This window comes from Streptomyces sp. NPDC048185 (genome assembly GCF_043202495.1).
Taxonomy (GTDB): Bacteria; Actinomycetota; Actinomycetes; order Streptomycetales; family Streptomycetaceae; genus Streptomyces.
The window spans coordinates 898,201-1,011,228 of record NZ_JBIDAN010000002.1; the positions used below are offsets into that span (position 1 = coordinate 898,201).

The following is a 113,028-nucleotide window of genomic DNA, read 5'->3' on the forward strand; positions in this document are numbered from 1 at the left end:
GTGCCGCCTCGATGACACCGAGGTGGATGCCGTTGGAGAAGAAGTCCCGGGCGCCGCCCAGCACCAGCACGCCGGTCGGCCGGTCGCACGCCGCCCGGTACGCCTCCAGCAGCCGTCGGCAGTGGTCCGCGGACATCGCGCCGCCGGGGAAGGAGAACGAGAGCACACCCACCTCCCCGCTCTCCCGGTAGCGGATGTCCGACCAGGCGTCGTCGTCCGCGGAGGGCAGGACGGGCGCCGGGACCTCCGGCAGCCCGGGGAGCAGTCCGGCCAGGGCGAGGGTGGCGGGCAGCTTGCAGGCGCGCGGCACGCCGGGCCCGGTCCGGGCCCGCAGTTCGGGCAGCCACACGGCGCCGTCCGTCGTGGCCCGGCAGACCGCGCCCGCCCGGGTCGCCAGCAGCTCGCCGGGGCGTCCGCGCAGGTGGGGCTCGGCGTGGCCGCCGTGCAGGAACCACTCCCGGCCGAGCAGCTCGTCGAGGACGCCGGGTTGGGAGTCGGCGGAGCGCAGCTTGCGCAGGACCTCCGCGGTCGGGTCGCCGGCCCAGGCGATGCGCCGTGCCTCCTGGCGCATCGGGGGCCGGCTGCGGGCGCCCGGCACCGCCGGCGCGGTGCTCTGCTCCAGGGGGGTGTGGCCTCCCGACGCGAACCGGTCGACGGCCGTCAGCACCGCTTCCAGGGCCGCGTCGGACAGCTCGTTGCGGTAGAGGTCGCTCTTGCCGACCCGCGGAACGGGGAAGTTCCGGGTCGCCCACACCGGCCCGGCGTCCATCTCCTCCTCGGCCTGGAGGACCGTCACCCCCCACTCGGCGGCTCCCTCGCGCACGGCCCAGTCCAGGGAGGACGGTCCGCGGTCACCGACCGGTCCCGGGTGCACGATCAGGCAGGTCCGGGTCGTCCAGACGTCACGCGGGACGACGGTCTTCAGCATGGGCGCCACGACGAGGTCGGGCTCATGCCGGTCGACGGCGGCGCGCACGTCGTGGCCGCGGGGCGTCACCTCCACGGCCACGGCGTGCCCGCGGTCCCGCAGCTCGGCGTGCACGCGCTGCGTGAGGCTGTTGTAGGCGCTGGCGATCAGCAGGATGCGCATGGCGACCCTTCGTCGGGTGGCTGCGGGCGTCGCCGTCGAGGTGACCGGCTGCCTGCGATGGTCGGGCATCCCGCTCCGGGAGCGTCGACACGAATCCCGCACATCACCCGCAAGGGTGACGTCCGTCGCCACATGGCCGCCGCGGCGGAACGGCCGTAGCCCCCGCCCCGCATCCCTGAGCATGCACACGTCCACAATGTCGCGAATGCGGGCAAGTGGGACACTTGAGGTGTCCTGGGCACGGGAAAGGTGCCTCCCCACGAGAACGGACAGGCAGGTCGGCACATGCCGCAGGAGCGCAAGTCACCACCATCGCCGGACGACCGCGGAGCCGGGCGGCGCCAGGGATCCGGCCATCACGGCTGGGCCCCGGACGTCGACGAGACGCGGCAGCAGGACAACCCGAGCGCCCGCCGGTCCTTCCACGCCGAGGAGCACGCCCCCGCGCGGGGGCCGGGCCGGAAGCGCACCGCGCAGGAGCACACCCCGACCCCCGGCGACATCGCGAAGGGCGGGCGACGGGGCGAGGAGCACGGAGCGAAGCCGGAGGAGGGCATGCGGGACACCGGCGAGCGGGGCCGGTCCGGGCGGCCCAGCGGCACGAAGGACGAATCCGCCTTCACCGGCGTCGACCCCGACGGCGGCGAGAGCGGACGCCGGCCCGGCTGACCGGAGACCCGCACCACCGACGGACCCCCGACCCGACGGCCGTCCCGCACGCGCGGGGCGGCCGAAATCGTTGGACTCCCCCACGGTTTCGCCTTACCGTTGGGAGCACCAACGACCCGGAGGTCCGTCCCATGCGCCGCGTCCGTTACACGTCCCCCGCCGGCCACCTGTTCCTGGAGCAGGTTCCCGTGCCCGAGCCGGGTCCTGGTGAGCTGCTGGTTCGCTGCGAGGCGGTCGGCGTCACCCTGCCGGTGGTGCGCAAGGTCACCGAGGCCGCCGAGCCGATTCCCCTCGGCGGCGAGGTCGCCGGGGAGGTGGTGGCCGCCGGTGACGGCGTGACCGGCTTCCGGGCAGGCGACCGGGTCACGGGGCTCTGCTTCGGGCACGGCTACGCCGACTTCGCCGTCCTGCGCCAGGAGATGGCCACGCCGGTCCCCGACGGCGCCGGTGCGGTCGACGCCGTCGCGCTGGTCCGCAGCGGTCTGGTGGCGCTCGGCGCCCTGTCGGCCGCACGACCCCGGCCGGGAGAGTCGGCCCTCGTGACGGCCGCGGCCGGCGGTGTCGGCCACCTGGCCGTGCAGCTCGCCCGCACGCGCGGTGCGGCCCGCGTCGTGGGCGCCGTCTCCGACCCGGCCAAGGCGGACTTCGTGCGCTCCCTTGGCGCCGACGACGTCGTGGTCTACGGCGACGACTGGGGCGAGCCCGTCGACCACGTCCTCGACGGGGTGGGCGGCGACCTGCTCACCCCGGCCGTCGCCGCCCTCGCCCCGGGCGGCCGGCTGGTGGCGTACAGCTCGGGCGGCGGCACCGTCCGCGCGTACGACCTGCTCGTGGGCGCCAGGACGGTGACGGGGTTCCAGATCGCCCGGATCGCCCGCGAGGAGCCGGAGCTGTACGCACAGTGGCGCCGGGAGCTGTGGGGGCTGTTCGCGGACGGGGAACTCCGGCCCGCCGTGCACGGCAGGTTCTCGCTGGAGGACGCGGCGAAGGCGCACGAGGCCGTCGAGTCGCGCGGCAACCTCGGCAAGGTCGTCCTCGTGCCCTGAGACGCCCCCTGGAACGCCTCGCTGACGGGGCTCAGCGGGAGCGGGCCGCCCCCGCGCCCACGGCCGTGCGCGACTCCGCGGCCGGCTCGTCCGCGGCGGCCTCGGGGTCACGGGCCCGGCGCTTGGCGATGACCGCGCACACCATCAGCTGCATCTGGTGGAAGAGCATCAGCGGCAGCACGGCCAGCGAGGCGTGCGCGCCGAACAGGACGCTCGCCATGGGCAGCCCGGAGGCGAGCGACTTCTTGGAGCCGGCGAACTGGATCGCGATCCGGTCGGCCCGGCCGAACCCCAGAGCCCTGGCCCCGTACCAGGTCAGCGCGAGCATCACGGCGAGGAGCACCGCCTCCACGGCCAGCAGGCCGGCCAGCCGGACCGGGCTCACCTGGTGCCAGATGCCCTGCACCATGCCCTCGCTGAACGCGGTGTAGACGACGAGCAGGATCGAGCCGCGGTCGACGAGCCCGAGCACCTTCTTGTGGCGGGCGACGAACCCCCCGATCCAGCGGCGCAGCACCTGCCCGGCGGCGAACGGCACCAGCAGTTGCAGCACGATCTCGACCAGCGAGTCCGCGGAGAACCCGCCCCCGCCGCTGCCGAGCAGGGCCGCGGCCAGCAGCGGCGTGACGACGATGCCCGCCAGCGACGAGAAGGAGCCCGCGCAGATCGCGGCGGGCACGTTGCCGCGGGCGATGGAGGTGAAGGCGATCGACGACTGGATGGTGGAGGGGACCAGGGTGAGGAAGAGCAGCCCCTGGTAGAGGGGATCGGTCAGGAAGACGGGGACGAGTCCGCGGGCCGCCAGGCCCAGCAGCGGGAAGACGACGAAGGTGCAGGCCAGCACGGTGACGTGGAGCCGCCAGTGACGCAGCCCGTCCATCGCCTCACGGGTGGAGAGCCGGGCGCCGTACAGGAAGAAGAGGAACGCGATGGCCACCGTGGAGGCCCCGGAGGCGACGTCGGCGCCCGCCCCGCGGGCCGGCAGCAGGGCCGCGAGGCCCACCGTGCCGAGCAGCAGCAGGATGTAGGGGTCGATCGGCATCCAGCGCGGCCATCGCAGGCGTTTCACGGTGCTCCACTTGCTCGTTCTGTTCTTGCTCCGACGGGGTCACGAGTCCCCGCTCCATCCTGCTCTCCCACCCGGCGATCGGGAATCCGGTACACCGCTCTCACTGTCATCACGTATCGCGATGGCCGGGTACGGTGGGGCGCGTGTACGACCCCTCCCAGCTGCGGACCTTCCTGACCGTGGCCCAGACACTGAGCTTCACGCAGGCCGCGCGGCGGCTCGGACTGCGCCAGTCGACGGTGAGCCAGCACGTGCGGCGACTGGAGGACGCCGCCGGGCGCCAGCTGTTCACGCGGGACACGCACTCGGTGGAGCTGACCGAGGACGGCGAGGCGATGCTGGGCTTCGCGCGCCGCATCCTGGAGGTGCACGATCAGGCGGCGGCCTTCTTCGCCGGCACCCGGCTGCGCGGCAGGCTGCGCTTCGGGGCGTCCGAGGACTTCGTGCTGACCCGGCTGCCGGAGATCCTCGAGGGCTTCCGGCAGGAGCACCCGGAGGTCGACCTGGAGCTGACCGTGGAACTGTCGGGCACGCTGCACGAACAGCTGGCCGCCGGGAAACTCGACCTGGTGCTGGCCAAGCGGCGCCCCGAGGACCGGCGCGGTAAGCCGGTCTGGCAGGACCGGCTGGTGTGGATCGGCGCGGAACGGCTGCGCCTGGACCCGGACCGCCCGGTGCCGCTCATCGTCTATCCGCCGCCGGGCATCACCCGGGCGCTCGCGCTGGACGCGCTGCAGCGGCAGGGCCGCGACTGGCGCGTCGCCTGCACGAGCGGCAGCCTCAACGGGCTGATCGCGGCGGCCCGCGCGGGCCTCGGCGTGATGGCGCACTCGCAGGGGCTGGTCCCGCCCGGCCTGATGCGCGTGCCCGACCGGGCCGGGCTGCCGGAGCTGGGCCGCGTCGACTTCGTGCTGGTGCACGGGCGCCGCCACCCCTCGGCGCAGGGCGCCGCGGACGCCCTGGCGGCGGCGATCCTGGCGGGCGGCGACCGGCTGCACCGTTCCCGGCGTGCGGGCCTGGCGGGGGTGTGACGGATTCCGGGGCGCCTGCGCTGAAGCAGGAGACGGCGGCTTCGCCGCCCTCCCACCGGCGGCAAGCGGGTCGTACAGATTCGGTGGAGATTACGGCACCGAAACTTACTCAACCGTCAGGAAAGTGTCCGACCCTTCCCCATGTGAGTGCATTTCCCGCCACTGACCAGCGCGGACATGAGCGCTGCTCGACTTCGCCGACCCTCCCGCCCGCGCGCCGCGTGGGGTAGCTTTCACCGCGCTGTGCGGGGCGTCACCAGGAGCGGGGAGCGGGGTTTGCGCGAGTTCACCAACCCTCCGACGGCGTCGGCGCCACCGGTGGGCGGTCTGGCCGACGTGGTCTTCCAACATGCCCGGGAGGACCCGCAGCACATCGCCCTGGGCCGCAAGGACGAGGACGGGCGGTGGCGGGACGTCACCGCCGGCGCGTTCCGCGACGAGGTGCTGGCCCTGGCCAAGGGCCTGCTCGCCCAGGGCATCCGCTTCGGCGACCGGGTCGCCATCATGTCCCGCACCCGCTACGAGTGGACGCTCTTCGACTTCGCCCTGTGGACGATCGGTGCCCAGGTGGTGCCGGTCTACCCGACGTCCTCGGCCGAGCAGTGCCTGTGGATGCTGTACGACGCCGAGGTGACGGCGGCGGTCGTGGAGCACGAGGACCACGCGATGACGATCGCCACCGTCATCGACCGGCTGCCGCACCTGCGCGGCCTGTGGCAGCTCGACTCCGGCGCCGTCCAGGAGCTGTACGACGCGGGCGCGCATCTCGACGACGACGTGGTGCACCGGCACCGGCAGGCGGTCACGCCCGACTCGGTCGCCACCGTCATCTACACCTCGGGCACCACGGGCCGCCCCAAGGGCTGCGTCATCTCGCACGGCAACCTCATGTACGAGGCGGACACCGTCATCGAGCGCTGGGAGCCGGTGTTCCACTCGAAGAAGGGCGACGAGGCGTCGACCCTGCTGTTCCTGCCGCTCGCGCACGTCTTCGGACGGATGGTGGAGGTCGCGGCGATCCGGGGCCGGGTCCGCTTCGGCCACCAGCCGCAGCTGAACGCCGCCGCGCTGCTGCCGGACCTGGCCGCCTTCCGGCCGACGTTCATCCTGGCCGTGCCGTACATCTTCGAGAAGGTGTTCCACGCGGCCCGGCGCAAGGCCGACAAGGAGGGGAGGTCCGGGCCCTTCGAGAAGGCCGTCGACGTGGCGGTGAGATACGCGGAGGCGGTGGAGGCCAAGGCCTGGGGCACCGGCCCGGGCCCCTCGGCGGGCCTGCGCATGCAGCACCAGCTGTTCGACAAGCTCGTCTACGCCAAGGTGCGGGCCGCGATGGGCGGACGCATCCGCAACGCCATGTCGGGCGGCTCGGCGATGGACCGGCGGCTCGGGCTGTTCTTCGCGGGCGCGGGCGTGCAGATCTACGAGGGATACGGCCTGACCGAGTCCACCGCGGCGGCCACCGCCAACCCGCCCGAGCGCACCCGCTACGGCACGGTCGGCCGCCCCATCCCGGGCGTCACCGTGCACATCGCGGACGACGGCGAGATCTGGCTGAACGGCGGCAACGTCTTCCAGGGCTACCTCAACAACCCGAAGGCCACCGACGAGACCCTGCACGACGGCTGGCTGGCCACCGGCGACCTGGGCTCGCTGGACGAGGACGGCTACCTCACCATCACCGGCCGCAAGAAGGAGATCCTGGTGACCTCCGGCGGCAAGAGCGTCTCGCCGGGTCTGCTGGAGGAGCGCGTCCGGGACCACCCGCTGGTCAACCAGTGCATCGTCGTCGGCAACGACCGGCCCTACGTCGCCGCCCTCATCACCCTTGACCAGGAGGCGGTCGACCACTGGCTGACGATGCGCAACAAGCCTCGGATGTCCCCGGCCGAACTGGTGCACGACGCCGACCTGGAGACAGAGGTCCGGCGCGCGGTCGTCGCGGCCAACACGCTCGTCTCCCAGGCCGAGTCGATCCGCACCTTCCGCATCCTGGCGCAGCCGTTCACCGAGGAGCACGGGCTGCTGACCCCGTCGCTGAAGCTCAAGCGCAAGGCCATCGAGAACGCGTACGCCACCGAGGTGGAAGCCCTGTACCGGGCCTGAATCCGGCGGTCAGGAATGCACGGCGCCTCGTGATCGTTGACGATGTGCGTACCACCTGACCACAACCGAAGGATCAAGAGCTCGTGAGCAGCAAGGTCCCCCCGATCACCCTGAACAACGGCGTCGAGATGCCCCAGCTGGGTTTCGGCGTCTGGCAGGTGCCGGACGCCGAGGCCGAGACGGCCGTCGCCACGGCCCTGGAGGCCGGGTACCGCAGCATCGACACAGCCGCGGTCTACGGCAATGAAGAGGGCACCGGCAAGGCCATCGCCGCCTCCGGCGTCGCCCGCGAGGACCTCTTCGTCACCACCAAGCTCTGGAACAGCGACCAGGGGTACGACTCCACCCTGCGCGCCTTCGACACGTCGCTGGCCAAGCTCGGCCTGGAGTACGTGGACCTGTACCTGATCCACTGGCCGCTGCCGGCGAAGGACCGCTACGTCGACACGTACAAGGCGTTCGAGAAGCTGCACGCCGACGGCCGGGTCCGGGCCATCGGCGTCTCCAACTTCCTGCCGGAGCACCTGGAGCGGCTGATCGGCGAGACGTCGGTCGTGCCGGCCGTCAACCAGATCGAGCTGCACCCGCACCTCCAGCAGCACGCCGCCCGCGAGATCCACGCGAAGCAGGGCATCGCCACCGAGGCCTGGTCGCCGCTCGGGTCGGGCAAGGGCATCCTCGAGATCCCGGCGATCGTGGCGATCGCCCAGAAGCACAACCGCACCCCGGCCCAGGTCGTGCTGCGCTGGCACCTCCAGCTCGGCAACGTCGTGATCCCGAAGTCCGTGACGCCGTCGCGGATCAAGGAGAACATCGACGTGTTCGACTTCTCCCTGGACACGGAGGACCTCGCGGCGATCAGCGCGCTGAACGAGGACCGGCGCCTGGGCCCGGACCCGGCGGAGTTCGACGTCGCCTGATCCGTACGCCCGCGGAGGGGCCCGGTCCGTGCGGACCGGGCCCCTTTGCGCGCTGTCCGGCGTCCTCGCCGTCAGTCCGCGGGCCGCACCGCCGTGTAGACCGTGTGCGCCAGCAGGACGAACACGTCGGGCCGCCGGTGCACGCTCGCCGCGTCCTCGGGGTCGAGCAGCCGGTCGAGGGTGGCCCGGTCCTCGGCGTCGAGACCGTCGCCGAAGCGCTCCCGCACCCGGGACAGGGACGCCGTGGCGTACGCGCGGGCCTCTTCGGGGACGGGCGCGGGCAGGTCGAGCAGGAAGCTGCGGGTCCCGGTGTGCTTCAGGCCCGCCGCGGTCAGCAGCGCCGGCCAGTCCTCGGCCTCGGCCACGGAGCCCGGAAGGCTCGCGCGCATCTCGGCGAACGCGTCCTCCTCGGCGGCGTGCAGCCGGGCCTGCAGTCCCGGGCGCCCGATGCCGATGTCGCGGGGCAGGAAGCGGGCCGGCAGCCCGCCCTCCAGGAGGGCCAGCGTGCCGCCGGGGGCGAGATGCCCGGCCAGTGCGGTGAGGGCGGCGCGCTGGTCGCCCAGGTGGTGCAGGCTCTGGCTGGCCCACAGCAGGCCGGCGGGGTGGCCCAGCTCGCCCAGTACGCCCGGCAGTTCCCCGGTGAGGGTGCCGAAGCGGTCGGCGACGCCGAGCCGGGCGGCCCGGTCGCGGGCCCGCTCCAGGAGAGCGCCGGCCCCGTCGACGGCGACGACCCGGGCGCCCGGGAAGGCGTCGGCGAGCAGACAGGAGACGACGCCGGGGCCGCTGCCCACGTCGGCGATCAGTCCCGGCGCGGTCACCTCCCCGGCCAGCCAGGCCATGGCCCGCCGGTACAGGGGGGTGAACAGCTCCGCCTGCGCCTCCAGCAGCGGGGCCATCGCGGCCCAGTCGAGGTCGTGGTCGTGGTCGTGGTGACGACCGGGCTCGTGACGGTCGCTCCTGCCCTGGTGGTCGTGCTGGTGGTGGTGGTCGTGCGCCATGCCGGACAGCCTTCCGTTCGCGGGGCCGTCAGGGTGCGACGACCGGCCACGCCGGGGCAAGTCCTGTTGCCGCAATCGCAAAACGACCGTACGGGGTCCGGCCGCGTGAGGCCGGACCCCGACGGTGTCTGCCTACGTCGGAGCCGCTCCCTACAGGGCCGGGTAGGCGTTCTTCATCAGCTCCTGGAACTGCGCGGAGAACCACTGCCCGGAGAGCGGGGCGTTCGGGAGGGCACCGGACATGCTGTTGCCGTTGCGGGCGTTACCGGTGTACGTCGGGTCGCACATCCGGTCGAAGCCCTTGCCCTCGTCGTTCGGGATCTCCTTGCTCGCGCCGTCCGACTCGCCCGGCGGCTTCATCCACACGTAGGCGTCGATGCCCGGCTCGGGGTTGGCCTTCGGCCGTTCGCCGAGGCCCGCCCCGGACTGGTTGCACCAGTTGCCGAGGTGGATGCGGCGGTCGTACTTGCCGCCGTTGACGTAGGTGTCGACGTTCGTCGTGGCGCCGGGGCCGGTGGGCCGCTGGGTGCCGCCCCAGCCGTTGCGGGAGGTGTCGATGAGCATGCCGATCTTCGAGTCGAAGCCGATCGACACCAGCTTGTCGCGCATGGCCTGGGCGTAGGAGAGCTCGTCGGTGTAGCGGTTCCAGTCGACCCACTTGGACTGGCGCACGGACGTGCCGTTCACGCTGTCCGTGATCTTGAAGTTGTCCTCCTTCAGCGCGCTGTAGTTGGCGGTGTTGACGATGAAGCCGTGGACGTCCTTCACGGTCGCGCCCTCGGAGGTGGCGGCCGTCTTGAACATGTCGGCCGAGGCGCCGAAGTTGTCGTCCCAGCCGAGCCAGCCGTGGTGGCCGGCGTCGATGTAGTTGTAGACGTTGCCGATGTCACCGAGCTTGTTCAGGGCGTAGCCGACGCCCTTCTGGTAGTTGCCGTTGGCCTTCATCACGTCGCAGTTGGGCGTGGCGGTCGGCCGGCCCGAGACGTTGGTGACGAGGTTGGGCAGCGAGTCGATCTCGACCGTGGTGACGATCCTCAGCGAGGCGTACTTCGGGTCGGCGAGGATCGCGGCGATCGGGTCGATGTACTGCGTCTTGTACTTGTCGATCTCCGTCGGGCCCAGCTCGCCGTTGGAGGCCAGGGCCGCGCAGTCACGTCCGGGCAGGTTGTAGATGACGAGCTGGATGTACAGCTCGCCGGAGCCCTTCTGCTTCAGCGCCTCGTCGAGGTGGTCGCGCAGGCCCATGCCGCCGTTGACACCTTCGATGGCCGAGATCCGGTCCAGCCACACACCGGTGGGCTGGTTGGCGACCCGGCTGCCGCCGGGCTCGGCCGCCGCCTTCGCGGACCACTCCGGGTTCACGTACCCCTTGGCGCCGGCGTAGGGGTTGTCCACCCGGTCGGACGGACCGGTGGGGTCGGTCGGGTCCGTGGGGTCGGTCGGGTCGGTCGGGTCGGTCGGTCCGCCGTCGACGTTGCAGGTCACGCCGTTGAGGGTGAAGGCGGCCGGGATCGCGTTGCTGCCGCTGTAGGTGCCCTGGAATCCGAAGCTCGCCGAACCGCCCGTGGGCAGCGCGCCGTTGTAGGACTCGTTGGCCGCCGTGACGGCGGCGCCGCTCTGACTGACCTTCGCGTTCCAGCTGTTGGTCACCTTCTGGCTGCCGGCGTACGTCCACCCCAGCTTCCAGCTGGAGGTGGCGGCACCGTTGTTGGTGACGGTCACGGCGGCGGTGAAGCCACTGCCCCAGTCGTTCTGCACCTTGTAGTCGACGGTACAGGCGGCGGCCGCCGCGCCGGCGCTCGCGGAGTGGGCGGCGAGGGCCGTGCCGGAGGCGCCTGCCACCAGTGTCAGGGCGGCGAGCATCGCGGTTCTGGTCCGGGTCATGAGTGCGGGTTCCTTCTTTCGTGGGGGTGCTGCTGTCGTCCGGGGCCGCGCGTCCGTCGGCGCGGCCCGCTGCCGATCGGCATGGGGGTGCCGTCGTGTCTGGGGGGTCAGGAACGGCCCGCGGGCACGGTGGGTCCGCCCGGGGGGTGTGCAGGCCGGCGAGCCGGCCGACGACGCGTCGGACGGGCCGTGGCGGTGGCTGCGGTGACGCCTGCCGCAACGGCTAAAAGTCCTGAACGCGGAGGGTGGAGCGGGGGGTGGCGCATGAGCGACTCCTTGCAGTTCGGGCGCGCCGTGACGGACGCGTCGACTGGTGGAACCGCTCCCACTGGTGCAGCGAAGGTAGCGCCAAGTGACGGCAAAGAACAGAGGAGTTACCGACTTTCTGCCGGCCGGATCCGTCGAATCTTTTCGACTGTTCACACATCTTGACCGCACCAGGCGGCCTCCTCACTATGGGAGCGCTCCCACTGGTTCAAGGCTTGTTGCTCCTCCCCCACCCCTCTCCGAGCCGCAAGGAGGAACCAGCACCATGCACTCCGGACACAGACCCAGACGCCGCACCGCGCGGCGATGGTGGACCGCCACGGTGGCGGCACTGGCACTTCCCCTCACGATGCTGGGCACGGGTTCGACTCCCGCCCAGGCGGCCGCGCTCCAGTGCAGCGTGGACTACAGGACCAACGACTGGGGCTCCGGCTTCACCGCCGAACTGACGCTGACCAACCGGGGCTCCGACGCCATCGACGGCTGGTCGCTGACGTACTCGTACGCGGGCAACCAGAAGCTGTCCAACGGCTGGAACGGCACCTGGTCCCAGTCGGGCCGGAACGTCACCGTGAAGAACGCCCCGTACAACGCACGGATCGCCGCCGGGGCCGCCGTCTCCACCGGCGGCCAGTTCACGTACAGCGGCAGCAACGCGGCGCCGACGAACTTCGCGGTCAACGGCACCGCGTGCGCGGGCGCGCACCAGCCGCCGATCGCGGTGCTGACCAGCCCGGCGGCCGGTGCCGTGTACTCACAGGGCGAGGCGGTGCCACTGGCGGCCACGGCGGCCGCGGCCGACGGGGCCACGATCAGCAAGGTGGAGTTCTACGACGACACCACCCTGCTGGGTACCGACACCAGCTCCCCGTACGCGTACTCCGCCTCTGGCTTGACCGTGGGCAGTCATTCCTTGGTGGCGAAGGCCTACGACAGCACGGGCGCCTCCGCGGACTCCACTCCGGTCGGCATCACGGTCGCCTCGGGACCGACCGTGGTCGCCTCACCCGGGCAACTGGGTGTCCAGCAGGGCGAGTCGGGTACGTACGAGGTCAAGCTGTCGAAGCAGCCGGCCGCGAACGTGACCGTGACGACCGCGCGGGCGAGCGGCAACACCGGCCTGTCCGTCACCGGCGGGGCGAGCCTCACCTTCACCCCCTCGAACTGGCAGACCGCGCAGAAGGTGACCGTGGCCGCCGACGCCTCCGGTACCGGCTCCGCGGTCTTCGAGTCGACGGCCCCCGGACACGGCAAGGCCACGGTGACGGTGACCCAGCTGGCGGCGGCGAAGGACTACGACGCCCGCTTCCTGGAGCTCTACGGAAAGATCACCGACCCGGCGAACGGCTACTTCTCCCCGGAGGGCATTCCGTACCACTCGGTGGAGACGCTGATCGTCGAGGCACCGGACCACGGCCACGAGACCACGTCCGAGGCGTACAGCTATCTGCTGTGGCTCCAGGCGATGTACGGCAAGGTGACCGGCGACTGGTCCAAGTTCAACAACGCCTGGGGAATCATGGAGAAGTACATGATCCCCACGCACGCCGACCAGCCGACCAACGCCTCCTACAACGCTTCCAAGCCGGCCACGTACGCCCCCGAGCTGGACACGCCGGAGGAGTACCCGGCGAAGCTGGACGGCACGGTACCGGCCGGTGCGGACCCGATCGCCGGTGAGCTGAAGTCGGCGTACGGCACGGACGACGTGTACGGTATGCACTGGCTCCAGGACGTCGACAACGTCTACGGCTACGGCAACTCGCCCGGCAAGTGCGAGGCGGGCCCCTCCGACACCGGACCGTCGTACATCAACACCTTCCAGCGCGGCGTGCAGGAGTCGGTGTGGGAGACGGTGCCCCAGCCCACCTGCGACGCCTTCAAGTACGGCGGCAGGAACGGCTACCTGGACCTGTTCACGGGCGACTCGTCCTACGCCAGGCAGTGGAAGTTCACCAACGCGCCGGACGCCGACGCGCGGGCCGTGCAGGCCGCGTACTGGGCGGACGTGTGGGCGAAGGAGCAGGGCAAGGGTCCGCAGGTCTCGGGGACCGTCGCCAAGGCCGCCAAGATGGGCGACTACCTGCGCTACGCGATGTACGACAAGTACTTCAAGAAGGTCGGCAACTGCGTGGGTCCGGCGAGCTGCCCGGCCGGCACCGGCAAGGACTCCTCGCACTACCTGCTGTCCTGGTACTACGCCTGGGGCGGGGCCACGGACACCTCGGCGGGCTGGGCCTGGCGCATCGGCTCCAGCCACGCCCACGGCGGCTACCAGAACCCGCTGGCCGCCTACGCCCTGAGCAGCTACGCCGACCTGAAGCCCAAGTCGGCGACGGGCGCGGCGGACTGGGCCAAGTCCCTGGACCGGCAACTGGAGTTCTACCGCTGGCTGCAGTCCGACGAGGGCGCCATCGCCGGCGGCGCGACCAACAGCTGGGCGGGCCGCTACGCGACTCCGCCGGCCGGTACGCCGACCTTCTACGGCATGTACTACGACGAGAAGCCGGTGTACCACGACCCGCCGTCCAACCAGTGGTTCGGTTTCCAGGCCTGGTCCATGGAACGGGTCGCCGAGTACTACCAGCAGAGCGGTGACGCGGACGCCAAGGCGGTCCTCGACAAGTGGGTCGACTGGGCGCTGTCGGAGACGACGGTCAACCCCGACGGCACCTTCCGGATCCCGTCGACGCTCCAGTGGTCGGGCAAGCCCGACACCTGGAACGCCGCGTCCCCGGGTGACAACGGCGACCTGCACGTCACGGTCGCGGACTACACCGACGACGTCGGTGTCGCGGCCGCGTACGCCAAGACCCTGACGTACTACGCCGACCGCTCCGGCGACACGGAGGCGGCCTCGACCGCCAAGGCGCTGCTCGACGGCATGTGGGAGAACGACCAGGACGCGCTCGGCATCGCCGTCCCGGAGACCCGCGCCGACTACAACCGCTTCGACGACGGCCTCTACGTCCCGAGCGGCTGGAGCGGCACCATGCCCAACGGCGACAAGATCGACTCGTCGTCGACCTTCGCCTCGATCCGCTCCTTCTACCAGGACGACCCGGCGTGGTCGAAGATCGAGAGCTACCTCCAGGGCGGTGCCGCGCCCACGTTCACGTACCACCGGTTCTGGGCGCAGGCGGACATCGCCCTCGCCATGGGTTCGTACGCGGAGCTGCTCGAATAGTCCCCGCGAGGCGCTCGGCGGGTCGGACGGTTCTTCGACCGCGGGCCGTGTGTGGCCGGCCGCGCGGTCCCCCGCGCCCCTTCCCGGGGCGCGGGGGGCACCGTTTCCTTCCCGGCGGCGCTCGACGGCTCCGCGTGCCCGGTCCCGTCACCGGACGACGGGACCACCGACCGGGCTGCCCCCGCCCACGCCTGGGGCCGCCCGGTCCTCGCATGTCTCCCTCCTGACGGAAGGACGGTTCCCCACCGTGCGAAGAAGCCGGATCCTCACCGCTCTGCTGGCCCTGACGGCCGGACTCCTGACCGGCGGCCCGCCTGCCGCCCTGGCCGCCGGGTCACCGGCGGCGACGGCCGTCGCCGCCGACACCTACACCTGGAAGAACGCCCGGATCGACGGCGGCGGATTCGTCCCGGGCATCGTCTTCAACCGCACCGAGAAGGACCTGGCCTACGCCCGCACCGACATCGGCGGGGCCTACCGCTGGCAGGAGCGGACGCGGTCCTGGACGCCCCTGCTGGACTCGGTCGGCTGGGCCGACTGGGGCCACACGGGTGTCGTCAGCCTCGCCTCCGACTCCGTCGACCCCGACCGCGTCTACGCGGCGGTCGGCACGTACACCAACGGCTGGGACCCGACGAACGGAGCGGTGCTGCGCTCCGCCGACCGGGGCGCCAGCTGGGAGAAGGCCGACCTGCCGTTCAAACTGGGCGGCAACATGCCCGGCCGCGGGATGGGCGAGCGCCTGGCCGTCGACCCGCACGACAACGACGTGCTCTACCTGGGCGCGCCCAGCGGCAGGGGCCTGTGGCGGTCGACCGACGCGGGCGTCACCTGGTCGCAGGTGAGCGCCTTCCCCAATCCCGGTGACTACGCGCAGGATCCGACCGACACGAGCGGCTACGCCTCCGACAACCAGGGCATCGTCTGGGTCACGTTCGACGAGTCGACGGGTGGTGCGGGCACGGCCACGAAGACGATCTACGTCGGGGTCGCCGACAAGGAGAACGCGGTGTACCGCTCCACGGACGCGGGCGCGACCTGGCAGCGGATCGCCGGCCAGCCGACGGGGTACCTGGCCCACAAGGGCGTGCTCGACGCGGAGAACGGTTTCCTCTACCTGGCGTACAGCGACACGGGCGGCCCGTACGACGGTGCCGCCGGCCGGCTGTACCGGTACGCGACGGCGACCGGCACCTGGACCGACATCAGCCCGGTCGGCGAGGCCGACACGTACTACGGATTCAGCGGCCTGACCGTGGACCGGCAGCATCCCGGGACGGTCATGGCGACGGCGTACAGCTCCTGGTGGCCGGACACACAGATCTTCCGCTCCACGGACAGCGGCGGCTCCTGGACGCAGGCGTGGAGCTACACGTCGTACCCGGACAGGCAGAACCGCTACACGATGGACGTCTCGTCCGCACCGTGGCTGACCTGGGACGCGCATCCGTCCCCGCCCGAACAGACGCCGAAGCTCGGCTGGATGACGGAGTCCCTGGAGATCGACCCGTTCGACTCGGACCGGATGATGTACGGGACGGGTGCGACGGTCTACGGCACGGAGAACCTCACGAACTGGGACTCCGGCGGGAAGTTCGCCGTGGAACCCATGGTGCGGGGTCTGGAGGAGACGGCCGTCAACGACCTCGCCTCTCCGCCGGCGGGCGCCCCTCTGCTCAGCGCGCTCGGCGACATCGGCGGATTCCGCCACACGGACCTGACCGAGGTGCCGCCGATGATGTACACCTCGCCGAACTTCACCTCGACGACGAGTCTGGACTTCGCCGAGAAGAACCCGGACACGGTCGTACGGGCCGGCAACCTGGACGCCGGCCCGCACATCGCGTTCTCGACGGACAACGGCGCCAACTGGTTCGGCGGCACGGACCCGTCGGGAGTGAGCGGCGGCGGTACGGTCGCGGCCGGGGCGGACGGCAGCCGCTTCGTGTGGAGCCCGCAGGGCACCGGCGTCCACTGGACGAGCGGCTTCGGCACGTCGTGGCAGGCCTCCAGCGGTGTCCCGGCGGGCGCGATCGTCGAGTCCGACCGCGTCGACCCCACCACCTTCTACGCCTTCAAGTCCGGGAAGTTCTACGTCAGCACCGACGGCGGCGCCACCTTCGCCGCGTCCGCCGCCACCGGCCTGCCCGCCGGTGACAGTGTCCGCTTCAAGGCGCTCCCGGGGACGAAGGGCGACGTCTGGCTGGCCGGCGGCGCCACCGACGGCGCGTACGGCCTGTGGCACTCCACGGACGGCGGCGCGTCCTTCACCGCACTGGCGAACGTCGAGCAGGCCGACACGATCGGCTTCGGCAAGGCCGCGCCGGACGCCGCGTACCAGACGCTCTACACCAGCGCGAAGATCGGCGGTGTGCGCGGCGTCTTCCGCTCGACCGACAAGGGGGCGAGCTGGACCCGCATCAACGACGACGCCCACCAGTGGGGCTGGACGGGGGCCGCGATCACGGGCGACCCGCGGGTGTTCGGACGCGTCTACGTCGCCACCAACGGCCGGGGCGTCGTCTACGGCGACCCGTCCGGCACCGGCGGCGGGGACGGCGGCGGCACCGAGCCCACTCCGCCGCCGACGGGTGCCTGCGCGGTGACCTACACGGTCACGAACCAGTGGGCGGGCGGTTTCCAGGCGGACGTGCGGCTCACCAACACCGGTTCGGCTCCGTGGAACGGCTGGTCCCTCGGCTGGTCGTTCGCGGACGGCCAGCGGGTGACGCAGATGTGGAACGCGGAGCACTCCGGGTCGGGCGGCGCGGTCACGGCGAAGAACGTGGGCTGGAACGCCGGTGTCGCGGCCGGTTCCTCGGTGGACTTCGGCTTCACGGCCTCGTGGTCGGGGACGAACACGGCACCGGCGTCCTTCGGCCTCGCCGGCCGGAGCTGCTCGGTCGTCAGCCGACCGATCCGGTGAAGATGGCCGTGTCCGACTCGTAGTCCGGAACGACCTCGATCTGGACGAGCTTCTCGCCCTTCGGGAGTTCGCAGCCCCAGGGCACGCTGATCGACCGTCCGGCGAGAAGCTGGGTCTCGGGGCCGCCGTTCAGTCCCGTGGCACTGTCGAAGACGGCCTCGCTGCTGTGTCCGTCCTTGCCGTAGGCGCAGTTGACGGTGAGCGCGGTGGCGTCGAGCGTCTCGGTGCCGCCGTTGTCGACCTTGACGGTGAACCGGACGTACGGCGTGCTCTCGGGCATGGCGGTGTCGGTGGACACGGCCCGCTTGAAGCCGGAGAGACCGACCCGGACGTCGTTGCCGTAGGTGACGGTGTCGCCGAGGGCGTGCACCCCGTCGTCGGACGCGTCGGGGGCGGGCTCGGTCTCCTCGTCGGCGGCGGTGGCGCCCTCGGCGTCCACGGTCTCGGTCACGGTGACCGTGGGCGCCGGCGCGGCCTCGTCGTCGCCGGAGACGCCGAGGGTGACCGCGACCGCGACCGCCGCGGCCACGACGGCCGCGGCGACCGCGATGAGCGCCGTCCGATCGCGCTTCGGGGGCTGCGGGGGCACGGGCGGCCAGTAGGGCGGCGCGGGCGGCGGCGTGGTGTGGTTGCTCAAGGTTCTTCCCCCGGGGGCGAGACAGTTGCGTGGTACATCATCCCCCGGAATCGGCGCCCGTGAAGATCCCGTGACGAAATCGTGTCGGTGGCACGCTCCGCGTCAGGGAGTGAACACCGCCGGCCGCGGTGGTGTCGCCATCCCGGCGCCGAGGAAGAAGCTCGGGTGCGGCGGTTGATTGTAGGCGGTGTTCTGCCAGGCCAGGGCCGTGCGGTACTGGGTGTCGTGCAGCAGGGTCGTGATGCGGGTGTCCGTGTCGTACGGCGTGGAGTAGATGCGCAGGGCCTTGTTGTCGGCGGTCCGCCAGACGACCTCCTCGCGCCAGTCGCCGAGGATGTCGCCGGACAGGACCGGTGTCGCCTTGGTGCCGTTGTCCGACGCCACGCCGGACCCGGTGAGCAGGCGGGTGTCGCCGGAGGTGCCGTACTTGTCGATGCGGGTGCCGTCGAGGAGTTCGCGGACGGGGTCGCCGTCCCACCAGGACAGGAAGTTGGTGCTGGAGGGTTTGCGGCTGTTCACCACGGTGCCCTTCGGGTTGCGGATGCCGCTCTCGGCGGACGACCAGGACTCGGCGCCCGCGCTGCCGGACCAGATGTCGGCCGAGACGCCCCGGCCGTTGTCGCCGCTCGCGGGAGTGGACCAGATGACCTGGCCCGTGCGGGCGTCCGCCATCCAGGACGAGGGCTTCGAGCCGTCCTCGTCCACCTTGAACTCCTCCAGACCCGCCCGGGACGGGTCCAGGTCGCCGACGTGCATGGCGTCGCCGTGGCCGTTGCGCGTGGTCCACAGGGCGTTGCCGTTGTCGTCGACGGCCATGGCGCCGTAGACGATCTCGTCCCTGCCGTCGCCGTCGACGTCCGCGACGGACAGCTGGTGGTTGCCCTGACCGTCGTAGCCCCTGCCGCTGTTGGTCGAGGAGTTGGTGTCGAAGGTCCAGCGGCGGGTGAAGGAGCCGCCGCGCCAGTCCCAGGCGGCGATGACCGTGCGCGTGTAGTAGCCGCGGGCCATGACCAGGGAGGGGCGGGAGCCGTCCAGGTACGCCGTGCCGGCCAGGAAGCGGTCGACCCGGTTGCCGTAGGAGTCGCCCCAGGAGGAGACGGTGCCCCGGGCCGGGACGTAGTCGACGGTGCCCATGGCCTTGCCGGTCCGGCCGTCGAACATCGTCAGGTACTCGGGCCCGGACAGGACGTAGCCGGAGGAGTTGCGGTGGTCCGCCGAGGAGCTGCCGATGACCGCGCCGGTGCCGTCCTTCGTGCCGTCGGCGGTCTTCATGGCGACCTCGGCCCGGCCGTCGCCGTCGTAGTCGTACACCTGGAACTGGGTGTAGTGGGCGCCGGAGCGGATGTTGCGGCCCAGGTCGACGCGCCACAGGCGGGTGCCGTCGAGCCTGATGCCGTCGACGACCGTGTTGCCGGTGTAGCCGGACTGGGAGTTGTCCTTGGCGTTGGTGGGCTGCCACTTGAGGACGAGGTCGAGCGCCCCGTCGCCGTCGAGGTCGCCGACGGAGGCGTCGTTGGCCTCGTAGGTGTACGCGACGCCGTCGGGGGTGGTGCCGCCGGCGGGCGGGCTGACGGGGACGTCCTTGTAGCCGGCCCGGAACTGGATCGCGTGGACCGAGTCGCCCTGCTCGGTGCCGCCCACGACCGCGCGGACCGTGTAGTCGGCCTGGGCGGGGGCGCCGGCGTGGAAGTAGGTGGTGGAGCCGGTGATCGGGCTCGGGTTGACCTTCGTGCCGGCCCGGTAGACGTTGAAGGCGACACCGTCCGGGTCGGTGCCCAGCCAGCGCCAGCCGACCAGATTGCCATCGCCGGTGTGGACGCTGACCACGCCCCGGTCGAGGGCCTCGACCTGGCGTGCGGTGGCGGCCTCGGCGATGTCCGGGGCCAGAGTCGTCAGACCCGCGCCGACGAGGCCGGCGGCGGCCAGCGCCGCGGCCATGACGAGCGGGCGTCTGCGGTGCGTGCGGGGGTGCCTCACGGGACGAACCTCCTGGAGGACGAATGGATTCCGCCTCTCGGTCGCCACCGGGGACGCCGGGGTTGCCGCCCGGCGGCTACGGCTTCGCGAACGCCCTCACGGTGAACACCGGGTCGGGACGGGGCCGTTCCTGGTCGGGCAGGGCCTCGAGCCGGGCGGCGAAGCGCTCGGCGAGCTCCCCGCCCGGCGGCAGCGTGACGAACCAGCCGCGCCGCAGGTCGGCCACCGTGCTGCGGGGGCTGCGGCCCTGGCCGTGACCGGTGAAGCGGGCCCGGCCGGCCGGCGTCAGGCCGTGGGCGCGGGCGTACTCCTCGACCCGCTCGGCGGCGTCCCGTGCCGTGCTGGGCGGGCGGGCGGCGAGCACGGCGTCGATGTCGCTGCCCACGTTGTGCGCGGCGCCCTTGTCGACCGTCGTCACCCACACCCCGCCGGGCCGCAGGACGCGGGCGCACTCGCCGACGACCGTGCGCACGGCCTCGTCACCGGGGACCAGGTGCAGCAGCCACACGCTGCTCACGGCGTCGAACGCGCCGTCGCGGAAGGGCAGTCGGCGGCTGTCGGCCAGCACCACGGCGCCGGGCAGCCGGGCGGCGGCCCGGCGCACCATCGCGGGGGCGAGATCGGCGCCGGTCACGCGCAGGCCGGACCGTCCGGCCGCGAGCCGCCCGGTGACGATGCCGGTGCCGCAGGCGACGTCGAGCAGGCCGCGGACGTGCGGGGGGACGAGGCTCAGGACGGCCCGGGCGGCGGCTTCGGCGCGGGGCTCGCCGCCGCGCAGGGCGTCGTAGTGTTCCGCTTCTTCGTCGTAGTCGAGCACACCGTCAGTGTGCCCCGTGCCCCCCTGCCAGGTCCTCCACCCTGCGGGCGAGCTCGACGTCCTTCTCGGTCACGGCGCCGCCCGCGCTGTGGGTGCTGACCGCCAGGCTCACCGTGTTGTAGCCGAGGGTCAGGTCGGAGTGGTGGTCGAGCTCCTCCTGCACCTGAGCGATGTGCACGACCATGGCGGTCGCCGCGAAGTGCGAGCCGAGCCGGTAGGCGCGGGTGAGGCGGTCCCCGTCGAGGGACCAGCCCGGCAGCTCGGCCAGCCGCTCCTCGATCTCCTTGTGCGACAGCGGTTCCACGGGCATGGGCTGCGCTCCTCGTCTGCTGGGTACGGGCACGGCGCCGTACGGCTCGGGTTCCCTCTCCAGCCTGCCACAGCGGGGCCGCCGCGGCCCCGGCCGGCAGCGCCGGACGGGCCGGGCCGGCGGTCGGCTACCGTTCCGCGTATGACCGCACTCATGTCCGGTACCACCCCCACCGTCCAGGGCGTGGGCCCGCTGCTGCGGGCCTGGCGGGAACGGCGGCGGATCAGCCAGCTGGAACTGTCGCTGCGCGCCGACTCCTCCGCGCGGCACATCAGCTTCATCGAGACGGGGCGTTCCCGACCGAGCGAGGAGATGGTGCTGCGCCTCGCCGACCGGCTCGACGTCCCCATGCGCGAGCGCAACGCACTGCTCCTGGCCGCCGGCTACGCCCCGCACTACCCGGAGACCCCACTGGACGATCCTGCGCTGGACGCGCTGCGCGCGGGCATGGAGCGCCTGATCGGGGGATACGAGCCCTATCCGGCACTGGTGGTCGACGCGCGGTACGAGGTGCTGGCCGCCAACCGGGGCATCGCGATGCTGATGGACGGCCTTCCCGAGCACCTGCTCGTGCCCCGCCCGAACGCGATGCGGCTGGCCCTGCACCCCGAGGGCCTGGCGCCGCGCATCCGCAACCTGCGCGAGTGGCGCGGACACCTGCTGGAGCAGATGCAGCGGCAGATCGCCCTGGACCGCTCACCGACCCTGCGGGCGCTGTACGAGGAGGTGGCGGCCTACCCGGTGCTGGACGGCGCCCGCGGTGAGGAACCGGACGAGCCGGTGCCGTACTTCGCGCTGCCGTTGCGGATCGAGCACGAGGGCCGGACGCTGTCGTTCATCTCGTCCATCTCCACCTTCAACACGCCGATGGACGTGACGGTCGCCGAGCTGGCCATCGAGACGCTGCTCCCGGCCGACCCGGCGACGGTCAAGTACCTTCAGGCGCTCGTTCCCTGACGTCCTTTCAGTGCCGCGTACTGCAGCAGTGCGAACGCCGTGACGACGAGTGCCTGGAGCACCGTCCACACCGCGCCGGCCGTGGTGGGCGAGAGCCAGAGGGCCAGGGCGGCGACGCTCAGCGCCGACCAGGCCAGGTTGGCCTCCACGACGGCCCGCACCGCGAGGGCCGGCGGGCGCCGGCGTGCGGCCAGCAGGCCCACGGCCGCCGCGTACCCGGCGAGGAACGCGCCGAGCCCGAGCAGCAGCCCGGAGCCGGCGCCGAGCAGGCGGCCCAGCGGCCCGGACAGAGCGAGGTAGGCGAGCGCGTTGGCGCCGGTCACGGCCGCGTCCAGGGCCAGGAAGCGGCGGAGCGTCAGCCGCGGTTCGAGGGTGCGGGCGAGTGCGACGAGCTGGTTCGTGGACATGGCGAGTCACCCTCCGTCGGGTCGGGCAAGGCTGCGGGGAACCGGGGGCCGGGCCGGAGTGCGCCGGTCCGGCCCCCGGTGTGTCTCCACGATCCCGTCCGGGCGGGAAACGGTCGATTACCCGAGGGGTAATGCGGCCACCGCCCCTCCGCCCTTGTGGGGCAGGCGGGGGAACATGGCAGACTGCGGGGGGACTTGGGCGCGTTGGGGAGGCGTGGCGTGAGTGAGCGGCGGGTGGCACCCACCGTGGGCCAGGTGGTGCTGGGCAAGCGGCTCCAGGAACTGCGGGAGCGGGCGGGCCTGAAGCGCGAGGAGGCCGCCAAGGTGCTCCGGGTGGCCCCGGCGACCGTGCGACGCATGGAAACGGCCGAGGTCGCGCTGAAAATACCGTACGTCCAGATCCTGTTGACGGCGTTCGGTGTGCCCGAGGACGAGGTCACGGCGTTCGTCACGCTGGCCGAGGAGGCCAACCGGCCGGGCTGGTGGCAGCGCTACACCGACGTCCTGCCGGACTGGTTCAGCCTGTACGTGAGCCTGGAGGGCGCCGCACGGATCGTCCGCTCCTACGAACCGCACTTCGTCCCGGGCCTGCTGCAGACCGAGGACTACGCGCGCGCGGTCCTGGACGCGGGGACGATAGGGACCGCGGGGCAGGAAGCCGTCGAGCGGCACGTGTCCCTGCGCATGGAGCGGCAGCGGCTGCTGGACCGGCCGGACCCGCCGCACCTGTGGGTGATCATGGACGAGACGGTGCTGCGGCGCCCGGTGAGCATGCAGGGCCGGGTGATGCGCGAACAGCTCGACCGGCTGCTGGAGTTCGCCGTCCGGGACCGGGTGACCCTCCAGGTCGCCGAGTTCGCGGACGGTCCGCACCCGGGGACGTACGCCCCGTTCACCCTGTTCCGCTTCGCCGAGCCGGAGCTGCCCGACATGGTCTTCACCGAGTACCTGACCGGCGCGCTGTACCTCGACTCCCGCGTGGAGGTCTCCACCCACCTGGAGGTCCTCGACCACATGACGGCACGCGCCGCCTCCACCCAGCGCACCGAGAAGATCCTGCGGGAGTACCGCGAGAACTACTGACCCGGCCGCCCGTCGCCACCATCCCTGAGGGAGAAGTCACCGCATGACCGGACCCGACGCCGCTTCCACCACCGTCGACACCAGCCGGCCGCACCCGGCCCGCGTCTACGACTGGTGGCTGGGCGGCAAGGACAACTACCCCGTGGACGAGGAGCTGGCCCGGAAGATCCTGGCCGTGGACGACACGGCGGTGCGCGGGGCGCGTGCCAACCGCCGGTTCATGCAGCGGGCGGTCCGTACCGTCGCCGAGGCCGGGATCCGCCAGTTCCTGGACATCGGCACGGGCATCCCCACCGAGCCGAACCTGCACCAGGTGGCGCAGGGCGTGGCGCCCGAGGCGCGGGTAGTGTATGCGGACAACGACCCGATCGTGCTCCGGCACGCCGAGGCGCTGCTGCACGGCTCGGCGGAGGGCAGCACCGAGTACGTCCACGCGGACGTCCGGGACCCGGACACCATCCTGCGGCTGGCCGGCGAGTGCCTGGACCTCGAGCGGCCCGTCGCCCTGTCGCTGGTGGCGCTGACGCACTACCTCGGGGACGCGGTGGACGGTGACGACGCGCACGGCCTGCTCAAGCGGTACGTCGACGCCCTGGCGCCGGGCAGCTTCCTGATCCTCTCCCAGGTCACGCCCGACCTGAACCCGGAGGCGGTCGGCCGGGCCGCCGCTCTGTTCGCCCGCAGCGGCACGCCGTTCCACCCGCGCCCGCTCGCCGAGTTCGCCCGGTTCTTCGACGGCCTGGAGCTGCTGGGCCCCGGCGTCATCCCCGTGACCGGATGGCGGCCCGACCCCGAGGACGTGGCGGCCCAGACGGAGGGCATCGTCCCGGTGTACGCGGGGGTGGCGCGAAAGCCCTGAGCCGTCCCGTCGCCGCGCGCCCTGACACGTACGGGCCCCGCGGACAGGTGGGCGTTCCCCGCGGCCCCTAGGTTCGGAGCCAGGCGAGCCAAGGGAGCGCACGTGACCGACACGCGGACACCGCCCACCGAGCCGGGCGCGGCGCTGCTGCGCGCGGGCCGGTTCTTCCGGCCCGGCACCGCCGCCCCCGACCTGCACAGCATCGGGCTGGTCGGCGGGCGGGAGTCGGACGCCTTCTACCGGGACCGCTGGAGCCACGACAAGGTCGTGACCTCCACGCACGGCGTGAACTGCACCGGCTCCTGCCGGTGGAACGTGTTCGTCAAGGACGGCATCATCACCTGGGAGACCCAGGCGACGGACTATCCGTCGGTCGGCCCGGACCGCCCCGAGTACGAGCCGCGCGGCTGCCCCCGGGGCGCCGCGTTCTCCTGGTACACGTACTCGCCGACGCGCGTGCGCTACCCGTACGTGCGCGGGGTGCTGCTGGAGATGTACCGCGAGGCCCGGGCCCGGCTCGGGGACCCGGTGCTCGCGTGGGCCGACATCCAGGGCGACCCGGAGCGCCGGCGGCGCTACCAGCGGGCGCGCGGCAAGGGCGGGCTGGTCCGGGCGAGCTGGGACGACGCGGTGGAGATGGTCGCGGCGGCCCACGTCCACACCATCGGGCACCAGGGGCCGGACCGGATCGCCGGGTTCTCCCCCATCCCGGCGATGTCGATGGTGTCGCACGCGGCCGGGGCCCGCTTCCACTCCCTCATCGGCGCCCCGATGCTGTCGTTCTACGACTGGTACGCCGACCTGCCGGTGGCCTCCCCGCAGGTCTTCGGCGACCAGACGGACGTGCCGGAGTCGGGCGACTGGTGGGACGCCGCGTATCTGATCATGTGGGGCACCAACGTCCCGGTGACCCGCACGCCCGACGCGCACTGGATGGCGGAGGCCCGCTACCGGGGCCAGAAGGTGGTCGTCGTCGCACCCGACTACGCCGACAACGCCAAGTTCGCCGACCAGTGGCTGCACCCGCACCCGGGCACCGACGCGGCGTTGGCGATGGCGATGGGGCACGTGATCCTCAAGGAGTTCTTCGTCGACCGGGTCACGCCCTTCTTCGACGACTACGTGCGGCGCTTCACCGACCTGCCGTTCCTGGTGACGCTGACCGAGCGGGACGGGGCGTACGTGCCGGCGAAGTTCCTGCGCGCCTCCGACCTCGGGCAGGAGGGTGAGGACGCGGAGTGGAAGACGGTCGTGCTGGACGAGGTCACGGGCCGCGCGGTGGTGCCGCCAGGCTCGCTGGGCTTCCGCTGGAACGAGGGCGGCCGGGGCAGGTGGAACCTGGACCTCGGTGACGTGCGCCCCCGGCTCGGTCTGCACGGCCACGAGGCGGCGGCGGAGGTCGAGGTGCTGCTCCCCCGCTTCGACACCGAGGGAGGCGCACACGGGCAGGGCCGCGGCGACGTGGTCCGGCGGGGCGTGCCCGCCACCCGGCTGGGCGGGGCGGGCGGGCCGCTGGTGACGACCGTGTTCGACCTGCTGCTGGCGCAGTACGGCGTGGCCCGCCCGGGGCTGCCGGGCGACTGGCCGGCGTCGTACGAGGACGCGGACGCGCCCGGCACGCCCGCCTGGCAGCAGACCCACACGTCGGTCCCGGCGGCGGCGTGCGTGCGGATCGCCCGCGAGTTCGCGCGGACCGCCGAGCGGTCCGAGGGCCGCTGCATGATCCTGATGGGGGCGGGCACCAACCACTGGTTCCACTCGGAGACGATCTACCGGGCCTTCCTCGCGCTGCTCCAGCTCACCGGCTGCCAGGGCCGCAACGGGGGCGGCTGGGCGCACTACGTGGGCCAGGAGAAGTGCCGCCCGGTGACCGGCTGGGCGTCGCTGGCCGCCGCGTCGGACTGGTGCCGGCCACCGCGTCAGATGATCGGCACGGCGTACTGGTACCTGAACACCGACCAGTTCCGCTACGACCGGTTCGGCGCGGACGTCCTGGCCTCGCCGCTCGGTGAGGGGCGGCTCGCGGGGATGACGGCCGCGGACTGCCTGGCGCTGTCGGCGCGCGCGGGGTGGATGCCGTCGTACCCGACGTTCGACCGCAACCCGCTGGAGCTGGGCGAGACCCCCGGCGACCCGGTGGCGAACGCCGTGGCCGAGCTGCGCGCCGGAACGCTGAGGTTCGCGTGCGAGGACCCGGACGCCCCGGAGAACTGGCCGCGGATCGTGACGCTGTGGCGGGCCAACCTGCTGGGATCGTCGGCGAAGGGCGCCGAGTACTTCACCAAGCACCTGCTGGGCACCCACTCCTCGCTGCGTGCCGAGGAGGCGGCGCCGGACGAGCGGCCCCGGGACGTGGTGTGGCACGAGGAGGCGCCCGAGGGGAAGGTCGACCTGCTGCTGTCGCTGGACTTCCGGCACACCTCCTCCACGCTGCTGTCCGACGTGGTGCTGCCCGCGGCGACCTGGTACGAGAAGCACGACCTGTCCAGCACCGACATGCACCCCTACGTGCACGCCTTCTCGCCGGCCGTGGACCCGCCGTGGCAGGCGCGCACCGACTTCGACACGTTCAAGGCGCTCGCCGAGAAGCTGAGCGAGCTGGCCGCCGGACACCTCGGCGTCCGCAGGGACCTGGTGGCCGCGCCGCTCCAGCACGACACCCCGGGCGAGATCGCCCAGCCCGGCGGGGTCGTACGGGACTGGAAGCGCGGGGAGTGCGAGCCGGTGCCGGGCAGCACGCTGCCGAACCTGACCGTCGTGGAGCGGGACTACACGGCGATCGGCGCCAAGTTCGCGGCGCTGGGGCCGCTGGTGGAGACCAAGGGGCTGCCCGCCAAGGGCATCACCCTGAAGCCGGACGAGGAGGTCGAGCTGCTGCGGCGGACGAACGGCGCGGTGCGCGGCGGCCCGGCCGACGGGCGTCCCGCGCTGGACACCGCGGTGAAGGCCGCCAACACCATTCTCGCCCTGTCCGGCACCACCAACGGCCGCCTCGCCACGCAGGGTTTCCGCACCCTGGAGGCGAAGACCGGGCAGGAGATGGCCCACCTGGCCGCCGAGCACGAGGGCAAGCGGATCACCTACGCGGACACCCAGGCGGCGCCCGTGCCGGTGATCACCTCGCCGGAGTGGTCGGGCAGCGAGGCCGGCGGGCGGCGGTACACCGCGTTCACCCTGAACACCGAGCACCTCAAGCCCTGGCACACCCTCACCGGCCGGCAGCACTTCTTCCTCGACCACGACTGGATGCACGAGCTGGGCGAGGCCCTGCCGGTGTACCGGCCGCCGCTGGACATGAACAGGCTGTTCGGTGAGCCGCGGCTCGGCCCGGACGGGCACCGCGAGGTGACGGTCCGCTACCTCACGCCGCACAACAAGTGGTCCATCCACTCCGAGTACCAGGACAACCTGTTCATGCTGGCGCTGTCCCGGGGCGGGCAGACCATCTGGATGGCGCCCGAGGACGCGGACGCGATCGGCGTGTCCGACGACGACTGGATCGAGGCGGTCAACCGCAACGGCGTGGTCGTGGCCCGCGCGATCGTCTCGCACCGCATGCCGCCCGGCACGGTCTACATGCACCACGCGCAGGAACGCACGGTCAACGTGCCGCTCACCGAGACGACCGGGAAGCGCGGCGGCATCCACAACTCGCTCACCCGCCTGCTGCTCAAGCCGACCCATCTCGTCGGCGGCTACGCCCAGTTGTCGTGGGCGTTCAACTACCTGGGGCCGACGGGCAACCAGCGCGACGAGGTGACGGTGATCCGCCGCCGCACCCAGGAGGTCGAGTACTGATGCGCCCGATGGCCCAGATCGCGATGGTCATGAACCTCGACAAGTGCATCGGCTGCCACACCTGCTCGGTCACCTGCAAACAGGCGTGGACCAACCGGCGGGGCATGGAGTACGTCTGGTTCAACAACGTCGAGACCCGCCCGGGGCAGGGCTACCCCCGTCGCTACGAGGACCAGGAGAAGTGGCGGGGCGGCTGGGAGCTGAACCGGCGGGGCGCGCTGCGGCTGAAGGCGGGCGGGCGGCTGAAGAAGCTCGCCGGCATCTTCTCCAACCCCCGGCTGCCCGAGATCAAGGACTACTACGAGCCCTGGACGTACGACTACAAGAACCTCACCGACGCCCCGCTCGGCGACGACTACCCGGTGGCGCGGCCCGTCTCGCAGCTCGACGGCAAGCCGATGAAGATCGGCTGGTCGTCCAACTGGGACGACAACCTGGGCGGCGCCCCCGCCTGGGGCGACCTGGACCCGATGGTGGAGCGCACCCGCCGGGAGGCCTCGGACAAGGTGCGCTTCGCCTACGAGCAGACCTTCATGTTCTACCTGCCGCGGATCTGCGAGCACTGCCTCAACCCGTCCTGCGTGGCGTCCTGCCCGTCCGGGGCGATGTACAAGCGTTCGGAGGACGGTGTCGTCCTGGTCGACCAGGACCGCTGCCGGGGCTGGCGGATGTGCGTGACGGGGTGCCCGTACAAGAAGGTGTACTTCAACCACCGCACCGGCAAGGCGGAGAAGTGCACGCTGTGCTACCCGCGCATCGAGGTGGGCCTGCCGACGGTCTGCTCGGAGACCTGCGTGGGACGCCTGCGGTACCTCGGGGTCGTGCTGTACGACGCCGACAAGGTGACCGAGGCGGCGTCCACACCGAACGAACGCGACCTGTACGAGGCCCAGTTGGGGGTCTTCCTCGATCCCGGGGACCCCGCGGTGCGGCGGGCGGCGGAGGCCGCGGGGATCCCGCACGACTGGCTGGAGGCGGCCCGGCGCTCCCCCGTGCACGCGCTGGTCAGCAGGTACCGGGTGGCGCTCCCGCTGCATCCCGAGTTCCGCACCCTGCCGATGGTCTGGTACATCCCGCCGCTGTCACCTGTGGTGGACGCGCTGACGGAGACCGGGCACGACGGCGAGGACGCGGACAACCTGTTCGGCGCGATCGACACGCTGCGCATCCCGCTGGAGTACCTGGCGGAGCTGTTCACCGCGGGCGACGTCGCCCCGGTGCGGGCCAGTCTGGAGAAGCTGGCCGCGATGCGCTCCCACATGCGGGCGGTCAACCTCGGCGAGGACACCGACCCGTCGGTCGCGGCCGCCGCCGGCATGACGCCGGCCGACATCGAGGACATGTACCGGCTGCTGGCGATCGCCAAGTACGAGGAGCGGTACGTCATCCCCACGGCCGCCGTCGGGGACGCCCGGCGGCTGGAGGAGTCCGCGCTGCCGGACACCTGCAGCCTGGACGTCGACGGCGGCCCCGGCATGGGCGGCGACGGCCCCTTCGGCCAGGACTCGGGACGCAGGCGGCTGCCGTTGGTGCCGGTGGAGAACTTCCACGTCCTGCGCCGGCGGCAGACCGCGGACGACGAGAGGGAGGTGTGATGCCCGGCTTCGAGGTCCTGTACCAGGCGGCGGCGCTCTGCCTGACCTACCCCGACGACGACTTCCGCGCCCGGCTGCCCCTGCTGCGCGAGGCCGCGCCGCAGCTGCGGGAGTTCACCGACCACGCGGCGGTGACACCGCAGGGCGCACTCCAGGCGCACTACGTGGAGGTCTTCGACTTCAAGAACCGGCACAGCCTGTACCTGAGCTGGTGGAGCGACGGCGACACCCGGCGGCGCGGCATGTCGCTGGTCCGCTTCAAGGAGCTGTACCGCGCCCACGGCCTGGAGTTCACCGGCGAGGAGCTGCCCGACTTCCTGCCGGCCGTCCTGGAGTTCACGTCGCGCACCGGCGACATGGGCCTGCTGGTCGAGCACCGCGACGCCCTCGCCGAGCTCCGCTCCCGGCTCACCGCCGCCGGCACGCCGTACGCGTGTGTCCTGGACGCCGTGTGCGCCACCCTGCCGCCCGCACCGACCGGAGCACGCCGATGACCGTCTTCCTCTGGGGTGTCCTGCCCTACGCCGCGTTCGTCCTGCTCGTCGCCGGCCTGGTGTGGCGGCACCGCTACGACCGCTTCGGCTGGACCACCCGCTCCTCCCAGGTCTACGAGTCGAAGCTGCTGAACATCGCCTCACCCGTGTTCCACTACGGCATCCTCTTCGTGCTCGTCGGCCACCTGATCGGTCTGTTCGTCCCGGCGTCGTGGACCGCGGCGGTCGGCGTCGACGAGCACGCGTACCACCTGTTCTCGCTGTACGGCGGCACCCTCGCCGGGGTCCTGACGGTCGCCGGGATCGCCCTGCTGGTCTACCGCCGCCGCACCAACGCACCGGTCTTCCGCGCCACCACGGCCAACGACAAGGTGATGTACGTCTTCCTGCTCGGCGCCATCGTGCTCGGCATGGTCGCCAAGCTCTCCGACACCTCCGGCAACGGCTACGACTACCGCGCCACGATCGCCCCCTGGGCGCGCAGCCTGTTCACGCTGCACCCGAAGACGGGGCTGATGGAGGGGGTGCCGGTGCTCTACCACGTGCACGCGGTGATCGGGATGGTGCTGATCGCGCTGGTGCCCTACACCCGCCTGGTGCACATGTTCAGCGCCCCGCTGCAGTACCTGTTCCGGCCGTACGTGGTGTACCGGTCGCGCGACCCCGGACAACTGGGGCCGCGCCCGGACCGACGGGGCTGGGAGCGCGCGGGCGGCTGAGCGGCCGGAGCGGCAGGCCCGGCCCGGCCGCTCCGTCGACCGCTTCGCTCCGACCGCCCGCCTCGAATGCCACCGGCTACTCCGGCCTGCGGAAGGCGTCCACCGCCTTCTCCAGCCGGCGCCGCAGCGGTGTGCCGCGCCACACCCGCGACCACTGGTGCAGACGTCCCAGCGCGTATCCGACGGCGACGGGCGCCGCCGCTTCCAGGTACTCCCAGTGCCGCATGAGCTCCTCCGATGTCCCGCTCGATCCCCGGGACGGTGCCTCGTGCACCTCCCTGGCGACAACACTGCGGCTGTGCCGACCGGTTGACCGGAGACCAGGCGGAAGAATTCTGGAACCCCCGCCCACCTGCGACAACGGGACTCGTGCGGCCGGACCGGAAGCGGGCCGGCAGGAGGTTGGCGGCACTTCACCGCATAAGCGGTGCTGCGTCCCACCGACTGCGCTAACCTCCCGGCAGGTCCGGGCACGGCGAACGGGGGGGACCTTGTCGTCCATCGACCACGGTTCGGAACATCTGGAAGAACTGACGCGTCTGGCCGACGAGCGGGCGACGAGACCCATCATCGAGTGCTGCCCGCACCTGCTCACGCTGCTGCCCCCGGCCCTCGTGCCGGCGGCGGACACGCCCCTGAACCGTGCCCGCGCCTTCTACAGCCTTCTGAAGGACGTCGTCCGGGAGGCGCAGAGCGCCTATGACGACCTGCGGCGCAGCGAAGAGGTCTGCAACACCTTGGCCGTGGGCGCCCTGTTCGGCCTGGTCACGTGGAGACCCGACCAGCCGCCGGGGCAGCGGATTTCCGGCTCCAGCGGCAACCGGGACGTACGACAGGGCATCGCCGGCGAGTGGCTGGACCCGGACCCGGGGACGAAGCTGACGCAGCGTACCGTCAGGGAACGCAAGACGAGCCTGCTGAAGCTGTTCCAGCACACGTTGTACGACCACGTGGAGCGGATCGACGCCGAGGCCGGAGTTCGTCTTCCGGCCGCGGAAGCCACGGCTCACGACGGCCCGGGGCCACGGCCGGAGCCGGTTCGGGAACCGCAGCCGGGGCCGGTCCGGACACCGCAGCCCGCCGCGTCGTCAGCCGGTGCCGCGCCGGAAGAGGCCGAGGGTGTTGCTCCACGGCGGCACGGCTCACCGCGTCCCTGGCCGGTCTCCCGCAGGGCCACGGTCGCCGCCGTCTCGGTGCTGCTTCTGGGGGCGGCCGGGCTGGTGACCTGGTGGGCGCTGTCCTCCGACGAGCCGGCGGGCGACCCGGTCTCCGTCGACGACGTCGTCACCTCCGGCCAGGCCGCGAGCTTCGTCCTGCCGCTCCCTCTCGACCTGACGCCGGCCCAGCTCGACCAGATCAATCACGACCAGTTCTGGCGCGGGGGCGGCGACGCGGAGGCCAAGACCTTCTCGTCCTGGCTCGACCGGAACCGGGGAGCCCAGGCAGAGGACGCCCGCGTCAACGTCACCCTCAGCGGTACGGCGGCCGAAGCCGTACGGATCACGCGCATCGACGTCGAGAAGCGCGACTGCCGGGACCCGGCGGGCGGCGGAACCCTCTTCTACGCCCCGGTGGGCGGCTCGGGTGAGGACAAGAACATCAGTCTGTCCTTCGACCTGGACGCGCAGGCCCCCTTCGCCGCGGACGCCGAGGGACAGGACTACTTCGCCGGGAAGTCCGTCGTTCTGGCCCCCGGGGAGACGGAGACGCTCAGCCTGTACGTCAGGACACGCCGCCAGGACTGCCGGTACTCGTTCCTTCTGCGTGTCGTGGTGCCGGGTGCGAAGGAGCCGGTCGTCCAGCGCGTTCCGCAGCAGGGCGCTCCCTTCCGGCTCACCGCACTGGCCGAGGGCGCCGACCCGTCCCACCCCTACTCCCCTTACCGGGCGCTGTATGTGGGCGGTGCCGCCTCCCCGGCCGCCGGCGCCTTCGTCCGGGCCGACCCTCTGGCCTACACCGGTGATCCGGCGACACTCGCCGGCACCGACTCGCCGTGACCCGCAGTCTCGGCGGTCACCCGCACCACGAAACGCCAAGCCGTTCGAGGAGAGGCGCATGAGGAACCGATCCGCGCGAGGAGGACTCCTCACGGTGCTGACGGCCGTGATCGCCCTCCTGCTGGCGGGTGGCGCCTGGTGGCTGTACGGCACCGATGGGCCGTTGTCGTCCGGTGAGGGGAACGGCAGGGGGAAGGGGCGCCCTCTTGATCTGTCGGGATACGACTGGGCCGACGCGACCGTCCCCGGCGGCCTGTGCGGGCATCGCGGCGGCATCAGGCTCCGCGACGGGGCGGCGACCGGAGTGTCCTCGACCTTCGACGGACCCGAGCCGGACATGCCCCAGGACGTAGGGGCCTATACCGACGAGGTGGTGTACGGAGATCTCACCGGGGACGGCGCCTGGGAGGCGGCCCTGCCCGTGCTCTGTGCCAATCACGACTCGACCGCGGCGGGGCAACGGGCCATGGGAGTCATGGTGTTCGACGGTGCCGCCGGACGGCTCGACCTGATCGGCACCCTCGTCGGCCAGCAGCCCCGGGTCGGTGAACCGCCCAACTTCCTCCGGGTCGAGCAGATCACCCGTGGCGGGATCACGGTCACCGAAAAGTTCTACGGCGCGGCCGACGCCAACTGCTGCCCGACCGGGGTGGCCCGCAGCACCTGGACGTACGGAGGGGGCAAGCTCGTCCCCTCCGGGAGCACGGTGCGTACGTCACCGTCGCCCCAGCCCCCGCTCGACTGAGGCACTCGTCTCTCGTCACCCCCCGCCAGGCTGCTCACGGGGACCGGCGTCCGACTCGGTTCCGGGCGCCGACGCCAGGGGCGCGCGAGAGCACTGGCAGGGGGCCACCCGGCCGGGGTCAGGCGAGCTTCGCCGACAGGGTGATGGTCGTGCCGGTGAGGGCCTGGCTGACCGGGCAGTTCTTCTTGGCGTCCTCGGCGGCGGCGACGAACGCGTCGTTGTCGATGCCCGGGACGGTGCCCTCCACGGTGAGGTGGATGCCCTTGATGCCCTCACCCGGCTGGAAGGTGACGTCGGCGGAGGTGGTGAGCTTGGTGGGCGGGGTGCCGGCGCCGGCCAGGCCGTGCGACAGCGCCATGGAGAAGCAGCTGGAGTGGGCGGCGGCGATCAGCTCTTCGGGGCTGGTCTTGCCGTTGGCCTGCTCGGCGCGCGACGGCCACGACACCGGCTGCTCGCCGATGCCGGACGAGTCGAAGGTGACGACGCCGCTGCCCTCGAGCAGGTTGCCTTCCCAGACGGTGTGTGCGGAGCGCGTGGTTGCCACGACGAGTCCTTTCCGGATTCCCTTGCGGTACTGGGGCGGTGGGAGCCCGTGCCCGGGTTCCCACCCCCATCCGATCACACTCCGGCTCAGCTCACCCGGAAGACCGGTCCCCGCGCGGGGAGCGCTGCCGCCGGGCCGCCATCACCGCGTGGACCAGCACGCCCGCGAAGAGGAAGAGCACGCCCTGGTAGACGGCCGCGTAGCCGGCGCCCGCGACCAGCCACAGGGAGAACGCGGCCGCCACGGACGCGATCACGGCGTCGCGGACCAGCCGGGCGCGGTTCACGCGCTCGCGCTGTCCGGAGACCAGGTGGAAGAGCTGCGCGGCGGTGGCCAGCAGGTAGGGGACGGTCGCGGTGAAGGTGGTGACGAGGACGAGGACCTCGAAGACCTTCGCCGAGCCGGACGTGTAGTTGTAGACGGTGAGGAGCGACGCCAGGACGACGGTGACGCCGACGCCGACCGTGGGGACACCGCGCCGCTTGCGGGCGAAGGCGGCGGGGAAGAGGCCGTCCCTGGCCGCGGCGTACGGGGTCTGGGCGCTGAGCAGGGTCCAGCCGTTCAGGCAGCCGGTCATCGACACCAGCGCGGCGAGCGCGACGGCCCAGCCGCCCCAGGCGCCGCCGAACATGGCGTTCACGGCGTCGGAGAAGGGCGCGGCGGAGTCGACGAGGCGGTCGTGGGCGACGGTGCCGAAGACGGAGAGGGTGCCGAGCAGGTAGACGAGCGCGGCGCCGGCGGTGCCGATGACGGTGGCCCGGCCGACCGTGCGGCGCGGGTTCTTGACCTCGCCCGCGCTGACCGCGGCGGACTCCACTCCCAGGTAGGAGAAGAGCAGGATCGCGGCGGCGGCGGAGACCGCGCCGATGCCGCTGCCGCCGCTCGCGTTGAAGGGGCCGAGGTTGCCGGGGTCGAAGAAGAACAGTCCGCCGACCGCGACGAGCAGCAGCGGCACGAACTTCAGCACCGTGGAGACCACCTGGACGGCGCCCACCCAGCGGGTGCCGGCGAAGTTGGCGAGCGCCGGCAGCCACTGGATGACGAGCGCGGCCAGGCACGCGGTCCAGCGGTGGTCGTTCACCGGGATCAGGACGTCGAGGTAGCCGACGGCGGCGACGGCGAGCGCGGCGTTGGACACCCAGGTGGTGATCCAGTACGCCCAGGCGGCGAGGAATCCGGCGAAGTCGCCGAAGGCCTCGCGGGCGTAGACGTAGGGGCCGCCGGTGCGCGGGTCGCGGGCGGCGAGCCGGCCGAAGACCAGGGCGAGGGCGACGGCGCCGACGGTCAGGACGCCGAAGGCGAGCAGGCTGATGGTGCCGAACGGGGCGACGGAGGCGGGGAGCAGGAAGATGCCGCCGCCGATGATGTTGCCCATGACCAGGGCGGTGGCGACGGGCAGCCCGAAGCGGCGGGCGTGGCGGTCGCCGCCGGGGGCCGCGGGGGTCTCCCGCTGGTCCGGAGCCGGTGGGGGGACGGTCCCGGTGACGTGCATGGGGGTGGTGCGCCTTCCTTGGAACTGGTGCCCGGGATCGCCGGGACGGTCCATGGTCCGGCACGGCCGCCCACGGCTCCAAATCAGGCGGTTTTGTCCTGCGGACGCCGGTCCGGGACCGCAAAAGGTGCACTGTCGCGGCCCTCGGGCCGGGAATCGTCCAGGGGCACCTGCGGTCCGTTGGACTCGCGCAGCCAGCGCCGCAGGATCCGGTGGACGTGCTCGGCGCCGACGATGTCCTCGCCCTCGCCGTCCGGCGTCGACAGGACGACGGGCGACAGCAGGAAGGCCCGCGACTGGGCCCCGCCGAGGCCGCCGTGGGAGCCGATCTGCTCCTCGAAGGCGAGGACCTCGCCGTCGGCCGGGTCGTGGAAGGAGTTGACCATGATGTCGGCGGTGTGCGGGAAGGAGTGCGTGCGGCGCACGGCGTCCGCGGCGCCGGGGCCGAACGGCGCGAGCGGGCCGGGTTCCTCGTCGAGCCGGTCCAGCGGGAGCTCCGCGCCGCGCGCGCCGAGGACCACACCGCCGTGCTCCTCGCTGCGCACGAGCAGGAACCCGACGCCGGGGTGGTTGGCGAGGGTGGGCAGCAGCGCGGGGTGGCGCGCGTCGATCTCCTCGCGGCTCATGCGGTGCGGCACGTCCGGGAAGGAGACGAGCCCGAGGTTGCCGGAGGCCAGCACGACCGGCTCCGAGTGGCGGTCGGCGGGCCGCCGCTGTTCGTCGCCCTCCTCCACGGGCCGGTGCAGGGCGGCCCGTACGGCGGTGCGCGCCTCGGCGCCGCTGCGGGTGCGCCGCGCCCGGCGCGGCACGGGCAGTCCGCAGCCGGCCCGCACCAGGTCGGCGAGGGTCAGGCCGTAGCGGGAACGGAAGGTCTCGCCGGGACTCTGGCCGTGGTCGGACAGCACGACGGTCCGGTACCGGCGGGGGGCGTGCTCGGCGACCTTCTCGATCAGCGCGAGGGACCGGTCGAGCCGCTGGAGGACCTTCGCGGCGTCCCGGCTGCGCGGCCCGGAGTGGTGCGCGACCTCGTCGTAGGCGACCAGGTCGGCGTAGACGGCGGTGCGTCCGGCGAGCATGTCGCCCATCACGGCGGCGACGACGACGTCCCGCTCGACGACGGTCGCGAAGGCGCGGACGAAGGGGTAGAGGCCGCCGCGGGAGACGCGGGGGCGGACCTTGCGGGCGCGGGCGCGGGTGGACTGCCCGATCTCGCGGCCCACCTCCGCCACGAAGGACATGGCGGTGCGGACCGCGTTGGCCGGGTCGGAGAAGTAGGCGAAGTACCCGGACCGGGAGCGGTTCTCCCGGCTGCGACGGCGGGTGGCTATGGACAGCACGAGGGCCTGTTCGTCGGCGCCGCCGCTGAACAGGTTGCCGCGGCTGGCGCCGTCGAAGGTCAGCAGTCCGCCGTCGCCGGTGTGCTCGATGGCCCGTCGCTGGAGGTCGGCGGCGCTGGTGGGGCGGTTGCACACGACCACCTCGCCGCTGTCCTTCTCGTACCAGCGGAACGCGGGAACGTCGTGGTTGCTGCCGTGCAGGATGCCGAGCTGGCTGGCACCGGTCTGGCTGGACCAGTCGGTGCGCCACGGGGCGAGCCGGTGGGTCGCGGAGGAGCCGTCGCGGCCGAGCCAGCGGGCGACGGTGGGCATCAGGCCCTCGTCGACCGCGTCCAGCAGGACGTCGTGGCCGACGCCGTCCAGTTGCAGGAAGACGGTGCCGGGGCCGGTCGGGCAGGGCGGGCCCGATCTGCGGCGGCGGTCGGCGAGCCGGTAGAGCCGGCGCCTGTAGGCGTCGTCGTCGCGGACGGCCAGGGCACCGCCGGTGGCGGAGGCCACGGCGGACATCACGGCGGCCACCACCACGGCGGTCTCGGGGGCGACGCCGCCGCGCGCGGTCGGGTTCACGTCCAGTGCGAGCAGCAGCAGCCCGCCGTTCAGGAAGAAGACCAGCAGCCCGAGGACCAGCGCCGGCACGAGCAGCAGCAATCGCACCAGCAGCGGCCACACCAGCGCCGACAGCAGGCCGAACGCACCCGCGCCGACCGCGGCGGTGACGGCGATGTCGGTCGCGCTGTCACCGTCCGGGGACTGGAGCCGGAAGTCCGGGAGGATCCCGGCGAGCACCAGCATGGTCACCGTGGAGACGGCCCACACCGCGACGCTCCGCCCGATCTGACTGGCGCCCCGCCGCCAACGCCCTCCACCCACGCTTCGCACACCTCACGTCCCGGCCCGGCGTCCGCGCGAGCCGCCCCCACCCTGCCACAACGCTCCGGGACGCCTGTTTGTCCCCCCTGGTCCGGTTCACCCGGGGCCGCGCCCGGCGTCCGGCGGCCCGGCGGTGATCAGCGGCCGTCGTATCCCGCCGTCGGCATGGACAGTCTGCGGTGCACGCACGCCTTCATCCGGGCGTCGTACGACGGTTCCTCGTGGCCGACCGTCTCCACCCGCACCCCCCGCCGCGCGCACTCCGCGGTGAACTCCTCCACCGACGACAGCGCGCTCCGCAGCACCCGGTGACTGGGCGCCACGAACAGGTCCTGTCCCGGGCGCACGCCGTCCCACAGGGCGTCGTGGTCGGGGCGCAGCCCGCGGACCAGCAGTTCCCGCGTGACGACGTAACCCTGCTCGGCGGCCCAGCGCGCGCACATGGCGTGCTGGCTGCGGGAGTCGACGAGGAAAGGATCGTCGTCCAGCTGCTCCAGCGGCGTCAGACTCGCGATCGCCGTCACCCTCAACGCCCTCATGGTGTCCCCCCTCACCTCCCGTTTTCGCCGCCGACCCTACTCCTGGACGTAGGCTTCGGGGAGTCGCGCGAAGGAGGCAAAGAGGTGCCGGTGGAGCTCACGTGGTGGGGTCACGCCACCTGCACGGTCGAGGACTCGGACATACGTGTGCTCACCGACCCGCTGTTCGTCCGCAGATTCGCGCATCTGCGCCGCAGGCGGGGCCCGGTGCCGCCGTCGGACGCCTGGCACGCGGACGTGACGCTGGTGTCCCACCTGCACGCCGACCATCTGCACGTGCCGTCGCTCGCGCGGCTCACGCCGGGTACGCGCCTGCTCGTGCCCCGGGGCGCACGACGGGCGGTGCCGGGGCTGCGCCGGCTCGGGCACCTGAAGCTGACCGAGGTGGCGCCGGGCGACGAGACGGTGGTCGGTGACCTGCGGATCCGGGCGGTGCCCGCGCGGCACGACGGGCGGCGGCTGCCGTTCGGCCCGCACCGCTCCCCCGCGCTCGGCTACGTCGTGGAGGGCGAGGGCCGTACGTACTTCGCCGGGGACACCGGCCTGTTCGACGGGATGGAGAAGGAGATCGGGCCGGTCGACGCGGCGCTGCTGCCGGTCGGCGGCTGGGGGCCGTACCTGGGGCCCGACCACCTGGACGCGGGACGGGCGGCCGAGGCACTGGCCCGGCTGGCGCCGTCCACTGCGGTGCCGGTGCACTACGGCACGTACTGGCCGATCGGGATGGACGCCGTGCGCCCCCACGAGTTCCACACGCCGGGCGACGAGTTCGTGCGCCTGTCGGCGCTGCACGCGCCGGACGTCGCGGTGCACCGGCTGGGGCACGGCGGGAGTGTGCGGGTGGAGGTCGCGAGGTGACCTTGCTGGGCACCGCCGTGACGAGCATCCCGACCGAGCCGACGCAGCAGGCGCTGGGCTATCCGTCGCTGTTCCTGCTGATTCTGATCGGGGCGCTGGTACCGGTCGTGCCGACGGGCGTCCTGGTGAGTTCGGCGGCGGTGGTGGCGATGCACCAGACGCTGCCGTTCTCGCTGCTGATGGTGTTCGTGACGGCGTCGCTGGCCGCGTTCTGCGGTGACATGGCGCTGTACTGGCTGGGGCGGCGCGGGGTCGGCTCGAAGAACGGCTCGCGCTGGCTTGAGGCGATCCGGTCCCGGGCGCCCGAGGACCGGCTCGAGCAGGCGCAGGAGAAGCTCGCCGAGCACGACGTCGCGGTGCTGGTGCTGTCCCGGCTGGTGCCGGCCGGCCGGATACCCGTGATGCTGGCCTGTCTGCTGGCCGAGTGGCCCACGCGCCGCTTCGCCCGGGGCAACCTCCCGGCCTGCGTGGCCTGGGCGGTGACGTACCAGCTGATCGGCGTCCTCGGCGGCTCGCTGTTCAGCGAGCCGTGGGAGGGCGTGGCGGCGGCGATCGCGCTCACGGTACTGGTGAGCGTGGCGCCGAGCGCCTGGCGCCGGCTGCGGGGGCCGGCGAAGGCGTAGGGGCGAAGGCGCGGGGGCGGTGGGGAGAGGCGCGGGGCGCGGCTCGGGAGGGCCGTTCAGTCGTCGTCCAGCACGCGGGAGCCGCCGACGGGCAGGTCCCACAGGTCGTCCCGGGGCAGGCCGGCCTCCTGCCAGGCGGCGCGTACGCGGGTGAGCGGTTCCATGACCGGTTCCGCCGACAGCACGAAGGTGCCCCAGTGCATCGGTGCCATCCGACGGGCCCCCAGGTCCTGGGCGGCTCGCACCGCCTCCTCCGGGTCGCAGTGCACGTCGCTGAGCCACCAGCGCGGGTCGTAGGCGCCGATGGGGAGCAGCGCGAGGTCGATGCCCGGGTGGCGACGGCCGATGCGGGAGAACCAGTGGCCGTAGCCGGTGTCGCCGGCGAAGTACACGCGCCGGCCGTCCGCGTCGGTGAGGACCCAGCCGCCCCACAGCGTGCGGCAGGTGTCGGTGAGGGTGCGCTTGGACCAGTGGTGGGCCGGTACGAAGTCGAAGCGGACTCCGCCCAGCCGGGCGCCCTCCCACCAGTCCAGCTCGGTGACCCGGGTGAAGCGGCGCCGGTGGAACCAGCGGCCGAGTCCGGCCGGGACGAACACGGGGGTGTCACGGGGGAGCCTGCGCAGCGTGGGGGCGTCCAGGTGGTCGTAGTGGTTGTGGCTGATGACGACCGCGTCGACCCGCGGCAGGTCGCTCCAGGCGACGCCGACGGGGGTGACGCGGGCCGGGGTGCCGAGGATGCGGCGGGACCAGACCGGGTCGGTGAGCACGGTGAGCCCGCCGATGCGCACCACCCAGCTGGCGTGTCCCGCCCAGGCGACGGCGACGGTGCGGGCGTCGACGCGGGGCAGCGGTGCGGGGGCGTACGGCAGTCTGGGGACGTCGGCGAGGCCTTCGGCGCTCGGTCTCACCGCGCCCTCGCGGGCGAATCTGGCGAAGGCCTTCAGGCCGGGCAGCGGTGCGGTCAGCCGGTCGTGGAAGGTCCGCGGCCACACCCGGCGTTCGGCGAGCGGCCGGGGCTCGGCGAGCGGCGGGACGGGGGAGGCCGCGGCCGGTGAGGTGTCCTGGTCCTGGGCGGGCGTGGTGGGCCTGGTGGTCGACCGGGGCTGCTGCGTCATCGAGGAGGCTCCCATCGCTGAGCGTCGCGGAGATCGCCGAAGACCGACTTCAGGGCGGTCAGCGCGGCGTGCACGTGCGGCAGTTCCAACGGGTCGGTGGAGGTGAGGCTCTCCGCGCGCCGTTCGTCGGTGTCTCCCAGCAACGGGCCGGTGGACAGCCGGACGCGCAGGGCGAGGAGGTCGTCGCCGAAGCGGTGGCCGCCGGGGGCGGGCATGCCGAGCCGGGCGGTGAGGAAGTCCTCCAGTTCCTGGGCGTCGCCGACGCCGTGGGCGCCGAGCGCGTCGCGGAGCGGGCCGAGGTCGGCGTACAGGTGACGCCCGGCCTGCGGGGGCCGGGCGGTGGCGCCCGCGGCGACGACGGCGGCGTGCACGGCGGCGGCCACGCGCGCGTGCAGGCGTACGGCGGCCGACCGGCGGGCGGTGACCGGCTCCGGTTCGGCGAGCGCGTACCCGGCCGCGGCGGTGAGGGGCGCGGCGACGCGGGCGCCGAGCGCGGTCAGCACGTCGAGGACGCGCGCGTGCAGGCCGTTCCCGGCGGCGGAGGCGGGGAAGCGGGCGACGGCGGCCGGCCAGCCCGCCGGCAGCGCCGCGCCGGCCAGGTCGGTCACGACGGTGACCCGCTCGGGCAGCATCTCGGCGGGGCTGAGCAGCACGGTGGCGTGCGGGTCGTGCAGGGTGTCGCGCCAGGTCTCGTCGCTGACCAGGTGCAGTCCCTCGCCGGCGGCGGCCTCGACGGTCTCGTGCAGCAGCTCGGGCGGCGCGACGGTGCCGGTGGGGTCGTCGGCGACGGACAGCACGAGCAGGCGCGGGTCGCCGCCCTCGGCCCGGATGCGGCGCACGGTCTCCAGGAGCGCGTACGGATCGGGGACGCCGCCGGACTCGGCGGGGGTGGGGACGTGGAAGACCGGTCTGCCCAGCAGCCGCGCGTACGGCGCCCACCAGGCGGCGCAGGGGCGCGGCACCAGGACGTCGCCGCCGAGCGCGGCGGTCAGCGCGAGCAGCAGGGCGTTGGCGCCGGGGGCGGCGGCCACGTGGTCCGGGTCGGTGGGCAGTCCGCGCCGGTTCCAGTAGCCGCAGGCGGCGTCCAGCAGCGCCGGGGCGCCGCCGGCGGGTTCCTCGTGGGCACGGCCCGCGGAGGCGGCGAGGACGGCGGACAGCTCGGGCAGCACGGGCAGTCCGTCGCCGGGGAGATGCGGGCCCCGGCGGACCGCGCCGTGCCCTTCGGGACCGTCGCCCGCGGGCGCGCGGCCGGCAGGGCTCCCGCTCCCGGGCGCCGTGTGGCGTTCGGAAGCGTCGTTCCCGGGGTCCGTCCGCCGCATGGGTGCCTCCGTCGTGCCGAGTCCTGTCGCCGCCGGTCCCCGACCGCTTCCTTCCTCGTGCTCCGGTCGTGCACCAAGTACCCACCGGGCCGCCCGGCCATGGCTCCGGCCCGCGTTGCGTCGATCACCCCCGGCCGGGGCGGGTCAGTGGTCCCGGCTCTCCCCGCGCAGCCGCAGCCGCAGCCGGTACGCGGCGCCGCCGAACGCGCCGGCGATCAGGACGCCGCCGGCGGCCAGGGCGGGCACGGAGTCGGTGAAGGATCCGCCCGTGCCGGCCTGCACCCCGTGCTCCGCCTCGCCGCCGCCGCAGGACGCGTCCCACGCCGTGGGTCCGGGGCACGGTGGCTCGGTCGCGCACGGCGCCCCGTGCGTGGCGGAGTGGCCGGCGGGAGCGGCCGGGCCGGAGAGCGCGGCCTCGTCGTGGGGGACGGCCTCGTCGTACGGGACGGGCGCCTCGTCGGACGTGGCCTCGTCGGAAGCGGGTTCGTCGGGAGCGGGCTCGTCGGGAAGGTCGCCCGGGACCGCTTCGTCCGGTGCCGGCTCGTCGCCCGGGAGGGCGGGATCGGCGTACGGCACGGTCTCGTCGCGTGCCGTCGGCTCGCCGCCGGGGACGACAGGCTCCTCCTTCGGGACGGCGGGTTCGTCCTTCGGGACGCCGGGTTCGTCGCGAGGCGCGGCGGTCGGGCGGCACGAGGGCTCGGGGGCGGTGCTCCCCCAGGACCGCTCGGGTTCGGCGGAGCCGCTGCGTCGGGACACCGTCATCGCCGCGCTCCACGGCCTGCCCTCGCCGCCGGATGCCGCCGGGCACGTGCCGTCGACGGTCCACGGCGAGGCGGGGCCGGCCGCGTCCGGGTCGCCCTCGAGGTCCGCGGCGGGGGCTATGCGGGCGGTACCGCGGTAGGCCGGGGTCCTGTCGTCGGCGCCGGCCACCTTCAGGAGCGCGACGGTGCCCCCCTCGAAGGCCGGGGAGACCGCGTCGAGGGCCTCGGGCGCCGCCCCGCCGGCCGGGTCGCAGGTGACCGAGACGGTGACGGTGCCGCCCGGGCCGACGTCCGCCGGGCTGACCTCGGCGGCGGGTTCTCCGGCGCCGGCCGGCCCTGGGGTGCCGCCCGGGTCCGCCGAGCCGGACCCGGCGAAGACGCCGAGGGCGGCACTGGCCAGTACGGCGACGGACAGGACACGGGAGGTGCGGCGCATGGGTTCGGGCTCCTTCGAGCGACGGCTGCGGGGGCGCGGGACTCGCGCCCTCGGCCATCACAGCCCGCCCGGCCCGGTGGCGCGCGCCGCCGTGCGCCGTTCGCGGGACCGGGGCCCCCGTGCGGGTGAGGACCAGGTTTCGGGCCGCCCGCCGGGCCGCCGGGCCGTCCGCCGGGCCGCGGGGTCAGGCCGCCGGATCCCGCAGCACCTGTTTCCGCACCCGGTCGCAGCTGCGGCTGATCAGCCGGGAGACGTGCATCTGGGAGATGCCGAGCTGCTCGGCGATGCGGCTCTGGGTCATGTCGTCGAAGAACCGCATGTAGAGGATGGCGCGCTCCCGTTCCGGCAGGGCGGCCAGCCGCCCCTTGACGGCCTCGCGGTCGACGACGGTGTCGAGGGCCGGGTCGGGGGCGCCGAGGCCGTCGACGAGCGAGTAGCCGTCGTCGCTGTCGGGGGCCTCGGCGTCGAGGGACAGGGCCGTGAAGCTCCCCAGCGCCTCCATGCCCTCCCGGACGTCCTCCTCGCTCAGCCCGGCGCGCTCGGCGATCTCGGCGACGGTGGGCCGGTGGCCGGGGGCGGCCTGGGCCAGGTCCTGACCGGCCGAGCGGACGCTGTTGCGGAGTTCCTGCACCCGGCGCGGCACGTGCAGGGTCCACATGTGGTCACGGAAGTGGCGCTTGATCTCGCCGGTGACCGTGGGCACGGCGTAGCTCTCGAACGCGCTGCCGCGGGTGGGGTCGTACCGGTCGACGGCTTTGACGAGGCCGAGGGCGGCGACCTGCCGCAGATCCTCGTAGCTCTCGCCGCGGCTGCGGAAGCGCCCGGCGAGCCGTTCGGCCATGGGCAGCCAGGCCTCGACCACGCGGTCACGGACCGCGTCGCGCTCCGGTCCTTCGGGAAGGGTGGCGAGGCGGCGGAAGGCGTCCGCGGTGTCGGGGGCGTCGTCGTGCGGGTGCTTGGCTCCGGCTCGGATCGGCATGGTGCGTCGCAGCTCCCTCGGAGTGCGGGGTCCTGTCGTGGCGGCGGGCGGGTGCCCGGCCGGTGCGGGCCGGGCACCGGGGCTCCGAGAGCTTTCCGGGGCTCGGGACGGGCGCCGGGGCTGCGACGACACGGCCCTGGTTGCGGGCGGTCACCGTGGGAGGGGTGTCCGGCAGCCGGACCGACGCATCCGTGGCGGCGTCGCGCCGCTCCCACGGACGTGCCTCCTGTCCGAAGCACTGGAACTGCGCCTGCCCCCGCGCGTCCCCGTCAAACACCCCGATGTGCGCTTCCCGAGGCGGGAACGGGTCTGCCCCGGACCGACGGACTCCATCGCCGCGGACGGACCCGGCGGAGTCACCCGCGAGGCGTGGGCCGTGGGGTGCGCCCTGGCGTTGCCGGCCCAGGCCCGGCACGCGGGGCGCGACTCCGCCGGCAGCGTGTTCTCCGCGGCCGACCGGATCCGCGGCGTCCGTTTCCCGGCCGGCTCGCCCGCCGGGACCTGGCCCCGCCGGGACCGTCCGGGTCGTCGACTTCGCGGAGACCTTCCTCGGCGGCGTACCGGCTGCCGGACGCCGCTGACGGCAGTGCCCGAGCTGCTGGAGGAGGGGTTCGACGACACCGCTGGCGCGCGCGGCGACATCGTGCTGATCACCGACGACGGCTGCCGCGACACCGAGGAGCGGTTGCGCGGCTGGGACGCCGCGAAGCACCGGCTGGGCTTCCGGGTGTTCGAGCGCCCGCCGGGCCTGTTACGGTCGCACCGGCGCGGATCAAGCGCGAACACGGCTCCGGCGCGGGGAGGTTGATGAATATGGCCGTCAGCGGCCCTCCTCAGCATGCCCTTTTCCGGTCCGCGCGCTGAACCGACGCGACGCGGCCCGGGTCGTTGCAACGACCAGGAGTCACCCATGTGTTCCTCACCCTCCGAGGCCCTTGCCGAGCTGACCACCGAGCGGCTCGTCCTCCGTACCTGGACCGCGGCCGAAGCCGCCGCCGTCCTCGGCCGTGAGGGGGCCGCCCCGCCCGCCGACTGGGCCGGGGACTTCCCCGCCGAGGGCGACCGTGTCATCGCGGGCCTCCTCGGCGACCGTCCCGCCTGGCTCGGCCGTTACGGCCACCGCCTGATCATCGAGCGGGACGGCGGTCTCGTCGTCGGGTCGATCGGCCTCTTCTGGCCCCCCGCCGAGGGGGCCGTCGAGCTCGGGTACGGCGTCGTCGCCTCCCGGCGAGGACGGGGCTACGCCACCGAGGCCACCCGGGCGCTGGCCGCCCTGGCCCTCACCGCACCCGGTGTCCACACCGTCACCGCCTGCGTGGAGCTGTCGAACCCGGCCTCCGTCCGCGTCCTGGAGAAGGCCGGCTTCGAGCGGGTCGACTCCACCGGGGCCGAGCGGGCAGACGGTACGGCCCGGTTCCGGGCCACCCGGCACACCCACGGCGAGTAGGAGCGCGGTGGACCGGCGGCACCGCCGTCGGCCCACCGGTTCGACCGTCGCACGCCTCCGGGAACCGTCTACGCTGTAAGGACACGTGCCGCCCGCTGAGATCCGGGAGGTGTGCCGTGCCTCGGACCCACCACTTCCACCTCGACGTGGACAGCCACTCCGTCACGGTGCAGACCCGCCGCTCCGCATCGGAGGCCGAGCTGCTGGTGGACGGCAAGGTGGTCGGCTACCGGCGCACACGACACCGCACCGACGCGCTCGCGCTCACGGCCGAGCTGCCCGGCGACCCGCCGCGCCCGTTCGAAGTCACCTTCCGCCCCGGCGGGAACGCGGCGGGTTCCGCCACCTGTGTGCTGCAGATCGCCGGACGCAGCAGCTCCATGGCCGAAGTGCCGCCGGGCCGGTCCGGCACCACGCCGCACCCGGTGACCCGGCTCTCGCGTCGCTCCGCGCACAGACTCCTGCGCAGCCTCGTGCGCCGTACCCGCCGCCACTAGCCGCCGGGCGGCAGAAGTCCCCGTGCCCGCACGCCGGTCTCCGCCGGATGCATGCTGGAAGCAGGCGTCGGCCGCGCGAGCCGGGCACACCGGATGTGCCCACCGTTGTCGACGCTCCGAGGGGAGCCGTTCATGACCACGGCGAAAGACCTGTTCATCATCGCCATGGCCCCGGAGCACGCCGTGGGGCAGGGCGACCTGTCCCTCGCGCTCGCGGGAGCCGAGCTGATCGATCTCGTGGGCGCGGGGGCGGTCGCCGTGGACGGCGACCGCATCGTGCCGGGTGGGCCGCCGCCGGACGATCCCTTCCTGGGCGCGGCCGCGGCGGGCCTCTCCCGGCAGCCGCCCCACGAGCGGATCGAGGACTGGCTGTGGCGCCGGGGCCGGGACCTGTCGGCCGCGTACCAGGCCGCCCTGGAGGAGAGCGGTGAGCTGACGCCGCGGCGAAGGAGCCGGCTGTCCTTCGGCTCGGAAGGCCTGGAACCGGTCGACACGCCCGCGCGCCGCCGTGCGGCCGACCGCTGGAACGAGAAGGAACCCGTCCTGGCCGCCCTCGCCGCGGCCGTGGGCATCGACGGCGGACGTCCCGACGACGGGACCGGCCTCGGCGACGAGGCGGTCACGAGTGTGGTGGCCGCCGTCCACGACGCGGTCATGGAGCTGGAGGCGGTGCGCCAGCGGCGGACGATCGAGAACGCGGCCTTCGCCAACGTCTGGCGCGGGCCGTGAGCCGGGCCCGCCGCCGGGAGGGTGACCGCGTCCGGCGGTGAGCGCTCGCACGGCCGCCGGGCGCGGCCGCGCACACGTCCTGGACCCGGCGGGCCGGCCGTGCGTACCGCGTCCGCGCGAATCGGGCCGGACCCGTCCGGGTGAATCCGTGTCGGGCGTCGGTGGCCGGGTACGCGGTCCGCACCCCAGGAGGATGTGGAGGGAGACATGCAGCGAGGCAGTGACCGGATGAGCGTCCACCGCGACGACGAGATGAAGCACGAACTGCAGGGTCTGCTCAGGTCCGGGCACCCCACCCGCAGCGAGGAGTGGAACGACCCGGAACCGACCGCCGAGGACGATCCGGACGTCATGCACGGACCGGTGACCCCGGGACGCGGGCCGACGTACCTGGAGGCGCTCCGGCTGGAGCTGGCCCGGAACCTGACGCGGGGCACCTTCCCCGCGGGTCCCCGGGAGCTGGGCCGCGCCCTGCGCCGCGGCAACGCGCCCGACGCCCTCGTCGAGGGGCTGGAACGGCTGCCCGACAGGGCGCGCTACGACAACGTCCAGGAACTGGCCGTCGCCCTGACCGAGAGCGGCGGGGCACAGGGCGCGTAGGCGCCGGAAGGGCGGGCCGTGATGGCCGAGTACGTCAGGGACGTCATGACTCCGGGTGTGGTCGCCGTCCGCCCGGACTCCTCCCTCGTCGAGGCGGCGCAGCTCATGCGCACGCAGAACATCGGTGATGTGGTGGTCGCGGACGGCCAGGACGTCGTGGGCGTGCTGACCGACCGGGACATCACGGTGCGGGCGGTGGCGGACGGCACCGACCCCATGGCGGTGAGCGTCCGCACGGTCTGCACCGCCGATCCGCTGACCGTCTCCCCCGGTGACCCGGTGGCGGACGCGGTCACGCTGATGCGTGAGCACGCCGTGCGCCGGCTGCCGGTCGTGGAGGACGGGCTGCCGGTGGGGATGGTGAGCCTCGGTGACCTGGCCGAGGCCAGGGACCCCGCCTCGGCGCTCGCCGACATCAGCCGCGCGGAACCGGATGCCGTCGACGGCACCTGACCGCGCTCCGCGGGGCCGGCGGGGCCGCCGCGGCCTCGTGGCCGAACGAGACGCGCGCGCCGGGCGGCGACGCCCGCCGGCGCGCCGGAAAGGAAACCGAACCACATGCGCATCGCATTTCTGACCGCACCCGAGGGCGTGGAGCAGGTCGAGCTGACCGAGCCGTGGCAGGCGGCGAAGGACGCGGGCCACGAGCCCGTGCTCGTCTCCACGCAGTCCGGTGAGATCCAGGCCTTCAACCACCTCGACAAGGCGGACACCTTCCCCGTGGACGAGGTGGTGGGCGAGACGTCCGCCGACTCGTTCGGGGGGCTGGTGCTGCCGGGCGGCGTGGCCAACCCGGACTTTCTGCGGATGGACGACAAGGCCGTGGCGTTCGTGAAGGACTTCTTCGAGCAGGGCCGGCCGGTTGCCGCGATCTGCCACGCCCCGTGGACGCTCGCCGAGGCGGACGTCGTACGCGGCCGTGTCGTGACGTCGTGGCCGAGCCTGCAGACCGATCTCCGCAACGCGGGCGCCACCTGGGTGGACGAACAGGTGAAGGTCTGCGACCACGGCAACAACATCCTGGTGACCAGCCGGAAGCCGGACGATCTCAAGGCGTTCTGCGAGACCTTCCTCGCGGAGTTCGCCAAGGCCGGCTGAGCCGTCGGGGCCCGCAGGGCCGCAGGCGTCACCTGCCCGGTCGGCCACGCGTACCGGACGCGTCGGCCGGCCGGGCCCGCGTGCGGGCGGCACGCAGAGGCACACCCGGGCGGGCCCGGCGTTCAGACGCCGGGGGCGGCGTTCTCCCCGGAACCCCGTTCCCGGGCGCCCTCGCGCGTGCGGCCGGCGGCGACCGGGCGGCGGGGGTTGCGCCGCAGCCATTCGCCCTCGAGCTGGGCCATGCGCCCGTTGTGGGCCCGCAGCGCGTCGTTCGAGCCGTACAGCAGGGTGTCGTGGCGCGTGCGGTGGATGGTCTCCAGCTCCTTCATGAGCTGCTGGTCGTCCAGGCGGCCCGGGTCCACCCCGGCCGCGGTGTCGTCCCGCGTGTCGTGTTCGTTCATGCGGTCCGGGTACCCGCCTCGGAAGCACTACCACCCCCGAGCGGCACCCGGGAGGGAGCCATGGAACTCGCCTTTCTGCACCCACTCTACGAACAGCAGGGGCCCTGGGCCTCCGTGTACGTCGATCTCTCCCAGCACACGGAGGACACCCCCCACGAACGTGAGCTGACGGCCGCCGCGGTGGCCCGGGAGCTGGCTGCGCAGGGGGCGGACGACGCGACCTGCCGGGCCGTGCGGGGGGCCGTGGACGGGCTGCGCCACTCCTCGGACCCGCACGGGCGGGCGCTGTTCGCCAGGGCCGGGGAAGTGGTCCTCGACCAGCCGCTGGCCCGCCCCCCGCAGGGCGGTACCGAGGCCCACTGGGCGCCGCTGCCGCGCGTGACGCCGCTGCTGGAGCTGGCGGGCGAGGACCCCGTGTGCGTCGTGGCGTACATCGACCGCAAGGGCGCCGACTTCGAGCTGCGCAGCGCGCTGGGCAGCCGGGACGCGGGCTCGGTGACCGGCCGGCAGTGGCCCGTGCACCGCACGAGCAGCATCGACTGGTCGGAGCGCCACTTCCAGCTGCGGGTGGAGAACACCTGGGAGCACAACGCGGCGGAGATCGCGGACGCGCTCGCGGTGTGCCAGGAGGAGACGGGTGCCGACCTGCTGATCCTGGTGGGTGACGACCGCGAGCGGCGGGCGGTGCACGACCGGCTGCCCAAGCGGCTGCAGGGCCGGATCGTGGAGTCCGCGCACGGTGCCGGCAGCCGGCTGCTGGACGGTGACGTCGAGCGGCTGCGCGACGATCACGTCCGCTCGCGGGCGCGGGACGACCTGGACAGGTTCCTGGCCGCCCGCGCACCCGACGGCGAGGGCCGGGCCGCCGCGGTGGAGGGCGTGCCGGCGCTGATCGAGGCCGCCAGGGAGCACCGCATCGACGAGCTGCTGATCATTCCGGACGGGCCCGACACCCGCCTGGAGGTGTGGATCGGCGAGGACGCCGACCAGCTCGCGATGCGCCGCACGGAGCTGAAGACGCTCGGCGAGCAGAACTCCTGGTCGGCCCGCGCGGACGACGCGCTGCTGCGCTCGGCGGTGATGACCGGTGCCCCGGCGATCTCGGTGACGCCGGCCCTGCCGCAGGAGGAGGCGACGGACGCGCCGGTGGGCGGCCTCGGCGCCCTGCTGCGCTGGCGCTGAGCGCCCCGGCGGCCGGTTACCGGGCCCGCTCCACCCGCCGCTCGTCCCAGACCGGCTCCGGCGTCTCGCGGACGCGGCCGTCGCTGCCGAAGACGAGGTAGCGGTCGAAGGAGCGGGCGAACCAGCGGTCGTGGGTGACCGCGAGGACCGTGCCCTCGAAGCCCTCCAGTCCTTCCTGGAGGGCTTCGGCCGATTCCAGGTCGAGGTTGTCGGTCGGCTCGTCGAGCAGCAGGGCCGTGACGCCCTCCAGCTCCAGCAGGAGGATCTGGAAGCGGGCCTGCTGGCCGCCGGAGAGCCGCTCGAAGGTCTGCTCGGCCTGCTGGGTCAGTTCGTAGCGGCGCAGCCGGGACATGGCGGCGCCCCGGTCCTGGGAGTGTTCGCTCCACAGGATGTCCAGGAGTGTGCGTCCCATCAGCTCGGGGTGGGCGTGGGTCTGCGCGAAGTGCCCCGGCACCACGCGCGCGCCGAGCTTCCACTTCCCGGTGTGCGCCACCTCCTCGCCCGCGAGGAGCCGCAGGAAGTGCGACTTGCCGGAGCCGTTGGAGCCGAGGACGGCGACCCGTTCGCCGTAGAAGACCTCCAGGTCGAAGGGCTTCATCAGGCCGGTGAGTTCGAGGCCCTCGCAGGTGACGGCGCGGACGCCGGTCCGGCCGCCCTTCAGGCGCATCCTGATGTCCTGCTCGCGGGGCGGCTCGGGCGGCGGGCCGGCCTCCTCGAACTTGCGCAGCCGGGTCTGGGCCGCGGCGTAGCGCGAGGCCATCTCGTGGCTGACCGCAGCGGCCTGACGCAGCGTCAGTACGAGTTTCTTGAGCTGGGCGTGCTTCTCGTCCCAGCGGCGGCGCAGTTCCTCGAAGCGGGCGAAGCGCTCGCGGCGGGCCTCGTGGAAGGTGGCGAAGCCGCCGCCGTGCACCCAGGCGTCGGCGCCGGCCGGTCCGGGTTCGAGGGAGACGATCTTCTGGGCGGCGCGGGCGAGGAGTTCGCGGTCGTGGGAGACGAAGAGGACGGTCTTGCGGGTCTCCTCCAGCCGCTCCTCCAGCCAGCGCTTGCCGGGCACGTCGAGGTAGTTGTCCGGCTCGTCGAGCAGCAGCACCTCGTCGGTGCCGCGCAGCAGCGCCTCCAGGACGAGGCGTTTCTGCTCGCCGCCGGAGAGCGTGCGCACCTGCCGCCACTGGGCCTTGTCGTAGGGGACGCCGAGCGCGGCCGTGGTGCAGATGTCCCACAGCGTCTCGGCCTCGTAGCCCTGGACCTCGGCCCAGTCGGCGAGGGCCTGCGCGTAGCGCATCTGGGCGGCCTCGTCGTCGACCGTCATGATCGCGTGCTCGGCGGCGTCGACGGCGCGCGCGGCCTCGCGGATGCGGGGCGGCGCGACGGACACCAGCAGGTCCCGCACGGTCGTCCCGTCGCGCACGGAGCCCACGAACTGGCGCATCACTCCGAGGCCGCCGCCGACGGTGACGGTCCCGCCGTGCGGCTTGAGCTCCCCGGACAACAGGCGCAGCAGGGTGGTCTTGCCGGCCCCGTTGGGTCCGACGAGGGCCACGACGGCGCCCTCCCCCACCCGGAAGGAGGCATCGCCGAGCAGCGCCCTCCCGTCGGGGAGGTAGTACTCCAGGTGCGCGGCTTCGAGATGACCCATGGGCCGGATTCTGCGGCCGCGGACGCCGTCCGGGCAAATGCTTTCCCCGAGTACGGGCCGGAAGGCACGTGCGGCACGCCACCCGCAGGAATCGCCGTCCGCCGGGTAGGCGGGAGGAATGAGCCCCGACGTAGACCTCACCGCCCCGACGCCCGGCCCGCATCCGGTGCGCAACGGCCTGCTGCGGCTGGACCAACGCGTGTTCGAGGCGGTCGCCGCCCGGCACTGGCCCGGCGCCGACCACCTGCTGCCCCGGCTCAGCCGCAGCGCCAACCACGGCGTGCTGTGGTTCGGGGCGGCCGCCGCGCTGGCCGCGGCCCGCACCCCGCGGTCCCGGCGCGCCGCCGTCCGGGGCCTCGCCTCGCTGAGCCTGGCCTCGCTGACGATCAACACGCTCGGCAAGCGCTCGGTCCGCCGCCCCCGGCCCGTGCTGGACCCGGTGCCGGTGGTCCGGCAGCTGAAGCGGCAGCCGATCACCACGTCCTTCCCGTCCGGCCACGCGGCATCGGCCGCCGCGTTCGCCACCGGCGTCGCGCTGGAGTCACCCGCGTGGGGCGCCGCGGTGGCGCCGGTGGCCGCCGCGGTGGCGCTCTCGCGGGTCTACACGGGTGTGCACTTCCCGAGCGACGTGCTCGCCGGGGCGGCGCTCGGGGCGGGCGCCGCGTTCGCCGTGCGGGGCATGGTGCCCACGCGGGCCCAGCTCATCCCGCCGGCCAGGCCGCGCGCGGACGTCCCGGCACTGCCGCGGGGCGAGGGTCTGGTGATGGTGGCCAACACCGCCTCGGGCACCGCGGACCGGGTGCGCGCCCTGTGCGACGCGCTGCCGGAGGCCGAGGTCGTCGAGTGCGAGCCGGGTGACGTCGGCGCCGAGCTGGAGAAGGCGGCGGACCGCGCCCGGGTGCTCGGCGTCTGCGGCGGCGACGGCACCGTGAACGCCGCCGCGGAGATCGCGATGCGCCACGGCCTGCCGCTGGCGGTGCTGCCGGGCGGCACGCTCAACCACTTCGCCTACGACCTGGGGGTGGAGGACGTCAAGGATCTGTGCCGGGCGCTGGAGGGCGGGGAGGGCGTGCGGGTGGACGTCGGCCGGTTCACCTCCGGTGAGCAGCGCGGCATCTTCCTGAACACCTTCAGCCTCGGCGTGTACCCGGAGCTGGTGCGCGAGCGGGAGCGCTGGTCGCCCCGGATCGGCGGCTGGCCGGCCGGGTTGCTGGCCGCGGTACGGGTGCTGCGCGCCGACCGGCATCCGCTGGAGGCCGAGGTGCAGGGGCGCAGGCGCCCGCTGTGGATGCTGTTCGCGGGCAACGGCACGTACCACCGGATGGGCCTGGCCCCCGGCCGCCGGCTGGACCTGGCGGACGGCCAGCTGGACATCCGGGTGGTGCACGGCGGCCGCCGGCCGGCCCTGCGTCTGCTCTCGGCGGCGTTCGCCGGTCCGCTGACCCGCTCCCCCGCCCACGCGGCGGTGCAGGTGGGGCGGCTCCGGCTGACCGGTGTCGCGCCGGGCACCCTGCTGGCGTACGACGGCGAGATCACCGAGACACAGGGCGACCTGACGCTGGAGAAGCTGCCCGAGGCGCTCACCGCCTACCGCCCGCTGTCCGGCAACCGTCTCGCCGAGCACTCTTCCTGACGCGGCACCGGGACCGTGTCCTGACCCTCCGTCAGTCCATATATCAATACGCCGGTCTCATCATGTGGTGCGCGGGCGTACGGTGATCCTGCTGCCGGGCGGGGTCGCCGTACCCCGCGCACCGGTGCGTCGCGCAGTCGCAAAGAGGGGATCCGCCATGTCCGGACAGCAGGAGACCGCCGTGTACACGCACGGACACCACGAGTCCGTGCTGCGCTCGCACACCTGGCGCACCGCCGCCAACTCGGCCGCGTACCTGCTCGGCTCGCTGAAGCCGCACATGAAGATCCTCGACATCGGCTGCGGCCCCGGCACCATCACCGCGGACCTGGCGGAGCTGGTGCCCGACGGGCACGTGACCGGCGTGGACCGGGCCCCGGAGATCGTGGAGCGGGCCCGCGCCACCGCCGCCGGGCGCGGCCTGTCCAACACCGACTTCGCGGTCGCAGACGTCCACGGCCTGGACTACCCGGACGACACGTTCTGCGTGGTCCACGCCCACCAGGTGCTCCAGCACGTGGGCGACCCGGTGCAGGCGCTGCGCGAGATGAGGCGGGTGGCGAAGCCGAACGGATTCGTCGCCGTCCGCGACTCGGACTACGGCGCCATGACCTGGTACCCCGCCTCCGCGGGCATGGACGGCTGGCTGGACCTGTACCGCCGGGTGGCCCGCGCCAACGGGGGCGAGCCGGACGCCGGACGCCGGCTGAAGGCCTGGGCGCTGGAGGCCGGGTTCACGGACATCACGGCGACCTCGGCCACCTGGACCTTCTCCGCACCGGACGAGCGGGAATGGTGGAGCGGCCTGTGGGCGGACCGCACCCTCGCCTCGGCCTACGCCGACCGGGCCACGGAGGGCGGCCACGCCACGACGGAGGACCTGCGGGCCGTGTCGGCGGCCTGGCGGGAGTGGGGCCGGCGGCCCGAGGGCTGGTTCAGCGTCCTGCACGGGGAGATCCTGTGCCGGAAGGAAGCCTGACGGACGCCTGACCGGCGCATGGTCCTTGGGACGACCACAGGCGGCGGCCAAGGCCGCCGCCACGGGTGGTGACCGACAGACGGTGAGGCGGCTGCCCCGGGGACTCACTCCCGGGGCAGCAGCGGTCCCAGCGGTCCGAGGTCCAGGTTCAGGTCCTCGGGCCGCAGGCCGTAGCGGTCGCGCAGTTCGGTCATGCGGTCGTCGAGCAGCATCAGGGTGAGCCCGATCCGCTCCTCCTGCTCCTCGCTCAGGTCGCCCTCGTCGACCCGGCGCAGCGCCTGCCGCTCCATGAGCTGGCGCAGCAGCTCCACGACGGTCAGCACCAGTTTGACCAGATCGCGCTCGACCGTGTCGGGGTCCAGGTCGAGCCGTTTGCGGCGTTCGGGGTTCTCGGTCACGTCAGTCCCCGAACGGTGACGGCACATTGCGGTTGACCGAGCTGATCAACGCGTTGAGGTCGATGCGGACCAGGTCGACGTCCGCGATGCGCAGCGTGATGTCACCGGTGATGACCACTCCGCCGGCCAGCAGCCGGTCGAGCAGGTCCACGAGGGCGATCTCGCGCCGTTCGACGACGGTCATGACTCCTCCCCCGCCGTCTCCGCACCCGCCGCCTCCGCACCCGCCGCGTCCTCGCCGGAGGTCTCCCCCGCGAAGGAGTAGGCGGCCCACGGGCCGGTGAGTTCCACGCGCAGCCCGGGAGTGTCGTCCTTCGTACGGTCCACGATCTCCACGAACTCCTCGGAGACGTCCCGCGACACCAGATAGGCGGCGTTGAGGACGTTCCGTCCGGCGGCGCCGGAGAGCGTGGGGTTCTGCGGTGCGTGCAGCCGCGCGTCGTCGGCCCGGGAGGACAGGTTCGCGTGCAGTCGCGTCGCGAACTCCTCCGCCCGGGACCACAGGTCCTCGTGCGCCCGCGCCCGCATGCGCCGCTGCCGCAGGTAGTCACGGCCCGTGGCGGGCTTCGGTTCGGGCTCCGCCGGGCGGTCGGACTGCGCGGGATCCGCCTCGACGTACACCTTCACCCCCCATTCCACCCGGCCCGCCAGCCGGTCGAGGGTGCGCAGGAAGTCGTCCTCGCGCTCCTCCATCATCACGCGGACGCCGCTGTCGTCCCGGAAGACCGTGGCCAGCCGGAGCGGCAGCGGCGTGGTGACGACGGTGAGCGCGTCGACGACCTGCTGGTGGGCGCGGGCGGTCCCGGCGAGCCAGTCCAGGTCCTCCAGGTGGGCCCGCAGCGACTCCTCCGAGAAGTCGCGCTCGGGCACGTGGCTGACCACGGCGACCAGACCGCGGTGGGGCAGCAGCCGGGGCGGGGAGCCCGCCACCCCGGCCAGCTGGGACTGGAGGGGGACGTCGAAGGGCCGGCAGACGGCGTAGACGTATCGCAGTGCCGTCATCGTTCCTCCCTCGGTACGCGGCCCGATTCCAGCTCCCGCAGGCGCTCACGCAGCTCCGCGTTCTCCCGGGTCAGTTCGTCGCGCCGTGCGCGCGAGGAGAGCGCCGGGTCGCTCTCCCACCAGTCGATGCCCATTTCCTTGGCCTTGTCGACGGAGGCGACGATGAGCCGCAGCTTGATCGTCAGCAGCTCGATGTCGAGCAGGTTGATCCGGATGTCGCCCGCGATGACGACACCCTTGTCGAGCACCCGCTCCAGGATGTCAGCGAGATTGGCGCTCTGTCCCTGGCCGTAGGGATCGGGCAGCCGGCTGGGAGTGGTCATCGACGACTCCCGCGGCCGGCGTACTCGTCGTCGTCCGCGTACTCACCGCGGGACGCGTACTCGTCCTCGGCGTCGGCGTCGGCGCCGTCTTCTTCCTCCTCCTCGTACTCCGCGTCGGGCTCCTCCTCGTAGGCGTCCTCGTCCTCGGGCTCGTCGGACTCCTCCTCCGTCTCGCCGTCGTCCTCGTCCTCGTCCTCGGCGTACGGAGCGTCCTCGTCGTCCTCCTCGTCGTAGGCGTCTTCCGCCTCGTCGGACTCGCCGTCCTCGTCGCTCTCCCGGTCCTCCGGCTCCTCGCCCTCCTGCTCCTCGCCTTCCTGGTCCTCGCCCTCCTGCTCCTCCTCCGCGACCGCGTCCTCGTGGCTGCGGACGACCTCGCCGTCGCGGATCTCGCCGCGCCAGCCGTCCTCCGCCTCGCCCTTGAGGGTGATGTGGCGGACGAAGTTCTTCAGGTCGAGCCGGGCCCGGCGGCCCTGGGCGCGCCAGATGTTGCCGGTCTTCTCGAACAGACCGCTGGGGTAGTACTCGATGACCAGGATGACGCGGGTCAGGTTGTCCGCGAGCTTGTGGAAGCTGACGACGCCCTTGGTGGTGCCCTTGGCGCCCTCGGACGTCCAGGAGATCCGGTCGTCGGGCACCTGCTCGGTGGTCTTCGCCTTCCAGCTCCGGTTGGACCAGAAGACCTTCAGCTGCCAGTCGGAGGAGGTGTCGTCGGCGCGGTTCGCGCTCTTGACGCCCTTGGCGAAGGTGCTGAAGTCCTGGTACTGCGTCCACTGGTCGTAGGCGGTGCGCAGCGGCACGCCGACGTCGACGTACTCGATGATGACGGTCGGCTTCTGACCGCCGCCGCCCTTCTTCCTGCCCTTGCCGCCGCCGAGGTTCTTGAAGGCGCCGACCACGTTGTCCTTCACCTTGCCGGCGCCGACCTCGAGCGCGGCCCGCACCGGGCTCTTGCCCTCGGCGAGCTTGCGTCCGCCGTCGAGGGCGAGCTTGGCGAAGCCGGGGCTGTTGCCCTCGGCTATGTCGTTCAGCTTGCCCGTGGTCTCGCCGAGCTTGCGGCCGACGCCGGTCAGCAGCCGCGTGGCCTGGGCGGCGAGGTAGTCCTGCACCTCCGCCTTCAGGCGGTCGGCCGCCTCGCTCTGCGCCACGTCGGCGAGCGGATTCTTCTTCGCGGCCTTGCCTGCCGTGGAGGCCGCGGAACCGAGGGTGTCGGTCATCGCTCACCACCGCCCTTCGACTGCCGGGAACCGGCGCCGCGGGCGGACGCCGTCTTCTTGCCGGCCGCCTTCTTGGCGGGCTGCGCCCGCTTGGCGGCCGTCTTGCGCGCGGGCGCCTTCGCGGCGGCCTTCTTCGCCGGCCGCTTCGCGGGGGCCTTCTTCGCCGCCCCGCGCGCCGCCTCGGACGCCTTCTTCGCGGGCCGCTCGCGGCGGCGCTCGGGCTCCTGGGCCTCGTCCGCCCCCTCCGCCGGCTCCTCGTCCCGCTGCTCCTCGTCCCGCGACTCGTCGTCGTACTCCGAGTCGTCCGAGTCCTCGGCCGAGGGCGCGCCGGAGAGCTGGTCGCGCACCTGCGCGGTGCGCCCGTGCAGGCGGTCGGCGAGCGCGTCGATCTGCCGCTCGACCATGGCCCCCGACGCGGCCTTGCCCACGCCCCGCAGGTCCGTGCGCAGCTGGTCCCCGATCTCCTTGAACTGCGGATTGTTCTGCAACTGCGTGGAGAGCAGTTCCGCGATGCCCTTCGGGGTCAGGTTCAGCTTCTTGCCGGCCACCATGGTGCCCACGGCGATCGCCATTTTCAGCTTCTTCGTGCGTCCCAGCAGATAGCCGGCCCCTACGGCGAGGCCCAGTCCCGTTCGATTCATGGTGCCGTCCCGTTGCCCAATCCCGCGCTGTGGCGCGTAGCGATCTCCAGCCGGTCCAGGAGGACGTCCTCCTCCTGGTCGAACTCCTCCTCGGTGATCTCTCCGGCCTCCAACCGCTCTTCCAGCCGGGCGAGTTCGGCCCGGATCGTGGAGGGGTCGTAGTAGATGCGCTCGGCCTCGGCCAGCACCTGTTTGACCGCCCAGCCGGCTCCGCGCGCAGGGGCGAGCGGCAGCATGAGGATCTCCGAGAAAAGTCCCACGGTCGTCACCCCGCTCCGGCGTCCACACCACCGGCCGCGGTGCCCGCGGGCTCGGCCGGGCCGGGCTCCACGAAGCTGTACGGCGGCAGCGGTCCGTTCACGCGCACCTCGAGGTGCGGCATCTCCCTGCGGACCCGCTCCACGGCGGCCAGGAACTCCTCGGCCGTCTCCCGCTTCACCAGGAACGACACGTTGGCGAGCCAGCCGGTGGACTCGGGGCCGACGCTGACGGCGTCGGCGGCCGGCTCCAGGGCGCGCTCCACCGCGGCGCCGTCCACCGACTCCTTGTCCTTCACGGCGGCGGCGACCATCTCGCCGAGCCGGATCTTGTCCTCGTAACTGCCGCCGCTGGACTGCCGGTTGGCCTCCGCGAGCGCGCGGATCTCCGGGTTGTCGGCCATCACGTGATGCAGTACGGCTTCCTCGACGTGATTGGCCTTGATGTTGTACTCGACCCGGTCGTCCAGGGCCCGCAGACGCTCCTGGTAGTGCTCGGCACGCTCGGCGAGCACCGCGGTGACCGCGCTGTCGTCCGGGGCGACGCTGCCGAAGCGCATGGGCAGGACGCACCCCTCCGCCCCCGCCTCGCTGAGCACGTTCTGATGGGCGAGCAGCTCCCTGCGCTTGGGGCGCAGGTCCTCGGGGGCGTCGCTGACGACCGCCGCCAGTTCGCCCTCCTTGAGGATCCGCACCTCGCGCGGCGGCTCGCCGACGCCCGTCAGCCCGTCCGGGAGGGAGGGGTGGGACCCGGCGGTGATGCCGTAGACGTACGTGCTCACTCCTGCTCCTCCTTACGACGCGACGCGGTCTTGCGGGCACGCGGACGCGAGGCCGTCTCCCGCTCGGAGCCGCTCTCGTCGCGGCCCTGCTTGAACGCGTCCGAAATGGTTTCGGCGGCGCCGGACAGCGCCCCCTTGGACTTGCCGCGGGCGCCGGACTCCGTCATTTCTCCGACCAGGTCGGGCAGACCCGGGTCCTTGCGCGGCCCGGCCTCGAGGTCGAGGCGGTTGCACGCCTCGGCGAAGCGCAGATAGGTGTCGACACTGGCGACGACGACGCGGACGTCGATCTTGAGGATCTCGATACCGACCAGGGAGACGCGCACGAATGCGTCGATGACGAGCCCCCTGTCCAGTACGAGCTCGAGAACGTCGTAGAGGCCGCTGCTGCCGCCTCCGCCGCCGGACTGCTGTGCCGGTACGACTGTCATGCCGGCTGTCCCTCCATCCATTCCGTGGGTGTGTGTCCGTGTGTCCGTGTGCCGGTGCGTCCGTGTGCCCGCCGGGTGGTCAGCGACCGCCGCGGGCGTCGGCCCGACCACGTTCGTAGCGCCTGACGCGCCGGTAGCCGGTCAGCTGCCCGTCGGGGTCGAGTTCCACCACGTAGCTGCCCATCAGGCTCATCGTGTCCGGCACCCGCTCGAGTTCGAGAACCTCGACCTCCAGCGACCAGCCGTCCTCCGTCTGCTCGAAGGACGACACGGACTCCGCGGTCATTCCGGTGAGCTCCGCGAGCTGAGCACGCGCCTCCCGGAGGATCTCCATCGGCCGCGGCCTGCGCGCTTTCGGTTCTTGTTGTGTTTCCTGCGAGTCCTGCGACTCGTGAGAAGACTGTGATTTACGTGAATTCTGTCGCGATGTCTGTGATGCGGACGTGTTGTTCGTGTTCGACATGGCCACCTCTCCTCCCCGTGTGGCCGCAAGTGTGTTCGCCAAACCTCCATCGGCCCATGCATGTGCCGCGGGTCCGCGCAACCGGAGCGGCCGGCGGTCCGACCCGGGCGGAGGTCAGCCGCGCAGGGCGGTCAGCCGTCGCCGGGCGGGTCCCAGCGCCCGCGCGCGGCTCATGACCCCGTCCCAGGGCCGGGTGCGGGCCTGCTCGACGGCGTCCGCGACGGTCCAGCGCCGGGCGTGCAGGCCGGGGTCGTCCAGTTGGTCCCAGGACAGCGGGGTCGCCACCGGCGCGCCGGGCAGGGCGCGGACGGAGAAGGGCGCCACCGCGGTCTGCGCGTAGGCGTTGCGCTGGATGTCGAGGTAGAGCCGGTCGCCGCGGTCCTTCTTGCGGGCGGCGGTCGTGAGCCGGTCCGGGTGTGCCGCGGCCAGGGTGTCGGCGACGTCCCGCGCGAACTCCCGCACCTCGTCGAAGTCCTGGTCGCCCTTCAACGGCACGGTCACGTGCAGGCCGCGCGAGCCGGTGGTCATGAGCGCCGAGGGAAGGCCGAGCTCGTCGAGCAGTTCGCCCAGGAGCACGGCCGCCTCACGGACCCGGGGGAAGTCGTCACCGGACGGATCGAGGTCGAAGACCAGCCGGTCCGGCCGGTCGGCCCGCCCCGCCCGCGACAGCCACCGGTGCAGGGTGACGGCGGCCTGGTCGGCGAGGTACAGGAGGGTGGCGGTGTCGTCACAGACGGTGTGGCAGACCGTCCCGCCCTCCTTGGTCACCTCGACGCGGGAGATCCAGTCCGGGTAGTGCTCCGGGGTGTTCTTCTGCATGAACCGGGGGCCGTCCACGCCGTCCGGGTGCCGCTCCAGCATGAGCGGGCGGCCCCGCAGGTGCGGCAGCATGAACGGCGCGACGGCCCGGTAGTAGTCGACGAGGTCGCCCTTGGTGTACTCCCCGGCGCCGCCGGTGCCGTCCCGGCCGCTCCCGGCGGGGAACAGCACCTTGCCGGGCCGGTGGACCTCCACGGTGTGCCGGCCGGCCCGGACGGTCCGTGCGGCGTCCTGGCTCACGCGACGACCGCCTCCCCCACCAGCAGCCGGCCCGCCGCCGCGATGGAGTCGGCGTCGATGCCCGCCGCGCGCAACTGCTCGTCGGGCGACGCCGAGCCGGGCATCGTCCGTACGGCGAGCCGGACCATGCGTGGCACCGGCCGCCCGTCGGTGAAGGCGTCGAGGATCGCGTCGCCGATGCCGCCCTCCTCCCGGTGGTCCTCCACGGACAGCAGGCAGCCGGTCTCCTCGGCGGCCCGGCGCAGGGTCTCCCGGTCCACCGGCTTGACCGAGTACAGGTCGATCACCCGGATCGCGATGTCCTCCGCGGCGAGCGCGTCGGCCGCGGCCAGCGCCTCGTGCACGGTGTCGCCCGCCGCGACGACGGTCAGCCGGTCCCGGTCCGACGAACGCAGCACCTTGCTGCCGCCGATGGGGAACTCCTCGTCGGGCCCGTAGATCACCTTGCTCTCGCCGCGGGAGGTGCGCAGATAGCGGATGCCCTCCAGCCCGGCCATCCCGGCGACGAGGCGGGCGGTCTGGTTGGCGTCGCACGGGCAGAGCACGGTGGAGCCGTGGACGGCCCGCATCATGGCCAGGTCCTCCAGACCCATCTGGCTGGGCCCGTCCTGGCCGATGGCCACGCCCGAGTGGGAGCCGACGAGGTTGAGGCCGGAGCCGCTGATCGAGGCCATGCGGACGAAGTCGTAGGCGCGGGTCAGGAAGGCCGCGAAGGTCGTGGCGTACGGCACCCAGCCGCGCGCCGCCATGCCGACGGCGGCGGCGACCATCTGCTGCTCGGCGATGTAGCACTCGAAGTACCGCTCGGGGTGCTTCTTGGCGAAGAACTCGGCGCGGGTGGAGTCGCCGACCTCGCCGTCGAGGGCGACGACGTCGCCGCGGGCGGTGCCGAGCGCGGCCAGCGCCTCGCCGAAGGCGTTGCGGGTGGCCAGTTCGTCGCCGACCTCGTACCGGGGCAGTTCGAGCTGCCCGGAGCCGGCCGAGTGCAGGGCCCGCGTGGACGGCGGCTCGTGCACCCGGAGGGTGAGGTCGCGCGGGCCGCCGAGTTCGGCGATCGCCTCGTCGGCGTCCGGCACCGGCTTGCCGTGCTGGCCCTCACGGTCCTCCACGGCCCGGACGCCCTTGCCCTTGAGGGTGCGGGCGATGATCGCGGTGGGCTGGCCGCTGGTCGACAGGGCCTCGCCGTAGGCGCGGTCGACGGCGTCGACGTCGTGGCCGTCGATCTCGATCGTGTGCCAGTCGAAGGCCCTGAAGCGGCGGGCGTAGGCGTCGAGGTCGTGGCCGTGCCGGGTGGGGCCACGCTGGCCGAGGCGGTTGACGTCCACGATCACGGTGAGGTTGTCGAGGCGTTCGTGCCCGGCGTGCTCGGCGGCCTCCCACACCGATCCCTCGGCCATCTCGCTGTCGCCGCACAGCACCCACACCCGGTAGTCGGCGTGGTCCAGCCGCTTGCCGGACAGGGCGATGCCGACGCCGACGGGCAGGCCCTGGCCGAGCGAGCCGGTCGCCGTCTCGACCCACGGCAGCCGCTGCGGCGTGGGGTGGCCCTCCAGACGGCTGCCCAGCTTGCGGAAGGTGAGCAGCTCCTCGTCGTCGATGGCGCCGGCCGCCTTGAAGGCGGAGTACAGCAGGGGCGAGGCGTGTCCCTTGGACAGGACGAAGCGGTCATTGCCGGGGTTGGCGGGGCGCTGGAAGTCGTAGCGGAAGTGGTTGGCGAACAGCACCGCCACCAGGTCGGCGGCGGACATCGAGGACGTCGGGTGCCCGGAGCCGGCCGCGGCGGAGGCGCGCACGCTGTCGACGCGCAGCTGCTGTCCGAGTTCGGTGAGTTCACCGGTGTTCATGAGTCTCCTTCGTAGGGTCCGTCGGTACGCCTGACGGGACCGGGGGCGATGCCGGGGCCGGGCGGCGGCTGGTCGGCCGGCGGTTCGGGTCCGGGGTCGGCGGGACCGCCGGCGGAACGGGTCGGGGCGGACGGCGGCTTGGCGCGGGCCGGGGCGGCGGGCCGGGCCTTGCCCCGGGTACCGGCCGGCCCGGGCTTGGCCCGCATGCCCGACGGCCCCGGCTTGGCCCGGACGCCCGACGGCCCAGGCTTGGCCTGACCCCCGCCCGCACCGGCCCTGCCACGGCCACCCGCCGGCCCGGGCTTGGGCGGACCGGGCTTGGGCGGACCGGGCTTGGGCGGCGCATCCGCACTACGGCTCTTCGCGGGCTCACCACCCGGCTGCTGCTTCGCGGGCTCGCCGCCGGGCTGCTGCTTCGCCGGCTCACCACCCGGCTGGCCCTTCGCGGGCTCGCCAACGGGCCGGCCCCTCAGCGGCTCGTCACCAGGCTGCTGCTTCGCCGGTTCACCACCGGGCGAGGTCACCGCCGGCCCACCACCGGCCGGGCCCTTCGCCGGCTCACCGCCGGGCTGCCGCTTCGCCGGTTCACCACCGGGCGGCCTGCCCGTCGAGCTACCGCCGGGCTGGTGCTTCGCCGCTGCGCCACCGGGCGAGGTCACCGCCGGCCCACCACCGGCCGAGCCTCTCGCCGGCTCGCCGCCAGGCCGGTCCTTCGCCGCTGCGCCACCGGGTCGGCTGCCCGTCGAGCTACCGCCGGGCTGGCCCTTCGCCGCTGCGCCACCGGGCGAGGTCACCGCCCGCCCGCCACCGGCCGAGCCTCTCGCCCGCTCGCCGCCAGGCTGTCGCTTCGCCGGTTCACCGCCGGGCGGGGTCGTCGCCCGCTCGCCACCGGGCCGGCGCTCGTCGTCGGTGCCGGTGTCCGTCGGGCGGCTCGCCGTGGGAGCCGGCGTCTCCCGGGGGCCGGAGCCGGCCGAGTCGTTCTGCGTACGCCCGGCCACGGCCCCCGCCGGGACCCGCGCCAGCTCGGGGGACGCCGATTCCAGCGGCACCGACCACGACCGTACGAGGCCTAGCTGCACGGCCTGTCGGGGCAGCACCGCGTCCAGCAGCCAGTCGGCGGCGACCCGGACACGGTTGCCCGGCATGGCCGCGAGGTGGTAGCCGCGGGTGACCGCGCCGGCCACCGGGCCGGACAGGGGGACACCGAGCGGATCGGCCGCGGCCTTGGTCCCGCCCAGGTCCACGACGAAGCCCAGGTCCCGGTGCCGGTAGGGCCGCCGCTCGCCGCCGAGGCCGAGGGACGCGGCGACGTTGTGCGCGCAGACCTTGCCGTGCCGCCAGGCGTGCTGCGCGGTCATCGGCGTGTACGCGCCGGGGTCGTTCAGATCGGGCACCGCCGCCACGTCGCCGCAGGCGAACAGCTCGGGACGCCCCGGCACCTGGAGGTGGGGGTCGACGAGCAGCCGGCCGCGTTCCAGGGGCAGCCCGAGGGACTCCACCAGCGGGTCGGGCCGTACGCCCACGCACCACACCAGCGTGCGCGTGTCGACGGTCGTGCCGTCGGTCAGCACCACCCCGTCGTGCGTGGCCTCCTTCACCGACGTACCCATCCGCACGTCGACGCCCCGCTGCCGCAGCACCCGTTCGGCGGTGCGGGAGAGCCGTTCGTCCATCTCGGGCAGGACGCGCGGCGCCACGTCCAGCAGCATCCAGCGGGGCCGCATGCCCGTGCGCATCGGGTGCTTGCGGACCTGCGCGTCGGTGTACATCTGGCCGTGCGCGGCGACCTCCGTGCCGGTGTATCCGGCGCCGACCACGACGAAGGTGCACCGGGCGGCACACTCCGCGCGGTCCCGGGCCGCGGCGGCCAGCTCCACCTGCCGCGTGACGTGGTCGCGCAGGTACAGCGCCTCCGGCAGCCCGCGGAAACCGTGGGCGTGCTCGGCCACGCCGGGGATCGGCAGCAGCTTGTTGACGCTGCCCGCGGCGAGCACCAGCCGGTCGAAGGGCAGGACGCCCTCGCCGCCCTCCGGGTCGGTGTAGTGCACGGTGTGCCCGTCGAGGTCGATGCCGTCGGCCTCGCCGAGCACCAGCCGGACGCGGGGCAGGGTCCCGGACAGGGACACGCTGACCCGGCGCGGTTCGAGAACGCCGGCGGCGACCTGGGGCAGCAGGGGCAGGTAGAGGAGGTAGTCGGTCGGGTTGAGCAGGGTGATGTCGGCCTGGTGCCGGGTGAGCCGGGACAGGGTGCGGGCCGTCCGGTACCCGGCGAAGCCGGCGCCGACGATCACGATGCGGGGTCGGCTCACGGTTCGCCTCCGGGCTGTCGCGTACCTCGTGAGCTTTCCGCGTCCCCTCGCCCCGGGCCCCCAAACGTCTCCCACCGGCCCACCGGGGCCCGTACCGCCGGTTTCCGGACCGGCGCCCGGGTACCCGGGCCGGGACCCACCCGCCCCATGTCCCGGAGGCAGCCCATGCCCGAGTACGGCTATTTCCTCTCGTGCGAGCAGTACGGTCCCGCGGAGCTGATCGAGCAGGCACGGATGGCCGAGCAGGCCGGATTCCAGTCGCTGTGGATCTCCGACCACTACCACCCGTGGAACGACGAGCAGGGCCAGAGCCCGTTCGTGTGGTCGGTGATCGGCGCGCTGTCCGAGGCCGTGTCCCTGCCGGTGGAGACGGCGGTGACCTGCCCGACCGTGCGCATCCACCCGGCGGTGGTGGCACAGGCGGCGGCGACCAGCGCGGTGATGACCGAGGGGCGCTTCCGGCTCGGCGTCGGCACCGGCGAGGCACTCAACGAGCACATCCTCGGCGACGCGTGGCCGGCCGCGCACGTGCGTCTGGAGATGCTGGAGGAGGCCATCCTGATCATGCGCCGGCTGTTCACCGGCGAGGAGGTCAACCACCACGGCACGCACTACACGGTGGAGAACGCCCGTCTGTACACGGTGCCCGACGAGCCCGTGCCCATCGACATCTCCGGCTTCGGCCCGGCGGCGACCAAGCTGGCGTCCCGGGTGGGCGACGGCTACATCACGATGATGCCGGACGCCTCGATGGTGGAGCAGTACCGCAAGGGCGGGGGCGGCGGCAAGCTGGTCAGCGGCGGTACGAAGGTCTGCTACGACACCGACCGGGACGCGGCGGTGCGGACCGTGCACCGGCTGTGGGCCAACGAGCAGCTGCCGGGCGAGCTGGGCCAGGTGCTGCCCTCACCGAAGCACTTCGAGCAGGCGCAGACGCTGGTCACCGAGGACATGGTGCGCGAGAACCGGGTGTGCGGCGAGGACGTGGACGAACACGTCGCGGAGCTGAGGAAGTTCGCCGACGCCGGCTTCGACCGCGTCTACGTCAACCAGATCGGTCCCGACCTGCGTGGCTTCTTCGACTTCTACCGCACGAAGGTGCTGCCGCAGCTCCAGCAGAACACCTGACCCGCGGCTCCCCGCCCGCGTACGGCCGCGGGCCCCGCCCCCCCCCCCGGGGGGGGGGGCGGGGCCCCGGGGGGGGGGCGGGGCGGGGCCCCCGGCCCGCCGGGGGGGGGGGGGCGGGGGGGGGGGCCGGGGGGGGGGGGGCCCCCCCCCCCCCCCCCCCCCGCCCCCGGCCCCCCCCCCCCCGGCGCGCCCCCCCCCCCGCCCCCGGGGGCGGGGGCCGCGGCCGTTCCCATGGGTTCCGTCAGGCGCGGCGCCGCGTTCCCTCGGGGCCGGCGTCGTCGCGGGGCGGCGCCGGGGTGCCGGTGCCGCCCGCTGCGGGGGCGGTGGGCGGCATGGGCGGGTACGGCACGCCGAGTCCGTTCGGCGGCGCGGCGGGGGCGTGGCCGCCGGCGGTGTGCTCGTGGCCGGGTGCGTGCCCGGAGCCCGGCGCGGCCCCCGGCCCCGACGCGTGCGGCCGTGCGGCGCCGCGCAGCAGATAGGCCGCGACGCCCAGGAGGGCGGCCGTGATCAGCGCGGCGGCCCAGTCGGGCAGGCCGATGGCGAGGGCCAGGCCCACGGCGAGTGCGAGGGCCGCGCCGGCGTACAGCGCGGCGGCACCGGAGGCGGCGTAGAGCGTGGCCTTGCGGCGCTGCTTCCGCGTCTGCTCGCGCAGCTCGTCGCGCACGGTCTCGCGTGCCACCTGCGCCAGTTCGTCGACCAGTTGCTTGTCCAGGTGTTCCAAGTGATCCATGCGGTCCATGCCTTGCGGGTACCCGCGAGCGGCAGGTCCATGGGGTCCGCGCCCCGCGGTGGCCAACTAGGCTCGTCCGCATGGACATTCTGGGAGCCACACTGCGTATCTGTGTCGACGACCTGGACAAGGCGATCCCCTTCTACGAAGGCCTGGCCGGCGGCCGGGCGCTGCGCTTCGAGCGTGGGGGCGTCCAGGTCGCCGCGATCGGCTGCTTCCTGCTGATGAGCGGGCCCGAGTCCGAGCTCGAGGTGCTGCGCAAGGTGGCGGCGACTATCGCCGTGACGGACGTGGAGGACGCCCACCGGGTCCTGACCGAGCTGGGCGCGGACGTCATCGCGGGTCCGGTGCCCACACCCGCGGGCCGCAACCTGATCGCCCGTCACCCGGACGGGGTGGTGTACGAGTACGTGGACCGGCAGGCCCAGTGACCACCGGCCGGACGGAGGGTTCACCCTGCGTCCGGCCGCATCCGGAAGTCGTGGCGGGCGGGGAGCGGCTCGTCGGTGAGCCGGGCCCACAGCCGGCCGATGGTCTCGTCGCCCTCGCGCAGGTCGGCGACCTCGAAGCCCTCGTCGTAGACGGCCCGTGCCTCGGCGCGCCGGCCCTCCGCGCACAGCAGCTGTGCCTCGGTCAGCCGGAACCGGCCGCGGGCACGGACCTCTTCGGGCAGCAGCTCCCACACGGCACGGGCGTCCCCGGTGCGTCCGGCCGCGAGCAGCGCCTCGATCGCCTCGCGTCCGAGCGCGGCCGTCGCCGCCCGCCACCGCTCGCCGCCGTCCGCTCCGTCTCCTCGCGCGCACAGGTCGTCGAAGGCGTCGGAGTACCGGTCGGCGGCGCGCTCGGGGTGGCCGCCCTCCCGGTCGGCCAGCGCGAGGCAGCGCAGCAGCGGCCAGCGTTCGGTGGCGCCCTCGATGCCGCGTTCCCAACTGCGCACCGCCTGCGCCAGATCACCGGCGTGCCACTGGGCGATGCCGAGGTGGTACTCGGTCTCCGGTGTGGCCGGTGCCGTCTCCAGCATGTCCCGCCAGGGCCGGGCGACCGGCGTCTGGCCGGGCGGACCGTGCGGGTCCGGCTCGGGGAGGTACCCGGTGCGCAGCAGGTGCAGCCAGGGTTCCTGCTCCTCGCCGAGGGTGCTCTCCCCGAAGGGCGTGCCGGGCAGCTTCCAGCCCGTGCGCAGCGCCTCGAGGGCGCCCCAGCCCGAGCCCGTGGCGAGCCGCTCGCCGGGCTCGGCGTCGGCGTACGGCAGCCAGGCCGTGTACGCGGCGTCCACGTCGGCGCGCGGCAGTGCCCGCTCCAGCCGTTCCTCCGCCGCGCGCAGCACGGCGTGCCACTCGCCTTCGGGGTCGGCGTCGAGCCGTCCGTACGCCTCCAGCCAGGACACCTCGCTCTCGGCCTCCAGCCTCACGTGTTCCAGCTGGGTCCGGGCGAGGCCGGCCTGGATCTCGCAGTAACCGCCCGTGCCGGGCTCGGTGAGCCACTCCTGCCAGCGCCTGCCGCCGGGGCCCGACCCCCAGACGAAGAGCTTGCGGCCACGCAGGGTGTCGGTCGAGGTCTGCGCCAGCCCGTACCCGTCCTCGTCCAGGGCGGCGATCCAGCGGCGCCGGCCGTCGGGCACCTCGTAGAACCAGTCGGCGGCGTGGACGCTGTTGAGCGGGTACGTCCGGTCGGCGCCGTCGGACTCGGGGACCGGGACGCGCCGCAGCCGGCGGTCGTAGCCGAAGTGCCAGGCCTCGTCGGCGGGGGCGAGGACGCGGCGGCCCTCGGGAACGGCGGTGTTGGACCACCAGTACGCCGGCACCGGACGCTCGTGCGGGTTGCGGATCCGGACGCCGACGCGGAGGAAGTCCGAGCCGTCGGGCAGCCACAGGTCGACCTGGAAGGGCAGGTCGCGCAGCCGCTCCCACTCCCACAGCCGCAGCATCTCCCCGCCGTCCGGTGCGGGCACCCGGGCGGCGTGCACGGGTGAGCAGGACAGGGTGGTGTGTCCGGTGGCGCCGATGTTCCATTCGATGCCGCCGGAGAACCAGGCGCCGTTCAGGGCGAAGTTCGCGGGCTGGAACACCGGGTTGACGTAGAGGAGTTCGCGTTCCGTCGGCTTGTGGAGGAGGGAGGCGATCCGGCCGCCGAGGCCGGGCAGGACGGTGGCCCTCAGCCGGTCGTTCTCGATCACGAGCGCGTCCAGGGCGCGCGGCGAGCGGCTGCGGCCGTATCCGTCCCGCACCCGTACCGGCAGCAGGCCGCGCAGCGGCTCGTAGCCGACCTGGCGGGCCATGTCGCGGGGCAGGGCGGCCCGGTCCCGGTCGTCGATGCGGTGGGCTTCGTCCAGCGGGCGCAGCGGCGGCAGCGGGTTGTCCGGTCCCAGCGGCGCGGCGGGCAGCGTCAGTACCTCACGTCGGATCGTCGTCACGATTCCCCATGGAAGCCGCTGACCGGCGCGGTGAACAGGGGCGCTGCCGGCCACGTCCCCGCGATGTGGCTCACGTTTAATTCGCTGGGTGCCGGGGCCGCGTCGGCCTAGAGTCGGGCGGTCGGCGTACGGACGAAGGAGCGGCACGTGAGTGAGCAGCACACCTACCGGGTGATCGTCCGGGGCACCTGGGAGGCGCTGACCGATCAGGCGCGCGCCCGGCTGCTCGCCGAGGCCGCCGACCACGGCATGGCCGGCATGCGCTTCACCGAGGAGGGCTCGCTGTCGTACGAGCCGTCGCCGCTCAAGCACTTCTCCCTGCGGTTCGTCGTGGTGTCGGACGCGGCGGACGGCGAGGAGATGGCGGGCGCAATCGCCGAGGACCGGGCGGAGACGGTGCTGCTCGGGCTCGGCTACGGGTACGGCGCGCTCAGGTCGACCGTCACCGACCTGGACACCATGAAGATCAACCGGAAGTCGCGGTCTCGACGGTGATCGCCCAGCGCTGGTGGTCGCGCCAGGCCCCGTCGATGTAGAGCATCTTCGGCGAGAATCCCTCCAGGCGGAAGCCGCAGGCGCGGGCCAGCGCGATCGAGGCGGCGTTGCCGGGCTGCACGTTGATCTCCAGGCGGTGCAGCCGCAGCGGCCCGAACGCGTACCGCACGACGAGGCCCAGCCCCTCGCGCATCAGGCCGCGGCCCGCCGCGTGCGCGAAGGCGCCGTAGCCGAGGGCACCGCTGAGGAAGCCGCCCCCGACGATGTTGTTGATGTTGACGAATCCGGCGATGCCGCCGCCGTCCTTCTCGCACACCAGGAACCCGGCCTTGGTCGGGTCCTCGATCAGCCGGGACGCGTAGGCGGTGTACGCCTGGGCGCTGTCCGGCGGGAAGAGCCACGGGTGGTGCAGGTCCTTGCTCTCGCGGACCCGGGCGGTGAATTCGGCGCCGTCCTCGTAGGTGAAGTGGCGTATGCCCACGCGGGGGCCCTCGGCGAGGTGGCGGGACGCGGTGTGCGGCATCCCGCCACTCTACGACGCGCCCGGGCGGGGTGCCCGGTCAGCGCAATGCCGGTTCGTCCAGCGTCAAGGTGCCCGCGTCGGCGTCGAGTTCCGCCGCGACTCCGAAGGGGACGGTGAGCGCTCCCGGGCAGTGGCCGAAGCCGAAGTCCCGCACGACCGGCACGCCGAGGCCGGCCAGCCGGTCGGCGAGCAGCGGGTGCACCCGGTCGGCGGGCTCGCACTGCTCCCACGACCCGAGCAGCACCCCGGCGACCCCGTCGAGCCAGCCCGCGCGCAGCAGCTGGGTGAGGTAGCGGTCGAGGCGGTACGGCTCCTCCCCCACGTCCTCCAGGCACAGCAGCCCGCCGCGCGCGCCGGGGCGGGCGTGCGGGGTGCCCAGCTCGGCGGCGAGCAGGGCGAGGCAGCCGCCCAGGGTGACGCCCCGCGCCCGGCCGGGCACCATCGGCGTACTGCCGGCGGAGGCGATGACGCGGACCGTCTCCGGGGCGAACAGCGTGGCCTTCAGGTGCTCCTGCGCCCGCGCGTTCTTGAGGAAGTCGATGCCCGCTGCCATCGGCCCGTGCAGCGTGACCAAGCCCAGCCGGCGGGCGAACGCCTCGTGCAGCGCGGTGATGTCGCTGAAGCCGACGAAGACCTTCGGCCCGGCGGCGCGCATCGCCTCCCAGTCGAGCAGGTCGGCCATGCGCTGGGCGCCATACCCGCCGCGGGCGCACAGCACGGCGTCCACGGCAGGGTCGCACCAGGCGCTCTGGAGGTCGGCGGCGCGGTCGGCGTCGGTGCCGGCGAGGTAGTCGAAGGCGGCGTGCCGGTCCAGGACGTGCGGTGCCACGACGGGGTCGAGGTCCCAGCCGCGCAGCACGTCGAGGCCCGCCTGCAGTCGTTCCTCGGGCACCGGTCCGCTGGGTGCGACGACGGCGACGCGGGCGCCCGGTCCGAGCCGGGCCGGGCGGGACAGTGGCTTCACCTGGTCAGCTCCAGGGTCGGGACGTCGGGGCGGTCCAGGCCGAAGACCTGTGCGTAGAGGGAGAGTTCGGCCTCCAGGGCGCGCACCATGGTCTCCGCCCGGCGGAAGCCGTGGCCCTCCCCTTCGAAGGCGATGTAGGCGTGCGGTACGCCGCGGCCCGCGATGCGGGCGAGGAACCGCTCGCACTGGACGGGCGGGCAGATCACGTCGTCCAGGCCCTGGAGCAGCAGGAAGGGCGCGGTGATGCGGTCGGCGTGCTCGGCGGGCGACCGCTCGGCGTACCGGTCCGGCACCTCGGCGAGGGGGCCGACCAGGCTCTCCAGGTACCGCGACTCGAAGTCGTGGGTCTCCCCCGTGCCCCAGCCGGTCAGGTCGAGGATCGGGTAGATGACCGTGCCGCAGGCGTAGACGTCGGTGGCCGTGAGCGACGCGGCCGCCGTCCAGCCGCCCGCGCTGCCGCCGCGTACGGCGAGCCGTGCCGGGTCCGCGGTGCCCTCGTCGGCGAGGGCCCGGGCGACGGCCGCGCAGTCCTCGACGTCGACCACGCCCCACTGCTCGCGCAGCCGGTTGCGGTACTCCCGGCCGTGTCCCGTCGAGCCGCCGTAGTCGACCTCCGCGACGCCGATGCCGCGCGAGGTGAAGTAGGCGATCTCCAGGTCCAGTACCAGGGGCGACCGGCTGGTGGGGCCGCCGTGCGCCCAGATCACGTAGGGCGGCAGCTCGCCGTCGGGGGCGGCGCAGTCGGGGTGGCGCGGCGGGTGGACGTGCGCGTGGATGTCGCGTCCGCCGGGACCGGTGAAGGTGCGGCTCCGCGGTTCGGGGTAGTGGGCGGGGTCCACGGCGTCGGTGTGGGGGGCGCCGATCACGCGGGCCCGGCCGGTGCGCGCATCCAGCTCCACCACCTCGTAGCCGCTGCGCGGGCCGGCGCCGACGGACACCACCCGCTCACCGTGGGCGGCGAGGGTCGCCGCGAACTCGGTCCAGGGCCCGGCCGCGTCGACGACCTCGCCGGTCTCCGGGTCGAGTATGCCGAGGGCGGCGGCGCCACGGCCGTGCAGGACGGCGATCAGGCCGTTGTCCAGCGGCGCGAACCAGCGCTGCCCGAGCTTCCACAGCGGACCGCCGAACTCCTCCTCGCGGGTGCACAGCGGTCGCCCGTCGCGGTACAGGTTCCACCAGCCGGTGCGGTCGGAGGCGTACAGCAGGGTGCCGTCGGGGGCCCAGTCGGCCTGGGCGACGGACTCCTCGGGCCCGCCGGCGACGGTCCGGGCGTCCCGGAAGGTGCCCTCGGGGCCGATGTCGGCGACGATCAGCTCGGTGCCGTCCCAGGGCATGCGCGGATGGTCCCAGGCGAGCCAGGCGGCGCGCCGCCCGTCGGGCGAGACACGCGGCCCGGTGAGGAACCGGTGCCGGTCGTCGGTGAGCTCACGGACCGCGCCCCGGTCGTCGGCGGCGGATCCGTCCAGCGGCACCGCCGCCAGGACCCGGCGCACGTCGCCCGGCCCCTCGCCGGTGAACTCCTCCAGCACGCACCACACCTCGCCGCGTTCGGGGCGCGGCTGCGGCTCGGCCCAGCGCAGCCCGCCGCCCACCGCGGAGACGGGGGTCAGCGGACGCGGATCGGCGCCGCCCGGCTCGTAGGCGTACAGCCGCTGGTCGGCGAAGTTCACGAACACCACCAGCGGTCCGCCGGTGGGGGTCGTGAGCGCGGTCCAGGGACGGCCGCCGTACTCGATGACGCGGCTGCGCACGTTCCACGGCGGGGGCAGCACCAATTCCTCGGTACCGTCCGGGTGCCGCCGGACCAGGGTGCGCCTGCCCCCCTCGGCGGGCCGGGGCGCGGTCCACCACGCCTCGTCGCCGACGAAGCCCACGTCGTCGGGCCGACCGTCGTGCGCGGCGGCGAGCGCCGCGTCGACCGGCGAGGGCCACGATCCGTACGCCAGAGTCTGCACTGACTCCCCCAACTTCTTCTCCAGAGCCTTGTCGAGCGGGCGCTAGGCGGTGCGCAGGAACCGGTCGAGGACGCGGACGCCGAAGTGCAGCGCCTCGACGGGGACGCGTTCGTCGACGCCGTGGAAGAGGGCCTGGTAGTCGAAGCCCTCCGGCAGCTTCAGCGGCGCGAACCCGTACCCGGTGATGCCGAGCCGCGAGAACTGCTTGGCGTCGGTGCCGCCGGACATGCAGTACGGCACGACGTGCCCCTCGGGGGCGAACGCCTCGACGGCGGCACGCATCCCGGCGAACGTCGGCGAGTCCACCGGTGCCTGGAGGGCGACCTCGCGGTGGGCGAACTCCCAGTCCACGTCCGGTCCGGTGAGGCGGTCGAGGGTCGCGCGGAACTCGTCCTCACAGCCGTACAGGAACCGTCCGTCGACGTGGGCGACGGCCTGGCCCGGGATGACGTTGAGCTTGTAGCCGGCGTCCAGCATGGTCGGATTGCTGCTGTTGCGGACGGTGGCCTCGACGAGCTTGGCGGCCGGTCCGAGCTTGGCCAGCAGGGCGTCGACGTCGTCCAGGCCGGTGTCGATGCCGTACAGGGCGGCGAGTTCGTCGAGGGCGGACCGGACGGTCGGGGTCAGCCGCAGCGGCCACTCGTGCTCGCCGATGCGGGTGATCGCCGCCGCGAGCCGGGTGACCGCGTTCTCCCGGTTGACCTTGGAGCCGTGTCCGGCCCGGCCGCGCGCGGTGAGCTTCAGCCAGCCGGTGCCGCGCTCGCCCGCGGCGATGGGGTAGATCTGCCGGCCGGCGCCGTCGTGGAAGGTGAACGCCCCGGACTCGCTGACGCCCTCGGTGCAGCCCTCGAACAGGGCGGCGTGCCGGTCGGCGAGGAAGCCGGAGCCGTCCTCGGCGCTGGCCTCCTCGTCCGCGGTGAACGCGATGACCACGTCCCGCCGGGGCCGGACGCCCTGCCGGGCCCAGCCGCGGGCGACGGCGAGGATCATCGCGTCCATGTTCTTCATGTCGACCGCGCCGCGCCCCCAGACGACGCCGTCGCGGATCTCCCCGGAGAAGGGGTGCACGCTCCAGTCGTCGGCCTCGGCGGGCACCACGTCCAGGTGACCGTGCACGAGCAGCGCGTCGGCGGACGGGTCGGTGCCCTCGATGCGGGCGACGACGTTGGTCCGGCCCTCGGTGCGTTCCAGCAGGGTGGGCTCGAGGCCGGCCTCGGCGAGCCGCTCGGCGGCGTACTCGGCGGCCGGGCGCTCCCGGCAGTCGCCGCCGCCCCGGTTGGTGGTGTCGATGCGGATGAGGTCGGAGGTGAACCGGACCACCTCGTCCAGCGCCTGGGCGTCCGTGCCCCCGGACCCGCTCTCGGGATGCTCAGCCATACTGCTCCTCCACCGCGGCCGAGACGATCGTGGTGACCGCCTTGAACGTACGGATCGTCTCGAACATGGTGTCGTGGGTGTACGCCACCTTGCGCTCCCCGACGCGGGCCACACCCGGCACGACGGTCGAGGCGTCCGCCAGGTGCTCGGCGTCGAACTCGACGGCGACCGTGAACGGGCCGCCGCGCACCGGCTCGTGCCGCACCGCGAGCGCCGCCGCGTCCTTGGCCGCGGCCCGGATGTCGGCGGCGGTCCTGGCCGGGGTACGGCACACGGCGGCGTACCGCGAGACGTGGTCCTTGACCGCGACCTTCAGCGCCCCGGGCGCATAGCCGAGCGCGTCCTCGCAGGCCAGGTCGTCCCCGGTGACCAGCACCACCGGCACGCCGTACTCGGCGACGACGTGCGCGTTGAGCAGGCCCTCGCTGGCCCGTTCGTCGTTCAGCCACACGCCGGTGATCTGGTTGGCGAGGTAGGTGTGCGCGAGGACGCCCTCCATGCCGGCTCCGGTGTGGTAGCCGACGAAGGCGATGCCGTCCACGTCCCCGTGCTGCACGCCCTCGACCATGGACAGGGCCTTGTGGCGGCCGGTGAGCATCTCGGTCCGCTCGTCGAGCCGCTCGAGCAGCAGGTTGCGCATGCTCCAGTGCGCCTCGTTGACGAGCACCTCGTCGGCGCCGCCGTCGAAGAAGCCCTGCACGGCGGCGTTCACGTCGGACGTGAACATCGACCGGCACCGCTCCCACTGGGGGGTCCCCGGCAGGACGTCGCCGGGCCAGGTGACGCCGGTGGCGCCCTCCATGTCGGCGCTGATGAGGATCTTCACTGATCGAGGTCCGTTCGCAGGTCAGAGGCTTGCCGTCGGGTGACGGGGATCTTCATGCCTCGCACCGTACGCGCTGCCGGGCCGCCTCGGCCAGGGCTGTGGACAACTGTCGGTGGTCCGGACCACTGAACTCACCGTACGGTCCACGGCCGGCCCCTCCGGCGCCCGGTCACCACGATCGCCCGCCGCGGCGGGAGCCGGTCCCGCGCCGACGAACTCACCGGCGCGCCGAGGGCACGAACACGCTCAGCCGGTAGGTGGTCGGCTGCGTGAGGCGCCCGCACAGCGTGTCGATCCTCGTCGTCGCCCACTCCTCGCCGCGCAGGGCGCGAAGGTGAGCGTGCCAGTGCGACGCGTCCTGCGTCTCGAAGAGGACGACCCAGTGGCCGGTGCCCGGAGCGGCGCGGGCGGCCGCCCCTCGCCTCGTGTCCTGTTCCGCACGTCTCCGCTTCCGCTGACCTGGCATCGGTCCATGATCGGCATCCCGGTGCCGCCCCGGCAAGGGCGACAAGTGCCGATGCCCCGCCCGTCGGCCGGCTTCCCCCACCACCCGATCCGCGAGGTGGCGCGCAGCACGCCTCGCCGTGTCGACGCCGAAGGCCGCATCGCCGCCACCCACCACGTGGCCGGCCCGGACAGACTCCACGCCGTCGCGGGCGGCCCCGCCCACGACGTCGGAGGGCGGCGAGCGTCCGGGCCGAGTGGGGCGTCACCGGGCAGGCCGTGTCACGCCCCGCGCCGGCGACGGCCGTGGGTGTCAGTCCTCGTGGCCGAGCTGCAGGTCGCGTTCGGTGCGGCCGCCGCCCGCCACCTGGAGCACGGTGGCGACGGGCGGGTAGCCGGCGGCGATGACGGTGTACTCGCCGGACGACAGGTCGACGAAGCGGAAGGTGCCGTCGGGGCCGGTGGTCAGCGTGTCCACGACGTTCCCGGCCGCGTCGAGGAGCGTCACGCGCGCGTCCTCCACGGCCCGTCCGCCGCTGGCCCGCACGGTGCCGCGCAGCACGGCCCCGCCGGCGAGCTCGACGTCCTGCCGGGTCTCGCGGGCGGCCTGGACGCTGACCGGCAGGGCGGCCGGCCGGAACGCGGGCGCGCTGGCGGCGAGGGTGTACTCGCCGGCCACCAGCTCGGTGATGACGTAACTGCCCTCGCGGGCGCTGCGGGTGGTGGCGACGACCTCGCCGTGGACGTTGGTGAGGGTGACGATCGCGTCCCGGACGGGGCTGCCGTCGGCGGTGACGACGCTGCCGGCCAGGCGCCCGGCGCCGCCGAGGACCACGTCCAGTTCGACCGGGCGCTCGCCCACGGTCACGGAGACCGCCTGCGGCTGGTGACCGCCGGCCGCGGCGATCAGGACGTACGACCCGGAGCCGGGCGTGGCCAGCGCGTACCGTCCGTCGTCGCCGCTGGCGCCCCGGCCGATCTGCTGCCCGCCGACGTCGATCAGGGTGAGCGCTGCGCGGGGCACCACGGTGCCGTCGGGGTGCTGCACCGTGCCGCAGACGGGGATCCCGGCGGCGTAGGGCGAACGGGCCTGGGGGACGTGGGCGGTGGGCTGCGCGGTCTCGGGCTCGGTGACGGGGGCGTTGTGGGACACCAGTGGTTTCTCCTTGAGGAAGAAGGCGATGAGCAGGCCGAGGACGAGTACCGGCACCAGGTACAGGAAGATGCGCGGCATGGCGTCGGCGTACGCCCGGATGTAGGCGTCGCGCAGCGCCGGGGGGAGGGTGTGGACGAGCTGAGGGGTGATGGACTCGGCGTCGGGCAGGCCGGTGCCCGCTCCGGCGGGGACGCGGTCGGCCAGGGCGTCGGTGAGCCGGCCCGCGAACAGGGTGCCGAAGACGGCGGCGCCGACGCTGCCGCCGATCTGCCGGAAGTAGTTGTTGGCGCTGGTGGCGGTGCCGAGGTCGGCGGGGCGCACGGAGTTCTGCACGGCGAGGACCAGGACGGGCATCACCATGCCGATGCCGGCGCCGAGGACGGCCATCCAGATGCTGTAGTGCAGCCGGGGCGTGTCGACGTCGAGGCGGGAGAGCAGCCACATGCCGATGACGGAGAGGACGCCGCCGAGGACCGGGTGGACCTTGTAGCGCCCGGTGCGGCTGATGAGCTGGCCGGAGATGATCGAGGCGCCGACGATGCCGCCCATCATGGGCAGCATCAGCAGGCCTGACTCGGTGGCGGTGGCGCCGTCGACCATCTGGAGGAAGGTCGGCAGGTAGCTCGCGGCGCCGAAGAGGGCGACGCCGACGACGAGGCCGACCAGCGCGGTGACGTTGAAGACGGAGTCCCGGAACAGGCGCAGCGGGATCAGCGGTTCGGGTGCGAAGTGTTCGGCGATCAGGAAGAGCACCGTGGACGCGACGGCGCCGGCGGCGAGGCCGAGGATGGCCGTCGAGTCCCACGCGTACTCGGTGCCGCCCCAGCTGGTGAGCAGCACCAGGCAGGTGGAGGCGGCGGCGAGCAGCAGGGCGCCGAGGAAGTCCAGACGGGGCTTGACGTGCGGCCTGGGCAGCTTCAGGACGACGGCGACGACGGCCATGGTGACGAGGCCGAAGGGCACGTTGATGTAGAAGCACCAGCGCCAGGTGAGGTGGTCGGTGAAGTAGCCGCCCAGCAGGGGCCCGGCGACCGAGGCGAGTCCGAAGGCGGCGCCGATCAGCCCCATGAACCGGCCGCGTTCCCTGGGCGGCACGATGTCGGCGATGATCGCCTGCACACCGATCATCAGGCCGCCGGCGCCGACGCCCTGTACCGCGCGGAAGGCGATCAGCTGGTCCATGGTCTGGGCGCGCCCGGCCAGCGCCGAGCCGACGACGAAGACCAGGATGGCGAACTGGAAGACGCCCTTGCGGCCGAAGAGGTCGCCGAGCTTGCCGTAGATCGGCAGCCCGATGGTGGAGGTCAGCAGGTACGCGGTGATCGCCCAGGACATCTTGTCCAGGCCGTGCAGCTCGCCGACGATCTTCGGCAGGGCGGTGGCGACGATCATCTGCTCGAGCGCGGCGAGCAGCAGCGCCAGCATCAGCCCGACGAAGACCAGCCGCACCCGGCGCGGGCTGAGCCCGGCGTCCCGCTCCGGCTCGGCAGCGGGGGCCTCGGGCACCTTCGGGGGTGGCGCGGTGACCGGTTCGTCCTGCACCAGAGTGATCCCGCCCACGTACCGCTCCCCTCGTCGCACCTGCTCACTTTTGCCGCCAGAGGCGACAACTACGAGCAAGTGCGACAAGTTACGGCGTACGGCGCGATCAGCCGAGGATCACTCGAACCGGTGAGAGGGCCAACACCCCTTTTCGAAGGGCGTGTTGGCTACTTCTCCACCTCGGTGGCGAGCTTGGCGAGCATCGCGTCGTAGATCCGGCCGAGCCCCTTGGGCGCGAAGGTCTTCTCGAAGAAGCCGCCGATGCCGCCGGCACCCTTCCAGGTGCTGGTGATCACGACGCGGGACCTGCCCTCGCCGGCCGGGGTGACCCGCCAGGTGGTGACCATGGAGGAGTTGCGGTCCTTCTCGACGAGCTCGCCGTCGGTCGGCTCGCTCACCTCCAGCAGGCAGTCGCGGATGCGCTTGCTGGTGGCCTGGAGCTTCCAGTGGACGAGGGTGCCCTCGCCGTCGCCGCCCTCGCGGACCTCGTACTCGCTGAAGTGCTCGGGGAGCAGCTTCTCGCGGGTGCCGCTGTAGTCGGCGAGGGTGTCGAACACCGTCTCCGCGTCCGCGGCGACGATCCGCTCCGTCGTGGCCTCGACCTGCGCCATCGGGTTCCTCCAGGGCTGGTTCTCGGGGTCGGGGCAAGCCAACCACCCCACCGCCCGGCCACCAAATCCGGGGGCGCAAAACGGCCCCGCGCGACGCACCCGCACGATCAAGGGAACATGTGTTCTATTCTGTGCGGAGTGCTACCGAGGAGGCGTCATGCGCTGGGAGAACCTCACGGACTCCGACCACGCCCGGGCCGACGGTCCCGCGCTGTTCGGCGCGGACGCGGTCACCACCCGCACCGTCGACACGCCCGAGTTCCGCGGCATCATCTTCCACGAGGTGCGGGCCCGCTCGATCCTGAACCGGGTGCCGGGCGCCTCGCGGATGCCGTTCGAATGGACGGTGAACCCGTACCGGGGCTGCTCGCACGCCTGCGTGTACTGCTTCGCGCGCAAGACGCACAGCTATCTGGACCTCGACACGGGTCTCGGCTTCGACTCCCAGATCGTCGTCAAGGTCAACGCCCCCGAACTGCTGCGCCGCCAGCTCGCCTCCCGCCGCTGGCAGGGCGAGCACGTGGCGATGGGCACCAACGTCGACTGCTACCAGCGCGCCGAGGGCCGCTACCGCCTGATGCCGGGCATCATCGAGGCCCTCACGGAACGCGCGAACCCCTTCTCGATCCTCACCAAGGGCACGCTGATCCTGCGCGACCTGGACCTGCTGACCCGGGCGGCACGCGTCACGGACGTCGGCATCTCCGTCTCGGTCGGCTTCACCGACACCGACCTGTGGCGCACGGTGGAGCCCGGCACGCCCGCGCCGGAACGCCGGCTGGACGTCGTGCGGACCCTGACCGAGCACGGCATCGGCTGCGGGGTGCTGATGGCGCCGGTCATCCCGTTCCTCGGCGACGAACCGGCCCAGCTGCGGGCGACCGTGCGGGCGATCGCCGCGGCCGGCGCCACGTCGGTCACGCCCCTCGTCCTGCATCTGCGCCCGGGCGCCCGGGAGTGGTTCATGGCCTGGCTGGGGCAGCACCACCCGCACCTGGTACGCCGCTACGAACGCCTGTACGCGGAGGGCGCCTACGCCCCGAAGTGGTACCAGCGCCGGATCACCGGCCAGGTGCACGCCCTGGCCCAGGAGTACGGCATCGGTCCGGCGCGCCCGGGGATGCCGCGCCGGACCGGGCGGACGGAGCACGCGGACCCGCCGCCCGCCGAGGAGCCGGTGCAGCTGTCGTTCCTGTGAGGGGGAGCGGACGCGGCCGCGGTTTCTCGGGCCTGGGATCCTGTTCCCCATGAGCACACCACCGAACGGACTGCCCGTCTACCGCGTCCTGACCGGACCGGACGACGCCACGTTCTGCCGCCGCGTCAGCGAGGCACTGGCTCTCGGCTACGAACTGCACGAAGGCCCCGCCGTCACCTTCGACGGCGAGAGGGTCGTCGTCGCCCAGGCGCTGCTCTGGCCGGGCGCGGGGCGCCGTCGCCCGGAGCAGGGCTGATCCGGAGGCCGGCCGCTAGCCGGCCGGCGCCTCCCGCTGCCGGCGCACCATCTCGGTGATCCAGACAGGAGCGTACGGGGAGGTGCAGCCCGGGGGTGTCGGGTGGTCCTTGAGCACCTCCAGGCGTTCGCCGATGCCGATCGCGCGGGTGCGGTACTCGGCGTGGTCGATGCCGATGCGGGCCAGGCAGTGGTTCATCGCCCACTGGAGGCGGTCCGGGGCGCCCTTCATCTCCGCCTCGATGGTGTCGAGCAGTCCCGCGAGGTCGAGGCCCTCGGGCTTCTTCGTCACGCGTTCGGTGGTCAGCGCCCAGCCGGCGCTCGCGACCACGGGGTCCGGGTCGGCGGACCAGGCCAGGCGCAGTTCCTCGGCGTGGGGGCTCTTCTTCACCACGTGGTTCACGAGCCAGTCGTGCACCTTGGGTGTGCGCGCCTCGCGCAGCATGGCGTCCAGCTCGTCGCGCGCGAACGCCTTCGGGCGGCAGACCAGTGTCGCCAGGAGCCTGGCCGCGGTGTCGCCCGTCCGCCAGAGCCCGCCCGCGAGTTCGTGCCGCGTCCTCAGCCGCTTCGCGAGGGCGCGCAGGGCGCCGAGGTTCACGCCGTGGTCGTCGCCGTGCCTCTCGTTGACCGCGCGTACCTTCGGGTCCTCGAGCGCGGCCAGCTCGGCCGTCACCTCGGCGACCGTCGGTCCGGTCGGCGCCGTCCGGTCCATCGCGGCCTCCTCTTCTCACGTGCGGGGTTCTCACGTGCGGGGTCCAGCCTAACGACCGGCCGGCCCGGTCCGGCCTTCGCCCGCGCGGGAGCATTCGAGGGCATTCGGCGGACCAATCGGGTCAAGCAGGGGTGAAACGCGTTCCTGCACGGGGCGCTTGCCGGGACGATGCGGCGAGGACCGTGAGCCACGCGGACCGCAGCCTCTCCGTCCTGGGAGACTCGATGAGACAACGCGCAGCCGTGCTGTGCGGCGCCGCCGTCATCGCGGCCGGTGCCGTCACGGCCGTCCCCGCCGACGCCGGCGCCCCGCTGCCCGCGAGCGCCCCGCGCGCCGCCGGGATCGACTGGAAGAAGTGCGGGACGGACGACTACCCGACGCTCCAGTGCGCCTCGCTCACGGTGCCGCTCGACCACTCCCGCCCGGACGGCGAGCGGATCACCCTGGCCCTGTCCCGGGTCCCGCACACCGCCACGACGTACCAGGGCCCGCTGCTGGTCAACCCCGGCGGCCCCGGCGGCAGCGGTCTGACGCTCGCCGGGTTCGTGGCGTCGTCCCTGCCCAAGGGGGTGGCCGCCCAGTACGACGTCATCGGCTTCGACCCGCGGGGCGTCGGCAGCAGCCAGCCGGCCCTCGACTGCCGGCCGGGTCACTTCGCCCCGGTGCGCCCCGACACCCTGCCGGCCTCGCCGGCCGTCGAGCAGGCCAACCTCGCGCGCGCGAAGTCCTTCGCGCAGGCCTGCGGCAGGAGGTACGCGGACGTCCTGCCGCACATCGACACCGTGGACGCGGTGCGGGACATGGACGCGATCCGCGGGGCACTCGGCTCGGAGAAGATCAACTACTTCGGCTACTCCTACGGCACCTACCTGGGCGCCGTCTACGCCAAGCTCTACCCGGAGCGGGTGCGGCGCCTGGTGCTGGACTCGGTCGTCGACCCGGAGGAGGTCTGGTACGACGCCAACCTCGGCCAGGACCACGCCTTCGACGACCGCCACCGCGCCTTCATGGCCTGGATCGCGAAGTACGACACCGTGTACGGGCTCGGCACCGACCCGGAGCGGATCGAGGCCGCCTGGTACGCGATGCGGACGGCGGTCGCGAAGGACCCGGCCGGTGGCAGGGTGGGCGCCGCGGAGCTGGAGGACACCTTCCTGCCGGGCGGCTACTACAACGGCTACTGGCCCTACCTGGCGGAGGCGTTCGCGGCGTACGTGAACGACGGGAACGCCGCTCCGCTCGTCGAGGCGTACGAGGACTTCGGCGCCGTGGACGCTGCCGGCGAGAACGGCTACAGCGTCTACACCTCGGTGCAGTGCCGCGACGCCGGCTGGCCCCGCGACTGGGACCAGTGGCGCGAGGACAACTGGGACGTGTACGCGAAGGCGCCGTTCATGACCTGGAACAACGCCTGGTACAACGCACCGTGCGCCTTCTGGCCGACGGCCCCGGGGCAGGCGGTGGACGTCACCAACCGACGGCTGCCGCCGGTGCTGCTGTTCCAGGCGACGGGTGACGCGGCCACCCCGTACGAGGGCGGCGTCACGGTGCACCGGCTGCTGCGCGGCTCCAGCCTGGTCGTCGAGGAGGGCGGCGGCAACCACGGCATCACGCTGAGCGGGAACGCCTGCCTGGACGCGCACCTGGCCGCCTATCTGGCCGACGGCACCGTGCCGCGCGGCGACGGCGAGGCCGACGCCGTGTGCGCGACGCTGCCCGACCCGGAACCGCTGCAGTCCAAGGCGGCGTCGACGTCCTCGCGCGGCTCCACGCTGCACAGCCTGCTCGGCTTCCGGGGCTGACGCCGGGCGCTCCCCGGCGCCTGACGGGCCGTCGGGGGCCGCCGGTGCCATGGTCCACCATGGAGACATGAGTGACCTGACCAGGATCGCCGCCCCCGCAGGGGTCGCCCCCGCCGCCCAGTACAGTCACGTCGTCCTCGGCACGGGGAGGTTCGTGGCCGTCTCCGGCCAGCTCGCGCTGGACGAGGACGGCACGCTCGTCGGCGAGGGCGACGCCGTGGCCCAGGCCCGCCAGGTCTTCGAGAACCTGCGGCGCTGCCTGTCCGCGGCCGGCGCCGGCTTCGACGACGTGGTGAAGCTGACCTTCTTCGTCACGGACATGGCGCACATGTCCGCGATCCGCGCGGCCCGGGCCGCGCACATACCCGACGACCGGCTCCCGGCCGCCTCGGCGGTGCAGGTCGCCTCCCTGGTGCGGCCGGAGTTCCTGATGGAGATCGAGGCGCTCGCGGTGGTCGCCCCGTGAGCGGGGCGCGCGTGCGGGAGATGACGCTCGCCGATTGCGACCGCGTGTCCGCGCTCCGCGTCCGGGGCTGGCAGTCGGCCTACCGGGGGCTGATGCCCCAGCAGTACCTCGACGGGCTCAGTGTCACCGAGGACGCCGAGCGGCGCCGCGCCCTCTTCGCCCGGGCTCCGGCGGACCTGGTGAACCTGGTCGCGGAGGACGACGCCGGCGACGTCGTCGGCTGGGCCTGCCACGGAGCGTACCGGGACGGCGAACGGCGCACCGTGGACGCCGAGTTGTACGCGATCTACGTCGACACCGGGCGGCTCGGCGGCGGCGTCGGGCAGGCCCTGCTCCAGGAGTCGGTGCGCCGCTGCGCCACCGCCGGGCACCCGCGGATGCTGCTGTGGGTGCTCGAGGGCAACACCCGCGCCCGGCGCTTCTACGAGCGCGCCGGCTTCCGCGCCGACGGCGCCGTGGAGTCGTCCGACGTGGACGGCGTCGCGGTGCCCGAGGTGCGGTACGCCAGGCCGCTCACCGGCTGACGGGACACGCCGGCGGCCGGCTCACCGCTGCCCCGGGATCCGCGCCAGCGCCCGCACCGCCGCCTCGGCCAGCGCCGGGTGGGCGAGGGCGTCCTTCAGCACGGGCGCGGCCCGTTCGTCGCCGAGCGTGCCGAGCCCCTCGACGCAGGCGAGCGCCACGCGCCGGTAGGGGTCGTGCGGACGCAGCCGGCGCCCCAGGGTGGTGATCAGCGCGGGCACGGCCTCCGGGGCGCGCAGCTCGACCAGCAGGCGCACCGGGTGCAGGGCGTAGGCGACGCGCAGTTCGTTGGTGGCGAGGGCTGCGGCGGCGCGGGCGGTGCGGGGGTCGCCGAGGCGGGCGAGGGCGTGGGCGGCGGAGGCGCAGCGCGGCGGGTCGCGGTGGTTGAGGAGCAGCACGAGCGACTCGAAGGCCCGCCGGTCCCCCGCCAGCCCCAGCCGGAACGCGGCCAGTTCCCGGGCCCACAGCGGCTGTCCGGGCTCGGTGAGCACCGCGGCCAGTACGTCGGGATCCCCGGTCGCCGCGAGCCGGTCGCACGCCGTCACGGCGTCCGGCGTGCCGGAGGCGGCCGCCTCGGCCCGTAAGCGCTCGGTGAGCGATCGCAACTCTTCGTCCATGACACCGAGGTTAGGCGGGTCACACGCCGCGTGGGACCTACATCACGAACACCGGGGGCTGGCGCGCTCGTTACCCGCGAGTTAATCTCAGACGAGCGGGTCACCCACCCGCAGCACTCCTCACGACGGTTCGGTGACGCAGCCTTCGTGGGAGCAGATCGACAGGTTCGGTGCCTCGGGCACCGCAGTGCGACCCGGCCTCGGGACAGGGCCGGTCGGACCCCGCCGCCGCCCGGGCGTGTGCACGCCCTGCGGACGGCACCGGGCGTGTGCGCATGCAGCCCGGCAACACCCGCACTCCACTCCGTACGCACCCGGTGCGCCGCTCGGCGCACCCGGGCGTTCCGTCGTCACCCTCATTCCTGGAGTCCCGCGATGGCCACTCCCCAGTCCGACACCCCTCTGTCCCCGCTCCGCACCGTGGCCGTCGTCGGCCTCGGCACGATGGGCACCGGTATCGCCGAGGTCCTGGCCCGGGCGGGCCGTGACGTGATCGGCATCGACATCAGCGAGGCGCAGGCCGTCAGGGCCGTCACCGCGCTGGAGGCGTCCACCGCCCGTGCCGTGGAGCGCGGGCGCCTGACCGAGCGGGAGCGCGCCGACACCCTCGCCCGGGTCCGGACCTCCGCCGACCTGCGGTCCGCGGCCGACGCCGACCTCGTGATCGAGGTGGCGCCGGAGTCGTACGAGATCAAGCAGCAGATCTTCCGGGAGCTGGACGGGATCGTGCGCCCCGGGACGATCCTGGCGACCGGCACCAACGCGCTGTCGGTGACGCGGCTGGCCGCCGACTCGGCCCGCCCCGAGCGGGTGCTGGGCCTGCACTTCTTCAACCCGGCCCCGGCGATGAAGCTGGTGGAGGTCGTCTCCTCGGTGCTGACCGCGCCGGCCGCCGTCGCGGCGGTCACCGATCTCGCCCTGGACCTCGGCAAGGAGCCCGTCGCGGTGGGCGACCGGCCCGGTTTCGTGGCCGACGGGCTGCTCTTCGGGTACCTCAACCAGGCCGCGGCGATGTACGAGGCGAACTACGCCTCCCGCGAGGACATCGACGCCGCGATGCGGCTCGGCTGCGGGCTGCCGATGGGTCCGCTGGCCCTGCTGGACCTGATCGGCGTGGACACCGCGCGCACGGTCCTGGAGGCCATGTACTCCGCCTCCCACGACCGTCTGCACGCCCCCGCGCCCGTCCTGAAGCAGCTCAGCGAGGCCGGTCTGACCGGCCGCAAGGCGGGGCGCGGCTTCTACACGTACGAGGCGCCCGGCAGCGCGGTCGTCGTGCCGGACGCCCTGACCCCGCGTGCGAGCGACACCCCGGCCGCCGGCCGTCCCGTGCGCTCCGTGGGCGTCGCGGGCTCGGGCACCATGGCGTCCGGCATCGCGGAGGTGTTCGCGAAGGCCGGGTACGAGGTCGTCCTCGCCGCGCGCAGCGCGGAGAAGGCCGAGACGGCCAAGGCGCGCATCGGCAAGTCCCTGGCGCGCAGCGTCGACAAGGGCAGGCTCACCGCCGAGGCCGCCGCCGGGACGCTGGAGCGGATCACGCCGACGGGCACGTACGACGACTTCGCCGACGTCGAGCTGGCCGTGGAGGCGGTCGCGGAGGACCTGGAGGTCAAGCGGCAGCTGTTCGCCACGCTGGACAAGGTGTGCAAGCCCGGCGCGGTGCTGGCCACCACCACCTCGTCCCTGCCCGTCGTCGCCTGCGCCCGTGCCACCTCGCGCCCGCAGGACGTGATCGGCATGCACTTCTTCAACCCGGCGCCGGCCATGAAACTGGTCGAGGTGGTCCGTACCGTGCTGACGGCGGACGACGTGCACGCCACCGTCCGCGAGGTCTGCGCCAAGGTCCGCAAGCACGCCGTGGACTGCGGCGACCGCGCCGGGTTCATCGTGAACGCGCTGCTGTTCCCGTACCTCAACAACGCGGTCAAGATGGTGCAGGAGCACTACGCGACGCTCGACGACATCGATGCGGCGATGAAGCTGGGCGGCGGCTATCCGATGGGCCCCTTCGAACTGCTGGACGTGGTCGGACTGGACGTGTCGCTGGCCATCGAGAAGGTGCTGCACCGCGAGTTCCGCGACCCGGGGCTGGCCCCGGCGCCCCTGCTCGAGCACCTGGTGGCCGCGGGCTGCCTCGGCCGCAAGACGGGCCGTGGCTTCCGCGAACATGCCCGCCGCTGAGCCCGGCCCCGGCGACTGGTTCCGGTCCGAGGAGGACTGGGGCGGACTGCTCGATCCGGCCGGGTCTCCCCCGCCCTTCGCGGGCGGGGGAATCCCCGGTCATGCGCATCAATCTGCGCAGATGCAGTACGTTCGGGTCATGTCCCAGCCCGCCAGGTCCTCACGTACGCCAGCCCCGCCCGACGCGCCGGAGAGCGCGGCCGGCAGCCGAGCCGCCGCCCAGCGGCTCAAAATGCGCCGGGAGCTGGCGGCCGCGGCCATGGAGCTGTTCGCCACCAAGGGGTACGAGGCGACCACCGTCGACGAGATCGCGGCCGCGGCCGGCGTCGCACGCCGCACCTTCTTCCGCCACTTCCGCTCCAAGGAAGAGGCCATCTTCCCGGACCACGACGACACCCTGGTCCGCGCCGAGGCCGTGCTCAACGCGGCGCCGGCGCACGAGCATCCGCTCGACACCGTGTGCCGCGGCATCAAGGAAGTCATGAGGATGTACGCGGCGCGGCCGGAGATCTCGGTCGCCCGCTACAAGCTGACGCGCGAGGTGCCCACCCTGCGCGAGGCGGAGATCGCGTCGGTGGCCCGCTACGAGCGCCTCTTCACGCGCTATCTGCTCGGCCACTTCGACGAGCACGCGCACGACGACGACGCCAACGACGACCCGCTGCTGGCGGAGGTCGCCGCGTCCGCGGTGGTCACCGCCCACAACCACGTCCTGCGGCGCTGGCTGCGGGCGGGCGGACAGGGCGACGTGGAGGCGCAGCTCGACCACGCCTTCGCCATCGTGCGCAAGACGTTCGGCACGGGCATCGGCGCGGGGCGCGGTACGGCGTCCTCGCGGCCGGCCTCCTCCGCGGCCTCCGTGGAGGGCGAGGTGCTGGTGACGGTCGCCCGCACCGACGCCCCGCTGCACGAGATCATGCGGACCATCGAGCAGGCGCTCAAGGAGCGCTGACCGGCTTCTCCCCTGTGACGACGGCCACCCTCCGGGTGGCCGTTTTTGCACGTCAACGCCCCTTTTCCCCTCCTCGTGGGACCCCGTTCGATCGATCATCGCTCATATGTTGCGTAAAGATTTCATCTGAGAACAGTTTCTGGCACTCAGTGCCTTGCGGCGTGACACGCGGTGTCATACGTTGAAGGTGTCCGGGCTGTCCCCGCACCCATCCCCTGCGCGCCCGGCGCCTGCGTCACAGGCACTTTCACCACCCCTCTGCAGCACCGACGTAACCCTCAGCGCCCCTCCCTCAGGGCGCTCACCGCCGGAGGCAACACCGTGACCGTGAAGGACATCCTGGACGCGATCCAGTCGCCCGAATCCACGCCGGCCGACATCGCCGCGCTGCCGCTCCCCGAGTCGTACCGCGCGATCACCGTGCACAAGGACGAGACCGAGATGTTCGCGGGCATGGAGACCCGCGCCAAGGACCCGCGCAAGTCCATCCACCTCGACGAGGTGCCGCTGCCCGAGCTGGGCCCGGGTGAGGCCCTGGTGGCCGTCATGGCCTCCTCGGTCAACTACAACTCGGTGTGGACCTCGATCTTCGAGCCGCTGTCGACGTTCGGCTTCCTGGAGCGCTACGGCCGCACCAGCGAGCTGGCCAAGCGCCACGACCTGCCGTACCACATCATCGGCTCCGACCTGGCCGGCGTCGTCCTGCGCACCGGCCCGGGCGTCAACGCCTGGCAGCCCGGCGACGAGGTCGTCGCGCACTGCCTCTCCGTCGAGCTGGAGTCGTCCGACGGCCACAACGACACGATGCTCGACCCGGAGCAGCGCATCTGGGGCTTCGAGACGAACTTCGGCGGCCTCGCCGAGATCGCCCTGGTCAAGTCCAACCAGCTGATGCCCAAGCCGGGCCACCTGAGCTGGGAGGAGGCCGCCGCCCCGGGCCTGGTCAACTCCACCGCGTACCGCCAGCTCGTCTCCCGCAACGGCGCCGGGATGAAGCAGGGCGACAACGTGCTCATCTGGGGCGCGAGCGGCGGCCTCGGCTCGTACGCCACGCAGTTCGCCCTGGCCGGCGGCGCCAACCCGGTCTGCGTCGTCTCCAGCGAGCAGAAGGCGGACATCTGCCGGTCGATGGGCGCCGAGGCGATCATCGACCGCAGCGCCGAGGGGTACAAGTTCTGGAAGGACGAGCACACCCAGGACCCGAAGGAGTGGAAGCGCTTCGGCAAGCGCATCCGCGAGTTCACCGGCGGCGAGGACATCGACATCGTCTTCGAGCACCCCGGCCGGGAGACCTTCGGCGCCTCGGTCTACGTCACCCGCAAGGGCGGCACCATCACCACCTGCGCCTCGACCTCGGGCTACATGCACGAGTACGACAACCGCTACCTGTGGATGTCGCTGAAGCGCATCATCGGCTCCCACTTCGCCAACTACCGCGAGGCCTGGGAGGCCAACCGCCTCATCGCCAAGGGCAAGATCCACCCGACGCTCTCCAAGGTGTACTCGCTGGAGGACACCGGCCAGGCCGCGTACGACGTCCACCGCAATCTCCACCAGGGCAAGGTCGGCGTGCTGTGCCTGGCCCCCGAGGAGGGCCTGGGCGTGCGCGACGAGGAGATGCGCGCCAAGCACGTCGACGCCATCAACCGCTTCCGGAACGTCTGAGGAGCGTCACATGAGTGAGCGTCAGAAGGACCGGCCGTGGCTCATGCGCACGTACGCCGGTCACTCCACGGCCGAGGCGTCCAACGAGCTGTACCGGCGCAACCTCGCCAAGGGGCAGACGGGTCTGTCGGTCGCCTTCGACCTGCCGACCCAGACCGGCTACGACTCGGACCACGTCCTCGCCCGCGGCGAGGTCGGCCGGGTCGGCGTGCCCGTCGCGCACCTCGGTGACATGCGCCGGCTGTTCCAGGACATCCCCCTGGAGCAGATGAACACCTCGATGACCATCAATGCCACGGCCATGTGGCTGCTGGCGCTCTACCAGGTCGTCGCCGAGGAGCAGGGTGCGGACATCACCCGGCTCCAGGGCACGACCCAGAACGACATCGTCAAGGAGTACCTGTCCCGCGGGACGCACGTCTTCCCGCCGGGGCCGTCCCTCCGCCTGACGACGGACATGATCGCGTACACGGTCTCCCACATCCCGAAGTGGAACCCGATCAACATCTGCAGCTACCACCTGCAGGAGGCGGGCGCCACGCCGGTGCAGGAGATCGCGTACGCGATGTCCACCGCGGTCGCCGTGCTCGACGCGGTGCGCGACAGCGGCCAGGTGCCCGAGGAGCGCATGGGCGACGTGGTCGGCCGCATCTCCTTCTTCGTGAACGCGGGCGTCCGCTTCGTCGAGGAGATGTGCAAGATGCGGGCCTTCGGACAGATCTGGGACCGCGTCACCCGCGAGCGGTACGGCATCGAGAACCCCAAGCACCGCCGCTTCCGCTACGGCGTCCAGGTCAACTCCCTCGGCCTGACGGAGGCCCAGCCGGAGAACAACGTCCAGCGGATCGTCCTGGAGATGCTGGCCGTCACCCTCTCCAAGGACGCCCGCGCGCGCGCCGTGCAGCTGCCGGCCTGGAACGAGGCCCTCGGCCTGCCCCGCCCCTGGGACCAGCAGTGGTCCCTGCGCATCCAGCAGGTCCTGGCGTACGAGAGCGACCTGCTGGAGTACGGCGACCTCTTCGAGGGCTCGAAGGTGGTCGAGGCGAAGGTGGACGAGCTGGTCCGGGAGTCGCTCGCGGAGATGGAGCGCATCCAGGAGATGGGCGGCGCGATGGCGGCCGTCGAGTCCGGCTACCTCAAGTCGCAGCTCGTCGCCTCGCACGCCGAGCGCCGGGCCCGGATCGAGTCGGGCGAGGAGAAGATCATCGGTGTCAACGCCTTCGAAGGCACCGAGCCGAGCCCGCTGACCGCCGACCTGGACACCGCGATCCAGACGGTCGACCCGGCGGTCGAGGCCCGGGTCATCGCCTCGCTGCAGAACTGGCGCGACAGCCGCTACCAGCCGCCTTTCAACCACCCGCGCCCCTGCAAGGCGCTGGAGAAGCTGAAGGAGGCCGCCAAGGGCACCGACAACCTCATGGAGGCCACCCTGGAGTGCGCCCGCGCCGGGGTCACCACCGGCGAGTGGGCCGGCGCGCTGCGCGAGGTGTTCGGCGAGTTCCGCGCGCCCACGGGTGTGTCGTCCGCGCCGGTGGCGGTCGCCGCGGAGGAGGGCTCGGCCCTGTCCGAGGTGCGCCGCAAGGTGGACCTGACGGCCCGTGACCTGGGCGTCGGCAAGCTGCGCTTCCTGGTCGGCAAGCCGGGCCTGGACGGCCACTCCAACGGCGCCGAGCAGATCGCCGTGCGGGCCCGCGACGCCGGGTTCGAGGTGGTCTACCAGGGCATCCGGCTCACCCCGGAGCAGATCGTGGACGCCGCGCTCGCCGAGGACGTGCACGCGGTGGGCCTGTCCATCCTGTCCGGCTCCCACGCCCAGCTGGTCCCGGACGTGCTCGAACGGCTCCGTGTGGCCGGTGCCACGGATATACCGGTGATCGCCGGTGGCATCATCCCGAACGGTGACGCCGAAGACCTGCGGGCCGCGGGAGTGGCCGCGGTCTTCACCCCGAAGGACTTCGACATCACCGGCATCATCGGCCGGATCGTCGACGAGATCCGGAACGCGAACAAGCTCGACCCCCTGGAGGTCCCCGCATGACCACGGTCAACCGCCTTCGCCCCCGGCGTTCCTGCCTGGCGGTGCCCGGCTCGAACCCGCGCTTCCTGGAGAAGGCCCAGGGTCTCCCCGCCGACCAGGTCTTCCTGGACCTGGAGGACGCCTGCGCGCCCCTCGCCAAGCCGGAGGCCCGGCACACGATCGTCAAGTTCCTGAACGAGGGCGACTGGACCGGCAAGACCCGCGTCGTGCGCGTCAACGACTGGACGACCGAGTGGACGTACCGCGACGTCGTGACGGTCGTCGAGGGCGCCGGCCCGAACCTGGACTGCATCATGCTGCCCAAGGTGCAGGACGCCCAGCAGGTGGTCGCGCTGGACCTGCTGCTGACCCAGATCGAGAAGACGATGGGCTTCGAGGTCGGCCGCATCGGCATCGAGGCGCAGATCGAGAACGCGCAGGGCCTGAACAACGTCAACGAGATCGCGCAGGCCAGCCCGCGCGTCGAGACCATCATCTTCGGCCCGGCCGACTTCATGGCGTCCATCAACATGAAGTCGCTGGTCGTGGGCGAGCAGCCGCCCGGCTACCCGGCGGACGCCTACCACTACATCCTGATGAAGATCCTCATGGCCGCCCGCGCCAACAACCTCCAGGCCATCGACGGCCCCTACCTCCAGATCCGCAACGTGGACGGCTACCGCGAGGTCGCGCAGCGCGCCGCCGCCCTGGGCTTCGACGGCAAGTGGGTGCTGCACCCCGGCCAGGTCGAGGCGTCCAACGAGATCTTCTCGCCGTCCCAGGAGGACTACGACCACGCCGAGCTGATCCTGGACGCGTACGACTACTACACGTCCGAGGCGGGCGGCAAGAAGGGCTCCGCGATGCTCGGCGACGAGATGATCGACGAGGCCAGCCGCAAGATGGCCCTGGTCGTCTCCGGCAAGGGCCGCGCCGCCGGCATGCAGCGCACCAGCAAGTTCGAGATCCCCACCGCCTAGAAGGGCCCTGAGCGCGATGCAGTTCGGACGCACCTACGAGGAGTTCGAGGTCGGGGCGACGTACAAGCACTGGCCGGGCAAGACGGTCACGGAGTACGACGACCACCTGTTCTGTCTCCTCACCATGAACCACCACCCGCTCCACATGGACACGAACTACGCCGAGAAGACGACGGACTTCGGCAAGAACGTGGTGGTCGGCAACTACATCTACTCCCTGCTGCTCGGCATGAGCGTGCCGGACATCTCCGGCAAGGCGATCGCCAATCTGGAGATCGAGTCGCTGAAACACGTGGCGCCGACCTTCCACGGGGACACCCTCTACGGTCAGACCACGGTGCTCGACAAGTGGCCCTCGAAGTCGAAGAACGACCGCGGCATCGTCCACGTCGAGACCAAGGGCTACAAGCAGGACGGCACGCTGGTCTGCGTCTTCCGCCGCAAGGTGATGGTGCCGACCGAGACGTACATCAAGGAGCGCGGCGGCGAGCAGCCGGGCCGCCCCGAGCTGAAGGAACAGGGGAAGTAGATGAGCCGCCTCGCCCAGACCCACGGCCTCACGGACGTCCAGCGGGAGATCCTCTCCACCGTCCGGGACTTCGTGGACAAGGAGATCATCCCGGTCGCCACCGAGCTGGAGCACCGGGACGAGTACCCGCAGGACATCGTGGACGGGCTGAAGGAGCTGGGCCTGTTCGGCCTGATGATCCCTGAGGAGTACGGGGGTCTGGGCGAGTCGCTCCTGACGTACGCGCTGTGCGTGGAGGAGATCGCCCGCGGCTGGATGTCGGTGTCCGGCATCATCAACACGCACTTCATCGTGGCGTACATGCTCAAGCAGCACGGCACGCAGGAGCAGAAGGACCACTTCCTGCCCCGCATGGCCGCCGGCGACATCCGGGGCGCCTTCTCCATGTCGGAGCCGGCGCTGGGCTCCGACGTCTCGGCGATCTCCTCCAAGGCGGTGAAGGACGGCGACGAGTACGTCCTGAACGGCCAGAAGATGTGGCTGACGAACGGCGGCACGTCGTCGCTGGTCGCCGTCCTCGTCAGGAGTGACGAGGGTCACCCCGAGGGCACGGCGCCGCACAAGTCGATGACGACCTTCCTGGTGGAGAAGGAGCCCGGCTTCGGCGAGGTCCGTCCCGGCCTCACGATCCCCGGCAAGATCGACAAGATGGGCTACAAGGGCGTCGACACGACCGAGCTCATCATGGACGGCCTGCGGATCCCCGCCGACCGGGTGCTCGGCGGCGTCACCGGCCGAGGTTTTTACCAAATGATGGACGGCGTCGAGGTGGGCCGCGTGAATGTGGCGGCGCGTGGCTGCGGCGTCGCCCAGCGTGCCTTCGAGCTGGGCGTCCAGTACGCCCAGCAGCGTCACACTTTCGGCAAGCAGATCGCCCAGCACCAGGCCATCCAGTTCAAGCTGGCCGAGATGGCTACCAAGGTGGAGGCGGCGCATGCGATGATGGTGAACGCTGCACGCAAAAAGGACTCGGGCGAACGAAACGACCTGGAAGCGGGGATGGCCAAGTACCTCGCCTCCGAGTACTGCAAGGAGGTCGTGGAGGACGCCTTCCGGATCCACGGCGGCTACGGCTTCTCCAAGGAGTACGAGATCGAGCGGCTCTACCGCGAGGCTCCGATGCTGCTGATCGGTGAAGGCACCGCCGAGATCCAGAAAATGATCATCGGTCGCAGGCTGCTCGAAGAGTATCGGTTCCAGGGTTAGATGTCCGGATACGGGGTGTTTTCTTGGAGAAGAAGGTCACACCCCGTAGGCACTCTTCGGCCGCCGACTCGGCTGCCTGGCTTACCCAGTTGCGGCTGATAGCCGCTACGATCGCCGGAAAGCCGCCGTCCCCCGTCAATGCGCGGCATCATCCGCTACGAAGGTCATCCATGCCCCACAGCCAAACCTCTGCACCTCGCGACAGCCTCGCCGGCGTACGCCTCGCGCGCGGAGCATCGCCGTGGCTTCTGCCGACCGTCGCCACCGCAGCCGTCAGCCTGCTCCGCGCCCGCCGCTCGGGCGCGGCCAAGGCCGTCGCCGTCCCCGCCACCGCGCTCGCGGCGGGGATGCTGTGGTTCTTCCGCGACCCCGAGCGCGAGATCACCCAGGGCCGGGTCATCTCGCCCGCCGACGGTGTGGTGCAGAGCATCATGCCGTGGAAGGACGGCCGTACCCGCGTCGCGATCTTCATGAGCCCGCTCAACGTCCACGTCAACCGCGCGCCGCTGTCGGGCACGGTCACGTCGGTCGAGCACGTCCCCGGTGGCTTCGTTCCCGCCTTCAACAAGGAGAGCGAGAACAACGAGCGGGTGGTGTGGCACTTCGACACCGAGCTCGGTGACATCGAGATGATCCAGATCGCCGGCGCGGTGGCCCGCCGCATCGTCCCGTACGTGCCGCAGGGCACGAAGGTCGAGCAGGGCGACCGGGTCGGCCTGATCCGCTTCGGCTCGCGCGTCGACCTGTACCTGCCGGAAGGCGTGGAGGTCGCGGTCGAGGTGGGGCAGAAGACGGTGGCTGGGGTGACTCGCATTGACCGTGATTGATCCACAGACCCAGGCCGGGTGGGTGCCCGAGGCCGACGAGGTGGACGACGAGGAGGAGATGCCCCTCTCGCTCCGCCTGTCGATAGCGGACACCCTCACCCTCGGCAACGCCACGTGCGGCTTCATGGCGGTGTACTTCACCACCACCGGCATCCTCATCCCGCACCTGACGGGCAGCGAGGAGTCGGGCATGGCCCGGCACAGCGCGGCCACCGCGGTCATCCTGATGCTCTGCGCGGCGATCTTCGACCTGTTCGACGGGCTCGTGGCACGCAAGCTGCGCAGCTCGCCGATGGGCGCCGAGCTGGACAACTTGTCCGACCTGATCAGCTTCGGGCTGGCGCCCGCGTACTTCGTCCTGGTCTACGGGATGGTCGCGCACGACGCCTACCAGCGGGTCGCGGCGGTGGGCGCGATCGTGGTGCTGCTCGCGGTGGTGCTGCGGCTTGCGAGATTCTCCTGCGTCACCGTGAAGGACGGCACGTTCCAGGGCATGCCGTCGCCGTTCGGAGCGCTGACGGTCGTCTCGATCGTGCTGCTGGAGCTGCCCTTCGTGGCGACGCTCCTGGCCATCATCGGTACGGCCTGGCTGATGGTGAGCCGGGTCGAGTACCCGAAGCCGCGGGGGCGCCTCGCGGTGGCGATGCTGTCGTGGATCGTCCTGTCGATGGGCCTGCTGGCCGCCTGGGCGTTCGACGCGCCGAGCGGGCAGCTGCTGCTGCAGACGGGGTGTGCGCTGCAGCTGGTGATGGGTGCGGTGATTCCGCTGTTCGCGACGGCGCGGCGGGTGAACAACTTCCGTGACAACCGGCGAGAGGCGCGGGCGGCGCAGTTGCCGTAGCGGCGCGTTGGGAGGGCCCCGGACCTGGTTGGGTTCGGGGCCCTTTCGTTTGCCCGGTGCCCGGCCTCGGTGCGGGCCTCGCTGGGGGCTCCGCCCCCAGACCCCCGGCCTGTGCCCACCCACCACCCGACTCGGTCAGGAGAAGAGTGGCCGACCTCAGCCCGTCCGGCGTTCGAGGACGAGGCCCGAAGCGTGGGTCCGGGGGCGAGACCGCGCTACGCCAGGAAGTCGCGGGCGATACGCTCCGCGACGCGTTCCAGGATCGGCCCGGCATCGGCGATGCACTTCGCCACGTCCGGCTCCACGTCCGTCAGCGGGTACGCCCGCCGGATCCCGGCCCGCCCCAGCGTCTCCGCCGGCAGCGCCAGCCGCCCGCACACCGCGACGACCTCCTTGCCCGCGGCCCGGGCGGCCGCCGCGACACCCGCCGGCGCCTTCCCGTGCAGGGTCTGCTCGTCCAGCGAGCCCTCCCCCGTGATCACGAGCTCGGCCCGCTCCAGCGCCGGCGCGAAGCCCAGCACGTCCAGCATCACCTCGATGCCGGCCCGGAACCGCGCCCCGAGCAGCAGCGCGCCGTAGCCGATGCCGCCGGCGGCGCCCGCGCCCGGCGAGGCGGCGTACTCGGCCGCTCGCGCGCCCACCGTTCCCTCCAGCACCTTCGCGAAGTGCGCGAGGGCCGCGTCCAGCGCCTGCACGTCCTCCGGCGAGGCGCCCTTCTGCGGGCCGTAGACGGCCGGGGCGCCCTTGGGGCCGGTCAGCGGGTTGTCGACGTCGCTCGCCAGCACCAGCTCGACGTCCGCGAGCCGCGGGTCCAGACCGGACAGATCGGCCGAGGCGACCTCGGCGAGACCTCCGCCGCCCGGCGCCACCGGCTCGCCGTCCTCGCGCAGGAACCGCGCGCCCAGCGCGGACAGCATGCCCGCGCCGCCGTCCGTGGTGGCACTGCCGCCGACGCCGAACACGATCGTCCGCGCGCCCGCGTCCAGCGCGGCCCGCAGCAGCTCGCCCGAGCCGTACGTGGTGGAGGTCAGCGGGGCCAGGACACCGTCCGGCAGCCGCTGCAACCCGCTCGCCTCGGCCATCTCCACGACGGCGGTGCCGCCGCGCAGCGCGAACGCCGCCGTCACCTCGTCGCCGAGGGGCCCGGCGACCCGCACCTCCCGGCGTTCGAACCCGGCCGCGACGGCCGCGGCCACGGTGCCGTCGCCGCCGTCGGCCACGGGCAGCGCCTCGACGTCGACGTCCGGCACGACACGGCGCAGCCCGGCCGCGACCCGCTCGGCGACCTCGACGGCCGTCAGCGAACCCTTGAACTTGTCCGCGGCGACGAGCACCCGGCGGGCCCCGTCCACTGCAGCGTCAGCCACCTTGCTCTCCCCTTGCTCTCCGAGCCTTGCGCACGTCAAGGCAGTCGCGCCGCTGCGACCTTAACCGGAGCACACCCTCCCCGTCATGCCCCGACCGCTCCGTGGAACGCCCCGCCGGAGGGACATACCCTGCCAGGATGACGACGCTCGACTACGCCACGTACATCGCCGGTCTGCCCCGCGTGCTCGCCGGTGCCGCCGTGCTGTTCCGGGACGCCGCGGGCAGCGTGCTGCTCGTGGAGCCGAACTACCGGGAGGGCTGGACGCTGCCGGGCGGGACCATCGAGTCGGACGACGGCGAGACCCCGCGCCAGGGCGCCCGGCGCGAGACCCTCGAGGAGATCGGGCTGGACGTCCCGCCCGGCCGGCTGCTCGTGGTGGACTGGGTGCCGGGTCTCGGCCGGCCGCCGCTGGTGTCGTACGTCTACGACGGCGGAGTCCTCGGCGAGGACAGCCTCGGGGCGGTCCGTGTCCAGGAGGAGGAGCTGTTGTCCTGGCGCCTGGTGCCGCGCACGGAGCTGCGGGACTACCTGCTCGGCTCCCTGCACGGACGGGTCCTGGCCGCCCTCGACGTACTCGAGGACGGCTCGGGGACCGCCGAGCTGGAGAACGGTGTCCGCGTCGGCCGGTAGGCGGCCGCTCCGTCAGAACAGGGCGTCGGCGAGGCGGTCGACCTGGTCGGGTTCCGGGGACCAGCAGTAGAAGACGACCTCGTCGGCGCCGATGCCGCGGAAGGCGTCGACGGCCGCGCGGATCTCCCGGGCCGTGGTGAGCAGGCCCTTCGTCATGTAGTCGGCGCGGCCGGTGAAGGCGTAGTAGTCACGCAGAGCGCGCCGGGCCCGGTCCGCCGTGCCGTCCGGGCCGAGGGCGACGCTCGCCTGGGCCACCAGGCGCGGCCGGCCGGGGCGGTCGTGCCGGCGCCAGACCGCCTCGACGGCGCGGAACAGGCCGTCCATGTGCTCGGCGGGCAGGGCGGCGCCGAGGAAGCCGTCGCCGAAGCGGCCGACCCGTTCGAGGGCGGCGGGGACGAAGCCGCCGAACAGCACCTCGGGCCCGCCGGGCGTCGCGGGGCGCGGGCCGACGGCGCCCACGTCCCGGCCGTAGGGCTCGCCCGCCCACAGGCGGCGGAGCAGGGTCATCTGCTCGTCGAGGCGACGGCCCCGGCGGTGGATGTCGATGCCGGCGGCGAGGCAGTCGTCCTCCCGTCCGCCGACACCGACGCCGAGGGTGAAGCGTCCGCCGGAGAGGCGGTCGAGGGTCGCGGTCTGCTTGGCGAGGAGCGCGGTGCCGTGATGCGGGGCGATGAGGACCTCGGTCTGGACGCGGATGCGGGACGTGGCGCCCGCGAGGGCCGCGAGGGTGACGAGGGGTTCGGGGTTGTCGTAGACGAGCCGGTCGAGCAGGCCGAGCGTGCTGAACGGGCCCGCGTCGGCGCGCCGGGCCCAGGTCAGCAGCAGGGCGGGGTCGTCGATGGGGAGGCCGAGGCCGATCTTCATGGGAGTGTCCTTCGGAGGGCATGCCTGACAGTGGCGCCGCCCCTCCTGGCTCCGCGCGGCTGTGCGCGGGCTTGCTCCCGTTCTGCGGCATCGTTCGAGAGAGCGTGGATCTTCAGAGTGCCGCGAGACTAGCCCGTCCCGCCGGGCGCCGGCAACGCCTTTTCGCCCGTTCCCGTACCGGCCCGTGGTCCTAGAACAGCGCCTCTCCCGTCGTCCCGCGTTCGAAGTCCAGCAGCCGCTGCTTGCGCTCCAGGCCGCCGCCGTAGCCGGTGAGGCCGCCGCTCGCGCCGATGACGCGGTGGCAGGGGACGATGATGCCGATCGGGTTGCGGCCGTTGGCGAGGCCGACGGCCCGGGAGGCGGTGGGATTGCCGAGGGCACCGGCGAGTTCGCCGTAGGTGCGGGTCTCGCCGTAGGGGATCGTGCGGAGCTGGTCCCAGACCGTGCGCTGGAAGGGGGTGCCGTTCAGGCGCAGGTCGAGGGTGAAGTCCTTCAGTTCCCCGGCGAAGTACGCCGTCAGTTGCTCCTCGGCCTCGGCGAACGGGCCGTCGTCGGCCGTTCCGAAGGTCTCCTCCGCGGGGCGGTGCCGCTGGTCGCTCATGTACAGGCCGCACAGGACGCCGTCCTCGGCGACCAGGGTGAGGGGGCCGTACGGGCTGTCGATCACGGTGTGCTGCTTCAGGGGTGACACGGGTCCGTCCTTACACGGGCAGGAAGTTGATCGGGTGGCTGTCGGTCGCCCACAGGTACTGGACGGCGTACGCCCGCCAGGGCCGCCAGGCGGCCGCGCGTGCGGTGAGCGCCGCCGGGGTGGAGGGCAGGCCCAGTTCCCGTGCGGCACGGCGGATGCCGAGGTCGGTGGGGAGGAACGCGTCGGGGTCGCCGAGGGCGCGCATGGCGATGACGTCGGCGGTCCAGGGGCCGAAGCCGGGAAGGGCGAGGAGCCGGGCGCGGGTGTCCGCCCGGTCGGTCTCGACGCCGAGGTTGAGCGTGCCGTCGGCGAGGTGGCGGACGAGGGTGGTGAAGGTGGTGCGGCGGGTGCGGGGCATCGCCAGCGTCTCCGGGTCCACCTCCGCCAAGGCCCGCGCCGACGGGAAGAGGTGGGTCAGGCCGCCCTCGGGGTCGTCCACCGGGTCGCCGTGTGCCGTGACCAGGCGGGCCGCGTGGGTGCGGGCGGCGGCGGTGGAGACCTGCTGACCCAGGACGGCGCGCACGGCGAACTCCGCCTCGTCGACCGTGCGCGGGACACGGCGGCCGGGCGCCTTTTCGACCAGCGGCGCGAGCAGCGGATCGGTGCGCAGCTGGTCGTCGATGGCCGTCGGGTCGGCGTCCAGGTCGAGCAGGCGCCGGCAGCGGCTGATGGCGACGGTCAGATCGCGCAGGTCGGTGAGGGCGAGGCGGCAGGAGATGTGGTCGGGGGCGGGGGCGAGGGACACGACTCCGTGACCGTAGGGGAGGCGCAGGGTGCGGCGGTACGCGCCGTCCCGCCACTCCTCCACGCCGGGTACGGCGGTGGCGGCGAGGTGGCCGAAGAGGTTGTCGGGGTTGAGCGGGGCGCGGAAGGGGAGGCGGAGGGTCAGCGCGCCGCCGGGAGCCCCGGCCGGCCGGCCCTTGGGGGCGTGGCGGGCGCGCAGCTCGCTCGGTGACAGCGCGAAGACCTCCCTGACCGTGTCGTTGAAGGTGCGGACGGAGGAGAAGCCGGCCGCGAAGGCGATGTCCGCCATCGGCAGCGGGGTGGTCTCGATGAGCAGCCGGGCGGTCTGGGCGCGCTGCGCGCGGGCGAGGGCGAGGGGGCCCGCGCCCAGCTCGGCGAGCAGCTGGCGTTCGATCTGCCGGGTGCTGTAGCCGAGCCGGGCGGCGAGGCCGGGGACGCCCTCGCGGTCCACGACGCCGTCGGCGATCAGCCGCATGGCGCGGGCGGTGAGGTCGGCCCGCTGGTTCCACTCCGGGGAGCCGGGGCTGGTGTCCGGGCGGCAGCGCTTGCACGCCCGGAACCCGGCCTGCTGGCAGGCCGCCGCGCTCGGGTAGAAGGTCATGTTCGCCGGCTTCGGCGGCACCACGGGGCAGCTGGGGCGGCAGTAGATGCCGGTGGTCAGGACGGCCGTGAAGAACCATCCGTCGAAGCGCGCGTCCTTCGACCGGACGGCGCGTACGCAGCCCTCGGTGTCGGTGTGCATTCCCGTCCGCATGCGTCCATGATGGTCCACCGGTCGGGCCGTGGCTGGCGAGTTTCCGACATGGACCTCACGCTTCCTGCGCCCCTTCGGATCGCCATGCGGACTCCCGCAGCAGCCGCAGCCCGTTGAGGCCGACCAGCACGGTCGAGCCCTCGTGCCCGGCGACCCCGAGCGGCAGCGGGAGGTGGCCGATCAGGTCCCACAGGACGAGCGCGGTGATGAAGGTGCCCGCGAGGACCAGGTTCTGCAGGACCAGCCCGCGGGCGCGCCGGGACAGGCGGACCACCGCGGGTACGGCCGTCAGCTCGTCGCGGACCACGACCGCGTCCGCCGTCTCCAGGGCCAGGTCGGAGCCGGCGCGGCCCATGGCGATCCCGGCGTGGGCCGCGGCGAGGGCGGGGGCGTCGTTGACGCCGTCCCCGACGAAGAGCACCTTGCGGCCGGCCCGCTCCTCCTCCCGTACGGCTTCGGCCTTGCCGTCGGGCAGCAGGCCGGAGCGGACGTCGGTGATGCCGGTCGCGGCGGCCGCGCGGGCTGCGGCGGCCGCGTTGTCGCCGGTGAGCAGGGCGGGGGCGGTGCCGGTGAGGGCGGTGAGCGCGGCGGTGGCCCCGGCGGCGTCGGCGCGGAGGCGGTCGGTGAGGGCGAGGATGCCGAGCGGGGTGCCGTCGCGGGTGACCCGGACGGTGGTCTCCGCGCCTTCGGGCGTCTCGGCTCGGCCGACGTGGATCTCGTGGCCGTCGACGACCGCCGTTACGCCGAGGCCCGGGGTGGCGGTGAAGTCCCGGGCGGGTGCGACGCGCAGGCCGCGGGTGCGGGCGGCGGCGACGATCGCGCGGGCCAGCGGGTGCTCGCTGGGGTGCTCGGCGGCGGCGGCCAGGGCGAGCAGGGCGTCCTCGTCGAGGCCGGAGCCGGGCAGGGGACGTACGGCGGTCACCTCGGGGGTGCCCTCGGTGAGGGTGCCGGTCTTGTCGAGGGCGGCGGAGTCGATCTCGCCGAGGCGTTCCATCGCGACCGCCGACTTCACGAGGACGCCGTGGCGGCCGGCGTTGGCGATGGCGGAGAGCAGGGGCGGCATGGTGGCGAGGACGACCGCGCAGGGCGAGGCGACGATCATGAAGGTCATGGCACGCAGCAGGGCGTCGGTGAGACCGGCGCCGAAGGCGAGGGGGACGGCGAAGACGGCGAGGGTGGCGGCCACCACGCCGACCGCGTAGCGCTGCTCGATCTTCTCGATGAACAGCTGCGTCGGCGCCTTGGTGCGGGACGCCTCCTCGACGAGGGTGACGATCCGGGCGATGACCGAGTCGGCGGGGTCGCGGTCGACGCGGACGCGCAGGGCACCGGTGCCGTTGAGGGTGCCGGCGAAGACGTCGTCGCCGGGGCGCTTGAGGACGGGGAGGGGCTCGCCGGTGATGGTGGCCTGGTCGACCTCGCCGGTGCCGTCGAGCACCGAGCCGTCGGCGCCGATCCGCTCACCGGGCCGGACCAGGAGGACGTCGCCGACGGCGAGCCCGGCGGTCGGCACGGTCTCCTCGCGGTCCCCGGTGAGCCGGGTCGCGGTGGTGGGCGCGAGGTCGAGCAGGCCGCGCACGGAGTCGGCGGTGCGGGCGGTGGCCAGGGCCTCCAGGGCGCCGGAGGCGGCGAAGATGACGATCAGCAGGGCGCCGTCGAGGACCTGCCCGATGGCGGCCGCGCCGAGCGCCGCGACGATCATCAGCAGGTCGACGTCCAGGGTCTTCGCGCGCAGCGCGCGCAGGCCCTCCCGTGCCGGTTCCCAGCCTCCGGCGGCGTAGGCGGCCGCGTACAGCGGGCCGTACGTCCAGGCGGGGGCGCCGCCGAGGTCCGGGGCGAGCGCCGCGAGGAAGGCGAGCAGCGACGCGAGGGCCCAGCGCGCCTCGGGCAGGGCGAGGACGCGGGTACGGCGGACGGGCGCCGGCCGGGCGGGCGCGGGGACGGGGGTGGGGGCGAGGGTGGTGGACACGCGGCCACCGTACAGGAACACATGAAGACTCGTTCATTCATTCATCCGTTCAGGCGTGCGGACGGGTGCGTAAGATGACCGGCATGGGTCACGGAGCCGCCACCACCGCGCAGGACGCCGTCGAGCGCGTGCGCCTGGACGCGGACAACGTCGCCAAGGTCGCCACCACCCTCCAGGCCCTGTCCACGCCCTCCCGGCTGCTGATCCTCGCGCGGCTGCGCGAAGGCCCGCTGCCCGCCACCGAGTTGGCGGCGGAGGTCGGCATGGAGCAGTCGGCCTGCTCCCACCAGCTGCGCCTGCTGCGCAACCTGGGGCTCGTGGTGGGTGAGCGGCGCGGCCGGTCGGTGGTGTACGCGCTGCACGACCACCATGTCGCCGAGCTGCTCGACCAGGCCGTCTACCACGTGGAGCACCTGCGGCTGGGGATCAGCGACGCGTCGGGGTGAGCAGCCTCCGCATGTCCTCCGCGGCGCGTACGGCGGCGTCCGCGCAGCAGTTGTTGAACAGCACGTGCAGCTCGTCCGCCTGCCGGGCCGCGCGCCGCAACCGGGGCACCCAGGCGGCGAGTTCGGCCACGTCGTAGTCGTGCCGGAAGCGGTCCTCCTTGCTGCCCCTCCCCCACGCCGGGCTGCGGCCGTGGAAGCGCACGACGGCGAGCGCGGGGCGGGTGACCGGCACGACGGGCGGCAGGGAGCCGGGCAGGCCCTGGGCCATGTCCACGCCGACGGCGGTGGCGTCCAGTCCGGAGAGCAGCGCGGCGGTGGCGTCCGCCCGGTCGGGCGCCCACCAGTCCGGGTGGCGGAACTCCACGGCGAGCGGCCTGCGACCCGTGCGCCGCGCGCAGTCCCGGAGGGTGTCCTCCGCCTCCGGGCCCGGTGCGAACCAGGGCGGGAACTGGAACAGCAGGGCGCCGAGCCGCCCGGCCGTCCGCAGCGGTTCCACGGCGTCGAGGAACCTCCCCCACACCTCGTCGAGGAGGGCCGCGCCCGCGCGTCCGCGCCGCAGCATTCCGCGCTCCTCGCCGCCGAGGCCGTCCCGCAGGCCGGCCGGGAGGGCCTCGGGGCGCGTGGGGTGACCGGTCAGCAGCGAGAAGGCCTTCACGTCGAAGCGGAAGCCGTCCGGCGTGCGCTCCACCCACAGCTCGCTGTTGCGGCGGCTCGGCAACGCGTAGTACCCGGCGTCCACTTCGACGACGGGAAGCCGTGAGGCGTAGTGCCGCAGGCGCCCCTCGGCGTCCCGTCGCCCGCGGGGATACCAGCCGCTCGCGACGAGTTGCCGGTCCGTCCACGAACATGCTCCGACCAGTACGTCTCCCATGGGAGCCCGGTTACCCCGGGCTCCCGCTTCGATCCGGCCGGAGCCGGGGCTACTCGGTCGCCGTGGGCCGCCGCGAGGCCGCCATGGCGTCGCGCACGTCGGTGAGCGGGCGCAGCCGGTAGGTGTACGTGTAGTCCCGGTCGGCGAACAGCTTGAACTCGTCGTGCGTGTGCGCTCCCCAGCTGTTGTCGCCGCCCACGCCCATCTGACGGTGGTTCAGGCGGAGCACGACCTCGTCGCGCGGGGTGAGCTGGTAGTCGTGGCGGACGCCTGCCGACAGGTCCTCCGGTGTGAAGTGGGACGCGTTGGCCTCCAGCAGGGGTTCGCCGGTGGCGAGCAGGCCCGCTCCACGGGAGTCGGTGAGCGCGATCCAGCGGACGTCGGTCTTGTTGCCGTTCTCCTGCGGGCGGATGTAGGAGGTCCACTGCTCCGCGACGGTCCCGGAGTACAGGCCGACGTCGGAGCCGGTGTTGCGGTCCCAGTAGTTCTCGTCGGGGCCGCGGCCGTAGTAGTGCAGCCGGTCCAGGCGGCCGGGCAGCAGGAGCAGGGTGCCGACCTCCGGGATGTAGGGCAGGTTCCCGGCGCCGGGGTGCAGGGTGTTGTCGACCTTGATCTCGGCGTTGCCGAACACCGTGTAGGTGGTGGTGTACGCCGACTCGGTGGTGGTCGGCAGGGTGCCGCTGACCTTGATCTCGACGGCCCGGTCGCCCAGGGCCCGCACGGCGACGTCCGAGACGGTGCGGCGGGCACCGGCGTCGCGCCAGGTCTGGTTGCGGGTGTGCTGGCCGTTGCCCTTGTCGTTGTCGGTGGGTGCCCGCCAGAAGTTGGGCACCGGCCCGTCGGTGATCAGGCGGGTGCCGTTCGCCTCGTACGAGGTGATGGTGCCGCTGCGCTTGTCGACGGTGACGGAGAAGTTCTCGCCGCGCACGGTGACGTCCTGCTCGCGGTCGTCGTGCCGCAGGGCGGGGACGCTCTCCAGGCGCGCGGGGGTCACGGCCGGGCTGCCGGCGTCCAGCGGGATCTGCTGCCGGGCCACCTCGAAGCCCGCCTTCGCCCACGGCGTGGACTCCCTGGTGGTGAAGGAGAGCTGGAGGAAGTACTCGGTGCCCGGCTCCGGGTCGTCCGGCAGGCGTACGGGGACGGTGATGTCCCTGCTGGACAGGGGCGGGACGTCGAGCTGGTCGCGGGTCAGCCTGCCGTGCCGTACGACCTCGCCGTCGGCGACCAGTTCCCACCGGCCGTCGAACTCGCGGACGCCGGTGAACAGGAACTCGTTGGTGAGGGTGACGGCGCCCGGTGCGCCGCCGGGTACGGGGGCGGCGTTGATCGCCTGGTAGACGTGCTTGACCTCGGTGGCCTTGCCGGTGTGGCCGCGGTCCGCGGTGATGATGCCGTCGGCGACGAAGGCGCCGTCGTTCGGGTTGTCGCCCCAGTCGCCGCCGTAGGCGAGGAAGGTCTTGTCCTTCGGCCGCTTCACCGCGGTCTTCACGGTCGCCGCGTCGAACCAGAAGCGGACGCCCTCGTCGCCGGGTCCGCGCCCCTCGGAGGCCAGTTCGGAGCCGTCGAGGGCGCGGGCGTAGACGCGGGCGCGGCGGATCGTGCCGCTGAACTCGCGGGTCTGGGAGTCGGCGTCGGTGGCCAGGGAGAGCGGCGCGGTGTTGCTGCTGGGGCGCCGGTCGGTGGTGCGGGTGGCCCTCGCCTCGCCGTCGGCGTACAGGGTCAGGGTGCCCGCGTCGGCGTCGAAGACGCCGGCGACGTGGTGCTCGCGGCCGGTCCAGTCGTCGGGCACGGTCCAGCTCGCGGTGATCCACTGGCCGGCGGAGTGGATGAAGAACTCCAGTGTCCGGTCGGTCTGCTTCAGCGCGTACTGGGTGTCGCCCTTGGCGAGGATGGGCTGGTGGTAGCCGGTGACGTGCGGCGTGACCCAGGCCTCCAGGGTCAGGGACCCGGTGAGGTCGAGGCTGTCGTGGCGCTCGAAGACCGTGATGCCGGACAGGCCCTTGTCCCGGTCGAGGGTGCCGCGGGTGGCGAGGATCTCGCCGCGCAGCGCGGCCGGGCCGGACTCGGTCAGCAGGGTGCGGGCCGGGACGGGCGTGTACAGGGACTGGTCGACGAAGTCCCAGATCCAGCCGCCCTGGAGGACGTCGTACCGGCGGACGACGTCCCAGTACTTCTTGAAGTTGCCGGTCGAGTTCCCCATCGAGTGGGCGTACTCGATCATGACGTAGGGCCGGGTGTCGGAGGTGTCCTTCGCGCGCTGCTCGACGCGCTGCGGGCTGTCGTACATCTCCGAGCGGATGTCGCTGATGCCGGGGCGGTCGTCGCCCTCGTACTGGATGACGCGGGTGTCGTCGTAGGAGCGGATCCAGTCGTGCATGGCGGTGAAGGTGCTGCCGCCGCCGGCCTCGTTGCCGAGGGACCAGATGACGACGGAGGCGTGGTTCTTGTCGCGGTGGACCATGTTCTGGGCGCGGGCCACGCAGGCCGCGGTCCAGTCGGGGTGGTCGCCCGGGTACTCGCCGCGGATGCCGTGGGTCTCGAGGTTGGTCTCGTCGACGAGGTAGAGGCCGTACTCGTCGGCGAGCTCCAGCCAGTACGGGTTGTTGGGGTAGTGCGAGGTGCGGACGCTGTTGATGTTCATCCGCTTGATGATCTTGATGTCCTCGATCATGTCCTCGCGGGTCAGCGCCGTGCCGCGGACCGGGTGCATCTCGTGCCGGTTGGTGCCGCGGAAGGAGACGGGCCGGCCGTTGATCCGCATCAGCCCGTCCTTGAGGGCGAACTCGCGGAAGCCGACCCGGTGCGAGAGGGTCTCGACCACCGTGCCGGAGGGGTCGCGCAGGCGCAGGACGGCGGTGTAGAGGTCCGGGTGCTCGGCCGACCACAGCTTCGGCGCCGGCACGGCCTTGGCGGCGCTCACGGTGACGTCCTCGCCGGCCCGGACGGTGCCGAGGTCGGCGGCCTGCAGGAGCGGCCGGGACCAGACGGCGTGACCGCGGGCGTCGTAGAGCTGGGTCTCCACCGTGTACCGCCCGGCGTCGCCGGAGCCGGACGCGCGCACGTGCGCGGTGACCTTCAGCTCGGCGTCGGTGTACGTGCCGTTCAGCGGGGTGTCCAGCTTGAAGTCGCGCAGGTGCACGGCCGGGGCGGACCAGAGGTAGACCGAGCGGAAGATGCCGCTCAGCCGGATCATGTCCTGGTCCTCCAGCCAGTCGCCGTCGGAGTAGCGGTACACCTCCACGGCGATCTGGTTGGTGCCCGGCCTCAGGTGGTCGGTGATGTCGTACTCGGACGGGGTGTAGGAGTCCTCGTCGTAGCCGACGAGTTCGCCGTTGATCCACACGTAGTGCGCGGACTTGACGCCCTCGAAGTGCAGGAAGGTGCGGCGGCCCGTCCAGTCGCGGGGCACGGTGAAGGTGCGCCGGTACTGGCCGACCGGGTTGTAGCGGGTCGGTGCGGCGGGCGGCTGCGGCTCCTCGCCGAGGCCGTTGGGGCCCCAGTACGGGTAGGTGATGTTCACGTAGATCGGGAAGTCGTGGCCGTGCGTCTGCCAGACGGACGGGACGGAGATGGTGCCCCAGTCGCTGTCGTCGGTGTCGGTGCGGTGGAAGTCGGCGTCCCGGTCGTCGGGACGGTCGGCGTAGGCGAACTTCCACGTGCCGTCGAGGCTCAGGCGGTGGGGCGAGCGGGTACGGTCGCCGGCCAGGGCCTGCCGCACGTCCGCGTACGGCATGAGCGTGGTGTGCGGCGGCTCGGTGCCGAGCCGGAAGACGCCGAAGTCGTTCCACTCGGGGGGCTCGTCGGCCGCGGCGCGCCGGCCGGCCGCGAGCGCGGTGCCGGGCGGCGCGGACAGGGCGAACGCGCCGAGGAGGGCGGCGCCGCCCTCCAGGAGGCGTCGGCGGCTGACGACCGGGCGGGGTCGGGGGGCCGGGATACCGGCGGGTGACACGGGCGAGTGCGGCATGACCGTGGCCTTCCGTGTGGCTTCGGGGGCGGCTCAACGCACGGTGCTGCACCGGCTGTTGACGGAGGAGCGGGTGCCAACTGCCGGTGATGGAGCGGCTACTGGATCAGGGTCACCCTAGGACTCGAACACAACCGAATCAATTACCCCGTCGGACTTTGTTGGTTCCTGATGAACGACGGTCGTCGTCCAGGACGTGGAAGGCGGGCCCGGGCGGCCCGCCACCACCGTCGCCGGCGCCCGGGCCCCGACGACGGCGGCACCGCCGCGCGAGGGTGCTCAGGCGCTCTGGACGCCGGCGACACCCGCCTCGATCACGAACGACTTGTCGGTACGGACCGGGGCGTCGGGGCGGGTGACCCGGTCGACCACCCGGTAGTCGGCGGTGTACCGGTCCCTGGACACGGTGCAGCGCACGTACCCACGCCGGTCGCTGTAGTACTTCAGGTGCGGGTTCTCGTCCCAGTACACCTGGCCGGGGTCGTGGGAGCCCGTGCCGTCGCCGTTCGAGGTGATCGACGTGGTGACGAACTCGGTGCCCAGCAGCCGGGTCTCCGGGCGCTCGAAGTCGCGCCGCAGGTCGTTGGTCCAGTTGGTGTGCACGTCGCCGGTGAGCACCACGAAGTTGTCGATGCGGCGCTCCTCCACGTAGCCGAGGACCCGGTCGCGGGAGACGCGGTAGCCGTCCCAGCCGTCGTTGTAGCCGCCGTCGTCCGGCCCGGCGAGGGCGTCCCAGTTCGCGAAGTAGATCTGCTGCGGCACCACGTTCCAGGTGGACCGCGAGCGCGACAGGCTGCGCTCCAGCCAGGCGTGCTGCTCGGCGCCGAGGATGGTGGCCTTCGGGTCCCACTGCTCGGGGCCGGAGACCTGCCACTTGTCGCCGTACGGCTGGTCGGTGCGGTACTGGCGGGTGTCCAGCACGCTGAAGGTCGCGGTGGAGCCGAACTCCAGCCGCCGGTACAGGGGCAGCGCGGTGTCCACCGGCTTGCGCTGGCGGCGCAGCGGCATGTGCTCCCAGTAGGCCTGGTAGGCGGCCCTGCGGCGGGCGGCGAAGTGGGCGGTGGTGTCGTTGCCCTGGGCGGGGTCGGTGTTCTCGGGGGTCAGGCCGGCGTAGTTGTTGTCGGTCTCGTGGTCGTCCCAGGTGACGACGAACGGGGCCGTCGCGTGCAGCAGACTCAGGTCGGGGTCCGTCTTGTACTGGGCGTGCCGACGGCGGTACTCGTCGAGGGTGTTCATCTCGTCGCCGGCGTGCGTGCGGACCTTGCCGTTGGCGCCGGCCGCGTACTCGTACAGGTAGTCGCCCAGGTGGAAGACGACGTCCGGGCGTTCCTCGGCCATGTGCCGGTACGCCGTGAAGTACCCCTGCTCCCAGTTCGCGCAGGACGCGAAGGCGAACTCGACGGTGGGCGCGGTGCCCGGCGCGGGGGCGGTGCGGGTGCGGCCGACCGGGGAGAGCGCGTTGCCGGCGCGGAAGCGGTAGTAGTACTCGTGGTGCGGCAGCAGGCCCCGTACATCGGCGTGGACGGTGTGCGCCTCCTCGGGCCGGGCGTGCTCGACACCGCGCCGCACGACCTTGCGGAACCGCTCGTCGAGGGCGACCTCCCACCGCACCGGGACGGGGCGGCGCGGCATGCCGCCGCCGGGCTCGAGCGGCTCGGGGGCGAGGCGCGTCCACAGCACGACGGCGTCGGGGAGCGGGTCGCCGGACGCGACGCCGAGCCGGAAGGGGTCGCCGGGAACGCGGGCCGGTGCGGCGGCGACGGGCGCGGCGCCGGTGCCGAGCAGCACCGCACCGGCGCCGGCGGCGCCCGCGAGTCCGAGGAATCCCCTTCTCCTCAGGGAGCTGCGGGAGTTGGGGAAGCTGTCCGTGCTGGTGCGCGGCGTGGTCATCGAACCTCCAGAGGACGGTGGCCGGACGACAACCAGGCAAAGGGCGCCGGATGAACCCCGACTGCTGCCCCCGTGGACCCAACTTGACCGTTACATGGCGAGCGGGGCCGGTCCCGGGGCGGACCGGTGGGCCGTTTCGTCGGTGCAGGTGCGACCGGCGTCCGCCGCCACCTCCTGGAGGTGATCGAATCCCGGAGCGCCGCAAGCCGGGCGCGTTCGCGAAGCTCGTCACGACGGGCCTGCCGGCGGTCGTCACGGGCGACGAGGACCTGCACCGAGCGCATGCGAAGGCGAGAGCTTCGACGGGTCCGGCACCTGGTCCGTGGTGGGGGGCGGCACCGCTGCCACCGAGTTCGCCCGCCTGTCCCTCTCCTTCACCGCGCCGGAGCGCTTCCTGGACGGGGACACCCTCGACTCCCTGTCGATCGCCGGGGGCGACGGACGCACCTACCTCTACGCGGACGGCGACCCGGACGTCTGCCCCGCCTTCCGGCTGCGGCTCCAGGGCGGCTGAGCCCGCTGTGACGCGTGGCCGCCGGCGCCGGGGTCCGCGTCAGCCGAGTCGCCGGACGAACGCCTCGTGGGCCCGTTCGTCGAAGAGCACGAACCTCACCTCTTCGACGGCCGTCGGAGTGTTCCGCACCGTCTCGACGGCGATGCGGGCGGCGTCGTCCATCGGCCACCGGTACACGCCGGTGGAGATGGCCGGGAACGCGACCGTCCGGGCCCCCAGCTCGTCGGCCACGCGAAGCGACTCCCGGTAGCAGGAGGCGAGCAGCTCGGGATCACCGCCCGAGGCCCCGTACACCGGGCCGACCGTGTGGATCACCCATCGGGCGTCCAGGTCCCCCGCGGTGGTGGCGACCGCCCGGCCGGTGGGCAGCCCCTTGCCGAGGTGCCCCGCGCGCAGCTCGCGGCAGGCCGCCAGGATCGCGGGGCCGCCGCGCCGGTGGACGGCGCCGTCGACACCGCCTCCGCCGAGCAGGGAGGAGTTGGCCGCGTTGACGATCGCGTCGGCGCTCTGGCGCGTGATGTCGCCCTGGACCAGCGTGATGGTGGTCATGTCTGCCTCAGTCGCCGCCAGACGGCCTTCGCCGCGTTGTGTCCGGACATCCCGTGCACGCCGGGGCCCGGCGGGGTGGCCGACGAGCAGATGAACACGGCCGGGTGCGGGGTCGCGTACGGGAACAGGGACAGCTTGGGGCGCAGCAGGAGCTGGAGCCCGGAGACCGCGCCGGAGGCGATGTCCCCGCCGACGTAGTTGGCGTTGCGTGCGGCCACCTCGGGCGGGCCGGCGGTCGCGCGGGCGAGGACGCGGTCGCGGAACCCGGGGGCGAAGCGCTCCAGTTGTCGTTCGACCACGTCCGTGAGATCACCGGTCCAGCCGTTGGGCACGTGTCCGTAGGCCCAGAAGACGTGCTTGCCGGCCGGGGCGCGGGTGGGGTCCACGACGCCGGGCTGCACGGTGATGAGGAACGGCCGCTCGGGCGCGCGGTCCGTGCGCGAGGCGGCGTGCAGGGCGGTGCCGATCTCCGTGCTGTCGGCGCCGACCTGCACCGTGCCGGCGGTGCGGGGGGCCTCGGCCGTCCACGGCACCGGGCCGTCCAGCGCATAGTCGATCTTGAAGACGCCGGGGCCGTACCGGTAGTGCTCGTAGTAGTTGCCCAGGCCGGCGATGCGCGCCAGGGCCGTGGGCGAGGTGTCGAAGACGTACGCGCGGGCCGGGGGCAGGTCGTCGAGGCGCTTGACCTCGTAGTCGGTGTGGACCGTGCCGCCGAGGTCGGTGAGGTACGCGGCCAGCGCGTCGGAGAGGGCCTGGGAGCCGCCGCGGGCGACGGGCCAGCCCCGGGCGTGGGCGGCGAGGGCGAAGACCAGGCCGATGGCGCCGGTGGCGAAGCCGCCGAGCGGCGCCATGACGTGGGCCACGAGACCGGCGAAGAGGGTCTTCGCCTTCTCGTCGCGGAAGCGGCGCATCAGCCACGTCGACGGCGGCAGTCCGACCAGGCCGAAGCGGGCGAGGGTGACCGGGTCGCGGGGCAGGGCGGTGAGCGGCAGGGACATGAAGTCGCGGGCCAGTGTGTCCCACCGGGGGAGGAAGCGCTCGACGAGCCTGCGGTAGGTGCCCGCGTCGCGCGGGCCGAAGGAGGCGGCGGTCTCGCCGACCGACCGGGACAGCACGGCGGCGGAGCCGTCGGGGAACGGGTGCGCCATGGGCAGCGCGGGGTGCAGCCACTCCAGGCCGTACCGCTCCAGGGGCAGGGCGCGGAAGGCGGGTGAGTTGACGCCGAGCGGGTGCGCGGCCGAGCACGGGTCGTGGCGGAAGCCGGGGAGCGTCAGCTCCTCCGTGCGGGCACCGCCGCCCACGGTGTCCCGCGCCTCGAAGACGGCGACGGAGAAGCCGCGGCGGGCCAGCTCCACGGCAGCCGTCAGTCCGTTCGGCCCCGCACCCACCACGACCGCATCGAGCATCGACGGCACCTTCGGACTCCTTCGTCAGCCGATGGCCACTCCGGTCAGGATAT

Annotated in this window: 103 protein-coding genes (1 of these 103 only partly in view); 48 read left to right on the forward strand and 55 right to left on the reverse strand. The window is 73.1% G+C overall.

What is annotated here, in order from left to right:
* Positions 1-1,090: the 5' portion of a hydrogenase maturation protein gene (locus ACGF3H_RS09915; protein ID WP_362488041.1), read on the reverse strand. Its footprint begins 626 nt before the window's first position; the window shows 1,090 of its 1,716 coding nt (coding positions 1-1,090); it begins with the start codon at positions 1,088-1,090; its stop codon lies beyond the left edge, outside the window.
* A gap of 285 nt (positions 1,091-1,375) precedes the next feature.
* On the opposite strand from ACGF3H_RS09915, the gene ACGF3H_RS09920 reads away from it, so the two are divergent.
* The gene (locus tag ACGF3H_RS09920) at positions 1,376-1,759 is read left to right on the forward strand and encodes a hypothetical protein (RefSeq protein ID WP_362488039.1); all 384 of its coding nucleotides are present in this window, start codon (positions 1,376-1,378) and stop codon (positions 1,757-1,759) included.
* 131 nt (positions 1,760-1,890) lie between these two features.
* On the forward strand, positions 1,891-2,805 hold the full coding sequence (locus ACGF3H_RS09925) for a zinc-binding dehydrogenase (protein ID WP_362488037.1): 915 nt from the start codon (positions 1,891-1,893) through the stop codon (positions 2,803-2,805).
* 31 nt (positions 2,806-2,836) lie between these two features.
* On the opposite strand, the gene ACGF3H_RS09930 is transcribed toward ACGF3H_RS09925, so the two are convergent.
* Positions 2,837-3,874: a bile acid:sodium symporter family protein gene (locus tag ACGF3H_RS09930; RefSeq protein ID WP_362488035.1), complete on the reverse strand. Its 1,038-nt coding sequence runs from the start codon at positions 3,872-3,874 to the stop codon at positions 2,837-2,839.
* Positions 3,875-4,017: 143 nt separating this feature from the next.
* Here ACGF3H_RS09930 and ACGF3H_RS09935 point away from each other — a divergent pair, with 143 nt between their 5' ends.
* The 3 genes from ACGF3H_RS09935 (at position 4,018) to ACGF3H_RS09945 (ending at position 7,928) form a co-directional block, all read left to right on the forward strand.
* Positions 4,018-4,905 (forward strand): LysR substrate-binding domain-containing protein, encoded by an 888-nt coding sequence (locus tag ACGF3H_RS09935; RefSeq protein ID WP_393816467.1) that lies wholly within the window; start codon positions 4,018-4,020, stop codon positions 4,903-4,905.
* 276 nt (positions 4,906-5,181) lie between these two features.
* Positions 5,182-7,008 carry an AMP-dependent synthetase/ligase gene (locus ACGF3H_RS09940; RefSeq protein WP_362488031.1) on the forward strand — a complete coding sequence of 609 codons (1,827 nt, stop codon included), beginning with the start codon at positions 5,182-5,184 and terminating at the stop codon, positions 7,006-7,008.
* A gap of 83 nt (positions 7,009-7,091) precedes the next feature.
* On the forward strand, positions 7,092-7,928 hold the full coding sequence (locus tag ACGF3H_RS09945) for an aldo/keto reductase (protein ID WP_362488029.1): 837 nt from the start codon (positions 7,092-7,094) through the stop codon (positions 7,926-7,928).
* A 71-nt stretch (positions 7,929-7,999) separates the two neighbouring features.
* Here ACGF3H_RS09945 and ACGF3H_RS09950 read toward each other — a convergent pair whose 3' ends face one another.
* Complete coding sequence (locus tag ACGF3H_RS09950; protein ID WP_362488027.1) at positions 8,000-8,926, reverse strand: methyltransferase; 927 nt, start codon at positions 8,924-8,926, stop codon at positions 8,000-8,002.
* A 150-nt stretch (positions 8,927-9,076) separates the two neighbouring features.
* Positions 9,077-10,810: a glycoside hydrolase family 6 protein gene (locus tag ACGF3H_RS09955; protein WP_362488025.1), complete on the reverse strand. Its 1,734-nt coding sequence runs from the start codon at positions 10,808-10,810 to the stop codon at positions 9,077-9,079.
* A gap of 532 nt (positions 10,811-11,342) precedes the next feature.
* Here ACGF3H_RS09955 and ACGF3H_RS09960 point away from each other — a divergent pair.
* Together ACGF3H_RS09960 and ACGF3H_RS09965 are read left to right on the forward strand one after the other, a co-directional pair.
* Positions 11,343-14,264, forward strand: coding sequence for a glycoside hydrolase family 48 protein (locus ACGF3H_RS09960; RefSeq protein WP_362488023.1), 2,922 nt, complete (start codon positions 11,343-11,345; stop codon positions 14,262-14,264).
* 247 nt (positions 14,265-14,511) lie between these two features.
* Complete coding sequence (locus ACGF3H_RS09965) at positions 14,512-17,190, forward strand: cellulose binding domain-containing protein (RefSeq protein ID WP_362488021.1); 2,679 nt, start codon at positions 14,512-14,514, stop codon at positions 17,188-17,190.
* On the opposite strand, the gene ACGF3H_RS09970 is transcribed toward ACGF3H_RS09965, so the two are convergent.
* The 4 genes from ACGF3H_RS09970 to ACGF3H_RS09985 form a co-directional block, all read right to left on the reverse strand.
* The gene (locus ACGF3H_RS09970; protein WP_362488019.1) at positions 17,171-17,827 is read right to left on the reverse strand and encodes a hypothetical protein; all 657 of its coding nucleotides are present in this window, start codon (positions 17,825-17,827) and stop codon (positions 17,171-17,173) included. The genes ACGF3H_RS09965 and ACGF3H_RS09970 overlap by 20 nt on opposite strands.
* A 102-nt stretch (positions 17,828-17,929) precedes the next feature.
* Entirely contained in the window at positions 17,930-19,765 is a 1,836-nt protein-coding gene (locus tag ACGF3H_RS09975) for a rhamnogalacturonan lyase (RefSeq protein WP_362488431.1), read from the reverse strand.
* Positions 19,766-19,880: 115 nt separating this feature from the next.
* Positions 19,881-20,621, reverse strand: a complete 741-nt coding sequence (locus ACGF3H_RS09980; protein WP_362488017.1) for a class I SAM-dependent methyltransferase — start codon at positions 20,619-20,621, stop codon at positions 19,881-19,883.
* A gap of 4 nt (positions 20,622-20,625) precedes the next feature.
* The gene (locus ACGF3H_RS09985) at positions 20,626-20,931 is read right to left on the reverse strand and encodes a 4a-hydroxytetrahydrobiopterin dehydratase (RefSeq protein ID WP_362488015.1); all 306 of its coding nucleotides are present in this window, start codon (positions 20,929-20,931) and stop codon (positions 20,626-20,628) included.
* Between the two features lie 141 nt (positions 20,932-21,072).
* Here ACGF3H_RS09985 and ACGF3H_RS09990 point away from each other — a divergent pair, with 141 nt between their 5' ends.
* On the forward strand, positions 21,073-21,888 hold the full coding sequence (locus ACGF3H_RS09990; RefSeq protein ID WP_362488013.1) for a helix-turn-helix transcriptional regulator: 816 nt from the start codon (positions 21,073-21,075) through the stop codon (positions 21,886-21,888).
* Here the strand turns inward: ACGF3H_RS09990 and ACGF3H_RS09995 are convergent.
* On the reverse strand, positions 21,870-22,295 hold the full coding sequence (locus ACGF3H_RS09995; RefSeq protein WP_362488011.1) for a hypothetical protein: 426 nt from the start codon (positions 22,293-22,295) through the stop codon (positions 21,870-21,872). The genes ACGF3H_RS09990 and ACGF3H_RS09995 overlap by 19 nt on opposite strands.
* A 219-nt stretch (positions 22,296-22,514) precedes the next feature.
* On the opposite strand from ACGF3H_RS09995, the gene ACGF3H_RS10000 reads away from it, so the two are divergent.
* The 6 genes from ACGF3H_RS10000 (at position 22,515) to narI (ending at position 30,843) form a co-directional block, all read left to right on the forward strand.
* Positions 22,515-23,378 carry a helix-turn-helix transcriptional regulator gene (locus ACGF3H_RS10000; RefSeq protein WP_362488009.1) on the forward strand — a complete coding sequence of 288 codons (864 nt, stop codon included), beginning with the start codon at positions 22,515-22,517 and terminating at the stop codon, positions 23,376-23,378.
* A gap of 43 nt (positions 23,379-23,421) precedes the next feature.
* A complete protein-coding gene (locus ACGF3H_RS10005; RefSeq protein ID WP_362488007.1) occupies positions 23,422-24,237 on the forward strand; it encodes an SAM-dependent methyltransferase in 816 nt (271 codons plus the stop codon).
* Between the two features lie 102 nt (positions 24,238-24,339).
* Positions 24,340-28,035: a nitrate reductase subunit alpha gene (locus tag ACGF3H_RS10010; RefSeq protein WP_362488005.1), complete on the forward strand. Its 3,696-nt coding sequence runs from the start codon at positions 24,340-24,342 to the stop codon at positions 28,033-28,035.
* Positions 28,035-29,630 carry a nitrate reductase subunit beta gene (gene narH, locus ACGF3H_RS10015; protein WP_362488003.1) on the forward strand — a complete coding sequence of 532 codons (1,596 nt, stop codon included), beginning with the start codon at positions 28,035-28,037 and terminating at the stop codon, positions 29,628-29,630. Before ACGF3H_RS10010 ends, narH begins: the two co-directional genes overlap by 1 nt.
* Positions 29,630-30,124: a nitrate reductase molybdenum cofactor assembly chaperone gene (narJ, locus tag ACGF3H_RS10020; RefSeq protein ID WP_362488001.1), complete on the forward strand. Its 495-nt coding sequence runs from the start codon at positions 29,630-29,632 to the stop codon at positions 30,122-30,124. The genes narH and narJ overlap by 1 nt, the downstream gene beginning before the upstream one ends.
* The gene (narI, locus tag ACGF3H_RS10025; protein WP_362487999.1) at positions 30,121-30,843 is read left to right on the forward strand and encodes a respiratory nitrate reductase subunit gamma; all 723 of its coding nucleotides are present in this window, start codon (positions 30,121-30,123) and stop codon (positions 30,841-30,843) included. The genes narJ and narI overlap by 4 nt, the downstream gene beginning before the upstream one ends.
* A gap of 76 nt (positions 30,844-30,919) precedes the next feature.
* Here the strand turns inward: narI and ACGF3H_RS10030 are convergent, their stop codons facing one another.
* Positions 30,920-31,069, reverse strand: a complete 150-nt coding sequence (locus ACGF3H_RS10030) for a hypothetical protein (RefSeq protein ID WP_362487997.1) — start codon at positions 31,067-31,069, stop codon at positions 30,920-30,922.
* Positions 31,070-31,334: 265 nt separating this feature from the next.
* On the opposite strand from ACGF3H_RS10030, the gene ACGF3H_RS10035 reads away from it, so the two are divergent.
* Both ACGF3H_RS10035 and ACGF3H_RS10040 read left to right on the forward strand, forming a co-directional pair.
* Entirely contained in the window at positions 31,335-32,840 is a 1,506-nt protein-coding gene (locus ACGF3H_RS10035) for a hypothetical protein (protein ID WP_362487995.1), read from the forward strand.
* A 58-nt stretch (positions 32,841-32,898) separates the two neighbouring features.
* Positions 32,899-33,585: a hypothetical protein gene (locus ACGF3H_RS10040; RefSeq protein WP_362487993.1), complete on the forward strand. Its 687-nt coding sequence runs from the start codon at positions 32,899-32,901 to the stop codon at positions 33,583-33,585.
* 118 nt (positions 33,586-33,703) lie between these two features.
* Here the strand turns inward: ACGF3H_RS10040 and ACGF3H_RS10045 are convergent, their stop codons facing one another.
* The 4 genes from ACGF3H_RS10045 to ACGF3H_RS10060 form a co-directional block, all read right to left on the reverse strand.
* Complete coding sequence (locus ACGF3H_RS10045) at positions 33,704-34,129, reverse strand: OsmC family protein (RefSeq protein ID WP_161163892.1); 426 nt, start codon at positions 34,127-34,129, stop codon at positions 33,704-33,706.
* Positions 34,130-34,220: 91 nt separating this feature from the next.
* Positions 34,221-35,621 carry an amino acid permease gene (locus ACGF3H_RS10050; RefSeq protein ID WP_362487990.1) on the reverse strand — a complete coding sequence of 467 codons (1,401 nt, stop codon included), beginning with the start codon at positions 35,619-35,621 and terminating at the stop codon, positions 34,221-34,223.
* 83 nt (positions 35,622-35,704) lie between these two features.
* Positions 35,705-37,837 (reverse strand): phage holin family protein, encoded by a 2,133-nt coding sequence (locus ACGF3H_RS10055; protein WP_393816468.1) that lies wholly within the window; start codon positions 37,835-37,837, stop codon positions 35,705-35,707.
* A gap of 128 nt (positions 37,838-37,965) precedes the next feature.
* A complete protein-coding gene (locus ACGF3H_RS10060; RefSeq protein WP_362487986.1) occupies positions 37,966-38,367 on the reverse strand; it encodes a hypothetical protein in 402 nt (133 codons plus the stop codon).
* Between the two features lie 84 nt (positions 38,368-38,451).
* Here ACGF3H_RS10060 and ACGF3H_RS10065 point away from each other — a divergent pair, with 84 nt between their 5' ends.
* A complete protein-coding gene (locus ACGF3H_RS10065; protein WP_362487984.1) occupies positions 38,452-39,225 on the forward strand; it encodes an MBL fold metallo-hydrolase in 774 nt (257 codons plus the stop codon).
* Positions 39,222-39,848, forward strand: a complete 627-nt coding sequence (locus ACGF3H_RS10070; RefSeq protein ID WP_362487982.1) for a VTT domain-containing protein — start codon at positions 39,222-39,224, stop codon at positions 39,846-39,848. Before ACGF3H_RS10065 ends, ACGF3H_RS10070 begins: the two co-directional genes overlap by 4 nt.
* Before the next feature lie 56 nt (positions 39,849-39,904).
* Here ACGF3H_RS10070 and ACGF3H_RS10075 read toward each other — a convergent pair whose 3' ends face one another.
* From ACGF3H_RS10075 to ACGF3H_RS10090, 4 genes are all read right to left on the reverse strand, one after another.
* Positions 39,905-40,963, reverse strand: coding sequence for an MBL fold metallo-hydrolase (locus tag ACGF3H_RS10075; protein WP_362487980.1), 1,059 nt, complete (start codon positions 40,961-40,963; stop codon positions 39,905-39,907).
* Complete coding sequence (locus tag ACGF3H_RS10080) at positions 40,960-42,282, reverse strand: aminotransferase class I/II-fold pyridoxal phosphate-dependent enzyme (protein WP_362487978.1); 1,323 nt, start codon at positions 42,280-42,282, stop codon at positions 40,960-40,962. The genes ACGF3H_RS10075 and ACGF3H_RS10080 overlap by 4 nt, the downstream gene beginning before the upstream one ends.
* A 144-nt stretch (positions 42,283-42,426) precedes the next feature.
* Positions 42,427-43,479 (reverse strand): hypothetical protein, encoded by a 1,053-nt coding sequence (locus ACGF3H_RS10085; protein ID WP_362487976.1) that lies wholly within the window; start codon positions 43,477-43,479, stop codon positions 42,427-42,429.
* A gap of 184 nt (positions 43,480-43,663) precedes the next feature.
* The gene (locus ACGF3H_RS10090) at positions 43,664-44,458 is read right to left on the reverse strand and encodes an RNA polymerase sigma factor SigF (protein WP_362487974.1); all 795 of its coding nucleotides are present in this window, start codon (positions 44,456-44,458) and stop codon (positions 43,664-43,666) included.
* A 586-nt stretch (positions 44,459-45,044) separates the two neighbouring features.
* Here ACGF3H_RS10090 and ACGF3H_RS10095 point away from each other — a divergent pair.
* From ACGF3H_RS10095 to ACGF3H_RS10125, 7 genes are all read left to right on the forward strand, one after another.
* Positions 45,045-45,266 (forward strand): hypothetical protein, encoded by a 222-nt coding sequence (locus ACGF3H_RS10095; RefSeq protein ID WP_393816469.1) that lies wholly within the window; start codon positions 45,045-45,047, stop codon positions 45,264-45,266.
* Positions 45,267-45,368: 102 nt separating this feature from the next.
* Positions 45,369-45,905: a GNAT family N-acetyltransferase gene (locus tag ACGF3H_RS10100; protein ID WP_362487972.1), complete on the forward strand. Its 537-nt coding sequence runs from the start codon at positions 45,369-45,371 to the stop codon at positions 45,903-45,905.
* A 116-nt stretch (positions 45,906-46,021) separates the two neighbouring features.
* Positions 46,022-46,402: a hypothetical protein gene (locus tag ACGF3H_RS10105; protein WP_362487970.1), complete on the forward strand. Its 381-nt coding sequence runs from the start codon at positions 46,022-46,024 to the stop codon at positions 46,400-46,402.
* 132 nt (positions 46,403-46,534) lie between these two features.
* Positions 46,535-47,131 carry a GPP34 family phosphoprotein gene (locus ACGF3H_RS10110; protein WP_362487968.1) on the forward strand — a complete coding sequence of 199 codons (597 nt, stop codon included), beginning with the start codon at positions 46,535-46,537 and terminating at the stop codon, positions 47,129-47,131.
* Positions 47,132-47,338: 207 nt separating this feature from the next.
* Positions 47,339-47,731, forward strand: a complete 393-nt coding sequence (locus tag ACGF3H_RS10115; RefSeq protein WP_362487965.1) for a DUF2795 domain-containing protein — start codon at positions 47,339-47,341, stop codon at positions 47,729-47,731.
* A gap of 21 nt (positions 47,732-47,752) precedes the next feature.
* The gene (locus tag ACGF3H_RS10120) at positions 47,753-48,184 is read left to right on the forward strand and encodes a CBS domain-containing protein (protein WP_362487963.1); all 432 of its coding nucleotides are present in this window, start codon (positions 47,753-47,755) and stop codon (positions 48,182-48,184) included.
* A gap of 105 nt (positions 48,185-48,289) precedes the next feature.
* The gene (locus ACGF3H_RS10125; RefSeq protein WP_362487960.1) at positions 48,290-48,829 is read left to right on the forward strand and encodes a type 1 glutamine amidotransferase domain-containing protein; all 540 of its coding nucleotides are present in this window, start codon (positions 48,290-48,292) and stop codon (positions 48,827-48,829) included.
* Positions 48,830-48,951: 122 nt separating this feature from the next.
* On the opposite strand, the gene ACGF3H_RS10130 is transcribed toward ACGF3H_RS10125, so the two are convergent.
* Positions 48,952-49,230: a DUF6158 family protein gene (locus ACGF3H_RS10130; protein WP_362487957.1), complete on the reverse strand. Its 279-nt coding sequence runs from the start codon at positions 49,228-49,230 to the stop codon at positions 48,952-48,954.
* 60 nt (positions 49,231-49,290) lie between these two features.
* Between ACGF3H_RS10130 and ACGF3H_RS10135 the strand changes: the two genes are divergently transcribed.
* On the forward strand, positions 49,291-50,412 hold the full coding sequence (locus ACGF3H_RS10135; RefSeq protein ID WP_362487955.1) for a Vms1/Ankzf1 family peptidyl-tRNA hydrolase: 1,122 nt from the start codon (positions 49,291-49,293) through the stop codon (positions 50,410-50,412).
* A 16-nt stretch (positions 50,413-50,428) separates the two neighbouring features.
* Here ACGF3H_RS10135 and ACGF3H_RS10140 read toward each other — a convergent pair whose 3' ends face one another.
* Positions 50,429-52,048, reverse strand: a complete 1,620-nt coding sequence (locus ACGF3H_RS10140; protein ID WP_362487952.1) for an ATP-binding cassette domain-containing protein — start codon at positions 52,046-52,048, stop codon at positions 50,429-50,431.
* A gap of 118 nt (positions 52,049-52,166) precedes the next feature.
* On the opposite strand from ACGF3H_RS10140, the gene ACGF3H_RS10145 reads away from it, so the two are divergent.
* Positions 52,167-53,681, forward strand: a complete 1,515-nt coding sequence (locus ACGF3H_RS10145) for a phosphatase PAP2 family protein (protein ID WP_362487949.1) — start codon at positions 52,167-52,169, stop codon at positions 53,679-53,681.
* Between the two features lie 157 nt (positions 53,682-53,838).
* Complete coding sequence (locus ACGF3H_RS10150; RefSeq protein WP_362487946.1) at positions 53,839-54,660, forward strand: methyltransferase domain-containing protein; 822 nt, start codon at positions 53,839-53,841, stop codon at positions 54,658-54,660.
* 104 nt (positions 54,661-54,764) lie between these two features.
* On the opposite strand, the gene ACGF3H_RS10155 is transcribed toward ACGF3H_RS10150, so the two are convergent.
* From ACGF3H_RS10155 to ACGF3H_RS10215, 13 genes are all read right to left on the reverse strand, one after another.
* Positions 54,765-55,058 (reverse strand): gas vesicle protein K, encoded by a 294-nt coding sequence (locus ACGF3H_RS10155; RefSeq protein ID WP_393584115.1) that lies wholly within the window; start codon positions 55,056-55,058, stop codon positions 54,765-54,767.
* A gap of 1 nt (position 55,059) precedes the next feature.
* Entirely contained in the window at positions 55,060-55,242 is a 183-nt protein-coding gene (locus ACGF3H_RS10160) for a gas vesicle protein (RefSeq protein WP_077799359.1), read from the reverse strand.
* The gene (locus ACGF3H_RS10165; RefSeq protein WP_362487940.1) at positions 55,239-56,060 is read right to left on the reverse strand and encodes a GvpL/GvpF family gas vesicle protein; all 822 of its coding nucleotides are present in this window, start codon (positions 56,058-56,060) and stop codon (positions 55,239-55,241) included. Before ACGF3H_RS10165 ends, ACGF3H_RS10160 begins: the two co-directional genes overlap by 4 nt.
* A complete protein-coding gene (locus ACGF3H_RS10170; RefSeq protein WP_161165809.1) occupies positions 56,057-56,383 on the reverse strand; it encodes a gas vesicle protein in 327 nt (108 codons plus the stop codon). The genes ACGF3H_RS10165 and ACGF3H_RS10170 overlap by 4 nt, the downstream gene beginning before the upstream one ends.
* Complete coding sequence (locus ACGF3H_RS10175; RefSeq protein WP_362487937.1) at positions 56,380-57,597, reverse strand: SRPBCC family protein; 1,218 nt, start codon at positions 57,595-57,597, stop codon at positions 56,380-56,382. Before ACGF3H_RS10175 ends, ACGF3H_RS10170 begins: the two co-directional genes overlap by 4 nt.
* Positions 57,594-58,238, reverse strand: coding sequence for a DNA primase (locus ACGF3H_RS10180; RefSeq protein ID WP_362487935.1), 645 nt, complete (start codon positions 58,236-58,238; stop codon positions 57,594-57,596). Before ACGF3H_RS10180 ends, ACGF3H_RS10175 begins: the two co-directional genes overlap by 4 nt.
* On the reverse strand, positions 58,235-58,498 hold the full coding sequence (locus tag ACGF3H_RS10185; RefSeq protein ID WP_362487932.1) for a gas vesicle protein GvpG: 264 nt from the start codon (positions 58,496-58,498) through the stop codon (positions 58,235-58,237). Before ACGF3H_RS10185 ends, ACGF3H_RS10180 begins: the two co-directional genes overlap by 4 nt.
* A 5-nt stretch (positions 58,499-58,503) precedes the next feature.
* Positions 58,504-59,277: a GvpL/GvpF family gas vesicle protein gene (locus ACGF3H_RS10190; protein ID WP_362487930.1), complete on the reverse strand. Its 774-nt coding sequence runs from the start codon at positions 59,275-59,277 to the stop codon at positions 58,504-58,506.
* Positions 59,274-59,708 (reverse strand): gas vesicle structural protein GvpA, encoded by a 435-nt coding sequence (locus ACGF3H_RS10195; RefSeq protein ID WP_362487927.1) that lies wholly within the window; start codon positions 59,706-59,708, stop codon positions 59,274-59,276. The genes ACGF3H_RS10190 and ACGF3H_RS10195 overlap by 4 nt, the downstream gene beginning before the upstream one ends.
* Positions 59,709-59,787: 79 nt before the next feature.
* Positions 59,788-60,171, reverse strand: a complete 384-nt coding sequence (locus tag ACGF3H_RS10200) for a gas vesicle protein (protein WP_362487924.1) — start codon at positions 60,169-60,171, stop codon at positions 59,788-59,790.
* A gap of 114 nt (positions 60,172-60,285) precedes the next feature.
* Positions 60,286-61,230, reverse strand: a complete 945-nt coding sequence (gene ligD, locus ACGF3H_RS10205) for a non-homologous end-joining DNA ligase (protein WP_362487921.1) — start codon at positions 61,228-61,230, stop codon at positions 60,286-60,288.
* Positions 61,227-63,074, reverse strand: coding sequence for a transketolase (locus ACGF3H_RS10210; RefSeq protein ID WP_362487919.1), 1,848 nt, complete (start codon positions 63,072-63,074; stop codon positions 61,227-61,229). The genes ligD and ACGF3H_RS10210 overlap by 4 nt, the downstream gene beginning before the upstream one ends.
* Positions 63,071-65,383 carry an FAD-dependent oxidoreductase gene (locus ACGF3H_RS10215; protein WP_362487916.1) on the reverse strand — a complete coding sequence of 771 codons (2,313 nt, stop codon included), beginning with the start codon at positions 65,381-65,383 and terminating at the stop codon, positions 63,071-63,073. The genes ACGF3H_RS10210 and ACGF3H_RS10215 overlap by 4 nt, the downstream gene beginning before the upstream one ends.
* A gap of 165 nt (positions 65,384-65,548) precedes the next feature.
* Between ACGF3H_RS10215 and ACGF3H_RS10220 the strand changes: the two genes are divergently transcribed.
* Complete coding sequence (locus ACGF3H_RS10220) at positions 65,549-66,511, forward strand: LLM class F420-dependent oxidoreductase (protein WP_362487913.1); 963 nt, start codon at positions 65,549-65,551, stop codon at positions 66,509-66,511.
* A gap of 241 nt (positions 66,512-66,752) precedes the next feature.
* On the opposite strand, the gene ACGF3H_RS10225 is transcribed toward ACGF3H_RS10220, so the two are convergent.
* Positions 66,753-67,250 carry a phage holin family protein gene (locus ACGF3H_RS10225; RefSeq protein ID WP_362499274.1) on the reverse strand — a complete coding sequence of 166 codons (498 nt, stop codon included), beginning with the start codon at positions 67,248-67,250 and terminating at the stop codon, positions 66,753-66,755.
* A gap of 71 nt (positions 67,251-67,321) precedes the next feature.
* Between ACGF3H_RS10225 and ACGF3H_RS10230 the strand changes: the two genes are divergently transcribed.
* A complete protein-coding gene (locus tag ACGF3H_RS10230; RefSeq protein ID WP_362499272.1) occupies positions 67,322-67,672 on the forward strand; it encodes a VOC family protein in 351 nt (116 codons plus the stop codon).
* A 20-nt stretch (positions 67,673-67,692) separates the two neighbouring features.
* Here ACGF3H_RS10230 and ACGF3H_RS10235 read toward each other — a convergent pair whose 3' ends face one another.
* Positions 67,693-69,651: a DUF5107 domain-containing protein gene (locus tag ACGF3H_RS10235; protein ID WP_362499269.1), complete on the reverse strand. Its 1,959-nt coding sequence runs from the start codon at positions 69,649-69,651 to the stop codon at positions 67,693-67,695.
* A gap of 147 nt (positions 69,652-69,798) precedes the next feature.
* Between ACGF3H_RS10235 and ACGF3H_RS10240 the strand changes: the two genes are divergently transcribed.
* Positions 69,799-70,146 carry a DUF6204 family protein gene (locus tag ACGF3H_RS10240; protein WP_362499266.1) on the forward strand — a complete coding sequence of 116 codons (348 nt, stop codon included), beginning with the start codon at positions 69,799-69,801 and terminating at the stop codon, positions 70,144-70,146.
* On the opposite strand, the gene ACGF3H_RS10245 is transcribed toward ACGF3H_RS10240, so the two are convergent.
* The 8 genes from ACGF3H_RS10245 to ACGF3H_RS10280 all read right to left on the reverse strand — a co-directional run bounded on the left by ACGF3H_RS10245 (position 70,118) and on the right by ACGF3H_RS10280 (position 79,544).
* Positions 70,118-70,669: a GNAT family protein gene (locus ACGF3H_RS10245; RefSeq protein ID WP_362499263.1), complete on the reverse strand. Its 552-nt coding sequence runs from the start codon at positions 70,667-70,669 to the stop codon at positions 70,118-70,120. The two genes, ACGF3H_RS10240 and ACGF3H_RS10245, sit on opposite strands and share 29 nt — an antisense overlap.
* Positions 70,670-70,706: 37 nt before the next feature.
* Positions 70,707-71,633, reverse strand: a complete 927-nt coding sequence (locus ACGF3H_RS10250; RefSeq protein ID WP_362499261.1) for an LD-carboxypeptidase — start codon at positions 71,631-71,633, stop codon at positions 70,707-70,709.
* Positions 71,630-73,588, reverse strand: coding sequence for a prolyl oligopeptidase family serine peptidase (locus tag ACGF3H_RS10255; protein ID WP_362499258.1), 1,959 nt, complete (start codon positions 73,586-73,588; stop codon positions 71,630-71,632). Before ACGF3H_RS10255 ends, ACGF3H_RS10250 begins: the two co-directional genes overlap by 4 nt.
* A 42-nt stretch (positions 73,589-73,630) precedes the next feature.
* Positions 73,631-74,965 (reverse strand): M20/M25/M40 family metallo-hydrolase, encoded by a 1,335-nt coding sequence (locus ACGF3H_RS10260; RefSeq protein ID WP_362499255.1) that lies wholly within the window; start codon positions 74,963-74,965, stop codon positions 73,631-73,633.
* A complete protein-coding gene (locus tag ACGF3H_RS10265; RefSeq protein ID WP_362499252.1) occupies positions 74,958-75,791 on the reverse strand; it encodes a M55 family metallopeptidase in 834 nt (277 codons plus the stop codon). Before ACGF3H_RS10265 ends, ACGF3H_RS10260 begins: the two co-directional genes overlap by 8 nt.
* A gap of 217 nt (positions 75,792-76,008) precedes the next feature.
* A complete protein-coding gene (locus ACGF3H_RS10270; protein WP_362499249.1) occupies positions 76,009-76,257 on the reverse strand; it encodes a hypothetical protein in 249 nt (82 codons plus the stop codon).
* A gap of 291 nt (positions 76,258-76,548) precedes the next feature.
* Entirely contained in the window at positions 76,549-78,951 is a 2,403-nt protein-coding gene (locus ACGF3H_RS10275) for an MFS transporter (protein WP_362499246.1), read from the reverse strand.
* Positions 78,952-79,100: 149 nt separating this feature from the next.
* Positions 79,101-79,544, reverse strand: a complete 444-nt coding sequence (locus ACGF3H_RS10280; RefSeq protein WP_362499245.1) for an SRPBCC family protein — start codon at positions 79,542-79,544, stop codon at positions 79,101-79,103.
* Positions 79,545-79,701: 157 nt separating this feature from the next.
* On the opposite strand from ACGF3H_RS10280, the gene ACGF3H_RS10285 reads away from it, so the two are divergent.
* Positions 79,702-80,742 (forward strand): Rv2578c family radical SAM protein, encoded by a 1,041-nt coding sequence (locus tag ACGF3H_RS10285; protein ID WP_362499242.1) that lies wholly within the window; start codon positions 79,702-79,704, stop codon positions 80,740-80,742.
* 49 nt (positions 80,743-80,791) lie between these two features.
* Entirely contained in the window at positions 80,792-80,998 is a 207-nt protein-coding gene (locus ACGF3H_RS10290; protein ID WP_362499239.1) for a DUF1737 domain-containing protein, read from the forward strand.
* A gap of 15 nt (positions 80,999-81,013) precedes the next feature.
* On the opposite strand, the gene ACGF3H_RS10295 is transcribed toward ACGF3H_RS10290, so the two are convergent.
* Positions 81,014-81,709, reverse strand: a complete 696-nt coding sequence (locus ACGF3H_RS10295) for a DNA alkylation repair protein (RefSeq protein WP_362499236.1) — start codon at positions 81,707-81,709, stop codon at positions 81,014-81,016.
* 224 nt (positions 81,710-81,933) lie between these two features.
* Here ACGF3H_RS10295 and ACGF3H_RS10300 point away from each other — a divergent pair, with 224 nt between their 5' ends.
* From ACGF3H_RS10300 to ACGF3H_RS10310, 3 genes are all read left to right on the forward strand, one after another.
* Positions 81,934-83,511 (forward strand): alpha/beta hydrolase, encoded by a 1,578-nt coding sequence (locus ACGF3H_RS10300; RefSeq protein WP_362499233.1) that lies wholly within the window; start codon positions 81,934-81,936, stop codon positions 83,509-83,511.
* Between the two features lie 67 nt (positions 83,512-83,578).
* Complete coding sequence (locus ACGF3H_RS10305) at positions 83,579-83,977, forward strand: RidA family protein (protein WP_362499230.1); 399 nt, start codon at positions 83,579-83,581, stop codon at positions 83,975-83,977.
* A gap of 20 nt (positions 83,978-83,997) precedes the next feature.
* Positions 83,998-84,501, forward strand: coding sequence for a GNAT family N-acetyltransferase (locus ACGF3H_RS10310; protein ID WP_362499295.1), 504 nt, complete (start codon positions 83,998-84,000; stop codon positions 84,499-84,501).
* A gap of 21 nt (positions 84,502-84,522) precedes the next feature.
* Here the strand turns inward: ACGF3H_RS10310 and ACGF3H_RS10315 are convergent, their stop codons facing one another.
* Positions 84,523-85,116, reverse strand: a complete 594-nt coding sequence (locus ACGF3H_RS10315) for an adenylosuccinate lyase (protein ID WP_362499228.1) — start codon at positions 85,114-85,116, stop codon at positions 84,523-84,525.
* 375 nt (positions 85,117-85,491) lie between these two features.
* Between ACGF3H_RS10315 and ACGF3H_RS10320 the strand changes: the two genes are divergently transcribed.
* The 9 genes from ACGF3H_RS10320 to pssA all read left to right on the forward strand — a co-directional run bounded on the left by ACGF3H_RS10320 (position 85,492) and on the right by pssA (position 96,314).
* Positions 85,492-87,297, forward strand: coding sequence for a 3-hydroxybutyryl-CoA dehydrogenase (locus ACGF3H_RS10320; RefSeq protein ID WP_362499225.1), 1,806 nt, complete (start codon positions 85,492-85,494; stop codon positions 87,295-87,297).
* A gap of 139 nt (positions 87,298-87,436) precedes the next feature.
* Positions 87,437-88,249, forward strand: a complete 813-nt coding sequence (locus ACGF3H_RS10325) for a TetR family transcriptional regulator (RefSeq protein ID WP_362499222.1) — start codon at positions 87,437-87,439, stop codon at positions 88,247-88,249.
* 321 nt (positions 88,250-88,570) lie between these two features.
* Positions 88,571-89,914 (forward strand): crotonyl-CoA carboxylase/reductase, encoded by a 1,344-nt coding sequence (gene ccrA, locus ACGF3H_RS10330; protein ID WP_362499219.1) that lies wholly within the window; start codon positions 88,571-88,573, stop codon positions 89,912-89,914.
* 10 nt (positions 89,915-89,924) lie between these two features.
* A complete protein-coding gene (locus ACGF3H_RS10335) occupies positions 89,925-91,952 on the forward strand; it encodes a protein meaA (protein WP_362499216.1) in 2,028 nt (675 codons plus the stop codon).
* Entirely contained in the window at positions 91,949-92,911 is a 963-nt protein-coding gene (locus ACGF3H_RS10340; RefSeq protein ID WP_362499213.1) for a CoA ester lyase, read from the forward strand. Before ACGF3H_RS10335 ends, ACGF3H_RS10340 begins: the two co-directional genes overlap by 4 nt.
* 16 nt (positions 92,912-92,927) lie before the next feature.
* Positions 92,928-93,440 (forward strand): MaoC family dehydratase, encoded by a 513-nt coding sequence (locus ACGF3H_RS10345; protein WP_337305629.1) that lies wholly within the window; start codon positions 92,928-92,930, stop codon positions 93,438-93,440.
* Entirely contained in the window at positions 93,441-94,646 is a 1,206-nt protein-coding gene (locus tag ACGF3H_RS10350; RefSeq protein WP_189232274.1) for an acyl-CoA dehydrogenase family protein, read from the forward strand.
* A gap of 170 nt (positions 94,647-94,816) precedes the next feature.
* Entirely contained in the window at positions 94,817-95,473 is a 657-nt protein-coding gene (locus tag ACGF3H_RS10355; protein ID WP_362499292.1) for a phosphatidylserine decarboxylase, read from the forward strand.
* Positions 95,474-95,495: 22 nt separating this feature from the next.
* Entirely contained in the window at positions 95,496-96,314 is an 819-nt protein-coding gene (gene pssA / locus ACGF3H_RS10360) for a CDP-diacylglycerol--serine O-phosphatidyltransferase (protein WP_189868702.1), read from the forward strand.
* Between the two features lie 215 nt (positions 96,315-96,529).
* Here the strand turns inward: pssA and ACGF3H_RS10365 are convergent, their stop codons facing one another.
* Positions 96,530-97,666 carry a glycerate kinase gene (locus tag ACGF3H_RS10365; protein WP_362499289.1) on the reverse strand — a complete coding sequence of 379 codons (1,137 nt, stop codon included), beginning with the start codon at positions 97,664-97,666 and terminating at the stop codon, positions 96,530-96,532.
* Positions 97,667-97,818: 152 nt separating this feature from the next.
* Between ACGF3H_RS10365 and ACGF3H_RS10370 the strand changes: the two genes are divergently transcribed.
* Complete coding sequence (locus tag ACGF3H_RS10370; RefSeq protein WP_362499208.1) at positions 97,819-98,313, forward strand: NUDIX hydrolase; 495 nt, start codon at positions 97,819-97,821, stop codon at positions 98,311-98,313.
* A gap of 12 nt (positions 98,314-98,325) precedes the next feature.
* Here ACGF3H_RS10370 and ACGF3H_RS10375 read toward each other — a convergent pair whose 3' ends face one another.
* The 4 genes from ACGF3H_RS10375 to ACGF3H_RS10390 form a co-directional block, all read right to left on the reverse strand.
* The gene (locus tag ACGF3H_RS10375; protein WP_362499205.1) at positions 98,326-99,177 is read right to left on the reverse strand and encodes an LLM class flavin-dependent oxidoreductase; all 852 of its coding nucleotides are present in this window, start codon (positions 99,175-99,177) and stop codon (positions 98,326-98,328) included.
* A 190-nt stretch (positions 99,178-99,367) separates the two neighbouring features.
* Positions 99,368-99,859, reverse strand: coding sequence for a methylated-DNA--[protein]-cysteine S-methyltransferase (locus ACGF3H_RS10380; protein WP_362499286.1), 492 nt, complete (start codon positions 99,857-99,859; stop codon positions 99,368-99,370).
* Positions 99,860-99,878: 19 nt separating this feature from the next.
* Positions 99,879-101,366: an AlkA N-terminal domain-containing protein gene (locus ACGF3H_RS10385; RefSeq protein ID WP_362499202.1), complete on the reverse strand. Its 1,488-nt coding sequence runs from the start codon at positions 101,364-101,366 to the stop codon at positions 99,879-99,881.
* Between the two features lie 55 nt (positions 101,367-101,421).
* On the reverse strand, positions 101,422-103,335 hold the full coding sequence (locus tag ACGF3H_RS10390; protein WP_362499199.1) for a heavy metal translocating P-type ATPase: 1,914 nt from the start codon (positions 103,333-103,335) through the stop codon (positions 101,422-101,424).
* An 83-nt stretch (positions 103,336-103,418) separates the two neighbouring features.
* On the opposite strand from ACGF3H_RS10390, the gene ACGF3H_RS10395 reads away from it, so the two are divergent.
* Positions 103,419-103,781 (forward strand): metalloregulator ArsR/SmtB family transcription factor, encoded by a 363-nt coding sequence (locus ACGF3H_RS10395; RefSeq protein ID WP_362499196.1) that lies wholly within the window; start codon positions 103,419-103,421, stop codon positions 103,779-103,781.
* On the opposite strand, the gene ACGF3H_RS10400 is transcribed toward ACGF3H_RS10395, so the two are convergent.
* From ACGF3H_RS10400 to ACGF3H_RS10410, 3 genes are all read right to left on the reverse strand, one after another.
* Complete coding sequence (locus ACGF3H_RS10400) at positions 103,762-104,652, reverse strand: DUF72 domain-containing protein (RefSeq protein WP_362499193.1); 891 nt, start codon at positions 104,650-104,652, stop codon at positions 103,762-103,764. The genes ACGF3H_RS10395 and ACGF3H_RS10400 overlap by 20 nt on opposite strands.
* A 49-nt stretch (positions 104,653-104,701) precedes the next feature.
* Positions 104,702-108,616, reverse strand: coding sequence for a glycoside hydrolase family 2 TIM barrel-domain containing protein (locus ACGF3H_RS10405; protein ID WP_362499191.1), 3,915 nt, complete (start codon positions 108,614-108,616; stop codon positions 104,702-104,704).
* A gap of 279 nt (positions 108,617-108,895) precedes the next feature.
* Positions 108,896-110,506, reverse strand: a complete 1,611-nt coding sequence (locus ACGF3H_RS10410) for an alkaline phosphatase D family protein (protein WP_362499188.1) — start codon at positions 110,504-110,506, stop codon at positions 108,896-108,898.
* A 325-nt stretch (positions 110,507-110,831) separates the two neighbouring features.
* Here ACGF3H_RS10410 and ACGF3H_RS10415 point away from each other — a divergent pair, with 325 nt between their 5' ends.
* On the forward strand, positions 110,832-111,020 hold the full coding sequence (locus ACGF3H_RS10415) for a hypothetical protein (protein ID WP_362499186.1): 189 nt from the start codon (positions 110,832-110,834) through the stop codon (positions 111,018-111,020).
* A gap of 39 nt (positions 111,021-111,059) precedes the next feature.
* On the opposite strand, the gene ACGF3H_RS10420 is transcribed toward ACGF3H_RS10415, so the two are convergent.
* Together ACGF3H_RS10420 and ACGF3H_RS10425 are read right to left on the reverse strand one after the other, a co-directional pair.
* Entirely contained in the window at positions 111,060-111,569 is a 510-nt protein-coding gene (locus ACGF3H_RS10420; RefSeq protein WP_362499184.1) for an O-acetyl-ADP-ribose deacetylase, read from the reverse strand.
* Positions 111,566-112,975: an NAD(P)/FAD-dependent oxidoreductase gene (locus tag ACGF3H_RS10425; protein WP_362499182.1), complete on the reverse strand. Its 1,410-nt coding sequence runs from the start codon at positions 112,973-112,975 to the stop codon at positions 111,566-111,568. Before ACGF3H_RS10425 ends, ACGF3H_RS10420 begins: the two co-directional genes overlap by 4 nt.
* Positions 112,976-113,028: the final 53 nt, after the last annotated feature.

Excerpts from the sequence above, each read along its gene's own strand:
- ACGF3H_RS09920 (WP_362488039.1), top strand. The coding sequence starts at position 1,376 with ATGCCGCAGGAGCGCAAGTCACCACCATCGCCGGACGACCGCGGAGCC.
- ACGF3H_RS09925 (WP_362488037.1), top strand. The coding sequence starts at position 1,891 with ATGCGCCGCGTCCGTTACACGTCCCCCGCCGGCCACCTGTTCCTGGAG.
- ACGF3H_RS09950 (WP_362488027.1), bottom strand. The coding sequence starts at position 8,926 with ATGGCGCACGACCACCACCACCAGCACGACCACCAGGGCAGGAGCGAC.
- ACGF3H_RS09955 (WP_362488025.1), bottom strand. The coding sequence starts at position 10,810 with ATGACCCGGACCAGAACCGCGATGCTCGCCGCCCTGACACTGGTGGCA.
- ACGF3H_RS09960 (WP_362488023.1), top strand. The coding sequence starts at position 11,343 with ATGCACTCCGGACACAGACCCAGACGCCGCACCGCGCGGCGATGGTGG.
- ACGF3H_RS09975 (WP_362488431.1), bottom strand. The coding sequence starts at position 19,765 with ATGGCCGCGGCGCTGGCCGCCGCCGGCCTCGTCGGCGCGGGTCTGACG.
- ACGF3H_RS09985 (WP_362488015.1), bottom strand. The coding sequence starts at position 20,931 with ATGCCCGTGGAACCGCTGTCGCACAAGGAGATCGAGGAGCGGCTGGCC.
- ACGF3H_RS09990 (WP_362488013.1), top strand. The coding sequence starts at position 21,073 with ATGACCGCACTCATGTCCGGTACCACCCCCACCGTCCAGGGCGTGGGC.
- ACGF3H_RS09995 (WP_362488011.1), bottom strand. The coding sequence starts at position 22,295 with ATGTCCACGAACCAGCTCGTCGCACTCGCCCGCACCCTCGAACCGCGG.
- ACGF3H_RS10005 (WP_362488007.1), top strand. The coding sequence starts at position 23,422 with ATGACCGGACCCGACGCCGCTTCCACCACCGTCGACACCAGCCGGCCG.
- narH (WP_362488003.1), top strand. The coding sequence starts at position 28,035 with ATGCGCCCGATGGCCCAGATCGCGATGGTCATGAACCTCGACAAGTGC.
- narJ (WP_362488001.1), top strand. The coding sequence starts at position 29,630 with ATGCCCGGCTTCGAGGTCCTGTACCAGGCGGCGGCGCTCTGCCTGACC.
- narI (WP_362487999.1), top strand. The coding sequence starts at position 30,121 with ATGACCGTCTTCCTCTGGGGTGTCCTGCCCTACGCCGCGTTCGTCCTG.
- ACGF3H_RS10030 (WP_362487997.1), bottom strand. The coding sequence starts at position 31,069 with ATGCGGCACTGGGAGTACCTGGAAGCGGCGGCGCCCGTCGCCGTCGGA.
- ACGF3H_RS10040 (WP_362487993.1), top strand. The coding sequence starts at position 32,899 with ATGAGGAACCGATCCGCGCGAGGAGGACTCCTCACGGTGCTGACGGCC.
- ACGF3H_RS10050 (WP_362487990.1), bottom strand. The coding sequence starts at position 35,621 with ATGCACGTCACCGGGACCGTCCCCCCACCGGCTCCGGACCAGCGGGAG.
- ACGF3H_RS10060 (WP_362487986.1), bottom strand. The coding sequence starts at position 38,367 with ATGAGGGCGTTGAGGGTGACGGCGATCGCGAGTCTGACGCCGCTGGAG.
- ACGF3H_RS10075 (WP_362487980.1), bottom strand. The coding sequence starts at position 40,963 with ATGACGCAGCAGCCCCGGTCGACCACCAGGCCCACCACGCCCGCCCAG.
- ACGF3H_RS10080 (WP_362487978.1), bottom strand. The coding sequence starts at position 42,282 with ATGCGGCGGACGGACCCCGGGAACGACGCTTCCGAACGCCACACGGCG.
- ACGF3H_RS10085 (WP_362487976.1), bottom strand. The coding sequence starts at position 43,479 with ATGCGCCGCACCTCCCGTGTCCTGTCCGTCGCCGTACTGGCCAGTGCC.
- ACGF3H_RS10090 (WP_362487974.1), bottom strand. The coding sequence starts at position 44,458 with ATGCCGATCCGAGCCGGAGCCAAGCACCCGCACGACGACGCCCCCGAC.
- ACGF3H_RS10100 (WP_362487972.1), top strand. The coding sequence starts at position 45,369 with ATGTGTTCCTCACCCTCCGAGGCCCTTGCCGAGCTGACCACCGAGCGG.
- ACGF3H_RS10110 (WP_362487968.1), top strand. The coding sequence starts at position 46,535 with ATGACCACGGCGAAAGACCTGTTCATCATCGCCATGGCCCCGGAGCAC.
- ACGF3H_RS10115 (WP_362487965.1), top strand. The coding sequence starts at position 47,339 with ATGCAGCGAGGCAGTGACCGGATGAGCGTCCACCGCGACGACGAGATG.
- ACGF3H_RS10120 (WP_362487963.1), top strand. The coding sequence starts at position 47,753 with ATGGCCGAGTACGTCAGGGACGTCATGACTCCGGGTGTGGTCGCCGTC.
- ACGF3H_RS10125 (WP_362487960.1), top strand. The coding sequence starts at position 48,290 with ATGCGCATCGCATTTCTGACCGCACCCGAGGGCGTGGAGCAGGTCGAG.
- ACGF3H_RS10130 (WP_362487957.1), bottom strand. The coding sequence starts at position 49,230 with ATGAACGAACACGACACGCGGGACGACACCGCGGCCGGGGTGGACCCG.
- ACGF3H_RS10135 (WP_362487955.1), top strand. The coding sequence starts at position 49,291 with ATGGAACTCGCCTTTCTGCACCCACTCTACGAACAGCAGGGGCCCTGG.
- ACGF3H_RS10140 (WP_362487952.1), bottom strand. The coding sequence starts at position 52,048 with ATGGGTCATCTCGAAGCCGCGCACCTGGAGTACTACCTCCCCGACGGG.
- ACGF3H_RS10145 (WP_362487949.1), top strand. The coding sequence starts at position 52,167 with ATGAGCCCCGACGTAGACCTCACCGCCCCGACGCCCGGCCCGCATCCG.
- ACGF3H_RS10150 (WP_362487946.1), top strand. The coding sequence starts at position 53,839 with ATGTCCGGACAGCAGGAGACCGCCGTGTACACGCACGGACACCACGAG.
- ACGF3H_RS10160 (WP_077799359.1), bottom strand. The coding sequence starts at position 55,242 with ATGACCGTCGTCGAACGGCGCGAGATCGCCCTCGTGGACCTGCTCGAC.
- ACGF3H_RS10165 (WP_362487940.1), bottom strand. The coding sequence starts at position 56,060 with ATGACGGCACTGCGATACGTCTACGCCGTCTGCCGGCCCTTCGACGTC.
- ACGF3H_RS10170 (WP_161165809.1), bottom strand. The coding sequence starts at position 56,383 with ATGACCACTCCCAGCCGGCTGCCCGATCCCTACGGCCAGGGACAGAGC.
- ACGF3H_RS10175 (WP_362487937.1), bottom strand. The coding sequence starts at position 57,597 with ATGACCGACACCCTCGGTTCCGCGGCCTCCACGGCAGGCAAGGCCGCG.
- ACGF3H_RS10180 (WP_362487935.1), bottom strand. The coding sequence starts at position 58,238 with ATGAATCGAACGGGACTGGGCCTCGCCGTAGGGGCCGGCTATCTGCTG.
- ACGF3H_RS10195 (WP_362487927.1), bottom strand. The coding sequence starts at position 59,708 with ATGACAGTCGTACCGGCACAGCAGTCCGGCGGCGGAGGCGGCAGCAGC.
- ACGF3H_RS10200 (WP_362487924.1), bottom strand. The coding sequence starts at position 60,171 with ATGTCGAACACGAACAACACGTCCGCATCACAGACATCGCGACAGAAT.
- ACGF3H_RS10210 (WP_362487919.1), bottom strand. The coding sequence starts at position 63,074 with ATGAACACCGGTGAACTCACCGAACTCGGACAGCAGCTGCGCGTCGAC.
- ACGF3H_RS10220 (WP_362487913.1), top strand. The coding sequence starts at position 65,549 with ATGCCCGAGTACGGCTATTTCCTCTCGTGCGAGCAGTACGGTCCCGCG.
- ACGF3H_RS10225 (WP_362499274.1), bottom strand. The coding sequence starts at position 67,250 with ATGGACCGCATGGATCACTTGGAACACCTGGACAAGCAACTGGTCGAC.
- ACGF3H_RS10230 (WP_362499272.1), top strand. The coding sequence starts at position 67,322 with ATGGACATTCTGGGAGCCACACTGCGTATCTGTGTCGACGACCTGGAC.
- ACGF3H_RS10245 (WP_362499263.1), bottom strand. The coding sequence starts at position 70,669 with ATGCCGCACACCGCGTCCCGCCACCTCGCCGAGGGCCCCCGCGTGGGC.
- ACGF3H_RS10260 (WP_362499255.1), bottom strand. The coding sequence starts at position 74,965 with ATGGCTGAGCATCCCGAGAGCGGGTCCGGGGGCACGGACGCCCAGGCG.
- ACGF3H_RS10270 (WP_362499249.1), bottom strand. The coding sequence starts at position 76,257 with ATGCCAGGTCAGCGGAAGCGGAGACGTGCGGAACAGGACACGAGGCGA.
- ACGF3H_RS10280 (WP_362499245.1), bottom strand. The coding sequence starts at position 79,544 with ATGGCGCAGGTCGAGGCCACGACGGAGCGGATCGTCGCCGCGGACGCG.
- ACGF3H_RS10285 (WP_362499242.1), top strand. The coding sequence starts at position 79,702 with ATGCGCTGGGAGAACCTCACGGACTCCGACCACGCCCGGGCCGACGGT.
- ACGF3H_RS10290 (WP_362499239.1), top strand. The coding sequence starts at position 80,792 with ATGAGCACACCACCGAACGGACTGCCCGTCTACCGCGTCCTGACCGGA.
- ACGF3H_RS10295 (WP_362499236.1), bottom strand. The coding sequence starts at position 81,709 with ATGGACCGGACGGCGCCGACCGGACCGACGGTCGCCGAGGTGACGGCC.
- ACGF3H_RS10300 (WP_362499233.1), top strand. The coding sequence starts at position 81,934 with ATGAGACAACGCGCAGCCGTGCTGTGCGGCGCCGCCGTCATCGCGGCC.
- ACGF3H_RS10305 (WP_362499230.1), top strand. The coding sequence starts at position 83,579 with ATGAGTGACCTGACCAGGATCGCCGCCCCCGCAGGGGTCGCCCCCGCC.
- ACGF3H_RS10310 (WP_362499295.1), top strand. The coding sequence starts at position 83,998 with ATGACGCTCGCCGATTGCGACCGCGTGTCCGCGCTCCGCGTCCGGGGC.
- ACGF3H_RS10315 (WP_362499228.1), bottom strand. The coding sequence starts at position 85,116 with ATGGACGAAGAGTTGCGATCGCTCACCGAGCGCTTACGGGCCGAGGCG.
- ACGF3H_RS10320 (WP_362499225.1), top strand. The coding sequence starts at position 85,492 with ATGGCCACTCCCCAGTCCGACACCCCTCTGTCCCCGCTCCGCACCGTG.
- ACGF3H_RS10325 (WP_362499222.1), top strand. The coding sequence starts at position 87,437 with ATGTCCCAGCCCGCCAGGTCCTCACGTACGCCAGCCCCGCCCGACGCG.
- ACGF3H_RS10335 (WP_362499216.1), top strand. The coding sequence starts at position 89,925 with ATGAGTGAGCGTCAGAAGGACCGGCCGTGGCTCATGCGCACGTACGCC.
- ACGF3H_RS10340 (WP_362499213.1), top strand. The coding sequence starts at position 91,949 with ATGACCACGGTCAACCGCCTTCGCCCCCGGCGTTCCTGCCTGGCGGTG.
- ACGF3H_RS10345 (WP_337305629.1), top strand. The coding sequence starts at position 92,928 with ATGCAGTTCGGACGCACCTACGAGGAGTTCGAGGTCGGGGCGACGTAC.
- ACGF3H_RS10350 (WP_189232274.1), top strand. The coding sequence starts at position 93,441 with ATGAGCCGCCTCGCCCAGACCCACGGCCTCACGGACGTCCAGCGGGAG.
- ACGF3H_RS10355 (WP_362499292.1), top strand. The coding sequence starts at position 94,817 with ATGCCCCACAGCCAAACCTCTGCACCTCGCGACAGCCTCGCCGGCGTA.
- ACGF3H_RS10370 (WP_362499208.1), top strand. The coding sequence starts at position 97,819 with ATGACGACGCTCGACTACGCCACGTACATCGCCGGTCTGCCCCGCGTG.
- ACGF3H_RS10375 (WP_362499205.1), bottom strand. The coding sequence starts at position 99,177 with ATGAAGATCGGCCTCGGCCTCCCCATCGACGACCCCGCCCTGCTGCTG.
- ACGF3H_RS10385 (WP_362499202.1), bottom strand. The coding sequence starts at position 101,366 with ATGCGGACGGGAATGCACACCGACACCGAGGGCTGCGTACGCGCCGTC.
- ACGF3H_RS10395 (WP_362499196.1), top strand. The coding sequence starts at position 103,419 with ATGGGTCACGGAGCCGCCACCACCGCGCAGGACGCCGTCGAGCGCGTG.
- ACGF3H_RS10400 (WP_362499193.1), bottom strand. The coding sequence starts at position 104,652 with ATGGGAGACGTACTGGTCGGAGCATGTTCGTGGACGGACCGGCAACTC.
- ACGF3H_RS10405 (WP_362499191.1), bottom strand. The coding sequence starts at position 108,616 with ATGCCGCACTCGCCCGTGTCACCCGCCGGTATCCCGGCCCCCCGACCC.
- ACGF3H_RS10410 (WP_362499188.1), bottom strand. The coding sequence starts at position 110,506 with ATGACCACGCCGCGCACCAGCACGGACAGCTTCCCCAACTCCCGCAGC.
- ACGF3H_RS10420 (WP_362499184.1), bottom strand. The coding sequence starts at position 111,569 with ATGACCACCATCACGCTGGTCCAGGGCGACATCACGCGCCAGAGCGCC.
- ACGF3H_RS10425 (WP_362499182.1), bottom strand. The coding sequence starts at position 112,975 with ATGCTCGATGCGGTCGTGGTGGGTGCGGGGCCGAACGGACTGACGGCT.